Source organism: Actinosynnema pretiosum, assembly GCF_024171695.1.
GTDB lineage: Bacteria > Actinomycetota > Actinomycetes > Mycobacteriales > Pseudonocardiaceae > Actinosynnema > Actinosynnema pretiosum.
This window is the reverse complement of sequence record NZ_JAMTCF010000008.1, coordinates 118338-233680: the sequence shown is the minus strand read 5'-3', so window position 1 is coordinate 233680 and position 115343 is coordinate 118338. Positions and strand designations below refer to the sequence as shown.

The window sequence follows — 115343 nt, the reverse complement described above, 5'->3', positions numbered from 1 at the left end:
CCAGGACCCTGGGGTCCTTGGCCATGGCGATGACCATCTTGCGGATGGTCTCGGCCTCGGCGGCGGCGCCCAGCTTGACCTTGTCCAGCTTGGTGACGCCGTCCACCAGCAGCGCCACGACGGTGCCGAAGTCGTCGCGGAGCTGGTCGAGCGAGTAGTCGGTGTCCTCGACGGTGTCGTGCAGCAGGGCCGCGACCAGGGTCGTGGTGTCCATGCCCAGCTCGGCCAGGATCGTGGCCACCGCGAGCGGGTGGGTGATGTACGGGTCGCCGGACTTGCGGCGCTGCGGCCGGTGCTTCTCCTCGGCCACGTCGTAGGCGCGCTGGAGCAGCGCCAGGTCGGCGTTGGGGTGGAGGTCGCGGTGCACGGTGGCGAGCGGTTCGAGGACCTGCTTGACCGGGGCGGCCCGCTGGGCGGTGATGCGGCGGGCGAGCCTGGCCCGCACGCGCCTGGTCGCCGACGGGGCCCGGCCTGGCACGGGCGGCATCGGGGCCGTGGGTTCGGTGTCCTGGCTCAACGCGCTCCTCGGGGGTCTAGGCACCGAGGATAACTCCGATGGCGGGGCGGGCCCCGCCACCGGGCGACGAGCGGTGGTGTTCACACGACGAGCAGCAACCGTGAACGGGTGCGACCGGTCAGGTGAGCGCGACCCGTGATCGCGTGCTCACAGCGTGAGCAGGGTGCGCACGGGGTAACCCGAAAGGCGGTCCCGACCACCCAGTCCGACCAGTTCGAGGACCACGGAGACGCCGGTGACGACGCCACCCGCGTGCTCCACGAGCTGGCAGGCGGCGGCTGCGGTTCCCCCGGTCGCGAGGACGTCGTCCACGACGACGACCCGCTGGCCGGGCTGGATCAGCCCGGCGGGCAGCTCCAGGGTGGCGGTGCCGTACTCCAGCTCGTAGCTGACCCGGTGCGACACGGCGGGCAGCTTGCCCGGCTTGCGCAGGGCCACCACGCCGTAGCCGTGGCCGTAGCCGAGCGCGGACCCGAGCAGGAAGCCCCTGGACTCGATGGCCGCGACGACGGTGGTGCCGGGTTCGACCGTGCCGTTCAGGGCGTCGGTCATGGCGCGGAGCGCCTCTGGATCGGCCAGGACGGGCGTGAGGTCCCGGAACAGGACCCCCGGCTGGGGGAAGTCCGGGACCTCACGCATGAGTCCGAGCGCGTGCTCTAGCTTCAACGCTGCTTCTTGCCCGTCGGTCGGTTGGTGCGCCGCGCGTCGGCGGCCTTGGCGTGCCGCGCGGGCACGCCCGCGGCGGCGGTGAAGGCCTTCTCCTTGCGGAGCTCGGCCTCCAGGCTGTCCTCGTCGGTCGACTCGACCTCGTCCTCGGCGACCGCGCCCGCGGCGTTCTTGCGGGCCACGTTGTCCCGGCGGGCCTTCACCCGAGCGGCCTGGGCCTTGTAGCGCGGGTCGCGCATCTTCAGGTCGACCGCGATCGCGGGCGCGATGAAGATGGACGACAGCGCGCCGATGGCCATACCGGCCAGCTGCACGAGCGCGAGGTCCTTCAGGGTGCCGACGCCGAGCAGCCAGACGCCGACGACCAGCAGGCCCATGACCGGCAGCAGCGCGATCAGCGAGGTGTTGATCGAGCGCATCAGGGTCTGGTTGACCGCCAGGTTGGTGGCCTCGCCGTAGGTGCGGCGGGTCAGGCCGAGGATGCCTCGGGTGTTCTCCCTGACCTTGTCGAAGACGACCACCGTGTCGTACAGCGAGAAGCCGAGGATCGTCAGCAGACCGATGATGGTCGCGGGCGAGACCTCGAAGCCGACCAGCGAGTACACGCCCGCGGTGATGACCACGTCGTGCACCACGGCGACGAGCGCGCCGACCGCCATCGCCAGCTCGAAGTACAGCGCCAGGAACAGCATCACCGCGATGAAGAAGATCAGCAGCGCGAGGAGCGCCTTGGTGGTGATCTCACCGCCCCAGGAGGCGGAGACGGCGCTGTCGCTGACCGAGGACAGGCCGCCCTCGGGCTTCAGGTCGTCGTTCAGCGTGTTCTTCAGGCCGTCGATCTGCTGGGTGGTCAGCGTCTCGGAGCGGATCTGGAACGTCGCGGCGTCGCCGGTGCCCACGGTCTGCACCGAGGTGGCGTCCTCGCCGACCGACTTCTTGAAGCTGTCCTGGACGGCTTCCTGCGAGATGGACGTGCCCTCGCCGGTCTGCGCGGGCATCTGGATGCGCGTGCCACCGGTGAAGTCGATGCCCAGGTTGAAGCCCTTGAAGACCACCAGCAGGACCGAGGCGACCAGGATGGCGCCGAAGATCCCGTACCACCGCGTGCGCTTGCCGACGATGTCGAACGCGCCGTTGCCGACGTAGAGGCGCTGGAACACGCTCGCCTTGCGCGGAGTGCTCGACACGTCAGGCCTCCTTCACGGCGGTGCCGGTGCTCTTGGGTGCCTTGAGGTGCGCCGCGTGCGCGACGTCGCCGAGCCCGATGACCTTGGGGTTGTTCAGGAACTTCGTCTTGGACTTCGAGATGATCGCGACCAGCGGGTGCGTCACCAGGAAGACCACGATCAGGTCGAGCACCGTGGACACGCCGAGGGTGAACGCGAAGCCCTTCACCTGGCCGACCGCGATGACGTACAGGATCATCGCGCACAGGAAGCTGACCGCGTCGGCGGACAGGATCGTGCGGCGCGAGCGGACCCAGGCGCGCGGGACGGCCGAGCGGAAGGAGCGGCCCTCGCGCATCTCGTCCTTGAGGCGTTCGAAGAACACCACGAACGAGTCGGCGGTGATGCCGATCGCGATGATCAGGCCGGCGATGCCCGCGAGGTCGAGGGTGAAGCCGACGACGCGCCCGAGGAGCACCATGACCGCGTAGACGATGACGCCGGACAGGACCAGCGACAGGATCGTCAGCAGGCCGAGCAGGCGGTAGTAGAAGACGCAGTACAGGAACACCAGGAACAGGCCCACGGCGCCCGCGATCAGACCGGCCTCCAGCGAGGCCAGGCCCAGGGTCGCCGACACGGTCTCGGCCTCGGAGGCCTCGAACGACAGCGGCAGCGAGCCGTACTTGAGCACGTTGGCCAGGTTGTCGGCCTCGCGCTGGCCGAACTGGCCGCTGATCTGGGTCGAGCCGCCGAGGATGGGCTCGTTGATGTTCGGGGCGGACACCACCTGGCTGTCCAGGACCACCGCGACCTGCTGGTTCACGTTGGCGGAGGTGAACTTGCCCCACTTGTCGCCGCCGGAGCCCTTGAAGGTCAGGCTGACCACGAAGCCCGCGCCCTGCGGGTCGGTGCCGGAGACCGCGTTGTCGATGTCCTCACCGGTGAGCCGGGAGTACATGGAGAAGTCGCTGTCCGGGACGCTGCCGTCGGCGGGCGGGGTGACCGGGCCGAGGACGTACTTGGTGACGCGGTCCTGGTCGCAGGTCAGCAGCGGCTGGGCCGGGTCGTCGTTGCCCAGCAGCGGGTCGGTGGTCGGGCAGGTGAAGGCGGCGAGCGCCTGCTGCACGGTCGCGGCGTCCAGCGTGGTGAGCGCGGGGTCCTGGCGGCAGGTGCGCGCCTCGGTGATCGCCTTGGTGGTGTCCTCGGAGTAGTTGCCGAGGAACACGGCCTGGCAGTCGACCTGCGAGGGGTCGGTCGCCGGGTTCGGGGCGTCGGACTGCGGGGCCCCGGACTCCGGCGCGCCGGACTGCTGCGGCTGGCCGCTCTGCGAGGGCTGGGCCGCGTCGCTGGAGGGCTGCTGCTGGAAGGCGGGCGCCGGACGGCCCTGGCCGGTGGTCGACGGCGCGGAGGCGCCCTCGGACGGCGGGGTGCTCGCGCCGGACTCGGGCGCCTGGCTGCCGCTGGTGGGCGCCGGGGAGCCGCTGGTCGACGGCGGGGTCTCGGTGCTGGGCGCGGGCTGGTTCGCCAGCGGGGCCCCGATGACCTTGCGGAAGTTCAGCTTCGCCGTCTGGCCGAGGCTCTTCGCGCCCTCGCTGTCGGAGCCGGGGACCGTGATGACCAGGTTGCTGCCGTCCCTGACCACCTCGGCCCCGGAGACGCCGAGGCCGTTGACGCGGGTCTCGATCAGCGTCCTGGCCTGGTTGAGCGCCTCGTCCGTCGGCGTCTTGCCGTCGGGCGCTCGCGCGGTCAGCGTGACGCGGGTGCCGCCCTGCAGGTCGATGCCGAGCTTGGGGATCGCCGAGCCGTTGCCGGTGAAAAACACCAAGGCGTACAGCACGGCCACGATGAGGACAAACGCGCCCAAGTACTTCGCGGGGCGGATTTGCCCGGCCGGAGGTGCCACGGTCCGTCCGTCTCCTGGTAGTTGACAAAGTTCAGCGAGGGCGCAGCGTACCCCGCGTCATGTGAGCCGCGCGTCACTGCCTGGAGTCGGCGTCGTTCACAGTTGCCAACCTGGCCGGTGTCGCCCGGACGGCCGTGGCGGCCGGTGTCAGTTCTTGCTGTCCTGCTTGGCGTCGAGCGGCGGGGCGACGATCGCGGAGGAGGCCGGGGTGGCGTCCACGACGGCGTCGGAGTCCCGCGCGGAGACCTCGTCGGCGTCCTCGTCGACGTCGGTGGTGTCGATGTTGGTGTCGACCTTCTCGCGGACCGCCTGGCGCAGCCAGGTGGTGACCACGCCGTCCGCGACCTCCAGGTCGATGGTGGCCTCGTCGCTGGCGTCCGCGACGGTGGCGAACAGGCCGGACGTCGTCATGACCCGGTCACCCGGCTCGAGGGCGGCCAGCAGCTCCTGCTGCTCGGCCGCGGCCTTCTTCTGCTTGCGGGCGCTGAGGAACAGCGGCACCGCGAACAGGATGAGGAGCAGGGGGAACATCAAGGAAGAGAGGTCCATCATTCTCCGATCGGCGGACGCGGCTGGGCGTGGGTGCCCGGAACGTCCGGTTCTCCAGACGCCGTCGCCGATTGTGCCAGGTCGTGGTTGCCGATCACGCAGCGCCACCGGCGCAGGGGTGGGCAAGGGGCGGTGGAGGTGGTCGGGGCGGGTCCGTCCGGGGGTGCGGCGAACGATCGGCGAGCACGGGGCGTAGCCGGGTTGAGCTGCGGCGGGACGGTCGCGGGGCGCGCGCGGGGTTCGGGGAACCGGCGGCGGCGCGGGAGGTTCGAGCGGTTTGCCGCAGTCGGGCGGGCGCGGGCCTTGACAGGGGGCGGGCCCCGGCCGGGGACCGCGCGGCAGGGCCCGGTCAGCCGATGGCGCCCACCGGGCCGCCGATCTGGCCGCCGCCCGCGCCCACGACGATGCCCTTGCCCAGGCGCTTGGCCGCGTACATGGCCGCGTCCGCGTCGCCGAGCAGGTCGTCGGGGGCGACCGGCTGGCCGTGCGCGCGGCGCGCGATGCCGACGCTGGCCCGGATGCGGTGCTCGCCCAGTGCGGTGCGGTGCGGCGCGACCAGCACCCGCAGCACCCGCCTGCCCACCTCGTCCGGCGGCGCGTCGCCCTCGATGAGCACGCCGAACTCGTCGCCGCCCAGCCGCGCCACGGTGTCGCACTCGCGCACGCAGCGCTGGAGCCGCTGGGCCACGATGCGCAGCACGGCGTCGCCCTCGGCGTGCCCGTAGCTGTCGTTGACCTCCTTGAACCCGTCCACGTCGATGAACAGCAGCGCGATCGGGCCGTCCGCGACCAGCGCGGCGCTCAGGCGCTCGCGGAACAGGGCGCGGTTGGGCAGGCCGGTCAGCGGGTCGTGGTAGGCCTGGTGGCGCAGCCGCTCGCGGCTGTCGCGCAGCTGCTCGACCAGGCGGACGTTGTCGATGAGGGTGAGCAGCTGGCGTACCACGACCAGGGCCACGACGCCGAGGCCGACGTAGATCTCCAGCGGTTTGAGCGGGGTGCCGGTGGCGGTGCCGACCACGACGAACAGGCCGGTGGCGGTCATCGGCAGGTACGGGACCAGCAGGTGCAGCAGCTCGCCCGCGCGCAGCAGGCCCTCGTCGGCCCGGCCGCGCCGCACGCCGGCGGGGGCGAGCGCGGCCAGCAGGAGCAGGGCCGGGCAGATCATGAAGCCGATGTCGGCGGCGGTGGGGATCTCGGTGGTCCCGGTGCTGACCAGGTAGGCGAACACCCAGCCGGAGGACGACTGGGCCAGCGCGGCGAGGCCCAGGAAGAGCATGGGGAGCTGGCGGACCGGGCGGTGCGTCCAGGAGAGGACGAGCAGCACCACGAACAGCACCAGGTAGGCGGCCGGGTGGGCGACCACGGGCAGGAAGGACAGGCCGGTCGCGGCCCACTTGCGCAGCATCGACTCCAGCGCGGCGACCCAGGTCAGGACGAACAGCGAGCCGACGACTATCAGCCCGTCGAGCACGAGCACGAGCCTGCCGCGCGCGGCCCCGACCTCGGCCGGTCCGCCGCCGAGCACCAGCACCGCGCCGAGCGCGAGGACCGGGACCAGGGTGAACCCGGCCTGGGCGAGCGCGGAGGTGGGCAGGGAGGCGCCGAGGACGACCTGGCCCCAGGTCCAGGCGCACAGGCCGAGCACCAGGCAGCCGAGCGCGCCGGTCATCCAGATCCGCCAGCGGCGGGCCGGGCCGGTGCGGCGGGCGGCCTCGCCCCAGAAGCACACGAGGGCGGCGGTGGCCCACACGAGCTGGGAGAACTTGTCCAGCGCGACGGAGACCTCGCGGCCGAGCGCCTCGGACACCACGAGGGCGACGAGCACGGACAGGACCACCCCGACGAGGGCGGCCACGACGCCGAACCGCTTCAGGGACATGGCACCCGCCTGCCGCGACTGGCTCGCCTTGTGGACCTCAGCCACTGTAATCATCCCGTGACGCTCTGTCGATCGGGGGGTCGTTTTCGATCACGCAGAGCGCGCTTCCACCTGGAATGCGCCGGACTGTCGGCGACATCGCACATGGTCCCCGGTTCCGTGTTGTGCGCGGCTGTCGGCAACGCGAACACTAAGGTCTGTCGAACTGGTGTTCGCCAACCGGGTGACCACCGGCCGAGCGAGGGGCGTGAGCGGGCGTGCGCGTGTTCGGGGTCGACCCCGGTCTGACCCGCTGCGGGTTCGGGGTGGTCGACGGCGGGACCGGGCGCACGGTCCGGCCGGTGGCGGTGGACGTGGTGCGCACCCCGGCGGACGAGGACCTGTCGCGGCGGTTGCTGCAACTGGCGGACGCGGTCGAGGTGTGGCTGGACCGGTACGCGCCGGACGTGGTGGCGATCGAGCGGGTGTTCAGCCAGCACAACGTGCGCACGGCGATGGGGACGGCGCAGGCGGGCGGGATCGTGGCGCTGGCGGCGGCCAGGCGCGGCCTGCCGGTGGAGTTCCACACGCCGAGCGAGGTGAAGGCGGCGGTGACCGGGTCGGGGCGGGCGGACAAGGCGCAGGTCACGGCGATGGTGACGAAGGTGCTCGGGCTGAAGGTCGCGCCGAGGCCCGCCGACGCGGCCGACGCGCTGGCGCTGGCGATCTGCCACCTGTGGCGGGCGCCGATGAAGTCGCGGCTGGAGCAGGCCCAGGCTCGGGCGGCGGAGATCGCCAGGACCCACCGGGCGCGGCTGGCCGGGGCGGCCGGTGGCGCGGGGACGCGGGCGGGCGGCGCGGCTCAGGCAGCGGGCGCGGCGACGCGGGCCGCAGGCGCGGCGGGTCGGGCTGCCAGCACGGCGGACCGGCCCGACAACGCGGCCACCCGTGCGGGTGACCCCCTTATTACTGACAAGCGCGCCACGGCTGCACGGGCAGCGACCGCAGGGACGGCGGGCGCGCGGACGACCGCGCGCACCGGGGCCGCCCAGCGCACCACGCCCGGCGGCCTCCCCCGCGCCGCCGCCGCAGACCGCCCCGCCGCCACCCGCAAGACCGAACCCGGCCCGACCACCCCCCTCGCCGCCCCCTCCACCGCAGGTCAGACCACTCCCCCGGCCTCGGCCGCAGGTCGAGCGCGGGCCGCGCGCACCGCCCCCGCCGCCGAGCGGGCCGCCGCGCCACCGGTAGCCGCGCCTCCCCCCGTTCCGGCGCCCCAGCCCGCCGACGCCGAGTCGGCCGCCGCACCCGCCGACCTGCCACCGGCCGCCCTACCACCGGTCACCCGACCCGCCGACCTGCCGCCAGCCGCCCCACTCGCCGACCTGCCACCGGCCGCCCTCCCCGCCGACCTCCCGTCGGACGTTCCACCCGCTCCACCAGCCGACCACCCGTCGGACGTTCCACCCGCTCCACCGGCCGACCTCCCGTCGGCCGCTCCACCCGCTCTTTCCGCCGACCTCCCGTCGGCCGCCGCTGAACCCGGAGGGAAGTCCTCGTGATCTCGTCGCTGCGCGGACAGGTGCTGTCCATCGGTCTCGACCACGCCGTGGTCGAGGTGGGCGGGGTGGGGTTCGCCGTGCAGGCGACTCCCGCCACGCTCGCCTCGCTCCGGCGCGGTGAGGAGGCGGCGCTGTCGACGTCGCTGGTGGTCCGCGAGGACTCGTTGACGCTGTTCGGGTTCGCCGACGCCGACTCGCGCCAGCTGTTCGGCCTGCTCCAGACCGTGTCCGGCATCGGGCCACGGCTCGCGCTGGCGACGTTGGCCGTGCTGGAGCCGGAGAAGCTGCGGGCCGCGCTCGCCGAGGGCAGCATCAGCGTGCTCACCCAGGTGCCCGGCATCGGCCGCAAGGGCGCGGAGCGGCTGGTCATCGAGCTGCGGGACAAGGTCGGCCAGCTCGCCACCGCCCCCGGCGCCGAGGGCGTCGTGGCGACCGGCCGGGTGCGCGACCAGGTCGTGGAGGCGCTGCTCGGGCTCGGGTTCCCGGCCAAGCAGGCCGAGACGGCGGTCGACGGCGTGCTCGCCGAGGACTCCTCGCTGGGCACGTCGGTCGTGCTGCGCAAGGCCTTGTCCGGGTTGGGGCGCAAGAAGTGACCGGGTTCGGCGGCTCCGACTTCACCGAGTTCGGCGACTTCGCCGACAGCGGGTTCGACGGTGGCGGGTTCGACGGCGAGGAGGCGCTGAACCCGGCGCGCGAGCTGGGCGAGCGCGACCTGGAGACCACGCTGCGCCCGAAGGACCTGCGCGAGTTCGTCGGCCAGCCGAAGGTGCGCGAGCAGCTGGAGCTGGTGCTGCACGGCGCGATGCGCCGGGGCGCGCCGCCGGACCACGTGCTGCTGTCCGGTCCGCCCGGCCTCGGCAAGACCAGCCTCGCGATGATCATCGCGGCGGAGCTGGGCGCGTCGCTGCGGATCACCTCGGGGCCCGCGCTGGAGCGGGCGGGCGACCTGGCGGCGATGCTGTCGAACCTGGTCGAGGGCGACGTGCTGTTCATCGACGAGATCCACCGCATGGCCCGCCCCGCCGAGGAGATGCTGTACCTGGCGATGGAGGACTTCCGGGTCGACGTCGTGGTCGGCAAGGGCCCCGGCGCGACCAGCATCCCGCTCGACATCGCCCCGTTCACGCTGGTCGGGGCGACCACCCGGTCGGGCGCGCTGACCGGTCCGCTGCGTGACCGGTTCGGGTTCACCGGTCACATGGAGTTCTACACGCCGGAGGAACTCGACCTGATCGTGCGACGGTCGGCGGTGATCCTGGGCGTTGACCTGCGCGAGGAGGGCGCGGCCGAGATCGCCGGGCGCTCGCGCGGCACGCCCCGCATCGCGAACCGGCTGCTGCGCCGGGTGCGGGACTTCGCCGAGGTCAGGGCGGACGGCGCGGTGACCCTGGACGTGGCGCGGGCGGCGCTCGCGGTGTACGACGTGGACGAGCTGGGCCTGGACCGGCTGGACCGGGCGGTGCTGGGCGCGCTGGTGCGCTCGTTCGGCGGCGGCCCGGTGGGCGTGTCGACGCTGGCGGTGGCGGTCGGCGAGGAGCCGACGACCGTGGAGGAGGTCTGCGAGCCGTACCTGGTGCGCGCCGGGATGCTGGCCCGCACCCCGCGCGGTCGGGTGGCGACGGCGCTGGCCTGGCAGCACCTCGGCCTTGAGCCGCCGGACCACGCGCCCGGCCTGCTGGAGGGGTGACCCGAGGCGGGGGCGCGCGGCCGGGAGCCGGGCGGAACGGCAGAACGGCGGGCGGCCCCGGTGCACCCGGAACCGCCCGCCGTCCTCACGTCGTCAGCCGGACCTGGACCCCCGACCGGCCGGGGAGGGGCCCGCTCAGCCCATCGTCTTCTGGCCGTCGATCGACTCGCGGATGATGTCCGCGTGCCCTGCGTGCTGCGCGGTCTCGGCGATCAGGTGCACCAGCACCCGCCGCACCGTCCTGGTCGCGCCCGGCTCGAACCACGGCGCGACCGGCAGTTCCCGCGCCCGGTCCAGGTCCAGTCCGGGGATCGCCGCGTCGGTCTCCGCCGCGACCCGCGCGTACTCGGCCAGCAGCTCCTCGGCGGTCTGGTCCTCCGCGATCCGGAACTCCTCGCGGAACGCCTCCTCCACGGCGGCCAGCCCGGCCGGGTCCGAGGGGAAGTCCATCACGTGCGGCTCGCCCTTGGCGAAGCGCATCCACTCGGCCTCCATGGCCGTGAGGTGCTTGACGATGCCGCCCAGGGTCAGCTCGCTCACCGTGCTCCGCGCGGTCAGCTGCTCCCACGTCACGCCGCCCAGCGTGTGCCGCAGGAACCCCCGGTGGGTTTGGAGCGCCTCGACCAGGTCGGCGACCTCGGCGGTGCTGGTCGCGGGGCCGGTGGTGGGTGCTGCGGTGGTCATGTTTCCCCCTCTTTCGTGGTCTGGGGGGAACCTATGAGGTGATGCGGTCAGCTCCGGTCCTCGTTCGACCGGAGGACCGCGACACCCTCGGGTGAACTTCGACCGGGGTCAGTTCAGCGCCACGATCGCCGCGTTGAGCGCCGTCGCGAACCCGACCCACAGCAGGTACGGCACGAGCAGCAGCCCGGACGCCCGGTGGCCGCGCCGCAGGAACACCACGATCAGCGCGACGATCGACGCGAGCAGCAGCACGATGTCCGCCAGCGCGACCGCGTACAGGTCGGCGGCGAAGAACAGCGGGGTCCACAGGCCGTTCAGCACGAGCTGCGCCGCGAACAGGCCCAGTTCCCAGCGCACGCCCTCGCGCTTCCAGAACAGCCACCCGGACACCGCGATCATCGCGTAGAGCACGGTCCACACCGGGCCGAACAGCCACGGCGGCGGGGCCCACGACGGGGTCTCCAGGGCCTGGTACTCGGATGCCGCCGACATCGAGGCCAGCGATCCCGCCACGGCGACCAGCGCCACCGCCGCGCCGAACGCCGCCAGTCCTACCACCGGGTGTCGTCGTGCCGCCAGATCAGCCATGCACCGAGGCTAGGAGCGCCCGGTGCGGTCCGCACGACAGAACGGGCACGGAACGTCACCAGATGTGGCGCGTCACCCGGACGCACGGTCCACTGCCCCGATCGGGGCGGGGGCCGGTCTTGCCGGTGGGGCAGGCGCCGCGCGCGACCGGTCGGGCGGGGGCGCTGGTTCCCCGCGAACGAGCGCCGCCGGGGCGCCCGCCCGCAGGCGAGTGGCTCACGCGGCCTGGGGCGGGGCGCCGAGCAGCGCGCGGCCGGTCTCGGTCAGCACCACGGGTCCCGAGGTGCCCGCGATCAGCCCGGACACGACCAGCCTGCGGCCGAGGAACTGGTCGCAGCACGACAGCCCGTCCACCATCAGGTTCCCCTGGTCGAGGGTGCAGCGGCCCTCGGCCACCGCGCGCAGGACGGCGTGCTCCCTGGGTGTGAGGTTCGTGGTCATGTCGATCTCCTCCCGTGCGTTTGCTCACCTCGGTACGGCCTTGGACGCCGGGGCAATAGCCCGTTCCGGTTGTCAAAGGGGAGCACGGGTTGCGGTCCAGGTGCCGATGCCCGCCATGGGGTCGCCGCCGAGGGACTGGATGGCCGAGACCACCTGCTCGTCCTCGCCGCGCGGGACGGCGAGGACCTGCGGCTCGTGCTCGTGCGGGACGGCCAGTGCCAGGTACTCGTCCTCGCGCGGCACGGCCAGGGCCCGGTGGTCGTCACCGCGCGGGACGACCAGGGCCCGGTGGTCGTCCTCGTGCGGCAGGTGCTCGTCCTCGTGCGGCAGGGCGGGCGCGCGGTGCTCGTCGGCGACGCGCGGGCGCGGGGCGACGCCGGTGCGCACGTGCAGCGCGGACGCCCCGACCACCCCGCCGAGCAGCGGCAGCACCGGGCCGGGCGGCTCCCAGCCGGAGTCGAGGAACAGCTCGTCCAGGTCGGGGTCGAGCGGCTCGTCCAGCCAGCCGGTCCCCGCGCACACCCCGGCGAACCGGGCCTCCCCGGTGAGCACGACCCGCCGCTCGCCCGGCCGGTAGCTGACCGCGCACGCGCCGCCCCTGGCGTGCCGGAGCAGCACCTCCACGACCTGGTCGAGGGGTGAGCCGGACCGGACGAGCCGCCAGCAGCGCTCGACCACGCGGGCGTCCGGGTCGGCCTCCACGAGCAGCCAGGTGCCCTCGCCCGCCAGGGCGACCCACTGGCCGGGCGAGTACGCGACCTCGCTCACCGGGGCACCGCCACGTCCACGACCACGGCCGTCGCGTTGTCCCGGCCACCGGCCTCGACGGCGCGGCGCACCAGCTCGTCGGCGGCCACACCCGGTTCGGCGACGCGGCACAGGACGTGCGCGATCTCGGCGTCGTCCAGCTCGTTGGTCAGCCCGTCCGAGCACATCAGGAACCGCTCACCGGCGGCGGGCGGCATGACCAGCAGGTCGGGGGTGGGGGTGCGCTCGACGCCGAGCGAGCGGGTGAGCACGTGGCCGCGCGAGTGGTCGGTGGTGAGGCGGGCGAGGTCGCCGTCGAACAGCCGGTAGACCCGCGAGTCGCCGATGTTGAACACCGCCCAGTGCGCCTGGCCGAGCACGTCGACCATGGCGATGCCGGTGGCGGTGGTGCCCATGCCGCGCTTGCCGGGGTCGGTGGCGCCCTCGACGAGCATCGCCTCGTTGGCCTCCTCGAGCGCCCGCTGCACGTCCCCGACGCGGCGGCCGGGGGTGGCGTCCAGGTCGCGGAGCGCGGCGACGGCGAGCGCGCTGGCCACCTCGCCCGCCGCGTGCCCGCCCATGCCGTCGGCGACGGCGAACACGTGCGCGCCGACCAGGGCGCAGTCCTCGTTGTCGTGGCGCACCCGGCCGACGTCGGTGGCCATGCCCGCGGTCAGCTGCACGGCGCGGTCCCGAACGATGCGGTCCCGAACAGCTCGGCGAGCCCGGACGCCGCGTCGTCCCGCCCGGCGCCGCCCAGGGAGGTCGCCCAGGCGCCGTCCTCGTCGACCGCGATGCCGATGCTGCCTGCCCCGGTCGCGGTGCGGGTGCGCACCAGGACGGCGGCGCGGCCCTTGGTGCGGGGCGGGGTGGTGGCGCGGGTGGCGGCGCGCGGGTGGGCGGTGGGGGGCTGGTCGTTGGCGGGTGGCTGGTCGGCGGCAGCGGGGCGGCTGCCTGCGGGTGACTGACCGGCAGGCGACTGACTGGCGGGTGACTGACCGGTGGGCGGCTGACCGGCGGGCGGCTGTGGTCTCACGGGCAGCGGGTTAGGGGCCGGGGCGGTGGTGGCGGGTGGTTGAGCGGCGGACGCCTGCGGGCGGACGGGCAGCGGGGCACCGGGTGGCGCGTTGGGGACCGACGGCGCGGTGGCGACGCCTGCCACCTGCGGCTTCCGCGCGGCGAGCGGCTGACCCCCAGGTGTTCGGGTGGGCAGCGGGCTCGCGGGGAAGGCGATGGGCGGCTGCGTGGCGGGTCCCAACGACCTGATGAGCGGTGGGGCGGTGAGCGGCGTGGCGGTGGGAGGCGCGGAAGCGGAGGGCGCCAGGTCTGGTGGCGGAACGGCGGGCGCCGCCTCGGCGCGCCGCGCGGGGGACGGCGCGGTGGCCGCAGGCTGGCTCGCGTCCGACTGGCGCCCACCTGCCCGCGATGCGCCCGGCTGGTGCCCGTCCGACTGGTGCGCGCCCGGCTGCTGCCCGTCCGGCTGGTACCCACCTGCCCGTGAACCGCCCGAGGACTGCCCGTCCGACTGGTACCCACCTGCCCGCGAGCCGCCCGGCGGGTGCCCACCGGCCTGCCGCACGACCGCCTGCCGCACGCCCACCTGCGCCCCACCCCCCTGCTGCCCACCGGCTCGCCCCACCCCGAACCCCCTGGTCCGCCCGGCGTCGAACCAGTCTGCAGCCCGCTCCGCCTCCCGCTCAGCAGCGCGCCCAGCCTCCCGCTCCGCCGCCCCGAGGTGCCGCTCCAGGAACAGCCGGGCCTGCTGCCCGACCGGCGTCGCGCGGTCGAGGAGGCGGACCGCGAAGCGGGCCCGGCCGAGCGCCAGGAGCGCCAGGTGCACGCGCGGGCCGGTGATCGCGTAGGCCAGGGCGTCCTCCGCCAGCATCGCGGTCACCCGGTCGGCGCTCTCCAGGGCGGCCAGGACCGCCGCCGTCTCGTCGCGCAGCACCAGCTCCTCCCCCTGCTCGACGGCCAACCCCCTGGCCAGCAGGGACGCCGCGCCCGCCGCCACCGCCTCCGGCGAGGTGGGCAGGCGCAGCTCGGCGCACAGCGGGGGCAGCGCGCTGGGCTTGGCCCTGGCCAGGTAGCCCAGCTCGGCGGCGGTGAGGACCAGGCCCTCGGCGGCGACCGCGCCGGGGCGCAGGGCGGCGACGCCGAAGAACAGCTCGATGCCGTCGTTCCACGCCTCCTCGCGCAGCACCACCCGGTCGGCGGTCACCCCGGCGGCGCCCATGCCCAGGACGAAGTCGGCGACGTCGCGGATGAAGCCCCGGTCGGCCGCCGCGCCGGGATCGGGCGCGCCCAGCCGCTCGACCCCGTGCGCACCGGCCCCGCTGTCCAGGGCGAACCACCCGCCGGGCGCGTCGTCCCCGCGCCGCGCCCGGTCACCGCCCTCCCCCGCTACCCGCCCCATGAGGTTCCTCTCCGCGTTGGTCCCGGACGCACCGGTCATCGCGGCACCTGTCGCGGGCGTTGCACGGATTCCACGATGGGGTGAACTTGAATTCATTCCTTGGGGTATCGGCGATTGTGCGGAAAGCACTGGAACTCCAGTTCAGGGCACCTGCGAAACGCCAAAGCATTCCCCACTGCGCCAAGCGTCAATAGACCGCACGGCCCACGCGCGATCCGCCGGAAACGCCCCGAACCGCACCCCCGGAACGCGGAACGGCGGCCGGGTGGGAACCCGACCGCCGTCCGCGCGGCCCGAGGGGAGCTCAGCCCTCCCGGACCCGCTTCGCCACGTCCCGGTACCAGAGCGCGCTCGCCTTGGGCGTGCGCACCTGCGTCTCGTAGTCCACGTGCACGATCCCGAACCGCTTCTCGTACCCGTACGACCACTCGAAGTTGTCCATCAGCGACCACGCGAAGTACCCGCGCACGTCCGCCCCGCCCTCGCGCGCCTTCGCGACCGCCGCGATGTGCGAGTCCAGGTACGCCACCCGGTCCGCGTCCTCGACCGACCCGTCCGGCGACACGGCGTCGTCGAACGCCGCCCCGTTCTCGGTGATCACCATCGGCGGCAGGTCGGGGTACTCGCGCGCGTTCTGCAGCAGCAGCTCGGTGAACTGCTCCGGCACGATCTCCCAGTCCATCGCGGTGACCGGCCGCCCGTACCGCAGCTCCCGGTCCACCGGCAGCCCGTCCGCGTCCACCGTCGAGCCGTCCTCGGCGGTGCCGGAGTACTTGGAGCTGGTGTAGTGGTTGATCCCCAGCACCTCGATCGGCTGGGAGATCAGCTCCAGGTCGCCGTCCCGCACGGGCAGCTCGGCGCCGCGCGCGGCGAGGTCGGCGACCACGTCGGCCGGGTACTCGCCGGTGACCACCGGGTGCAGGTAGATGCGCCTGCCGAGGCCGTCCGCGCGCCGGGCCGCGTCGCGGTCCAGCTCGCTGTCGGTGGCGGGCGCGGCGTGGCCCATGTTCAGCGTGATGCCGAACTCGGTGGGCTTCACGGCCGCCTCGCGCATCCGCTGGGTGGCCAGGCCGTGGCCGAGCAGCAGGTGGTGCACGGCCTTGATGGCGTCCGGGAAGTGCGTGCGGCCGGGCGCCTGCCTGCCGACGTGGTAGCCGAGCATGGCCGAGCACCACGGCTCGTTGAGCGTGGTCCAGGTGCGCACCCGGTCCTGCAGCGCGTCGAACACCAGCATCGAGTACTCGGCGAACCGGTAGGCGGTGTCGCGGACCGGCCAGCCGCCCGCGTCCTCCAGCTCCTGCGGCAGGTCCCAGTGGTAGAGCGTCACCCACGGGTCGACGCCCTTGGCGAGCAGCTCGTCCACGAGCCGGTCGTAGAACGCGAGGCCCTTGGGGTTGGCGGGACCGGCGCCGCCCGGCTGGACGCGCGGCCAGGCCACCGAGAACCGGTAGGTGTCGACGCCGAGCGAGCGGATCAGCTCGACGTCCTCGGGCATCCGGTGGTAGTGGTCGCAGGCCACGTCGCCGTTGTCGCCCTCGTGCACCATGCCGGGCACCCGGCAGTAGGTGTCCCAGATGGACGGTCCGCGCCCGTCCTCGGCCACCGCCCCCTCGATCTGGTAGGCGGAAGTGGCCACGCCCCAGCGGAACGAGGGGGGCAGCGACGCGATGGCCGGGTCGAACCCGGCGGCGCGTGCGGTGGTGTCCACAGTGGATCTCCTCCTGGAGGTCAGGACCCGTTGTCGTGAACGGGGTGCAGCCAACAGGCCACGACGCGGTCGGCGTCCGGCTGGTCGCCGGGGAGGCCGAGCGCCGGGACCTCCACACCGCAACGCTCCATTGCGCGCGGACAGCGGGGGTGGAACGCGCAGCCCGAGGGCATTCCGCGCAGGTCCGGCGGTGAGCCGGGGATGCCCGCGAGCTGGCGGCGGGGGCCGCGCAGCGCGGGGAACGAGCCGAGCAGACCGGCGCTGTACGGGTGCAGCGGCGTCCGGTAGATCTCGGCGGAGTCCGCCTGCTCGACGACGCGCCCGCCGTACATGATCGCGATCCGGTCGGAGAACTCGACCAGCAGCGACAGGTCGTGCGTGATGAACACGACCGAGAACCCGAGCCGCTCGCGCAGGTCGACGAGCTGGCGCAGGATCTGCCGCTGCACCACCACGTCCAGCGCGGTGGTGGGCTCGTCCATGATCACGACCTCGGGCTCCAGCACCAGCGCCATCGCGATCATGACGCGCTGGCGCATCCCGCCGGAGAGCTGGTGCGGGTAGCTGTCGAGCCGGTCGGCGGCGATGCCGACGAGCCCGAGCACCTCGCGGGCCCGCGCGAGGCGGGAGGCCTTGGTGCTGCTCGGGTCGTGGGCGGCGATGACGTCGGTGAGCTGGGTGGAGATCCGCTTGACCGGGTTGAGCGAGTTCATCGCGCCCTGGAACACGATCGCGGTCTCGGCCCAGCGGAACGCGCGCAGCCGCGCGTCGGACATCCGCAGCACGTCGACGGGCCCGTCGGGGCCGTGGTAGAGCACCTCGCCGGAGGCGACGACGCCGGGCGGCGGGAGCAGCCTGGTCATGCCGTAGGCGAGGGTGGACTTGCCGCTGCCGCTCTCCCCGGCAAGGCCGAGGACCTCGCCCCGGTGCAGGGTCAGGTCGACGTCGCGCACGGCGCGCACGGCGTCCGCGCCCAGGCCGTAGTCGACGTTGAGGGCGCGGATCTCCAGGACCGGCTCGCTCACGACTCCCCCTCCCCGGTGCGGTCGGCAGTATCGTCCACGACGGTTTTCCCCTTGGCGGCAGCGGGTTCGGGCTCGGGCGCGGCAGGTTTCGGCTCAGGCGTGGCAGGTTTCGGCTCGGCCGTGGCGGGTTTCGGCTCGGCCGTGGCGGGTCGCGGCGCAGGCTCGGCGGGTTTCGGCGCGGGTGCGAGCACCGGCGTGAACCCGACGCGCATCCGCACGGTGCGGCCGTCCTCGGTCTTCGCGGTGGTCCTGCCGCCGCCGCGCAGGCGCGGGCTGACGAACTCGTCGATGCCGAAGTTCACCAGCGACAGCGCGGTTCCCAGGAACGCGATCGCGAGCCCTGCGGGCACGAACCACCACCACGCGCCCTGGGCGAGCGCCTGCTGGCCCTGCGCCCAGAACAGCACGGTGCCCCAGTTCCAGGTGCCGCTCGCGGACACCCCGATGAACGCCAGGGTGATCTCGGAGACCACGGCGAAGATGACCGTGCCGACGAAGCCGGAGGCGATGACCGCCGTCAGGTTCGGCATGATCTCGAAGACGATGATCCGCCAGGTGGACTCGCCGGTGGCGCGCGCGGCCTCCACGTAGTCCCTGCGGCGCAAGGACAACGTCTGCGCGCGCAGCACCCGCGCGTTCCACGCCCACGAGGTGAACCCGATGACCAGCGCGATGGTGACGTCGGTGGTCTCGGGCAGCGACGAGGTGATGATGATGATCAGCGGCAGCGCCGGGATGACCAGGAAGACGTTGGACAGCGCGGAGAGCCCCTCCGCGCCGAACCCGCCGAGATAGCCGGAGGTGACGCCGACCAGCACCGACAGCACGGTGGCGATGGCGGCGGCGAGGAACCCGACGAGCATGACGCTGCGGGTGCCCACGATCACCTGGCTGAAGATGTCCTGGCCGAGGTGGGTGGTGCCGAACCAGTGCGCCGCCGACGGGCCCTGCATGACGTCGGAGCTGCGCGCGGACGGGTCGTAGGGCGCGATCCACGGGCCGATCACGGCGATCAGCGTGAACAGGCCGAGCACGACCAGTCCGGTGGTGGCCTTGGGGTTCGCGACGAACCGCAGCCTGCTGCGCTTGGCGGGCGCGGCGGGCGCGGTCCCGGTGGTGGGGACGACGGCCATCGCTCAGCCCTCCCGTCGGGTGCGCGGGTCGAGCGCGAGGTAGGCGAGGTCGGCCAGGAAGTTGGCCGCCAGCACGGACAGCGTGATCATCAGGAAGATGCCCTGCATGAGCGGGTAGTCCTTGGCGCCCACCGCCTGGAACAGCAGCAGGCCGAGGCCGGGGTAGGAGAACACGATCTCCACCAGCAGCGTGCCGCCGACGATGAAGCCGAGCGAGAGCGCGAAGCCGGAGACGTTGGGCAGCAGGGCGTTGCGGGCCGCGTAGCCGACCATGACGCGCCGGTCGGTGAGTCCCTTGGCGTGCGCGACGGTGACGTAGTCCTCGGACGAGACGGTCACCATCATGTTGCGCATGCTCAGGATCCAGCCGCTCATGGACGACACCAGGATCGTCAGCGCGGGCAGCAGGCCGTGCCGCAGCACGCTGCCGACGAACTCCAGGTCGGGGTTCGGCACCAGGCCGATCTCGTACGCGCCGGAGGCCGGGAAGAAGCTGCCCGGACCGGCGAGCAGGGCGATGGCGAGCAGGCCCAGCCAGAAGTACGGGATCGAGGACAGGAACGTGGTGACCGGGATCAGCAGGTCCGCGAGGGAGCCGCGCCGCCAGCCGACGACCGTGCCGAGCGCGGTGCCGAGCAGGAAGCCGAGCACCGTGGTGATGCCGACCAGCCCGACGGTCCACGGCAGGCCGCCGCTGATCACCTCCGACACCGGGGTGGGGAAGAAGGTGAACGACATGCCGAGGTCTCCGGTGAAGACCTGGCCGAGGTAGCGGAAGTACTGCTCGACCAGGCTCGCCTCCTTGTCCAGCCCGAAGAGGATGTACAGCGACTCGACGGCCTCGGTGGTCATCTGGCCCCTGGACTTGGTGATCAGGGCCTGGACCGGGTCGCCGGGGATGAGCCGGGGGATGAAGAAGTTGATGGTGAGCGCGGCCCACGCGGTGAACGCGTAGAAGGCGATGCGCTTGAGGACCTGGCTCACTTCCCGCTCACCTCCGCGTCGAAGAGCCAGCACGCCGCGAAGTGGCCCGGCTGGTCGCCGACGTCGAACCTCGGCGGGACCTTCTCCCGGCACACGTCCATGGCGAACGGGCAGCGCGGGTTGAACCGGCAGCCCTTCGGCGGGTCGATGAGGCTGGGGGGCTCGCCGCTCCCGCCGTCCTTGCCCTCCGCCGCAGGGCGATCGGGGTCGGGCGCGGAGTCGATGAGCAGCTGGGTGTACGGGTGCGCGGGGTTCTGCGTGACGGTCTCGCTGTCGCCGCCCTCGACCACCCGGCCCGCGTACATCACGCAGGTCTCGTCGGCGAAGTAGCGCGCCGACGCGATGTCGTGGGTGATGTACAGGATCGCCAGGTGCAGGCGCTCCTTCAGGTCCCGCAGCAGGTTCAGCACGCCGAGCCGGATCGACACGTCGAGCATCGACACCGGCTCGTCGGCGAGCAGCACCTCGGGGTCGGCGCCGAGCGCGCGGGCGATGGCCACGCGCTGGCGCTGGCCGCCGGACAGCTCGTGCGGGAACTTGTCGACGTACCGCTCGGGCGGGGTGAGCTGGACGCGGGTGAGCAGGTCGGACAGCGCGGTCTCCAGCTCCTGCGCGGTCTTCCCGGCGTTGCCGTGGATCTTCAGCGCCCTGGTCAGGTGGTAGCGCACGGTGTGCACCGGGTTCAGCGAGGCGAACGGGTCCTGGAAGATCATCTGGACCCGCCTGCTGTACGCCCGGAACGCCCGACCTCCCTTGACGGTGCTGAGCTCGCCGCCGAGCCGGATCTCGCCGGAGGTGCGCGGGTAGAGCTGGGCGAGGAGCCGGGCGACGGTGGACTTGCCCGAGCCGGACTCCCCGACCAGCGCGGTGACCCGGCCCTTGCGCAGGGCGAGCGTCACGTCGTCCACGGCGTGCACCGCGCGGGTGCCCCTGGTGAGCAGTTCCCTGCCGCGCTTGCGGAGCGGGAAGTGCTTGGTGAGGCCATCGGCCTCCAGGACCACGTCGGTGGTCCCGGAGGCCGGGGCGGAGAGCTCGGTCATGCGGCGGGCTTCAGCTTGAGGACGATCTCCAGCGCGTTCTCCAGGGTCATCTGGGCGGGCGCGTAGGGGTTGTCCGCGTCGGGCCAGCCGGTCCAGTTGCGGGTGGTGTACTCGCCACCGCCGTTGGCCGCCGAGGTGATGATCACGGGCATGTCCGCGACGAAGATCTGCTGGAGCTTCGTCATCGCGGCGGTGCGGGAGGCGTCGTCGGGCGCGGTCGCGTACTGCTCCAGCGCGGCGGTGGCCTCGGGGTTCTCGTAGCGGCCGTAGTTGCCGTTGATGCCGCCCTCGCCGACCGGCTTGTACAGGGCGCCGTCCATGATGGACTGGTAGATGTCGTACGGCGTCGGGCCGTTGTTGGTCCAGTGCAGCGCGGCCTGGAAGTCGCCGGTGTCCAGCGCCTTGGTCCAGGCGTCGACGTTCTGCAGCTCGACGGTGGCCTCGATGCCGAGGTCGGAGACGTTGTCCTTGATGATCTCGACGTTGGTGACGTAGTCGGACCAGCCGGACGGCACGGTCATCTTCAGCGTCACCGGCTTGCCGGACGGGTCCTTGAGCTTGTCGCCGTCGTAGCTGAAGCCGTTGTCGGTCAGCTCCTTCTTGGCCGCGGCGACGTCCACCTCGACGGTCTTGCCCTTGAACTCGTCGGCGATGAACGGGTCACCGGCGGGGGTCGGGATGCCGGTGATGTTGTCGACCTTCGGGTAGAAGTAGCCGCCCTCGCCCTGCACGAAGATGTCCTGGCGGTTGACCACCTGGTTCACCGCGCGGCGCAGCGGCGCGCTGTCCCACGGAGCGCTCTTGGTGTTGAACCACAGGCCGTGGATGCCCAGCACCGGCGGGAACCAGAGCTTGTTGTGCTGCGGGTCCTTGCTGGTGTAGACGGCCTCGTAGTTCGGGATGAACACGAAGCTCCAGTCGGTGGTGCCGTTGGCCAGCGCGGTGGTCTGCGCGTTGTTGTCGGCGTACGCGGTGTACCGGACTTCCTTGACCTGCGGCAGTTCCTGCCAGTAGGTGTCCCGCACGACGAGGGTCTGGGTCTGCGGGGTGAAGGACTTCAGCGTGTACGGGCCGCTGCCGACCGGGTTCTTGACCGTCTCCGTGGACGGGTTCGCGTAGGTCGACCAGATGTGCTCGGGGACGATGAACTGCTCCAGGAGCTTGTTCTGGTTGGTGAACTGCGAGCGCGGGAAGCTCACCGTGACCTTGCCGCCGTCGACGGTGGCGCCCTGGAACGGCAGGCCCTGGATGTTCAGGCCGGGGTTGTCCTTGAGCAGGTTGAACGTGAACGCGACGTCGGCCGGGGTGAGCGGCTTGCCGTCGGACCAGGTGACGCCCTCGCGGACGGTCAGCACGAGCTTGGAGTAGTTGTCCTGCCACTCCCACTCGCTGGCGAGCCAGGGCGTGGGCTCCTTGGTCGCGTCGGTCTCGTTGACCATGGTCAGCGGCTCGAAGATCAGCCTGCGGTAGCCCATGATCGTCGCGGCGGACGAGTTGAGGAACGGGTTGTGGTTCTCGGTCTGCGGGCCGTCGGGCTTGCCCACGTTCAGCACACCGGCCTGGGACTGCGCGCCCTGGTTGCTCGTGGAGCAGGCGGCGAGCGGGGTGAAGGCCGTGATCGCCGCGATGGCGAGGGCGGCCGTTCGCCTGAGTCGCATGGTTTCTCCTTGTGGGAACGGGTGTTCACGAGCGCCAGGTCGGGTCGGACCGCGTGTGCCATCGCGGGTGGGACGGTGCGCGTCCTCGGGTTGCCGAAGACTCAACCCCGGTGAGTCAGGTCACGTCAATAACGAACATGTTACAAACTTAGTCTAATTTTAAGTCGCGAAGGAAGTGCGCGGCATCCTGCCGACCATGCCAGCCAAGCGCGCCACCGTGCGCGACCTGCGACGTCACAACCGATCGGCGCTCCTGTCGACCCTCTACTTCGAAGGCCCGCTGAGCAGGCAGGAACTGGTCGCCAGGACCGGGCTGAGCGCCGCCACGGTGTCCACCGCGACCGCCGGGCTGGTCGACGAGCGGCTCGTCGTCGGCGCGGGGACGGTCGAGTCCGACGGCGGCAGGCCGCGCTCGCTGCTGCGCGTCAACCCCGGCTACGGGCACGTGGTCGGCGTCGACGTCGGCGAGACCGGGGTGGCCGTCGAGCTGTTCGACCTGGCGCTGCGCCGGGTCGCCGCGATCGACCACGACCTGCCGCCCACCGACCCGCTCGCGGTGGGCGCGCTGATCGCCTCGGCCGTGCCGGAGGTGATCGCGCTGGCCGGAGCGGACCAGCGCGGCGTGCTGGGCGTCGGGATCGGCGTGCCGGGCGCGGTGGAGCGCTGCGGGGACGGGTCGGGGGCGACGACGCTGGTGCACGCGCAGACCCTGGGCTGGTCGGGGGTCCCGCTGGCCGAGCTGGTCAGGGCGGGTGGCACGGCGCTGCCGCTGTTCGTGGAGAACGGCGCGAAGACCCAGGGGCAGGCCGAGATGTGGTTCGGCGCCGGGCGCGGGTCGCGGCACGTGGTGGTGGCGCTGCTGGCCTCCGGGGTGGGCGCGGCGGTGGTGGCGGACGGGGTGGTGCAGCGCGGGTCGACCAGCAGCGCGGGCGAGTGGGGGCACACCACGGTGGTCTACGGCGGGCGGCGGTGCCGGTGCGGGGCGCGGGGGTGCCTGGAGGCGTACGTGGGCGCGGGGGCGGTGCTGGAGCGGTACCGGGAGCTGGGCGGGGTGCTGGGCGAGGGGGACGAGCGGTCGGCGTTCGGGGAGCTGGTGGCGCTGGCGGGTGGGGCGGCGGTGGGTGGGGCGTCGCTGACCGGCGGGGCGTCGCTGACCGGCGGATCAGCGCTGGCAGGCGGACCGGCGGAGGCTGGCGGGCCGTCGAGGGCTGGCGGATCACCGCTGGCAGGCGGGCCATCGGGGGCTGACGGACCATCGCTGACCGACGGGGCACGGCCGTCTGCCGGGTCGTGGCCGTCCGCCGGATCGCTGCTGGCCGAGCGGGTGCTGGAGGAGGCCGCGGGGTACCTGGGCGCGGGGATCGCGAACCTGGTGAACCTGTTCAACCCGGAGCGGATCGTGCTGGGCGGGTGGGCCGGGGCGGCGCTGGGCGAGGCGTGGTTGCCGGTGATCGCGGCGGCGGCGCGGGAGCACGCGCTGCGCCACCCGTTCGACCGGGTGCGCCTGGAAGCGGGGCGGTTGGGCCCGGACGCGGTGGCCGTCGGGGCGGCGACGCTGCCGGTCGCGGCGCTGCTGGAGCGGGCCGCCGACCCGCGCGCCCCCGTGCGCGGGCGGACGGCGCACTTGGCCTAACCGCAGGGCGTTCACGTGTCGGCCGGATGTCGGAAACCCGCCGTTGACGTTGCCGCGAGCCCGGAGCTACGCTGCGTGAGAGCGCTCTCACGCCTCCGGTGCCACGGAGGCGCCCCGCACTCCCCGAACCACCACCTGACCGCACGACCCACCACGGCACGGGGCCACGGCCCACGCGCCCGAACCGCGCACACCGCAGTGCCGGACCCGTGACGCCGAGGCCCCGTGCGCCCGGCGGACCGCGCTCCCGGCCGAGCCGGGGAGGTCACCGCCATCACCAGCGATCCGCGCTCCCCGGACCTCGGCCCGAACGTCCTCCTCCTGCGGCCCGGCCAGCCCGACGCGCAGGAGCTGGTCGACGAGATCACCCGCGCGCGGCGCACCGACCAGTTCGGCGAGTCCAGGCACGCGGTCCTGCTCCTGCCCGGCGCCCACCGCCTCGACGTGGACGTGCGCTTCTACACCCAGGTCGCCGGTCTCGGCGCGCTCCCCGACGACGTGGTCGTCGAGGGCCGCGTGCGGGTCGAGGCGGACTGGCTCTCCCAGCTCGACGACCCGACCGGGTCCGGCAACGCGACGCAGAACTTCTGGCGCGGCGCGGAGAACCTGAGCGTCACCCCGCCACCGGGGCAGGTCGAGCGCTGGGCGGTCTCGCAGGCAGCGGCGTACCGCAGGATGCACCTGCGCGGGCCGGTGGAGCTGTGGGACGGCGGCGTCGGCTGGGCGTCCGGCGGGGTGATCGCGGACAGCCGGATCGACGGCCTGGTGGACTCCGGCACGCAGCAGCAGTTCCTGACCCGCAACAGCGAGCTGGGCGCGGGGTGGCGCGGGGCGTCGTGGAACATGGTCTTCGTCGGCACGCGCGGAGCGCCCGAGCACTCCTACCCCGATCCCCCGCGCACCACCGTGGAGACGACGCCGGTGGTGCGGGAGAAGCCGTTCTTGTTCGTGGCGGACGGGGAGTTCCGGGTCTTCCTGCCCGCGCTGCGGCGTGGTTCGGCGGGCACGAGCTGGGGTTCCGGTTCCGCCGAGGGCACGTCGCTGTCGCTGGCGGAGTTCTTCGTGGTGCGGCCGGGGACGCCGGTCGCGGTGGTCAATTCCGAGCTGGAGCGGGGAAAGCACCTGTTGCTGACGCCGGGTGTGCACCGCTTGGACGGCACGATCGTGGTGCGGCGACCGGGAACCGTGGTGCTGGGCCTCGGCTTGGCGACGCTGACCAGCGAGACCGGTGGTCCGGTGCTGGTGACGGCGGACGTGGACGGCGTGCGGCTGGCCGGTTTCCTGGTGGACGCGGGTCGCGCCGGGTCTCCCGTGCTGCTCCAGGTAGGCGAGCCCGGTTGCCGTGGCTCGCACGCGGAGGACCCGACTTCGCTGCACGACGTGTACCTGCGCGTGGGCGGCCCGTGGGCCGGGCGGGCCGAGGTGAGCTTGGAGGTCAACAGCTCGGACGTGCTGATCGACCACACGTGGGCCTGGCGCGCCGACCACGGCGAGGGCGTGGGCTGGGACGTGAACCCGGCGCGGGACGGCGTGGTGGTGAACGGCGACCGGGTGGTGGCGCACGGGTTGTTCACCGAGCACTACCAGCGGCACAGCCTGCTGTGGAACGGCGAGGCGGGGCGGGTGTACTTCTTCCAGAACGAGCTGCCCTACGACCGCGACGGTGACGAGCGGGGGTGGCCGGGGTACAAGGTGGCGGAGGGGGTCCGCGACCACCGGGCGTGGGGGCTGGGGGTGTACTGCTTCAACGAGGCCGATCCGGGGGCGGTGACGGACGCCGCGTTCGAGGTGCCGGACGGGCCGGGGGTTCGGTTGACTAGCTTGGTGGCGGTGTCGTTGGGCGGGGTCGGGACGATCGCCAGCGTGGTGAACGGGGTTGGTGGGGCGGCGGACTCGGCGCGGTTCGTCAGCCGGGTGGAGCGGTATCCGGCGGGTGGGTGAGGGGCGACGGATCTTCCCCGCACACACGGGGTGGTCCCGTAAAAACTCCCCTACCGCCCAGTCAACAACCGCTGCGGCCCCCGGTGCGCCCGGTTCCACAGCTCCTCCACCGGCCCCCGCTCGAACCGCGCCATCCACCACGACGCGCACACCACCAGCACCCCCGACACCACCACCCACACCCCCACCACGAACGGCACCCCCAGGTGCGCGTACCGCCCCGCCAACCCGAACCCCCAGTCGTAGCACAGCACCGACGCGATCAAGTTCTGCCCGATGTAGCAGCTCAACGCGCTCCGCCCCACCGCCGTGATCCCCCGCCGCACCCGCCCGGCCTCCGCCCTCCCCCGCAGCACCAGCTCCACGACCAGCCCCAACAACCCGAACGCCACCACCGGCGCGCACACGTACCGGTCCACCAGCGGCAACGCCCCGCCCACCAGCGTGGTCCCCAGGTTCAGCGGCGCCCCCGCCCCCAGCCCGACCCACATCAACCGCCGCCGCACCCGGCGCCCGCGCTCCGAGTCCTCCAGCGCCCCCTCGTCCAGCAGCAGCGCCCCCGCCAGGAACAGCACCGCGCTCAGCGGGATCGCCAGCACCGCCTCCACCCGGTACACCGCGAAGTGCTCCCACCGGCCCACGACCTGCGCCACCCAGCTGGACGTGTCGGTCGGCAGCCCGGAAGCGCCCCCGACGTCACCGGAGAACACCGCCAGCGCCGCCGTCAGCACCCCGACCACCACCAGGTGCGCCACCAGCGCCCCGACCATCCACCGCCGCACCGACCGCGCGCCCCGCCCCACGACGTACGCCACCCCCACCGACACCACCGCGTAGTACATGAGCACGTCGAACTCGAACAGCAGCGTGTAGTGCAGCAACCCCTCCACCAGCAGCAGCGCCGACCGCCACAGGTACCACCCCGGCCACCGCTCCCCCCTCCGCACCGCCGACCGGTGCTGGAGCGCGACCCCGATCCCGAACAGGATCGACAGCAGCCCCAGGAACTTGCCGTTGCTCACCGCCCGCAGCAGCGCCTCCCCGACCGATCCCCCGCCGGTCAGGAACGACGCCGGTCCGTCCGGCGACGCGAAGATCCACACGTTGGTGCCGAGCGTCCCCAGGATCGCCACACCGCGCAGCACGTCGAGCGCGCTGATCCGCCCCGTCATCACGTCCACCCCCCAAAAAAAGCCTGCGGGACGACGCTAGGACCGGGCACCCGCCCACCGCGTCGGCAGACCGTGCCACCTCCCCCTCCTCCCTTGGTAGGACGGGAACCCCCGCCTTCGCGGTCCCGGAGCGGTGCGGGGCTCGCCACACTCCCGTAACCGGGCGATCGCTCAGCGCAACATCGGCTTCCTAGCTTCGAGGGGTTCCACCTGCCGAAAGGAGCCGCTGGTGCGATCCAGAACCCTTCGACGTGGTGCCGCGACCCTCTCCCTCCTCCTCCTCGCCACCGGGTGCGTCAACGACCCGACCGCCGGGGGCAGCACGAGCGCGAACGAGATCCGCGTGGGCGTGCTGCACTCGCTCAGCGGCACGATGGCCATCAGCGAGGTGACCGTCCGGGACGCCGAGCTCCTCGCGGTCGAGCAGCTCAACGCCGCGGGCGGGGTGCTGGGCAAGAAGGTGGTGCCGGTGGTGGAGGACGGCGCCTCGGACTGGCCCACGTTCGCCGAGAAGGCCCAGAAGCTCATCTCGCAGGACCGGGTGGCCGCCGTGTTCGGCGGGTGGACCTCCGCCAGCCGCAAGGCGATGCTGCCGGTGTTCGAGCGCAACAAGGCGCTGCTCTGGTACCCGGTGCAGTACGAGGGGCTGGAGAGCTCGCCGTACATCTTCTACACCGGCGCGACCACCAACCAGCAGATCGTCCCGGCGCTGGACTACCTCGCCGTGCAGGGGAAGAAGAGCCTGTTCCTGGTCGGCAGCGACTACGTGTTCCCGCGCACCGCCAACAAGATCATCAAGGCGTACGCGACCGCGCGGGGGATCGAGGTGCTCGGCGAGGAGTACACGCCGCTGGGGCACACCGAGTACAGCACCGTGGTCAACAAGATCGCCGACGCGCGGCCGGACGCGGTGTTCAACACGCTCAACGGGGACAGCAACGTGGCGTTCTTCAAGCAGCTGCGCGGATCCGGCGTCACCCCGGAGCGCACGCCGGTGGTGTCGGTGAGCGTCGCCGAGGAGGAGGTGCGCGGCATCGGACCGGAGAACGTCGCCGGGCACCTGGTGGCGTGGAACTACTACCAGACCACGGACACCGCGGCGAACAGCGAGTTCGTCCGGGCGTACCAGGGGAAGTACGGCGCCGACAAGGTCACCTCGGACCCGATGGAGGCCGGGTACAACGCGGTGAAGCTGTGGGCCGCTGCCGTGACGGCGGCCGGGACCACCGAGGTCGAGGCGGTGCGCAAGGCCGCCGGGGGCATCGCGGTCGACGCGCCCGAGGGCCGCACCACGATCGACGGGGCGACCCAGCACGTGGCGAAGACCGCGCGGATCGGCGTGGTGAGGCCGGACGGGCAGATCGAGCAGGTGTGGGCCTCGGACGGCCCGATCGCGCCGGACCCGTACCTCAAGGGGTACCCGTGGGCCTCGGGGCTGGGCTGACGTGGCCGGGACCGACGGGGCCGGGGTCGGCCTGACCGCGCTGGCGAACCAGCTGCCCGTGGGGCTGAGCACGGCCGCCGTGCTGCTGCTCGCGGCGCTGGGGCTGACGTTCACCTTCGGCCAGATGGGCGTGGTGAACATGGCGCACGGCGAGTTCGTGATGGCGGGCGCGTACACCGCCTACCTGGTGCAGGGCGCGCTCGGCGGTTCGGCGTTCCTGCTGTCGCTTCCGGTCGCGTTCGTGGTGGCCGGGCTGCTCGGGCTGGTGCTGGAGCGGTCGCTGGTGCGGCACTTCTACGGCCGCCCGCTGGACACGCTGCTGCTCACCTGGGGCGTGAGCCTGGTGCTCCAGCAGGTGGCGCGGGACGTGTTCGGCGCGCCCAACGTGCAGGTGGTGTCGCCGTCGTGGCTCGCGGGCGGGGTGGAGCTGCTGGGCGTCCGGCTGCCGCACAACAGGTTGTTCATCATCGGGCTGGCGGCGCTGTGCGCGGTCGGCGTGTGGCTGTACCTGGCGAAGCTGCCGCAGGGCAGGCGGGTGCGGGCGGTGGTGCAGAACCGGGAGCTGGCGGCGTGCAGCGGCATCGCGACCGGGCGGGTGGACCGGGGCACGTTCCTGCTCGGGTCCGGGCTGGCCGGGGTCGCCGGGGTGGCGCTCACCCTGGTCGGCCCGGTCGGACCGACGCTGGGCGGGGCGTACCTGGTGGACGCGTTCCTGGTCGTGGTCGCGGGTGGGCTCGGGCAGTTGCGCGGGGCGGTGCTCGCGGCGGTGGCGCTCGGGTTCCTGAACAGCTTCCTGGAGCTCTACACCGACGCGAGCCTGGCCAAGGTGCTGGTGCTGGCGGCGGTGATCGTGTTCCTCCAGTTCCGGCCGCAGGGCATGTTCGTGCTGCGCGGGAGGTCGTTGGCATGAGCGGGATGAGTCAAGCGGGACAAGGGTTCTCGCGGTTTCCCCGGTTGTCGCAGCTCGCGCTGCCGCGGCTCGCGCTGCCGCTGTGCGCGGTGCTGCTGGCGGTGGCGCCGCTGGTGCTGTCGCCGTTCCGGCTCGGCCTGCTGGCGAAGTACCTGTGCTTCGCGATCGTCGCCGTCGGCATCGCGGTGGCGTGGGGGCGCGGCGGGATGCTCGTGCTGGGGCAGGGCGTGTTCTTCGGGCTCGGCGGTTACGCCGTGGGAATGCACCTGAAGCTGGCCGAGGCCGGACCGGGCGGGCTGCCGGACTTCATGGTGTGGAGCGGGGTCGAGGAGCTGCCCGCGCTGTGGGCGCCGTTCGCGAACCCGGTGTTCGCGCTCGCCGCCGTGGTGCTGCTGCCCGGCGCGGTCGCGTTCTGCCTGGGGCTGCTGGTGTTCCGGCGGCGGGTGCGGGGCGCGCACTTCGCGATCCTGTCCCAGGCGCTGGCCGCCGCGTTCGTGCTCCTGCTGGTCGGGCGGCAGGGGGTGACCGGCGGGACGAACGGGCTGACGAACTTCAGCTCGTTCTTCGGGCTGGACCTGACCGCCCAGGCCGGGCAGCGCGCCGTGTACTGGATCACCGCCGCCGCGCTGGTGGTGGTGATCCTGGTGGCGCGGTGGGTGGTGCGCGGGCCGTTCGGGCGGCTGCTGGTGGCGGTGCGCGACAACGAGGACCGGGTGCGGTTCCTCGGGTACGACCCGGCGCTGGTGAAGACGCTGGTGTTCACCGGGTCCGCCGTGGTCGCGGGGATCGGGGGCGCGCTGTTCGTGCCGGTGGTCGGGATCATCTCGCCCGCGCTGCTCGGGGTCGTGCCGTCGCTGGAGCTGCTGGTCGGGGTCGCGGTGGGCGGGCGGTTCTCGCTGGCGGGCGCGGTGCTCGGGGCGATCGCGGTGAACTACGCGAAGACGGCGTTCAGCGAGGACTTCGCGGAGGGCTGGCTGTACCTGCAGGGCGGGTTGTTCGTGCTGGTGCTGGTGCTCGCGCCCCGAGGGCTGGCCGGGCTGGTCGAGCGCGGCCGGGAGCGGTGGGCGGCGCGGAGGTCCGAGGCGCCGGTCCGGCGCGGTGCGGGGGTGGCCGGGTGAGCGCGGCGCTGGAGGTGCGCGGGCTGCGGGTGGGCTTCGACGGGCACCCCGCCCTCGACGGGCTGGACCTGACCGTGCGGGCGGGCGAGCTGCGGTTCCTGATCGGCCCGAACGGCGCGGGCAAGACCACGCTGGTCGACGTGATCACCGGGTTGACCAGGCCGTCCTCGGGCAGCGTCCGGTTCGGCGGCCGGGAGCTGGTCGGCCTGCCGGAGCACCGGATCGCGCGGTTGGGCGTCGGGCGCACGTTCCAGGCGGCGGCGGTGTTCGAGGAGCTGACCGCGCTGGAGAACCTGGAGCTGGCCGCCGGGTTCCGCGCTCCCCTGCGCACCCTGCTGCGGCGCCCGCGCGGCCGTTCCGCCGAGGTGGGGGCAGCCCTGGAGACCACCGGGCTGACCGCGCTCGCGGACCGACCGGCCGGGGTGCTCTCGCACGGGCAGCGGCAGTGGTTGGAGATCGGGATGCTGCTGGTGCAGCGGCCGGGGTTGCTGCTGCTGGACGAGCCGGTCGCGGGCATGAGCCGGGACGAGCGGGAGCGCACCGGGGAGCTGCTGGCGGCGATCGCGGCCGAGCGCACGGTCGTCGTGGTGGAGCACGACATGGAGTTCCTGCGCCGGTACGCCGGGACGGTCACCGTGCTGCACCAGGGCCGGGTGCTGCGCGAGGGCGCGGTGGACGAGGTGCGGGCCGACCCGGTGGTGCGCGAGGTGTACCTGGGTCGCACCGGCGGGAGGGCGGCCTGATGCTCGAAGTGTCCGATGTGGACGTCCACTACGGACGGTCGCAGGTGCTGTTCGGCGTGAGCCTGGACGTGCCCGCCGGGTCGCTGGTGTGCGTGCTGGGGCGCAACGGGGTCGGGAAGACGACGCTGCTCAAGACCGTCGTCGGCCTGCTGCGCCCGACCTCGGGCTCGGTGCTGCTGGACGGCGTCGACCTCGCCGGGACCCCGGTGCACCGCAGGGTGCGCGCGGGGATCGCGCACGTGCCGCAGGGGCACGTGGTGTTCCCGCAGCTGACCGTCGCGGAGAACCTGCGGGTGGTCGCCGAGGCCGCTCCCGGCAAGGGCGCCCGCCCGAAGGGGGCAGGCGCGGTGGACGACGCGCTGTCGGTGTTCCCGGCGCTGGTCCCGCTGCTGCGGCGGCGGGCCGGGGTGCTGTCCGGCGGGCAGCGCCAGCAGTTGGCGATCGCGCGGGCGCTGGTGGCGCGCCCCCGGCTGCTGGTGCTGGACGAGCCGACCGAGGGCGTGCAGCCGTCCGTGGTCGACGAGATCGAGGCGGTGGTGCGGCGGCTGCACCGGGAGGTGGGGCTGACCGTGCTGCTGGTCGAGCAGCACGTGGACCTGGCGGCGCGGCTGGCGGACCGGTTCGTGCTGCTGGACGCGGGCGAGGTCGTGCGCTCCGGCGACGCGGCGGACCTGCGGGACGAGGAGGTGCGGCGGCTGCTGTCGGTGTGACCGGGCGCCCGTCCCCCGCGCGGGGGCGGGCCTACCTGGTGCGCCGGGACCCGACCTGCCTGGCCGCCGCCGCGCCGCCGAGCACGAGGATCAGCGCGACCAGTCCCCAGCGGCGCTGGTCGTCCACGGTGTGCCGCAACGGGTTCAGGCCCCCCGAGGCTGTGACGTCCTCGTCCCCGGTGCGCCGCTTCGGGTCCCGCACGGCGGGCTGGCCCTCCACGAGCTCCTCCTCCGGCGCGGGCTGCGCCGTCGGCGCGGACGAGGGAGCGGGGGCCGGGCTCGGGCTCGGCGCGGGTCGGGGCGCGGGTGGCGCGGGCACGACCGGGGCCTGCGCGACGGGCGGCTGCGGCGCGGGCTCCCCCGCCGGTGGCTGCTGCGGCGGCACCTGGGGCCGGGGCTGCTGCGGCTGGGGCCTGGGCGGGTTGCGCACGACCAGGCAGCCGGACGCGTCGAGCGTGCTGAACGCGACCCGCGCGCCCAGCTCGACCACCGTCCCGGTGCCGTCCAGCGCCACCCGGAACTGCCTGCTGCGCTTGCCGGTCGCGTCCCGGTTGGCGGTGGCGTAGAGCGCGCCGTCCGGCCCGAGCACGACCGAGCCGTAGCTGGTCATCCCCGGCGGCAGCGGGCCCGTTCCCGGCGCGGGCCGCACGTCGCCGGTGGCCGGGTCGACCCGCACCACCTTGCCGACGCCGCGCGAGTCCACCACGACCCCGTAGAGCAGGCCGTCCGCCGGGTTGAGGTCGAAGTCGTTGAGGGTCAGCCCGGTGGTGGCCAGCCGGGTCTCGTCCACGACCAGCAGGTAGTCGGGGCTGGTCGGGTCGATGTCCACGGCCAGCAGCTGCAACCCGGAGCGCACCACGAGCCGGTCGCCGACGACCACGCCCGAGGTCGCGCCGCGCAGCAGGTCGGACTGGCTGGGGCGCAGCGGGACCCGCGCGCCGCGCCGGTCGAACGCGAGCACGCGCCCGTCCGCGTCGACGCCGTAGACCAGGTCCTGCGCGGTGGAGTAGCCGATCGCGGTGACCCGGACGTCCAGCACCCCCAAGGCGGAGACCGCGCCGGTGGGCAGCTCGATGCTGACCACCGAGGACGGCCCGAGCTCCAGCGCCTCGACCTGGATCGAGGCGCACACCGCCAGCACGACCTGCTCTATCACGCCAACCGCTCCACGGCGGCCTGGAACGCGTCCGGCCCGACGTCCGCGCCCCCGTCGAACGGGTTCTGCAGCTGGTAGGTGGCGAACAGCAGCAGCGCCATGGCTGCGGCGAGGGTGCTGACGATGACGACGTGCGTGCGCACCAGCGGGCCGCCGAACAGCAGCGGCATCGCCAGGGACAGCGCGGTGCCGAGCGCGAGGGTGAACCAGATGACGGAGCTGACGCGCCCGCTGGCCGCGTCGAGCCGCTCCTGGCGGGCCTCGTAGACGGCCCAGAGCTTGCGGGTGGCCTCGGTCTTGCGGTCGACCTGCCAGTCGTCGGTGGTCGGCGCGGCGGCCACGACCTTGCGCATCTGGTCGAGGGTGGCCCAGCCGGAGGAGTCGACGGACGCGCCGGTGCGCATCACCGGCCACTCCTCGTCGGCGACGGTCATGGCGTAGTGGCGGGCCAGCTCGCGCACCTCGGCGCCCGCGTCCGGGGAGAGCGCGTCGCTGGCCCAGGTGGCGGCGACCAGGCTGTCGGCCTCGGTGAACGCGCCGTCGCCCGCGCTGGTCACGCCGTCGAACAGGGCGATGAGGACGAACGCCACGAGCACGGCGTGCAGGCCGCCGACGATGGTGAAGACCTGGCCCGCGGCCTCGTTGTTCTCGGCACGGCCCTCGTCGGCGCCGAAGCGGCGGATGAGGTAGGCCAGCAGCGCGGCGGCCACGGCCGCTCCGCCGACCCACAGGAAGCCCGTGATGTAGACCGACATCTCGTCCTCTCGCCGTCGAGCCGGCGGGGGCGTTGGGCTGCCCGCGTTCTCCCCGACCCGTTCGTCCCGGAATGTAGTGAGCGGCGAGAACGGGGGACAAGATCGTTCATCCGGGCGATGAGGAATGTCGTTCGCGCAGGTGACGGGGGTGGGTTGCGGCCGGCTCAGGGCCGCAGGAATGCGGTTTCAGGTGACACTCTGCGGTGGTTTTGCATTCTGCGGGGTGAAAAAACGATCACGCGGCGCAGTTGTTGCTGGGTGCGGGCGCCGGGTCGTCGCCGGGGCGCGTTCGGCGGTGTTCGCCGGTGTTCGCGCCGGGACCGCTCCCGACCGCGCCGGGCGCAGGGTTCGGGGCGCGTCCCCGGAGCGGCCGGGGCGCTCGGAGGGGATCGGTGGTTGCCATGAAGAGGTTCCTCGGCGCGGCGCTGGCGTGCTCGGCGGCGGCGGTGGTCGGGCTGGCCGCGCCCGCGGCGGCGGCGGGCTCGTTCTACGCGCCCGCGCTGCCCTGGAGCACGTCCGGCGCGCCGAGCACGCCGTGGACCGCCTCGATCAACGAGTGCTTCGGCGGGAGCCGGTGCGGCGGGTCGGGCAGCGCGCTGACCGTGCAGACGCCGTCGACCTGGATCGGGGTGGTGGGGGTGCGGGCGCACGACCGGGTCGGCGACACCACCAAGGCCACGCTGTTCGTGCTGGTGGACGGGGTTCCCGCAGGCGGCGGGGTGGACGTGAAGGCGGCCGGGGAGACGCACTACTTCCCGGTCGGCCGGGTGGGGTCGGAGATCCGGCTGGTGGCGGCGGCGTCACCCGGCCACTGGTCGGACGAGGTCGTGGTCACCGGGGTGCTGGTGACGCCGTGAGGCCGGGCTCGCCCAGCTCGACCGCGTAGGCGCGCAGCAGCCCGTGCATGGTGAACCGGTCCCCACCGCCGCGCCGGAGCAGGTGCGCGCGGGCGAGCGCGTCGAGCAGCTCGGCGGCCCGCCGCGCCGTGGTGCCCGCGGCCTCGGCCAGCGCGCGCGGGTCGACCCGGCGGCCCAGGCGGGCGCCGACGACGTGGAAGGCCCGCACCGCCTCGGGCGGCAGGTGGCGCAGCGACCAGGAGAGCACCTCGCGCACGTCGGTGCGCCGGTCGGCGGCGGTGGCGAGCAGGTCGAGCGGGGCGGCGGCCAGCGCGTCGGCGAGCGCGGCCGGGTCCCCGCCGGTGGCGAGCAGCCGCTCGGCGGCCAGGCGCAGCGCCAGCGGCAGTCCGCAGCACCGCACCGCGAGACGGCGGGCGGCGGCCGGGTCGGCGTCGAGGCGGCGGCCGGTGAGGGCGGCGAGCAGGGCGGTGGACTCGGCGAGGGGCAGCACGTCCAGGTCGAGCCTGCGCGCGCCGTGCCGGACCACCAGCCCGGCGGCGCTGTCCCGGCTGGTGACCACGACCAGGCAGCCGGGAACACCGGGCAGCAGCGGGCGCACCTGGTCGGCGTCGCGGGCGTTGTCGAGCACGATCAGGGCCCGCCGCCCGGCGAGCTCGGTGCGCAGCGCGGCGGAGGAGGCGGGCCCGGACGCGCCGAGGCTGCGCAGCAGCGCCCCGAGCGCGGCGCGGGCGGACAGGGGCCGCCCGACGTCGTAGCCGCGCAGGTCGAGGTAGAGGGTGCCGTCGGGGAAGTGGTGGCCGACGCGGTGCGCCCAGCGGACCACCAGCGCGGTCTTGCCGACCCCCGCAGGCCCGGAGACGACGACGATGCCGGGGGTGGGTGGGGCGGGCGGGGAAGTCGGGGCGGTCGCGGGAGCGGAGACGTCCGGGGCACGCGCGACGCCGAGGGCAGCCGGGGAGCCGGGGACCGCAGGGCAGCTCGGGCCACCGGGAACCACCGGACCGCCTGGGCCACCGAGGATCGTCGAACCGCACGCGGTGCCAGGAACCACCGGACCGCGCGGGCCACCGGGGGCGGCCGGGCCGCACCGGTCGCCGGGGACCGGACCGCGCGAGGCACCGGGAACCGGCGAGCCACACGCGGCACCGGACCCCACCGGACCGCGCACGGCAGCGAGAGCCGCCGGACCGCTCGTCGCGGCGAGGGTCGTCGAGCCGCTCGGAACACCGGGGACCCCCGCCCGGCACTCGGCGCCGAGGCCTTCCGGACGGCGCAGGTCACCGGGACTCGCCGGGCCGCTCGCGGCGGCGAGGACCGCCGAGCCGCCCGGACCGCCAGCCGCCACCGAACCACACGTGACGGCGGAAGCCACCGCGTCACCCGGAGCACCGAAGACCGCCGCCCCGCACGCAGCGGCGGGAAGCACCGCCGAACCGCACGAACCACCACGCGCCACCGAACCACCCAAGCCACCGGCCGCCGCCGACCCGCACCCGGCGCCAGCCGCCCCCACCCCACCCCGGTCGCCGGGAACCCCCGCCCCGCCCCCACCCCCTCCCCCGCCCAGCACCGCGTCGAGCTGCCCCATCTCCCCCACCCGCCCGACGAAAGCAGGCACCTCCGGCGGCAGTTCGCGCGGAACCCGGCGTTCCACCACCGCCCGGCGGCGGGTCTCCTCGACGTGGTCGCGGGCGGTGGCCAGGGCGCCCTGCTCCGCGGGCGTGGCCCCGAACAGCCTGGCCAGCTCGTCCAGCCGCTGCGTCGGCGGCAGGGCCGCGCCGGTCAGGTAGTCGGACACCGCGCCCACCGCGTAGCCGGTGCGCGCGGCGATCTGGCGGACCGTCAGCTGCGGCCCGCCGTGCCTGCGCGCGCAGCGCCTGCGCAGGTCGCGCAGCGCGGCGGCCAGGTGCGCGAGCCCGTCCGCGCCGGGCCGTGCGGGCGTTGCCACGGCGTTCCCCCTTCCCCCGCTGGCTCAGTCGCTCGCGGGCGTCCGGGTGTGATGCCCGTGTCGGGTGACGCCGGGAAAGCCCACCCGTCCGTGCGACCGGCCCACCCCCGTCGCACGGGTGCGGGAACGCGAAGTCCGATCGCGCGCGTCACGGGGGCCGCTCGACGCAACCCCTGCCACGTCCCGGCGGCGTGCCGCGTCAGCGTTCCGGAGCAGCGGGGCCGCTCGGGGGTTCGGCTGTTCGGTGATACTTCCGCGAACCCCGTTGTGCCCGACGGCCCCTAGCCCTGACGATCTTCCTCCCACGTTGGCGCACAACGGAGTCCACTGACGAGGGGGGCATCCAGACCATGCACCGAGCGCGCAAGCTGATCACCGGGGCCGTGCTGGCCCTGCTGGCCACCGGAACGGCGGTCCCGGCCTCGGCCGCACCCGCCACCGACACCGCCACCGCCGGGCAGCAGCCGTTAAGCGCCCCGCCCACCACCGGTTTCGACGGCGCGAGCATCCCGCGCGACCAGGTCGTCCCCATGCTGGACGACGGCGCGTCGCGGGTCCCGCCGATGGGGTTCAACAACTGGAACTCCTTCGGCTGCGACGTCACCGAAGAGCTGATCATGGCCACCGCGGACGTCTTCGTGTCCTCAGGCCTGAAGGACGCGGGCTACAAGTACGTCAACATCGACGACTGCTGGTCCCTGCGCGAGCGCGACGCGGGCGGCAACCTGGTGGCCGACCCGGTCAAGTTCCCCAAGGGCATCAAGCACGTCGCCGACTACGTGCACTCCAGGGGCCTGCTCCTGGGCCTGTACGGCGACGCTGGCACGCACACCTGCGCGGGCTACCCCGGCAGCCTCGGGCACGAGCAGCGCGACGCGGCGGCGTTCGCGGCCTGGGGCGTGGACTACCTGAAGTACGACAACTGCTTCAACCAGGGCATCGACGCCCGCCAGCGCTACACGACCATGCGGGACGCGCTGCTGGCCACCGGCAGGCGGATCGTGTTCAGCGTGTGCGAGTGGGGCGAGAACCAGCCGTGGACGTGGGCGCGCGACGTCGGGCACCTGTGGCGCACCACCCCGGACATCACCGACACGTGGGGCAGCGTGGTGGACATCTTCCACCGCAACGCCCCGCTGAACGACGCGGCGGGCCCCGGCGGCTGGAACGACCCGGACATGCTGGAGGTCGGCAACGGCGGCATGACCACCACCGAGTACCGCAGCCACTTCACGCTGTGGGCGCAGATGGCGGCCCCGCTGCTGATCGGCGCCGACCTGCGGGTGGCCACGCCGGAGACGATGGCGATCTACCTCAACCGGGGGTTGATCGCGGTCAACCAGGACCCGCTGGGCGTGCAGGCGCGTCCGGTGTCCTCGTCCGGGGCGCGGCACGTGCTGAGCAAGCCGCTGGCGAACGGCGACCGGTCGGTGGTGCTGTTCAACGAGGGCGGCGCCGAGGCGGTCGTCGGGACCTCGTTGCAGGCCATCGGGCTGCCCGGCGGCGGATCCACCGCGACGGACCTGTGGACCGGGGCGACCAGGCGGTTCACCGGGGTGATCACCGCGCGGGTGCCCGCGCACGGCGTGGTGGTGATGCGGATCAGGGCGGACTCGCCGCCGCCAGCCGGTGCGACGAACCTGGTCGGCGGGTCGTCGGGGCGCTGCCTGGACCTGCCGAACGGCCGGACCGGGGTGCAGGTCGCGCTGTGGGACTGCAACGGCGGGCCGAACCAGCAGTTCCGGCACACCCCGGCGGGTGAGCTGCGGGTTCAGGGCGAGCACTGCCTGGAGGCGTTCGCGAACGGCGCCGCCGAGGGCACCCGGGTCGTGACGTGGGAGTGCAACGGCGGGGCGAACCAGCGGTGGACGCGGCAGGCGTCCGGGCAGCTGGTGAACGCCGCGAGCGGGCTGTGCCTGGACGTGACGGCCGGGCACCTGCCGGAGAACAACCTCAACGGGTCGCCGATCGCGCTGTGGCGGTGCAACAGCGGGCCGAACCAGCGGTGGTCGCGGCAGTAGCGGCGGTCTTCCGGACGCGCACGGGTGGCGCTCCCCCCGAGGGGGCGGCGCCCGTGCGCGCTCCGCGTTCTCGGGCGGATCTCCCGGTGTCCCCCACCTGTGCGGGTGGATTTTTCAGTCGGAAAGATCCTAAAGGGACATTCGTCCACTGAGACGATGAGTGCGCTGAACCCAACCCTCCCAAGTGGATGGTCCGCGTCGCTGGACCGGGTGAGACCAGGGCCGCAGTCCTGTTACCTGCGGTTACTCACCTCTTAGAGTCGGCGTCCGATCAGTTCGTTTGCGTTTTCCTCATTGCGCGGACATCCACTGCGAGGGGAAGTGACGACGTGGTATCTCAACGCGGGGTCGGCGCGGTAGCGCTGGCGCTGGCCGGACTGCTGGTGGGTGGGGCATCGCCCGCACTGGCGGCCACGACCGGGAACCTGCCCGGCGGCACCGGCATCTCGGTCTCGATCACCGGGCCGACCCAGGGGGCCGTGCTCCCGCAGGGGGTCGCCACGATCACCGGAACGGCGTCGGTCGGCCTCGGCGTCCCGGTGGTGGACACGGCGCTCACCTACGTGGTGGACGCCTCCAGCAGCACCGGCAGCCCCTGCACGAACGCCCAGACGGTGCTCGACTGCGAGGTGGGCGCGGCGCGGGGGCTCAACCAGGTCGCCGCCGCGTCGCGGTCCGTGGTCGGCTCGGTGGGCGCGGTCGCGTTCGGCACGAAGGCCGCCATCGCCGACGTGGGCCCGGCGGCGGGCGACCAGCGGTTGACCGGCGCGGCCACCGACGCGAACAACAACGGGACCCCGGACGTGGAGGACGCGCTGGCGTCGATCCGCGCGGGCGGCGTCGACCGGTTCACCGCGCGGACCTTCTCGGCGGGCACCGACTACGTGCCCGCGCTGCTGGCCTCGAACACGGTCACGGCGGCGCAGACCCAGCGGCGCAAGATCGTGGTGTTCCTGTCCGACGGCTTCTCCGGCTCCAACGTGGGCGCGGCGGTCGCGGCGGCGGGGTCCGACGTGGACATCTACACCTTCGCGGTGGGCGCGGGCGCGAGCTGCGACGGCGTGAACTACGCGTCCAGCCTGCAGCGCGTCGCGGACGCGACCGGCGGCACGTGCACCGAGGTGCCGAACCCGGCCGCGCTGCCGAGCGTCGTGCCCAGCGTGATCAACTCGACGCTGACCGGGCTCGTGGTCAGCGTGGACGGCGGGCCGCAGATCCCGATCACCGCGCTGTCCGTCGCGGGCCTGCCGCAGACCGGGCCGACCCAGGTGAGCTGGTCGGTGCCGACGCCGCCGCTGACCGTGGGCGCGCACCGGGTGTGCGTGACCGCGAGCGGCAACGACGGCGGGGGTGACGGCAGCGTCACCGACTGCGTGAACGTGACCGTGCAGGCGCCGCCGGGGCTCACCCTGGGTGGTCCGTACACCACCGCCGAGGGCACGGCCGTGCCCGTCGGAGGGGCGCTGGTGACCCCGCCGGTCGGGCTGGTGACCACGCGCTGGACCGCGACGCCGCTGTCCGGCGTGAGCACCGGGGCCAGCTGCTCGTTCGCCAACCCGAACGCGATCAGCACCACCGTGACCTGCACCGACAACGGCGTGTGGACGTTGACCCTGACCGCGAACGACGGGGTGAACCCGCCGGTGACCGGGACGACCACGGTGACGGTGGCCAACGCGGTCCCGGTGGTGTCGGTGTCCACGTCGGGCGCCGCGCAGGCCGGGTCGGCCGTGACGGTGACCGGCACGATCACCGACCCCGGCGCGAACGACACGTTCACCTGCCGGATCGACTTCGGCGACGGGACCGTGGTGAACGGGACCGTGTCGGGGAGCACCTGCTCCGCGGCGCACGCGTACGGCTCGGTCGGGCAGTACACCGTGCGGGTGACGGCGACCGACGACGACGGCGGGGTGGGCACCGGCAGCACGACCACGGCGGCGTTCGCGCGGGCCGAGGCGTGGGGCCTGAGCGCGGCCGGGCTGATCACGCTGGCCAAGACGCCGTACTCGGCGTGCCCGCCGAACACCAACAACAGCACGCTGTCGCTCAACGTGGTGAACCTGCTGACGGTGGGCGCGGTCAACGCGAACTGCAACGTGGACGGCACCACCGGCACGACCACGGCGTTCAGCTCGGTGGCGGGCGGCAGCCTGCTGCTCGGGGCGATCACGATCGGCGCGGTGTCCTCGCAGTGCACGTCGACCGGTGACGGGCTGGCGGGGTCCTCGACGGTGGCCTCGATCAACGGGCAGATCGTCGGGTCCGCGACGGCGACGATCAACATCCTGGGCGTCGCGCAGATCTACGTGAACCAGACGGTGATCGGGTCGGACGGGTCGCTGACCCAGTACGCGGTCCGCGTGGTGACGCCGCTGGGTCAGGAGATCGTGGTGGCCGGGTGCCGGATCGGGTTCTGATCCGGCACGGGCGGCGAAGCGCTGGATGAGGACCCGGTCGGCCGACCGGTGAGCGCTCGGGGCGGGGGCGGGACGGGGATCTTCCCCGGACCGCCCCCGCCGCGCTGTTCAGGGTCGCTGGGCTGCGGTCGTCATCCCTCGGCGCCGGGTCCGCGCGCGGTCGCGCCACCCACCGGCGCGCCGTCCGAGGGCACGTCGCCCACCGGCGCGCCGTCCGAGGGCACGCCATCGGCGGGCACGTCCTCCACCCGCGCGTACAGCACCACCTCGTTGACCTCCAGCCGGTTGATCAGCCGCAGCGCGGCGACCACCCCGCTGCCCACCAGGCCCTCCTCCACCTCGCCGAACTCGAACTCGCCGAGCTCGCACCGGGACGCGCCCGCGCCGAGGAACCCGAACACGGCGGCCTTGTCGGCGGGCAGCGCCAGGGTGAGCAGGCAGCGGCGGACCCGGCGCAGCCGCACCCCGCCCGCCTCGTCGCCCAGCAGCAGCGCGTGCAGCAGGTCCTTGGCCTCGGCGAGCAGCACCTCGGCCAGCGGGGAGCGGTGCGCGGGCCCGATCAGCGGGCCGCCGGGGGCGGGTGGCGCGAGCAGGCAGCACTCGGCGTCCAGGCGCTCGGAGGTCCACGCGGTCAGCTGCGCGATCGCGTCGCCGAGGGTGCACCGGGTCAGCGGCAGGCTCGTCACCCGGTGCACGGGGGCCGCGACCAGGCCGAACCGGGGGGCGATCTCGCCGAGCAGCTGGTCGACCACCCACTCGTGGGGCTGGTCCAGCAACCTGGCGCGCAGTTCGGCGACGACGCGCGCGCCCACGTCCGCCTGCGCGCTGCGGACCAGGTCGTGCAGATCGGTCATGCCCCGACGCTAGTGATCCACCGACCGCGCCGAGCCGCCATCACCCGGTTGTGCGGTTGCGTTTCACCCCGCTGGCGGCAGGCCGCTCACCGGCCCCCCGGACACCCGGAACGGGGGCGATCCGCCCTGGTGGGGCCTCGGTCGACCCGGTTTCCGCCGGAACGCGGTCCCGGTGGGACATCGGTGCGCCGGGACGCGGCGCGGTGGGCGCGCACCCGGTTGCGGTCCACGCGGGGTCCGCCGGAGCGCGTCCCCGTCCCCCGGTCAGAACAGCCGGACCGAGGCCCGTTCCACAGCCAGGTCCGCCTGGGTGCTCGCCTGGCTCCGCTGGACCTCGGCGGCCAGCTCGGCGGCGGCGACCGGGTCGGCCTTCGCGGCCTCCACGGCTTCGAGCAGGCCGCGCTCGGCCAGCCGGTCGGCGCGCTCGTTGCCCTCGTCGCCCGCGTGGCCCTTGACCCACCGCCACTCGACCCGGTGCCGCGCGGCGGCCAGGTCCAGCGCGCGCCAGAGGTCGGCGTTCTTCACCGGCTCCTTGCCCTTGGTGAGCCAGCCCTTGGCCTTCCAGCCCTTGATCCACTGGGTGATGCCGTTGCGGACGTAGGTGCTGTCGGTGTGCAGCCGGACGACCGAGGGCCTGGTCAGGGCGTCGAGCGCGCGGATCGGGGCGGTCAGCTCCATGCGGTTGTTCGTGGTGACCCCGGCCTCGCCGCCGCACAGCTCGCGCTCGTGCGCGCCGTACCGGAGCAGCACGCCCCACCCGCCGGGGCCGGGGTTGGGGCGGCAGGCCCCGTCGGTGTAGATGTCCACGCCCGGATCGCTCACCCGGTCACTCTAACGACGGCCCCCGGCCGCCCGGTCCCCGAGCGCGGGCCGGGGGTCAGCGCACCACCCTGGCCCGCTCGCCGAAGGTGAAGTTCTCCGAGGTGAACAGCCGCCACAGCACCACCGAGACGATCAGGCCGCTGACCACGAACGCCGGGAAGACCAGGGAGAACACGTCGCTGCCGGTGGGCTCGGGCAGCGTGGCGTTCAGCTCGACCGAGGCCGCCGCCATGCCCGTGTGGTGCATCCCGGACACGGCGAGGCCCATCACCAGGCCTGCGGCGACGCAGGCCGACGCGGTGCGCACGACCACGGTGAACCACAGCGCGGCGGTGGCGGCGGCGATCGCGATGAGCACCGAGAGCACGACCAGCAGCGGGTTGTAGCTGAGCGTGCCCTTGAAGCTCACCGCGGCCATGCCGAGGTAGTGCATCCCGGCGACGCCCAGGCCCGCGACCGCGCCCGCGACCAGCAGCTTGGTCCGGCTGAACGGGGTCAGGGTGATCATCGCCAGCGCGCCGCCCATGACCGTGACGGCCAGCAGCGCGGACAGCGCGGTCAGCGGCGCGGAGAAGTAGCTGGTGGCGCCGGGGTGGAACTCCAGCATCGCCACGAAGTGCATGAGCCAGATGCCGACGCCGCCGATGGAGAACGCGGCGAGGACGGTCCAGACGACCTTGGCGCCCTCGGCCTGCTCGTGCCGGGCCCTTGCCATGCAGGACAGGCCGATGAGCGAGCCCACCACGGACACCACGTAGGACATGATCACGATCCACGGGCCCGAGGTGAAGTGCTGCATCGTTTCGTGGTTCACAGGTGCCGGTCCCGTCGTCGGTGCTGGGTGTGCTGTCCGTTAGTAACGCGCGCGCTCTTGCGCCACTAGTTCGGACTAACAGAAGTTCACCCACTTGAGATAATTAACGGAGTTTTAAATCCCCTGCGTAGCGCCATCGGCACGCAGCGCCACTACTCCGAGCGGCCCCCGCTGCGGCGATTCAAGATCAATTCAACTCGACCGGCGGAACCGGGCGCGCGAAATCATCCGAATAATCTTCGGACAATGGGGTTCGCGACGCGCCGAGAGGTCCCACCGGGGCGTGCCCGACCGGTCCCGGTGGGTAACGATCGTGGTCGGGGCCTCGACAACGACGGCACGTGCAACCGAGTGCAGCAGCGGCGAGCGCCGTTCACCGCGAGGCCGGTGCGGCGGCGGCGCCACCGCGAGAGGGGACCGATGACGGACGCGCTGGTGAAGGAACTCCGGGAGCTCAGCCGGAGCAGGGGGGTGCACGTCCCCGCGATCGACCGGCACGTCGGCCCGTCCCTGCGCGGGGTGTGCGGCGTCGAGGCGGGCGACGGGGCGGCGGCGGTCCGGGAGAAGGTGGTGGCCTGGGCGCTGCTGGCCGCGCAGGACCTGCCCGAGGACATGCGGGTGGCCGCGCTGGTCGCGCTCGCCGTGCACGAGGACGCGCGCGAGCCGTTCCTGCGCGAGCGGATCAACTGGCTCGCCGAGGAGTACCGGATCGGCGAGCGCACCGCGCGCAGGCGGGTCGAGCAGGCGCTGACCAGGCTCGCCGAGGTCGGCGAGCACACCGCGCCCGCGCCGGTCGCCTCGCCGGGGGAGCAGGCGCAGCCGTGGTGGTTCTCTCGGTTCAGGGCGGTGCTGCGGCTGGACGGGCCCACCCCGGTGTGCACGGAGGACCGCACGGTCGTGTCCGGGGTGGACGGGCTGGAGGTCATCACCTGGTCGATCAGCCTGCCGCCCGCGACGCCCGGCGGGCCGCCGGGGACGCTCGACGTGCAGGTGGTGAACGGCGTCGAGCGGATCGCCCAGGAACAGCCGTCGGCCAGGCGGCACCTGCTGCACCTGCGACTGCCCAAGCCGCTCGACCTGGGCGAGGAGTGCGACTTCTCGCTCCAGGTGAGCCTGCCGAGGGGGCAGGAGATGCAACCGAGGTACGTGTTCTGGCCGGAGCGGCCGTGCGCGGACTTCCGGCTGACCGTCCGGTTCGGCCAGGAGCGGCTGCCCGAGCGGGTGTGGCGGGTGGACGGCGCCTACCACCGGGACGCCGACGACCCCGCGCCCGAGCCGGACCTGATCGAGGTCGACTCGATCGGCGAGGTGAAGTACGCGGCGAGCGGCCTGCGCCCGGACCGGGGGTACGGCCTGCAGTGGCAGCTCCCCTGACGACGGCTCTCCCTGCGGCGGCTCTCCTGACCGGCTGACCGCGCGACCGACCCTCGACGACGCGGGTCGAACGCGCGGGAACCGGGTGGCGGTCAGGGGCGGAAGCGGGCGGAGGACACCCCTCGTGAGCCGGAAACCGCCGGAACCACCCCTCAATCCCGGCCTTTCCCAGCCCAACAGCCCTCCGCCTGCGGTCCGGCACGCCGCACCGCCCCGCTCCCCCGGCCCGGCACCCGAGCCCCGCACCGCTCCTCGGGCCGAATCACTACCCCCGCAAGCGCTCGCCATCCCCGACCAGGGACCGGCGGAGGGGTTTTCCACCCCGATGGCCCACCGGTTCAACCTCTTTCCACCGGGGCGGGCACCCGAACGCCCCGGAACCGGACTCGCTGCGATCCCGGCCTGAGGAACGCACCCCGCCCCGAGGAGCACGCCGCCTCCCCCGGAAGCGCACCGCCCGGTTCAAGAGGCACGCCACCGGATCGGGGACCCGGCCGCTTCCGGCCGGAAAGCACGGGCCTTGCGGGCCACAGGCGCGGCCACCCCGCTCACGCCACCTCCAGTCCCCCACGCCGCCGGGTGCGGCGCAGTGCCACGGCGAGCAGGGCGTGCGCACTGCCCGCGTGCGGGATCGCGCCCCGGTCCACCAGCTCCAGCGCGCGGTCGAACGCCGGTCGCCACACCGCTCCCCCGCCCTCGGCGCGCTCGCGCAGCCCGGTGGCCAGGTAGAGGTGCTCGGCGTGGTCGGTCACGCTGTCCGCTCCGTGCACCACCCCGACCCGCTCCCACCCGTCCGCCTCCAGCCCGGTGCGCTCCAGCAGCTCCCGGCGCGCGGCGGCGTCCGGGTCCGCGTCGGCAGGCGCGACCGGGCCGCCGGGCAGCCGCCACTGGGTGCAGCGGTGCGGGTAGGCCCACTGCCGGGTGAGCAGCACCCGGTCCCGCTCGTCCAGCGCAAGCACCGCCACCGAGGGCGGCACCACGACGTGCGCCTTCACCTCGCGCTCACCGTCCGGCCGCAGCACCACGTCCTCGACCAGGTCGAACGCCTCTCCCCGCCGCACCACCTCCGTGGTCAGCCGCTGCCACACCACCAGGGCCCCTGCCCCGTCCGCGAATTCAGCCACCATGCCCACCATGAAACCACTCGGCCGCGTTTCCCAAACCCCCACAAGGCGGCCAATTCGTGGACAACCAGAAAGGCCGGCGCGTTCGACGGTAAAGCATCAGAGGGCGATGCAGAACACCTGGCAGCGATCTGGCAAGGCATTGGCCACGATCTGGCCACCGCCACGGCCACCGCCACCACCTGCGACAACGTCCGAAAGCAGCAGCACGGCGGCGCACACCCCCAGCCACCTGCGGCGACCCGTAAACACGCCTAAAGGACAATTCCCGGCCACTTAGTGGACGTTCTGCGCCGAGGTCCCACAAATTCCCCCACCCGGTGCACACTGCACCCTGGCAAACGTTTTCAGGGGGTGTTCTCCGGATGCACGAGCGGGAGGGGGCTGGTCGCGGTGGGCATGCCTGCGCAGCGGACGACGAACAGGGGCGGCGGGCGGGCGCCGGGGGGCTGGGCGGCGGGCGGGCCCCGGATGGTGCGGGTGTCGTTCTCGGCGGTGCTGCGGATCAGGGCGGGCGGATCGCAGGTGCTGTTCGAGCAGCGGGCGGAGCGCGGGGTGTTCGGCCCGGTCGGCGACGTGCTGCGCTGCCACCCGCCCGCGTCCGACGTGCTGCGCGACCTGGGCTTCCGGGGACAGCGGTGGGCGGGCTGGGGGCCGGGGCCGCTGGCGGAGCTGGCCGGGGAGGTGCCCGCGCGCTCGCTGGCGGAGCTGCGGCGGTGGTTCGACAGCGGCGCCTACCGGGAGGACGCGGCCGAGTGCCTGCGCCGGGCGCTGTCCTCGACCCTGACCGCGCTGGGCGCGGCCGACCTGGCGGAGGACGTGGCGTCGGCGGGCTTCGCCCCGCTCGGCGCCCAGGTCCTGGGCCCGGAACCGGTGCCGGACAGCCCGCACCGGCGACTGCGGCACCGGGAGCACCACGAGCTGGTGTGCGTGGACGCGCAAGCGCACCGCCTCCGCGACCGGCTGCTGGAACTGGCGGCGGACCCGACCGCGCGGGAGGTGCTGGTGGCGACCGAGGAGCAGGTCGCGCGCGGCCGGGCGGGAGCGGCGCTGGTGACCGCGCACGCGGCGGTGGGGTGGGACGCGGGGGCGGCGGAGGGGGCGGGTTCCGGCGTGCGGACGGCGATTCGGGGGTTGGAACCGGGCGGTTCGACGGCGATCGGACCCGACTCAGGCGCACGAGCGGCGATCCGGGAGGCGGTATCGGGCGGTTCGGCGACGAACGGACCCCGCTCAGGCGCACGAGCCGCAATCCGGGAGGCGAGATCGGGCGATTCAGCGACGACCGGAACTCGCTCAGGCGCACAGGTGGCGATCCGAGGGGCGGAACCGGGCGATTCAGCGACGACCCGACCCGACTCAGGCGCACGAGTAGCAATCCGGGAGGCAGAACCGGGCGATTCGGTGTCGATCGGACCTCGCTCAGGCGCACGAGCGGCGATCCAGGAGGCGGGATCGGGCGATTCGACGACGATCGGACCCCGCTCAGGCGCACGAGCGGCGATCCAGGAGGCAGAACCGGGCGATTCGACGGCAATCCGACCCGACTCAGGCGCACAGGTGACGATCCGAGAGGCGGAGCCGGGCTCGGCGTCGGGATCGGGCGGCTGCCTGGACGTGGGTCCGGGCGTGGTGGGGAGCCCGAGGACGGTGGCGGATTCAGGGGCGGCAGTGGACTCAGGGGCGGCGGGCTCGGGGGTGGTGGCGGACTCAGGGGTGGCAGCGGACTCAGGGGCGGTGGCGGGCTCAGGGGTGGTGGCGGATTCGGCGTCCAGGCCGGTTCCGGGTCCCGTTCTGGCGTCGAGGGCACTTCTGGATCTGCCCGATCGGACGTTCTTGGCCCGGCAAGCCCGACGAATCGGCTTGATCTCACCGGAAGGACCACCGGTTCTGACCGCGACCGGGGTGAGCACGGTCCCCGCGCCGGCCGACCGGCGGGCGCGGACCGAGGCGCGGGCCCTCGGCCCCGAGATGACCGGTGGTCCGGCGACGGGCAGTCGGACAGCGGCCGGTCAGCCCTCCGCCGCATCACCCCCCGCCTCTCCGCCGCCCGCCTCCCTGGCACCCGCCGCCCCGACACCCGCCTCCCTGGCACCCGCCGCCCCGACACCCGCATCCCCGGCACCCGCCGCCCCGACACCCGCATCCCCGGCACCCGCCGCCCCGACACCCGCATCCCCACCGCCCGCCGCCCCTGCACCCGCCAGGCGGGTGCCGCGCGTCCGGTGGTCACCGGGCGGAGGGCCTGCGGCGCGCGCGGGGTGTGCCCGGTGACCCGGCCGCACGCCCGGCGGCGCGTGCTGGTCGGGGCGCGACGGCTCGGGGTGGCGCCCGTGGACTGCGTGCCGACCGCCCGGCTCGGCCCGGACGGCACGGTGGCGGTCGAGCTGGTGTTCGAGCTCGGCGCGCTGCCGCGCGGGTGGCGGTACGCGGTGGCGTTCGTGCGCGGCGAGCTGTCGCCCGACACGGCGGCGGTGGGGTTGGACGGGCCCGCCGGGGTCCGGGTGTCCGGGATCGGCGGCAGCCGGTTCACCTGGTACGCGGGCGACTTCGCCGGGCCCGGCCTGCCGGGTGGGCCGCTGCGGTTGCGGCTCGTGGTGCCGTCCACGCGCGAGGAGCGCGAGGTGCGGCTCGCGCTGCGGCTCGACGCCTCCTACCTGCGGCCCCGGCTGGGCGGGCTCGGGCGCGGGCCGCTCGGGCACGCCACCGCCGACGTGCCGTGGGTGTTCCCGCTGGTGCTGCCCGCCGACCCGGCGGCCTCGCCCGTCGCGCCGTCCGCGCGGGTCGCCTCCGGCCGGGCCGAGCGGTTGTGCCTGGTCGCGGACGTGGAGCGGTACAGCCGGTTCACGCCCGCCGAGGCCAAGGTGGCGCAGCAGCGGTTCGTGGAGGTGCTGCGGGTGGTGCTCGCGCACGCGGGCGTGGAGGAGTCGGCGGTGGCCAGGCAGAAGGCCGGGGACGGGCAGTTCGCCGTGCTGCCCTCCGGGTTGGACCCCCTGACGGCGGTCCCCCGGCTGGTGGAGGGCTTCGCGCTGGCGCTGCGGAGGGTGAACCTCGGGTTGGACGCGCACTCCCGGCTGCGGCTGCGGGTCGCGCTGGACCGGGGCGTGGTCGAGCCGGGCGTGAACGGGTGGGTCGGCGACGCCACGATCGCGGTGAACCGGCTGGTGGACTCGCGGGTCCTGCGCGAGGCGCTGCGCGACGCGCCCAGGGTCGACCACGCGCTCGCCCTGTCCGACGGGCTGCACCGGGAGGCGACCGCGCCGGGAGCGGGGCTGTCGGGGTTCCACCGGGCGCTGGTGGAGGTCCCGGAGAAGGGCTTCAGCGCGCCTGCCTGGCTGCGCGTCCCCACGGACGAGTGACCACCCTTAAGGGAGGGTGGTTGCGGGGTGTGCAGGGTTCTCCGCAGCTGTGAACGCCGGGCCGCCCGGTCGGGGGCGCGGGCGGCACTAGGGTCGCCGGATGGTCGGCGTGCGGCTGCTCCGCGTCCTGTCCCTGCTGCTGGTGGTCGCCGCGGTGGGCGTCCTGTCGGTGCTGGCGTTCCGCCCGCCGGAGCCGGTGGCGGCGGACGCGCCCGCCGGGGACTTCTCGTCCGGGCGGGCGGTGGCGCACCTGCGGGAGATCGCCCAGCGCCCTCACCCGATCGGCAGCGCGGAGAACGCGCGGGTGCGCTCGGTGATCGCCGGGATCGCGCGCGGGCACGGCGCCGAGGTCGTGGAGGAGACCGACCGGGTGCTGGTCGAGCTGCCCGAGCGGGGCGTGACCAGGGACGCGGTCGTGCACAACGTGGTGGCGCGGGTGCCGGGGACCGCGCCCGGCGGGCGGGCGCTGCTGGTGGTGGCGCACCACGACTCGGTGCCGACCGGTCCCGGCGCGGCCGACGACGGCGCGGCGGTCGCGGCGATGCTGGAGGCGATCCGGGCGCTGGGGGCGTCCGGCGGGGTGCGCGACGACGTGGTGTTCCTGTTCACCGACGGCGAGGAGACCGGGTCGGTGGGCGCGCGGGCGTTCGTGGACCGGCACGGCGTGGCCGGGTTCTCGGCGGTGCTGAACTTCGAGGCGCGCGGCAGCGGCGGTCCGGTGTGGATGTTCGAGACCGGCGCGGGCAACGGCCCGCTGGTTGCGGCGTTCGCGGGGGCGAGCAGCAGGCCGATCGGGAACTCGCTCGCGAAGGAGGTGTACCGGCTGATGCCGAACTACAGCGACTTCACCGTGTTCACCGACGTGGGCGCGAACGGGCTGAACAGCGCGTTCATCGAGCACGTCGAGGACTACCACTCGATCGAGGACACCCCGGACGGGTTGGACGAGGGCAGCCTGCAGCACCACGGGGAGACCGTGCTGGGGCTGGTGCGGGCGCTGGGGAACGCCGATCCGGGGCTGGTGGCCTCGGGGTTCGCGGGTGGGGACGCGGTCTACTTCGACCTGTTCTCGCGGGTGCAGGTGAGCTACCCGGTGTGGTTCGCGGTGGGGCTGGCGGCGGTGACGGTGCTGGGCCTGGTCGCCGGGGTCGTGGTGGGGGCGCGGCGCGGCGGGCTCTCCGCGACCGGGGTGCTGCGGGTGTTCGCGGTGCTGCTGGGCGCGGTGGTGGCGGCGGCGGTGGCCGCGCTGCTGGGCTGGCGGGTGGTGGCCAAGGCGCAGCCGAGGGTGGAGTTCGCGGCGCTGGACAACCCGGCCGAGCCGGGCTGGTTCACCGCCGGGTTCTGCGTGCTGGGGCTGGCGGCGCTGCTGGTGGCGGCGCGGTTGCTGCGCGGGCGGCGGCCGGGCGAGCTGGTGGCGGGCGGTCTGCTGCTGGGCGCGCTGCCGCTGGTGGCGGCGGCGGTGCTGGTGCCGGGGGCGACCTGGTTGGTGCAGTGGCCGCTGCTGGCCGGGCTGCCCGCGCTGTGGTGGGCGGCGCTGCGGGACGGTCCCGTGGAGGGCGGTTCCGTGGAGGGCGGTTCCGACCTGCTGGAGGCGCTGGCCCCGCTGGTGGCCGCCGCGCTGTTCCCACCGGTGGTGGGGACGCTGCTGGTGGCGCTGGGCACGCCGCTGCTGGTCGCCGGGATCGGGTTGGCCGGGGTCGCCGGGGTGCTGCTGGTCCCGCTGCTGGTCCGGCTGCCCGCGCGGGGCTGGACCGGGCTGGGGGCGGCGGTGGTCGCGGTCGGGCTGGTCGTGGTGGGCGTGCAGCGGGCGGAGCCGACGTTGCGCACGGCGCTGCTCCACCTGGACGACCGGGGCAGCGGGTCGTGGCTGTCCGGCGACCCGGAGGTCAGCGCGTGGACGTGGAACGCGCTGGGCGAGCGGCCGGAGCGCGGGGTGCTGCTGAAGGAGGACTTCCCGATGCTGACCGGCCCGCTGCTGCGCGCGCCCGCGCCCGGCGGGCTGCTGGCCCCGCCGGAGGTGGAGGTGGCGACCGGGGACTCGATCGCTCGGGTGAGCGTGCGGCCGGGTGACGGGGTGTGGCGCACGCAGGTCGTGGCGCCCGCCGGGTGCCGGTCGGGCGGGCGGGACCTGCCCGCCGGGGTGGTGGAGTTCTACGGGCAGGGCGACGGGTTCGAGCTGGAGTGCCCGGTCGGGGCGGAGCTGGCGGTCACCGACCACCGGGTGGGGCTGCCCGCCGAGGTCGCCGCGCTGCTGCCGCCGAGGCCCGCGGGTGAGCTGCCGGTGCAGTCGGGGTCGCGGGCGTACGACGGGACGCTGACGCGGGTCGTGGTGCGCCTCTGAATCCCGGTCACCGCAACCGCTCCGCCAGCTCCCGCTCGGACACCGGCTCCCCGTCCAGGTAGAACCACTCGGCGTCGCGGGCGACCTGCCGGAGCCTGCCCGCGCTGGTCACGGTGAGCGTGCTGAACGTGCGCGCGTCGGCGGGCACCGGCCGCCACGCGTGGTAGACCCGGCCACCCGAGGTGGAGTAGAGCATCCGCTGGTCGACGATCCGCCAGTCACCGGGGTCGGCGCCGCGCAGCAGCCTGCCGTGTGCGTAGCAGGAGCGCGCGTCGTGCCCGAAGAACCCGCCCAGCGACAGGAACGTGGCGACCTCGGCGCCCGCCACGCGCACCGGCCGGTCGACGCCCGCCGAGAACACGACGGCGTCCCGGTCGGCCCCGTAGCCGTGCGCGACGGGCTCCCCGAGGTCGTCGTGCACGACCCCCCGGTCGAGCGCGCGGAACGTGGCGGCGTCCGCCTTGACCCGGTGCCACGGCGTCCACACCCGCTCGGCATCGCGGGCGAACGAGAAGCTGAGCACCCGGAAGGTCGCCGCGTCGGCGCGCGGCAACCGGTTCCCCATCCGCCACACCCGCTCCCCCTCGACCCGCCACGGGCTGGACACCGACCACCTCCGCTCCCCCCGGACGGCGATTCCGGGTGACCTCGCCGCAAGGCGATCATAAGGGCATTTCACAGGCCCCGGATCAGCGAATATGTTTCACAACTAACGTTTTCGGACGGTCCCGCAAAAGAACGGTCGAAACGTTCGGAGGGATATGCACCCGATCGTTCCGCAAAAGCCGACGAGATCCGCACTCATGCCCGCTGACCTGGAATCGAGCACCCCCTGGAGATCGTTCCCCACGCCCGCGTAACAACTCGGCCGACCCCGGCGAATCCGAGGTCACCGGCAGGAATTTTCCGGATACTGGTTTCCTGCCCGCGCAGGGCGGCGAGGGGGTGATTGCGCGTGGAGAACGCCGATCCGACCGGTTGCTGCGAGGAGGTGGGCGAGTTGCGCTACGCGCTGCTGCTGGACGGGAGGACGACGCGCGAGGCGGTCGGGCGGACGGGCGAGCGGGTCGCGCTGGAGCTGGAGGACGACGGACAGCGGGTGCAGGTGCGGATCGGGTTGCGCTACGCCGAGGAGGACCGGGCCTGCGAGGTCCGGATCGAAGGCGATCCCGTGGTGCTCCAGGTCCCCCAGGAGGCTTCCCGTGGTTGACCGGCGCGCGGTGGTCGCGCTCGCGGCGGTGGTCGCGCTCGTCGTGGGCTGCTCGGAGCCCGCTCCCCTGTTCCCCGACCGCGTCTACGTCGGCGTCGCCCCCAGCTCGCCCGGCTGGAACACCGTCGACGCGGAGACCAGGCGCAGCGGGTTCGACCACGATCTGGTCAACTGGCTGGCCTCGGAGCTGGACTTCGTCCCCGAGCCGCTGTCGCTGGTGGACGGCGAGCGCGAGGCGGCGCTGCGGCCGGGCGGGCGGGTCTCGCTGGTGGTGCACACGTACTCGATCACCGACGCCCGGCGCGATCAGGTCCTGTTCGCGGGGCCGTACATGCTGACCAGGCAGGGGCTGCTGGTGCGCAGGGACGCGAGCGGCAGGCCGGAGCACCCGGACCGGGAGTCGCTGCGCGGGCGGACGGTGTGCGTGACCGAGGGGTCGACGTCGGCCCAGCAGCTGGGCGAGTACGACCTGGACGTGGTGCCCAGGGCGGAGAGCGTCTACCAGAAGTGCGTCGACCTGCTGCGCGCGGGCGAGGTCGCGGCGGTGTCCACCGACCAACTGCTGCTGCACGGCTACGCCGCCGCGAACCCGGACACCGTGGTGCTGGCGCAGGAGTCGTTCGGCCAGCAGGAGCGGTACGGCATCGGGTTCCCCAAGGGGGACCTGGCGCGCTGCCGGAAGGTGACCGAGCTGCTCAGGGGCCTGCTGTCCGGAACCCTGTGGCGGAGCTTCTTCGAGGCCAACCTGCCCGGCATCGACCCGGCTCCGCACAAGCCCGATCCGAACAAGCTGATCGACTGCGCGTGACCCGCAGGAAGCGCCGCCGCGCGCCGAGGGTGCGGCACTGGCGGCAGACCGGCCGCCACGGGTTCCCCCGGCAGGACGGGGTGAAGGGGGTGGTCATGTCCGGTGGGACGCGGCAGCGCGGGGTGCCGCCAGACAGGAGCAGGAGGCCCGGTGGCAGGAAGCCGACCGGGAAATCGCCAGTAAGACCGGTGGAGGAGCCCGTGACCCGCGACAAGCCCCTCGGCGGGGTCCTCTGGTTGTTCGCCGCGCTGTTCCTCGGCTCCCTCACCCCCCTGGCGCTGCTCGACCTGGACGGCGCCAGCCAGCTCGCGGGCGTGCTCGCGCTGCCGGTGTCGATCGTGCTGGGCGCGCTCGCGATCCTGGTCGCCGAGCGGCCGGAGCTGCTGCGCGGCCGGACCAGGCAGCCGGTCGACTGGGCGCGCGGGCTGAAGTGGGCCGCGCTGGTGCTGGGGCTGGTCGGGATCGGCGCGGTCGGGTACGCGGTGTGGGACGCCACCCGGCCGCTGGACCTGGCCGTGCCCGAGGAGTTCACCGGCGGGCAGCCGTGGCGGGACGGGGAGGAGCGGGTGCTGGAGCTGCCCGGTTCCCCGCCCGAGCGGGACCGGGTGGTGCTCGCGCTGAGCCTGGAGAACGCCCGCAGGACCGGGGACTGCGAGCGGTCGCCGGAGCTGCGGTACACGCCCGTCGTGGACGGGCAGGAGCGGGCCGAGGCGGTCGGCAGGCCCGGCCAGGCGGTGGAGCTGTCCCTCGAGGGGGCGAAGCGGCAGGCGGTGGTGAAGGTGGTGCTGGACTACTCGGGCGGGAACACCGCGTGCGAGGTCAGGGTCAGGGTGGACGAGGCGGTGCTGCGTGGCTGATCGGCGCGGGTTCCTGGCGGTGGTGGCGGTGCTGGCGCTGGCGGTGGGCTGCGCCGAGCCGGAACGGCTGTTCCCCGAGCGGTTCAACGTCGGCGTCGCGCCGAACTCGCCGGGCTGGGGCACGGTCGACCCGGCGACCAACGAGCGCAGCGGTTTCGACGACGACCTGCTCAACTGGCTGGGAGCCGAGCTGGACTTCCGGCCCGAGCCGCTGCCGGTGCGCACGGCCGACCGGGAGCGGGAGCTGCAACCGGGCGGCCGGGTGTCCATGGTGCTCGCCAGCTACTCGATCACGGACGCGCGGCGCGAGAAGGTGCTGTTCGCGGGCCCGTACATGCTCTCGCAGCAGGGCGCGCTGGTGCTGCGCGGCGAGGACGGGCAGCCGCTCCACCCGACCATGGAGTCGTTGCGCGGCAAGGCGGTCTGCGTGACGCGCGGCTCCACCTCGGCCGCGCAGGTCAGGGAGTACCAGGGGTTGGGGCTGGCGCCGTCGGAGGTCGAGTACTACGAGGAGTGCTTCGCGCGGCTGCGGGAGCGGTCGGTGGCGGCGATGACCACGGACCAGCTGCTGCTGCACGGGTACACGACCAAGCACCCGGACGTGGTGGTGCTGCCGCAGGTGGCGTTCGGGCAGCAGGAGCGGTACGGCATCGGGTTCCCCAAGGGGGACGCGGCGCGCTGCGAGGCGGTCGCGAAGAAGCTGCGGCAGCTGCTGACCGGGGCGCTGTGGGAGGACTACTTCCAGCGGAACCTGCCGGGCGCCGACCCGACGGGCCACAAGCCGGACCCGAACGACATCTCCTGCGGCTGAACGGGAAAAGCGGGGCACCGGGTCCGAAGACCGGTGCCCCGCTTGCACAACTCCGCTATCAGGCGCGACGCCACTTCTGGTTGGCCGTGCCGCCGCACTCCCAGATCTGGAGGACGGCGCCGTTGGCCGGGTTCCACTCGGCGATGTCGACGCACTTGTTGGCCTGCGGGTTGACCAGGTCGCCCGCGCCGGACAGCACCCACTTCTGGGCCGCGTTGCCGCTGCACTTGACGAGCTGGACCGCCGCGCCGTTCGCGGTGGAGCCCCAGGCCACGTCGGCGCACATGCCGCCGCTGCGCAGGGTGCCGTCCTTGAACTCCCACTTCTGGCCCGCGCCGCCGGTGCAGTCGGACACGGTCAGCCGCTGGCCGTCGGAGAAGTTGTTGTTCGGCACGGTGAGGCACTTGCCCTGCCACGCGCTGACGATCGAGCCGCCCGCGGGCTGCGGGTTGTTCGACGTCGGGGGCTTCGTGGTGGTGGTCGGCTGCGGGTTGTTGCCGCCGCCGTTGTTCCCGCCACCGTTGTTGCCGCCGTTGTTGCCGCCCCCGGTGAACGGGGTCAGCGTGATGCCCGCCGAGCGCGGGTCACCGGAGTGCACCAGGGACTCCTGGGCCTGGACGTCGTCGAACGCGAAGCCGTAGGCCCGCCCGTCCACCATGTTCTCGTGCACCAGGCGCGAGTAGTGGTTGGTGAGGTCGCCCTTGTAGAAGTCGGCCGCGCCGCCACCCGGCTGGGTGTCGATCGTGCCGAGGGTGGAGCGGTGCAGCGCCGCGCACAGGGTGCGGGCGATGGGGCCGACCACCTGGTCGTTCGGCGCGCCCAGCTTGCCGTCGCAGCCCCACACGTCCGGGGTGGACGGCTTCTGGAACGAGGCCACCTGCTTGCCGGAGCCGTCGGTGAAGTTCATCGTCGAACCGGAGGTGCGCCCGAAGTACTTGACGCTCGGCTGGTCGGTGAACGGCACCACGGTCAGGGTCTTGCTCGTGTACGCGTTCCACGCCTGGGTGATGTACGGGTCCAGGTAGTTCGCGCTGAACAGCCCGCCCTCGGCGGCCTTGCCCGGCGCGAGCGCGCGCAGGATCGTGCCGTCCGACCGCGTCACCACGGTCTTCTCCCAGCCCTTGAGGCCCTTGAGCGCGTTCATGACGTTCTCGCGCCCGTTGACCTTCAGCTCACCGGTCTTGCGGGTCGCCCCGTCGGACCCGGTCACGCTGACGGCGTGCGGGACGGCGAAGTGGTCCACCTGCGAGCTGTTGATCCACAGGCCCGCGTCGTTGTAGGTGAACTCGCTCCAGTCGAACAGGATGTTGTGGTTCGCGTCGCCGGGCGACCAGGGCGCGGGCTGCACCAGGCCGTCCTGGGTCAGGAAGAACTTGAGCTTCTCCCCGAACGACATGTAGACGCGACCGGACAGGTGCTTGGGCACCTTGATGGTGGAGCTGGACCCGTTGGCCGGGCCGTTGATGGACACGTCCGGCGCGGGCGACGGCGGGTTGGTGCCGCCGGTCCAGGCCGTGAACGCGCCCGACTGGTTGACGAACCCGAGCTTGCCGCTGCGGATGTCGGTGCCCAGCACGTAGAGGTGCACCGAGTCCGACCGGCCGCTGTTGTTCGTGACGGTGAGCGGGAGCTGGTCCGGCCCCGCCGCCGACGCGGGCTGCATCAGGGTGGTGACGGTAGCGGCGGTCGCGGCCGTGGCGACCGCCGCCAGCGCTCCCATCCACTTCGTTCTGGTGCGCATCGAGCGAACTCCTCCATCTGCTGCAGGGCAGTTCGGCTCTCACCCCCTGCGGTTTTCAGGATGACCACCCGGAGGGCGGGGCGGGCAATCCTGCGCCGTCCCGTGAGAGCGTTTCCACAGACTTGTTGGTCGACCGCTCGATGTCAAGGCCAGGCTAATGCGCGAAGGGGTTCCGCGGTGCGGTACGGCGAACCCCGGTGACGTGACGCGCGTTATGCCCGACCGGGCGGCGGAACCGGGCGGAAAAGTTCCGGGAAAAGTTGTTATCGACCACGACGGCGCTGGTGGGCAACGTCCTGACGTGCCCGAACACCCCGGCGACCGGGCGGGCGCGGGAGCGGCGGGCACCACACCGGGCACGTCGGGGAGAGCGCGGAACGGGCCTCCCGGACCCCGAATTCCCATCTGCAACCAAATCGCGAACCCCTTGTTCGGCGAACTCCCCGGAACCCCCGCCGCAGTGGGTCGCACCCCCGCGCGCACTTGTTTAAGGAAATTCGAGGCAAATTTAAACCTCTTTTAAGGCAGTGCGCTCCGTGACCGCCCGTGACGTGATCGACGCGCTTCGCCGCGACCCGCCCCGGAACGTCCGGGAGGTGGGACGCGAATGCCCCGCGAACCCGGAAACCGCACCTCGCGCCGGGTCCGCCGGCTACCCTGCGCACACCGGCCCCGGCCGCGCGACCTCGGCACCCGAGCGGCGCAGCGGCGGCCGGCGGTTGCGTAGAGTGCTCGGGAAGCGCAGGACATCGTTCAGGTTGGGGAGAGGCGTGCTTGAGGCTGCGGGGTTGAGCCGGCTGGAGACCGTGCTCGCGGCGCACGTCCACGACGGGGCGGTGCCGGGTGTGGTCGCGCTCGTGGCGCGCGGGGACGAGGTGCACGCCCAGGTGCACGGCTCGGCGGACCGGGGCGCGCTGCGCCGGGACGCGCTGTTCCGGCTGGGCGAGCTGAGCGGCGCGGCCACCGCGGCGGCGGCGGTGCTGCTGGTGCAGGAGTGCGCGATCGGGCTGGACGACCCGGTGGCGAGGTGGCTGCCGGAGCTGGCCGACCTCCAGGTCGCCTCCGACGACGACGTCACCGAGCCCGCGCGGCGCCCGGTGGTGCTGCGGGACCTGCTGACCATGACGGCCGGGCTGCCCGCGCTGCCCATCAGCACCCGCGACGGGCAGCTGGAGCCGGACGAGTGGCTGCGCAGGCTGGCCGAGCTGCCGCTGGCGCACCAGCCGGGGCGGCGGTGGGCGGCCGGGTCCGACGCGGACGTGCTGGGCGTGCTGCTGGCGCGGGTGGTCGGCGAGCCGCTGGGCGAGGTGCTGCGCACCAGGCTGTTCGAGCCGCTGGGCATGGCGGACACCGGTTTCCGGGCCGCGCCCGAGCGGCTGGTGAGCGCGTACGCGCACCACCCGGCGACCGGGGCGCTGGTCGTGGCGGACTCGCCGTGGAACGGCAGGCACAGCGCGGAGCCGGTGTTCGAGTCCGGTGCGGACGGTCTGCTGTCCACGGCGGACGACGTGCTGGCGCTGCACCGCGCGCTGCTGGGCGAGCGGCCGGACGTGCTGTGCCGGTCCGCCGCCGGGCTGATGACCTCGGACCTGCTGACCGACGAGCAGCGCGCGGGCCTGCCGGACACCTCGTGGGGCTTCGGGCTGGGCGTGGGCGTGCGGGTGCGGCGGACGGACTTCGCCGGGGTCGGCCAGTTCGGGCGGCGGGCGGCGCTGGGCGCGAGCGCGTTCTCGGACCCCGGCTGCGGGCTGACCGGGGTGCTGCTGACGTCGGTGGCGCTGGACCACGAGGACAGCCGCAGGCTGCACCGGGACTTCTGGACGGCCGCCTACCAGGCGGTGTGAGGACTCCCAGGGCGGTGGGGCCGGGTCTGCCCCGGTCCCACCGCCCGAGCGGGGTCAGCCCTGCGGCTGGAACGGCGGCAGCGCGGCGAACCGGGGGTCGACCCGGCCGGTGAGCGCCACGTGCCGCGCCCACGCCCGCGCCCTGGTCAGCGGATGGTCGGGGAACTGCGGGTCGTGCTCGGCGGCGTCGCCGAGGTGGTGGGGCAGCACGCCCTGGAGCTCGGGCGCGTACGGGTGCGGGGTGAACCAGTTCTCGTGGCCGAGGCGCGCCATGAGCATGGCCTCGCGCATCCCGGTCATGCCCAGCTCGGGCGACTGGAGCTTGAGCACGGCGCTGCACCCGGCCCTGGGCACGGTGTAGGAGGCCAGGAACACCTGACCGGCGGGCCGGTTCGGGAAGGGCACCTTGAGCAGCTGGTAGAGCGCGGGCACGCCGTCGAGCCGCACGACGTCGGCCTCGATCAGGCAGCCCGCCTTGGCGGTGAACCCGGCGAGCCGGTGGCGCAGCAGGTCCACGTCCTCCAGCGCGGCGGGCAGGTCGGGCGGCAGGTCGAAGTAGTCGAGCGTGACGACGCCGCCGGTGGCGGGGTTGACCCACACCGAGGTGTCGCGCTGCTCCAGGCCGGTGGTGTCGAACGTGATCGGCATCCCGGCACCCTACGTGCCGCTGACCTGGGCGAAGGTGGCGAACGCGGGAACTCGCGCTGCGTGACCGAGGGGTCGCGCGGCGTTGGCGACCGGCTCGGTGCGGCACGGCACGGTGCGGGACGGCCCGGCTCGGCCCGGCTCAGCGCGGCACGTCGACGATCGCCTTGACCGCGAAGCTCCCGTCCGGCCCGACCTCCATCACCGGCAGCCGCCGCCCCACCGCGTTCCCGGTCCCCGCGTCGATGGTGAACGCCCCGCCCGCGCCGAGCACCCGGTTGCGCTCGCGGTCGAACCGCTCCAGGTCGGCCCGCACGTCCTGCCGGGACGGCAGCTCCCCCGCCTGGGCGTTCATCCCCCGGCTGACCCGGCTGACCGACTCACGCGCGGTCAGCACCGCGTCGTGCATCATCACGCCCCACCCGTCGGACAGGTCGAGCGGGTCGAGGCCGAGCCGCTCGAACTCCGCGACCAGCGCGTCGAACTCGGCGATCCCGGCCTGCCGCGCCGCGTCCGGGTCGACGTGCGGGGTGTAGAGGATGCGCAGCGACGCGTCCCGCGCGCCCGGCCGCAGCTCGGGCCTGGTGCGCAGCAGGGCGGCGTCCGAGCCGGTGACGAGGGTGATCAGCCGGTCCCGCACGCAGTCCCGGCCGCGCAGGCTCTCGATCAGGTCGTCGAGCAGGACCGCGCGCCCGGCGTACAGGACGGTGTCGGGCGCGCCGTCGCCGCACAGGTCGCGCATGATCTCCCGGAACTGGATGTCCAGCGAGCCCTCCACGTCGAACTGGCCCTGCACGGTCACGGCGGGCCTCCCGGTGGCGGAGATCCGCTCGAACTCGCGGTGCAGGGTGGCGGTGTAGAGGTCGCTCTCGCTGTTGTCGTAGACCAGGACGGCCTCGCGGACGTCGGTCTGCGCGAGGTACTGGGCCAGCACGCCGATCTGGTCGCCGGTGGTGGCGTTGACCCGGACGAAGCCCTTGACGCGCTTGCCGTCGGCGTCGGTGTTGAAGCCGGTGGCGGTGACCACGGTGCCGATCATGGGCAGTCCGGCGGCGGCCAGCGCGAGCGCGGTGTCGTGGGCGGCGGTGGTGCTGAGGCCGACGCCGACCACGCCGACGATCCGCTCGGGCTCGATCAGGCCGGTGAGCTGCTCGACCACCGGGCGCCACTCCTGCTGGCGGCTGCCGGGGTTGGCGAGCAGCAGCCGCACCTTGGGCAGCCGGTCGCCCCCGTTGGCGGCGAGCTGGGCGACGTGCGCGCCCGCGAGCTGCGCGCGCACCCGCCGGTCGGTGACGCTGCCCCCGGCGTGCGGCGTCAGCGGGGTCAGCACCACGAGGGTGACGTGCGGCAGGTCGGCGACCCGCTCGTTCTCGGCCAGGATGGCGGCCGAGACGCCCTCGGCGGCCGGGTCGAACGCGTAGGAGCCGTCCGTGACGCCCACGCACTCGCCACCGCGCTCGTGCACGCCCTCGGCGCAGCGGGTGATGAGCTCCCAGGAGTGGGCGGTGACCGCCGTGGCGGCCACGGCCAGCACGGCGGCCAGGGCGAGCGCGCGGACCCTGGAGCGGGTGCGGGCTTTCGCAGGCAGCGGCGGGGTGAAGTCGACCGCTTCCTCGGCGGGCTCGCGCCAGCGCCCGGCCTCCCCCGGCCGCTCACCGCCGCGCGAGCGCAGCGCCGAGGCGGCCCTGCGCAGCGGTTCGGCGTTGCCCCGCTGCTCGCGGCGCAGCTCGTCCAGGTCGGCGGCGGCGCCGGTGAGCAGGTCGGCGCGGTCGCCGCGCGAGAGCGGGTCCTCCGCCAGCCAGAGGGCGACGACGAGCCGGGCGGTCGTGGCGCGGGCGCCGCCCCGGTGCGGCAGGCCCAGCTCGGCCAGCAGCCTGGCCGGGACGACCAGGGCGTCGGGCAGGTCGTTGGGGGCGGTCACCGCCGTGCGCAGGGCGGTCAGCCAGCGCTCGGGGTCGTCGGCGAGCGCGGTGAGCCGGTCGACCACTGCGGGCACGTCGCGCAGCGCGAGGGCGTGGTGCAGCCGGTCGTCGGGGTCGCCGTTGTCCCGCAGCCAGGTGTGCGCGGCCCGCCACCGCTCGGGGTCGGCGGCCAGGCGCAGCAGCAGCGCGTTGCGCAGGGCGGGCAGCAGCACCGGGCGGCCGTCGGGGCCGGGGGCGCGCAGCCGGTCGGGCACCGGGTCGCGTCCGGGCGGGGTCGGGGCGAGGCCGCTGTCGGCGAGCCGGACCGCCTGCTCGGCGTCGCGGGCGGCGGCGCACAGCTCCAGCAGCGGCAGGTCGTCCCGGTCGGTGGTGAACTCGCGGATCAGCCGCTCGGCCACGGTGGTCCTGGTCCGGTCGGGCTCGTCGGCGGCGGGCCGCCAGCGCCTGCCGAGCACGGCGGCCAGGGTCCGCGCGCCGGGACCGGCGTCGGCGATCGCGGCGACCAGCAGGGCGGTGGCGGCCGGGTGCCCGGCGGTGAACCGGTGCACCGCCGAGGCGATCACCCGGCGCGAGCCCGGCCAGCCGGGGGCGCGGTCGGCGATCAGCTCGGTGACCTCGTCGGCGGTGAGGTCGCGCAGCGCCACGGGGTGGGCGTCGGGCGAGCCGAGCGCGGTCCACTCCTCGTGACCGGCGTCCTCGGCGGCCACGACGGCGTCCTCGCCCGCCACGTCCTCGACCAGCTCGGCGCCGCCGGTCGCCACCACCAGCAGCGGGTCGGCGTCGGACCCGCGCGCGGCGACCAGGGCGCGGTAGAGGGCGCGGCCGGGTTCGGCGTCCAGGTCGTCGAGCAGCAGCGCGCAGTCCAGCGACCAGGTGCGGGCGTCGGCGCCCCGGCCGAAGGCGGCGCCGGAGCCGAACGCGGCGCGCAGGTCGGCCAGGAACGCCCGCCACATCCACTCGGCGGCCTCGCGCTTGTCCTCCGGGTCGGACTCGGGGCGGGTGAGCCGGTGGACGCGGGCGAGCTCGGCGTAGGCGCGGTCGCCGGAGCCGAACCAGTCCACGCCGGAGCCGAGCAGGGCGCGGCGGCCCAGCGGCCGGGACACCAGGCCGCGCAGCACGAGCGCGGGCGCGTAGCGGACCGCGCCCGCGACGCCGGGCAGGCCGCCGACCACCGGCAGCAGCTCGCTGACCTCGGCGGCCCGGTTGGCGAGGAACGCCTTGAGCCGGTCGACGCTGCGGTACTGCTCCAGCACCTCGCGGACGCGGGCGCGCTGGTCGGCGGGGTTCTTGGCGTCCCCGCCCCGGAAGCTCGCCGCGACGACGGCGCGGGCGGTGAAGAAGCGGGGGAACGGGATGGCGCGGTAACCGGCGGCGGTGCGGTTGAGCTCGAACGCCAGGTAGGTGAGGACCTCCCAGGGCGCGTCGGGGTCGAGCTTGGCGCAGTCGACGCGGGCGTGCGGCACGAGGTCGGTCATCCGGTGGGCCAGCTCGTCCAGCAGGGCGGTCTTGCCGCAGCCTCGGGGGCCGGTGAGGATCAGGACGGGCGTGCGGCGGGAGGTGGGCGCGCCGCGCGCCTCCGGTCTGGTCTGGAACTCGCGCACCAGCGCCAGCACGCGCTGCCTGCCCGGTAGGGGAACCCGGTCACCCGTCATCAGCGCAGCCCCTCCCCGAGCCGACCCCGAGTGCACATGGTCGCTCCGGGCGGGGCCGCTGTCACGACTCCGAACGACGTAGTCGGCGGGGTGGTCGTTCCGGCGCTCTTCCGGGCTGTCCCCCCGGTTCTCGCCAGGGCGCTCTTCCACGTTCTCGTCCAGGTGCCCGTCCGGGCTCTCGTCCAGACGCTCGCCAGGGCTCCCGCTCACGTCCTCGTCCGGGCTCCCCGACCGCACCGGGATGATCACCCGCGGTGCCCGCCCCCTGAGATCGCCGCCGCCCGGCCCGGTGCGACACTGCGGAGGTGAGACTGCCCGAACCGGACGCGATCCACGCGTTCATCACCGAAACACCCTGGTCCACCCTGTTCCACGCGTACGGGAGCGCCGCCGACACGCCGGGCCACCTGCGCGCCCTGGTGGACGGCGGGGACATCCGCGCGGCGCTGGACCACCTGTCCTCGGCCGTCGTGCACCAGGGCACGGTCTGGTCCGCCACGCCGCCCGCGCTGGCCGTGATCGGGGCCGTGCTGGCGCAGGGCGACCTGTCGCAGGCGACCGTGCGGCGGCTGCTGTCGGTGGTCGACGAGTCCACCTCGGCGCTGGACCTGGAGCTGGCGGACGAGGACTTCGCGGCAGCCGAGTCGCGCGCGGCCAGGACGTTCCGCAAGGACGTCGCGGCGGCGGACGACGAGGACGAGTTCCAGGAGCTGTGGGACGACAACCCCGAGGTCGTGGACGAGCTGATGCGCCGCGCGGTGGTGGACTGCCTGCGGCTGTTCCCGGCGCTGCGGGAGGTCGTGCTGCCCATCGACCCGGCGCTCGCGGCGAAGCTGGAGCTGCCCCAGGAGCTGGCCGACCGGGTGGTCGTGCGGAGCTGATCCCGTGGTGTCCCGTGGCGCCGGGAACCCCCGGCGCCCGACCACGCGACGCGCTCAGGCCGCCCGGTCGAGGTGCGCCCCGGACCGCGCCCGCCCGCGAACGCGCCTGCGCACCGGCCGGTTCGCGCTCTCGTCCCGCTGCGGGAACACCCAGCGGCGGAACGCCCACCAGCGGAACACCATCGCGATCAGCGTGCCGAGGATCATGCCGCTGAAGAAGTCCGCCGCCTCCTGCACGAGCAGGCTCACCTCGGGCACCCGCAGCCCGAACACGTAGCGGGACACCACGAGCGGCAACGAGTTCAGCCCGATGCCGACGGCGCTGATGAGGAAGAACAGCGCGGCCTCGTGGTGCCGCTCCCGCCCGCCCCTGGTGTTGAACGACCACTCGCGGTTGAGGACGTAGGACACGATCGTCGCGATGATCGTGGCGATCACCAGCGCGGTCACCGGCTTGCCGTTGAGGACGGTGAACTTCAGCCCGTAGTTGACGCCGGTGGTGACCAGGAAGCACGTCGCGCCGACGACGAGGAACTTCAGCAGCTCTCTGTACCGGAAGACCAAGGTCCGCAGCGGGGTGGGCACCAGGGAGAGGACCTTGCTGAACATCGGCACGGCGCGAGCCTAGTCCAACGCGGACCACTCTCCGTTTCGGGAGATTACCGTGCGCTATGTCCTTTTAGTCCGTTCCCCTCGCTCCCGCGCACCCACCCCACCCCCACGCTCAAGCCCCTGACCTCGCACGACCCCCTCCACCGACGTCGACACCCCGCACCACCCGACCACTCCCCACCGGACGACCCGGAACATGAGTCGCTGATCACGCTCCGCAGCCCTCTCCCCGTCCCACCCCCACCCCCTCCCCCACCCCCAGAAATGGGTAAGCCACACCACAATTCTTCACACCTTCAGGTAGCGACTTAAGTAGCCCATTTCCCACCGATCCGCCCGCTAAACCTTTGACTTGAATTCCCGGTTCCGGTCCAGTGGTTTCCGCAAGGCCGAGGGACAACGACCGAAGCACAGGGGAGAGAGCGATGGAGCTCGCAGGGGGAATCACCAGGGGAACGGCCGCGGCATTCCTGGGAATCGCGCTGATCGGGGGCCCGGCCGCTTCCACCGCGATCGCGGCGCCGGTGACGCCGGTGGCGCAGTCCGCGCCGACGATCACCAGGTCCGCCGAAGCGGCGCCGCAGGTCTCACGCCAGGAACTGCTCGACCGGGCCGCGAGCTGGCTGACGGCGAACGACGGCGCGCAGGTGCCGTACTTCAACGACCAGTACTGGGACGGCTGGCGGCAGGACTGCTCGGGCTACGTGTCGATGGCCGCGAAGCTGCCCGCACCCGGCCCGAACACCGTGGGACTGGCAGGCGCGGACTTCACGCACGACATCGCGGTGGCCGACGTGCTGCCGGGCGACCTCTTCATCGACTCCACCGGCGGCGCGATCTCCGACCGCCACGTGGTGATCTTCGAGAAGTGGAACAACCCGGAGAAGACCGAGTACACGGCCTACGAGCAGCGCGGCGGCCACGGCACGGACCACCGCGCCAGGAAGTACGGCCTGGGCGGCGACGAGTACAAGGCCAAGCGCCTGAACAACATCGTCGACTGACACCGGTCCAGCTGATCGAAAAAAGGTGGGCGCGGGGTCCGGAACCCGCGCCCACCTAACTCTGAAGAGTTAACTCGAACGCCTGACTCCCCACTCGCAAAACCCTTTCGCCTTGACGCTCCCAACCCCCTTCCGTACCGTCGCCGAACGGGTAGTGCTCACCGCCGAGGCAGGTGCGACATGACGCGCACGAGCGCACGCCAGGACGAGGTGCTGGCGCTGATCGCACGGGGGATGTCCAGCAGGGAGATCGCGGAATCCCTGGCCATCTCCCCGAAAACCGTGGAGTCCCACCTCCAACGCCTCTTCGACCGCTACGGCGTCCGCAACCGAGCAGGCCTGGTGGCCCGCTGGCTGTCCGACTCGGAGGACGTCTACCAGCGCTTCGTGAGCTCCAGCCGGGACGGCGACCGCTGACCTCTCACCGCGCCCCCTCCAGCTCCAGCAGCCACAGCTTCCGCTCCATCCCGCTCGCGTACCCCCGCAGCGACCCGGTCGACCCCAGCACCCGGTGGCACGGCACGATCAGGCTGATCGGGTTCCGCCCGTTCGCCGCCCCCACCGCCCTGGCCGCCGTCGGCGCGCCGACGCGGACCGCCAGCGCGCCGTACGTCGTCGTCCCCCCGTACGGGATGGACCGCAGCTCCTCCCACACCGCCCGCTGGAACGGGGTGCCGCGCGGGTCCACCGGCACGGTGAACTCCCTGCGCCTGCCCTCGAAGTACTCCGCGAGCTGCTGCGCCACGTCCGCGAACGCCTCGTCGTCGCGCTCGCCGAACGTGTAGCTCTCCGGCAGGTAGCGCTGCTCGCACACGTACAACCCGGTCAGCGCCCCCTCCGGGGTGGCGACCAGGGTCAGCTCGCCCAGCGGGCTGTCGAGCGTGGTGTGCACGCGGTCCACGTCCGTCCTCCTCACGTCGGCATGGTGTTCACCGGGTGGTCCCCGGTCGCCCACAGGTGCTGCACGGCGTGCGCCCGCCACGGCGACCAGCGCCGCGACCTGCGCTCCAGCTCCCCCGCGCGGTCGGGCAGGCCCAGTGCCGTCGCGGCGGCGCGCACGCCCAGGTCGGTGGGCAGGAACGCGTCCGGGTCGCCCCAGGCTCGCATGGCGACCGTCTCCACCGTCCACGGCCCCAGGCCCGGCAGGGCGAGCAGGGCCGCGCGGGCGCGGGCGGGGTCGCAGCCGGGACCGACGTCCAGGCCGTCCGCCAGCGCGGTCGCCAGGTTCAGCAGGGCGGTGCGGCGGGACCTCGGCATCGCGAGCGTCTCCGGGTCCACCTCCAGCAGGGCGCGCGGCGTCGGGAACAGGTGGGTCAGGCCGCCCTCCGGGTCGTCGACCGGCTCGCCCCGGTCGAGCACCAGGCGGGCGGCGTGGGTGCGGGCGGCGGCGGTGGAGACCTGCTGGCCGAGGACGGCGCGCACGGCCAGCTCCTGCGGGTCGGTGGTGCGGGGCACGCGCCTGCCCGGCGCGGCGGCGACGAGCGGGGTGAGCACCGGGTCGGCGGAGAGCGCGGCGTCGATCTCGGCGGGGTCGGCGTCCAGGTCCAGCAGGAAGCGGCAGCGGGCGGTGGCGGTGGCCAGGTCGGCGGGGTCGGTCAGGCGCAGGCGGCACGCGACGTGGTCGGGGCGCGGGCTCAGCGCGACGACGCCGGGGCCGCCGGGCAGGCGCAGGGTGCGGCGGTACGCGCCGTCGCGCCACTCCTCGACGCCGGGCACGGCGGTGGCGGCGAGGTGTCCGAAGAGGTTGTCGGGCAGCAGCGGCGCGCGGAACGGCAGGCGCAGCTCGACCTCGGTCGTGGGCACCGGGGGAGTCTGCCGCACGGCGGCCGTCCGGCGCTGGCGGGAAACGGCCGTCCGGGTGACGCGGAGCGGCGGGCAGACCCGTTCGCGCGGCCCGGTTGGGCCACTCGCGCGCGCGACTAGGCTGAACGCCGTGGACGTGCTCACGACGCTGCTGGACGCCCCCGGCGCCCACCGGGCGTTCGTGGTGCGCTCCCTGCTGGACCCGCCGTGGTCGGTGCGGGTGGCCGCGCGCGCCCCGCTGACCGTGCTGGCGGTGGTGCGCGGCGAGGCCTGGGTGCGACCGGACGGCGCCGCGCCGCAGCGGATCGCGGAGGGCGACGTGGCCGTGCTGCGCGGCCCGGCCCCGTACACGGTGGCCGACGACCCGGCGACCCCGCCGAGCGCGGTGGTGCTGCCGGGCGGCCGGACCACGACGCCGGACGGCGGCGAGCTGCGCTGGGAGTGGGACGGCGCGCCGGGGCAGGAGTCGGACGGGTCGGTGGTGCTGCTCAGCGGCGTGTACCGGTTCGCGGACGGGACGGGCGCGCCGCTGACCGCCCTGCCGCGGCTGGTGGTGGTGCCGAGCGCCCGGCTGGCGCCGCCGACCGGGGTGATCGACGGGGCGGCGGGGCCTGCCGAGCGCGCGCCGGACCGGTTGGTGGACCTGATGCTGGTGTCGGCGCTGCGGTCGTGGTTCGACGGTGGCGGTCGGGCGCGCGCGGACCCGGAGGTGGCACTGGCGCTGCGCCTGCTGCACGCCGATCCGGCGCACCCGTGGACGGTGGCGGAGCTGGCGGCGGGCGCGGGGGTGTCGCGGGCGGCGCTGGCGAAGCGGTTCACCGAGTCGGTGGGCGAGCCGCCGATGGCGTACCTGGCGTCGTTGCGGGACATCGGATCCGCTCCGACGGGGTGGGGCGCGGGTCGCAAAAAGGCTTGAAAGTCCTTAGTGGACTATCCATAAAGTACTTAAGGCACGCCGCCCGCCATTCGCGGGTTTGCGACCAAGCGCCGTCCGCCCCTTAATCCCGCCCCCGCGCCGGGTGCACAATCCGAGCACTCCCCCACCGAAGGAGGAAGTGCTGTGCGACCGCTGGTCCGCGTGCTGGGTGTCGTCGTGGCGAGCGTGCTGCTCGCGGGCACGGCCCAGGCGTCCCCCTCCCCCACCGGCATCTCCTGGGCGCCCTGCCCCGAGCTGGCCGACGTCGAGTGCGGTGAGCTGTCCGTGCCCGTCGACCGGGCCGATCCCGGCGACGGGCGGGTCGGGGTCGCCGTGGCCCGACGGGTCGCGTCGGACCCCGCGCGGCGGATCGGGGTGCTGGTGGTCAACCCCGGTGGGCCGGGCAACTCGGGGGTGGACTTCGTGCTGCGGGCGGACGGGGTGTTCAGCCCGGAGGTGCTGGCGCGGTTCGACGTGGTCGGGTTCGACCCGCGCGGGGTGGGGCGGAGCGGGGCGGTGGTGTGCTCCGCGGAGGTGGTGGGGCGTCGGCCTCGGGTTGCGCCTGGTGGTGCTGCGGAGTTCGCGGCTCTGGCCGCCTACAACGCCGAGCTGGAGGCGGATTGCCGGGCGCGGACCGGGCCGCTGCACGACCACGTGGACACGCTGAGCGTGGTGGAGGACGTGGAGGCGTTGCGCGTCGCGCTGGGAGAGCGGCGGATCAGCTTCTACGGGCTGTCGTACGGGACGTTGCTCGGGCAGCAGTACGCGGAGCGGCACGGGGCGCGCGTGCGCGGGGTGGTGGTCGACAGCAACGTGGACCACAGCCAGGGGACGTGGCGGTACGCCGAGGTCGAGGCGGCCGGGGCGGAGGACGCGTTCGAGGAGTTCGTGGCGTGGTGCGGGCGGACGTCGGGGTGCGCGTTGCACGGGCGGGACGTCGGCGCGGTGTGGCGGGGGTTGCTGGAGCGGGCGGAGCGGGGGACGTTGGTGCTGCCCGGCGCGGGCACGCCGATCACGGCGGACGCGTTGCGCAAGAACGTGCGCGGGGCCTTCTACGCGCCCGCGTGGGCGTCGCTGGCGGAGCTGCTGGTGGCGTTGGAGGCCGAGCCGGAAACCGTTGTGGCCGAACGGGAATCTGCTGCCGGGGCGGACGTGGTGGCGGAGCCGTTCCCGGCGGTGTTCTGCCAGGACTGGGCGTTGCCGGTGCGGGACTTCCGCGAGTACGCCGCGCTGACCGCGCGCGTGCGGCGGGTGGCCCCGAACATGGGCGGCGGGCAGCGGCCCGACCAGCCGATCGGGACGTGCCTGGGGCGGTCGGCGGATGTGGCGAACCCGCAGCGACCGCTGCGGATCACCGGCGCGCCGAAGGTCCTGATGCTGAACGGGGCGCACGACCCGGCGACGCCGCTCGCGGGCGCGCTGAACGCGCACCGGCAGGCCGGGGGCGCGGTGGTGCTGGTCACCTACGAGGGCGGCGGGCACGGGGTGTACCAGCGCAGCGCGTGCACCAGGGGTGTCGTGGACGCGTACCTGCTGGACGGGGTGGTGCCCGAGGACGGGACGCGGTGCCCGGCGGTGGAACCGGGGGCCTGACGGCTCCTTCCGCTGGAGCGCAATCCGGTTGGCGCGCGGCTGACCGGTGGTGCACACTTCCCCCGCGATCGGCCGCGCCACCCGTGCGCGCCTCGTCTCACACCGGTCACCGAGCCGTTCAGGAAGAAGCACCACGTGGTCCTGTCGTTGTTGTTGCACCCCAAGAAGTTCGTGAACACCCTGCGGCTCATGCGGGAGGCGTCGAAGCGCGGCGTCGAGATGGAGGACCTGCCCGACGAGGTGCTCGCGCCCCTGCTGCTGAAGAAGTTCGACGCCACCCGCTGGGGGCTCGTGCCCAACGACCAGGTGACGCGCAAGCCGCCCGCCGACCCGGAGCTGGACCGGGCGGTGGCCGAGGCGAACGAGGGCCGCTGGGAGGCGGGCGCCGAGCTGCTGGCGTCGACCAGGGGCGACTGGGCGCGCCGCGACGAGGTGATGCGCGCGCTCGCGCGGTGCGTGGAGGTGAACCAGGCGTTTCTGAGGCGCTGGCAGGAGAAGGACGGCTCGAACCCGGACCTGGCCTCGCTGCGCTCGATCGCGCTGGTGCACCTGGCGTGGCAGGCGCGCGGCAGCCGGAGGGCGGCCCAGACCAGCGACGAGCAGGCGGCGGGCTTCCACCGGTTCCTGGCGCAGGCCGACGAGGCGGTGGACGTGGCGGCCGGTCTGCTGCCCGACGACCCGACGCCGTGGATGGCGCGGGTGATGGTCGCCAGGGGCCTCGGCTACGACCACGACCAGTTCCGCGAGGCGTGGGGCGAGCTGGTGGCCAGGGACCCGCACCACCGGGGCGGGCACGTGCAGGCGTTGCAGTACTGGTGCGCGAAGTGGCACGGGTCGGACGAGCTGATGATGGCGTTCGCCGAGGAGGCGATGCGCTCGCACCCGTCGCTGGCGGTGCTGCCGATGCTGGCGACCGAGGAGCTGCCCGACCGGGAGGACGGCGACGACGACGCGCCGTGGCAGACGCCGGTGGTGCGCGAGGCGCTGGAGGTGCTGCTGCCCCGGCTGGCGGCGGAGGGCAACGCGCCTCGGGCGGTGCGGACCGATCGCGGCTACGCGATCTTCGCCTTGACCGCCAACGGGCGTCATGCAGAGGCGGTGGAGCAGTTCCGGATCCTGGGCGCGCAGGCCGACGCGGACCCGTGGGCGAGCCGCTCGAACGGGTTGCTGGCGTTCTTGCAGCAGCGGGCGGACGCGTGCCGGCGGGCGGGGAAGCCGTGAGGTGAGGTCCCGGTGGCGGCGCGGGAAGCACGAGCGCCGCCACCGGGTCGCCCCGTCACCCCCGCAGGGGCGCGACGGCCTCGAAGCGGTTCTTGACGTTGTCCGTGAGCCGCTTCAACCCCAGCAGTTCCAGGACCGCGCGGCGCAGGGCCTCCTCGTCGAGGTTGTCGCCCGTCGTGGCCGCGTGGTCCAGCAGGGCGACCAGCTCCCTCGGCGGCACCTCCTCCAGGGCGCGGGGACCGAGGTCGCGGGTGCGGACCTCCGGCTGGTCGGGCAGCCGGTAGGTGCGCGCCTTGAGGCCGGCCTCGGCCAGCGGGTTGTCCTCCACGAGCAGCTCTTCGCGGACCGCCTGCGCGATCGCCTTGTTCAGCTCGCTGGCCACCTGCTTCGTGACCCTGATCGCGCCCGACGCCCGGACGTAGGCGGTGTGCAGCCTGCCGCCCAGCACCGGGCCCTCCTGGGCCACGACGCGCACCAGGCCGTCGATCAGGTCGCGCTTGCCCGCCTCCCCCAGCGGGGCGACGACGCCGGTGAACGGGTCGTACCGCGCGAGGAGGACCTCCTGCGGTCGAGCGGCCCGGTCAACGGGCTCGGGCTGGGCGGGAACCGGCTGGGCGGGCGCTGGCTCGACCACGACCGGCTCGACCACCACGGGCTCCGGGACCACCACGGGCTCCGGGGCGACCACGACGGGCGCGGGAGCAGCCGGGACCACGACCGGAACAACCGGCTCGGGCTGGACGACGGGCGCCGCGGCCACGAGGTCGACGACCGGCGACTCCCCCGCCACGACCACCACCTCGGGACCGGATGGGTCGTCCTCCTCCGACACCCACCCCGACGGGTGGATGTCCAACTCCTGCAACGCGTTCCACAACCGCGCCAGGACCGCGGGCCGGTCCGCGTAGAACTCCGACTCGCGGATGCGGAAGAACCGCCACCCGCACCGCTCCAGGTCGCGCTGCCGCGCCATGTCCCGCTCGTAGGCGTCCGGCCCGTGCCACGCGTCGCCGTCGCACTCGACCGCCAGCCGGGCCTTGCGCCCCACCACGACCAGGTCGATCCGGTACCCCTCCGCCGGGAACTGCGGGACGACGCTGTGGCCCCGGTCCACCAGCCGGTTGAACACCCGCTGCTCGAACAGCGAGTCGAACGGCTCGACCCGCTTGTCCTCCGGCACCACCGCGCGCAGCGCGCCGTCCTCGTCCTCACCGCGCCGGGCCACCGAGTAGCAGTAGTCCAGCAGTTGGAACCGCATGTCCTCGGAGTTGTTCAGGTCGCTCAGCCGCAGCGAGTGGAACACCCACATCTGGTCCTTGGCGCGCGACGCCGCCACGTTGTAGCGCTGGACGTGCATGTCCTGCGTCTGCGCCACGACCCGGCCACCGGGCTCGTCGGACCTGGCCTTGACCATCGACAGGAACATGACGTCCCGCTCGGAGCCCTGGAAGTCGGCGGAGTCGCCGCACCTGAGGTCTCGCGCCTTCCACTCCTCCGGCGCGATGCGCTCCATCAGCCGCTTCTCGATCGCCTTGGCCTGGGTGGGGCCCAGCAGCGACACCACGCCGAAGGTCAGCCCGTCGTAGCGCGGGTCGGCGACGCACTTCTCGATCTGGTCGACGATCGCGTCGGCCTCGACCGGGTTGTAGCGGTAGGAGTCCGAGCCCCGCTCGTGCCCGTCGGCCAGGAACACCGGCTTGACCGGCTCCAACCGGTCGGCCCCGTACTGGCGCACCGGCACCAGCCGCACCCCGTCGGGCTCGTAGGCGATCCGGTTCGAGAAGCCGATGATCTCCGGGACGCAGCGGCGGTGCTCGACGAGCGTGATCATGCCCTCGAAGCGCATCTTGGCCTCGTCGAACAGGCTCCGCTTCGGGTCCTGCCAGGAAGCGCGGTACGGGTCGTCCCACAGGTACTGCTGGGCGAGGTCGCGCAGCTGCTGCTGGTCGGCCCCGACTGCGGACGGCGAGACCTGCCGGTCGTCACCGATGATCACGATCTTGGGCGCGAGGTACTGCAGGAAGGTCGCCTCCAGTCCGGCCTGAGACGCCTCGTCCACGATGACGACGTCGAACATGTCCGGCCTGACCCGGAACTGCTCGGCGATCCGGTAGACGGGCATGATCCACACCGGCACGGCGGGACGGCAGCGCTCCATCGCCGCCCTGATCTCGGCCCTGCGCTGGGCCGCGTAGACGCCGGTGCCCTTGCCGAGCCGCTTGACCAGCTGCGCGTACTGCTGCAGGTCGGCGCGGGCCTTGCCGGACAGCCGCTCCGGCGACACGGCGTGCCCCCAGGCCCGCTCGGCGGCCAGCCGCTCGACCCTGTCGCGCACCGCCTCGTCGACGCGCAGCACCTCGGCCTGCAGCGCGTTGACGTCCTCGGCGCCTCGCTCCAGGACCCAGCGCCGCGTCACGGCCCAGTTCCACGCCTCGTCCCACCCGGCCAGCCGGTCCGCCCACGCCGGGTCGCCGGGATCGGCGGTGACCGCCGCGAGCACCCTGGGCGCCTCGCGGTCGAGCGCCGCCGCGATCTTGTCCCGGACGTGGACCGCCAGGACGACCTCCGCCAACCTCGCCAGCCTGCGGTGGGTCCCGGCGTACCCCTCGTGGTCGCGCTCCAGGGCGGCGCGGGCCAAGTCGCGCGCGCACGGCGCGGCGTCCGCCCACCGCGCCACCTCGTCGGCGGTCCGCACGACCTCCTGCAGCGGCACGGTCGCGGCGGTCCGCGCGTCGAAGGCCGCGGCGGCGTCGACCAGCCGCGCGTAGGTCTGGACCGCTTCGAGGTCCGTCCAGTTGGGACGGGGGAGGCCCAGGCCGGCGAGGCCGCGCTCCTCGGCCTCCAGCTCGTGCCCCAGCGCCAGGACCCGGCGCAGCTGCGCCAGTTCGGTCACGTGCCACTGGAGCCGCTCGCCCAGGGTGTCCTCGGCGGGGACCTGCACCGAGTCCGGCCACGCCCGGTCCAGCGCGCCCAGCACCTTGCACGCCTCGGCCCAGCACAGGAAGGCGTCCAGCTGCTCGACCGAGGTCGGTGGCACGCCGTTGACGCGCACCGCCTGGAACAGCGGCTGGGCCTGCTTGACCGGCTTCGGCGCGAGGACGCCCGCCTTGGGCGAGCCGTCCGGGTTGGTCTTGAGCTTGCCGCCCTCGGCGACGTGCGCGCGCAGCGCGCCTGCGAGCGCGACGAGCGCGCCCAGCTCGCCCTCGCGGACCTCGACCTCGGTGAGCGGGCCGAGCCGGTCGACCAGCGGGGTGGCGCGGTCGACGAGCTGGGCGACCTGGTCGCCGCGCGAGCGCCAGGGGGTGGCGCGGCCTGCGAGCACGTCGGCCAGCGCGCCGTCCATCCACTGCTCGCGGCGCCGGGACAGGTCCTCGGCCTCGCGCGCGAAACCGTTGAGCCGCTGGCGGAGCACTTCCCTGGTGGCCGGTTCGAGGCCGCGCACGGCGTCGAACGCGGAGTGCCCGGCCAGGGCGCTGTGCCCCTCCTCGGCGGAGATGGCCCGGCGCTCGGCGGCGACCAGCGCGGCGAACTCCTCGGGGGTCGGCACGTCGGCGAGCGGCAGCAGCCGGAGCCGCGACTCGGGTTCGTCGGCGTTCAGCGCCTCGTCGAGCAGGAGTGCGTGCCACCGCGCGACGTCTCCCCCGGCCACCGGGGAGGGGTTCGTGCCGTCGGCCTCGACCAGGTCGGTGATCCAGCCGAAGCGGCCCCGGTCGTGCTCGACGTGCCGCGCGAGGGCGGCGAGGGTGCCCCGGTGGCCGCCGACCTCGTGCTCGACGACCTCCTGGCCGCGCGCGTCCACCAGCCGCCGGTGCAGTTCGGCGCGGTCGCGCCGCAACCCGTCGATCGCCGCGAGGTGGTCGTCGACGGTCCGGCGCGCGCCCTCGTGGTCGTACTCGCCCGAGACCTGGCTGATCCGCTCGACGGCGACCTTGAGGTCGGTCAGGTCCGAGCGGGAGGAGCCGACCACCGAGACGGCCAGTGGCGCGATGGAGGCGGGCAGCTTGGCCCGGACCTCCTTGAGGGCGCGGTCGGTGTGCGCGGTGACCAGCACGCGCTTGCCCTGCGCGAGCAGGTGGGACAGCAGCGCGGCGACGGTGTGGGTCTTGCCCGTTCCCGGTGGGCCCTGCACGAGGGTCTGCGCCTTGGCGTCGACTTGGGCCAGGACGCGCAGCTGCCGCTCGTTGACGGGCAGCGGCAGGAAGGGCTCCTCGTCGAGCTGGACGAGGGCGCCCGGCTGGGGCGAGCGCTCGGCGGCGGGCCGGTGGTCCGGGTCGACCAGCGGGAGCAGCCCGTCCGGGACCGCGCCGGAGTCGGTGAGCTGCCTGGCGACGTCGTCCAGGATGTCCACGATCCCCTGGCGGGAGCGCTTGCGCAGGATCAGGGCGGGTGCGAACGCCGCCACGGCGTGCCGGGTCGCGGGCTGCTTGCCGTCCAGGTCGCCGTGGTAGGCGGCGTCGCCGTCGAGGGCGTGCACGAGCCTGCGCAGCACGTGGCCGAGGGAGTCCCGGTGCAGCGCGGAGGAGTGGACCTCGCGGGCCTCGGCCTTGACCTGGACGACGTGGGCGGGGTTCGCGATGAGGCCGGGGTCGAGCATGTCCAGCTCGACGGTGACGCCCTCCACGGCCTCGGCCTGGTGCAGGGAGAGCGTGCCGCTGAGGTCGTCGAGCTGGACGGTGGCGGGCACGGTGACCAGGTGCCGCTGGACGGTGTGGTGGCCGGGTGGCGCCCACGACAGGCAGCCGACGCCGATGACCAGTTCGAGCTCCTCGGCGTGCCCCGTCGCGGTGACGTAGGCGTGGAAGAGCTCGTTGTAGACGTCGCGGGCGGGCTTGTCCACCCTCTCCTTCTCGGCCCAGGGGGTCCAGCGCTCCAGCCAGGCGGTGTGCGACTCGCGGATCTCGGGGACGTCGTCGAGCGCGACGCGCTGCTCGTCCTCCCCGAGGGACTCGCGCAGGCGGGGCGCGTCGCCGGGCTCGTCCCAGTCGCCGTCGAGCCAGGGGCTCAGCGCGGCGCCGGGTTCCGGCGGGTCCTGGTGGGGGACCCGGTCGACCTCCAGCAGCGTCCGACCGGGCTCGGGCGCGACGTCGAGGTGCGCGGACCGGACCGAGGGGTGGTCCGGCAGGTCGCCGAACCACAGGGTCAGCTGGTAGCCGTTGGTGGTGCGGACCGGGTTCGACTTGAGCTGCTGGCTCCGGGCGAGGAACTCGAAGAGCCGCACCGCACGCCCCACCGCAGTGCCCCGCTCATTCGAAGCAGCACCGTTGTCAACCACTTCCCGCCCCCTGTCCTTCGGTCCAACCGGAACACGATGACCATCGCCGGAAGCGGGCCCGGCGATACAGCCGAATCCTCACTGTTACAAAACCAACAAGAACCCCTTAAACAAGTCCTTTAACACAGTTCTCAGCAAAAATCTGCATAGTTAACCCTAAAGGAGCAGTGGTCACCCCGGTCGAGCGAACAGGCAAGCCACCGAACGCAGCACAGCCGTGCTGCACGCGCCCTACCGGCGCCACCGAGTTCCTGACCTGGGAAATCCGTCGCTCGACATTCCCGCACCCGGTTCCGGGACCGGAGAAAATCCGCTGCCCGCACACCGGATAATCACCCAGCGAAATCACGCGCTCACGCAGCAGCGAATGCCGGAGTGGCGCGAACTCCGCTACTCCCGCACCGGGACCAGCCCGTTCTCCCAGGCCCACGCCGCGACGGTCCTCGGCCTCGTCCGGTCCTTCAGCACGAAACGAGCCCAAGGGCGCGGTCGGCGGTCCGCGTCCCCCTCGAGCATCCGCCGAAAGGCGGAGGCAGCGGTCAGCGGGCCTGCCTTCCGGGGGCGGGGGCGGAAAAGCGCTTGATCACCCCGAGGCCGCGCCCCGATAGTCGGGCGCGTGGACCAGGTTCAGCTCCCCGACGTCACCCGGCCCGACGTGGCGCTCGTGACGATCAGCACCGAGTACGCCGCCGGACCGCAGGACGAGGCCGTCGCCGACGCGCTGGCCGCGTGGGCCGATCCGCCGGACGGGCTGGTGAGCGCGACCGTGTTCGCCAGCGCGGACGGGGAGGTGGTGCTCACCTACGCGCAGTGGGCGGACGACTCGGTCCGGGACGTCGGCGGGGTCCGGTACCGGGTGGCGCGCAGCACCTCGGGGGCCGGGGCGCCCGGTTGCGTGATCACGGCCGGGTTCGACGTCGACGGGCCCGAGCGGCAGCGGCACGTCGTGGGGGCGGTCGTCGACGCCGCTGTCGCCGCCGGGCCGCTGTCCGGCGCGGTGAGCGCGCACTTCCACCTGAGCGAGGACGGCACCAGGGTGCTGAACTACGCCGAGTGGGTCTCGCCCGAGGCGCACGAGCGCGCCATGCGGGAGGCCGTGCTGGACGAGATCCACCGGGTGAGCCTGGAGACGCCGGGGGTTCGGCCGCTGCGGGGGCGGGTGCACCTGGCGCGCGGGGTGGTCCGGCCGTAGCGGAGCGGGGTCGGCGGGGCACTCCGCGTGCGCGTCACGGGTGCGGAATCGCTGGTCATCGGGCGTTCCGCCGGTTTTTGTCGGTGCTGCCAACTACCGTTCCCCCCAGATCACACGACGAGGGAGCGATCGCATGTCTGCCACGACGACCTACCTGGAGCTGTCCGAGGCCGGCGGTGGTGCGCACAAGTTCTACGAGGTGCGGGTCGACGGCGCCGAGGTCACCATCACCTTCGGGCGCATCGGGGAGTCCGGGCAGGTCCGGCAGTCCTCCTTCGCGGACCACGACAAGGCGGTCAAGGCCGCGCAGAAGAAGATCGGCGAGAAGGTCCGCAAGGGCTACGCCGAGGCCGTGCGGGGCGTGCGGCAGCGGCGGGCGGTGAGCAGGCGGGAGATCGTCAGCACCCGGTCCAGCGCGCGGCAGGCCCCGGTGCTGTGGCGGTTCGCGTCCGGCGCGCCCGCGTTCGGGATCTTCATCGGCGAGGACCACGCCTGGGTCGGCAACGAGAAGGGCGACGTCTACACGCTCACCCACGACGGGCAGGTCACCGGGCGGTTCGGCCTGCCGGACGCGGTCAAGTGCATCGTCGCCGACGACTTCTGGATCTACGCGGGCTGCGACGACGGCAAGGTCTACGACCTGGGCGGCAAGGTGCCGCGCGTGGCGTACGAGATCTCCGAGGACGTCGACATCTACTGGCTCGACATCCACGACGGCGTGCTCGGCGTCTCCGACCGGCAGGGCCGGGTGACGGTGGTCGACCACGAGGACGAGTTCCAGTGGTCGCGGCGCGCCAGCGGCGACGGGGCGTGGATGGTGCGCTGCTCGGACGAGGGCGTCTTCCACGGGCACTCGCGGGGCGTCACGCACTACACCGGGCGCGGCGACGAGGCGTGGCACTCGGACACGTCCGGGGCGGTGCTGTTCGGCTGGCAGGAGCGGGACGCGGTGTACGCGGGCACCTCGCGGGCGCTGGTGCACCGGTTCAGCAAGGCGACCGGGCGCGAGACCGCGTCCTACCGGTGCGACGCGGCCGTGTTCTCCTGCGCGACCTCGCCGGACGGGGAGTTCGTGTTCGCCGGGGACAACCAGTCCTCGGTGTACTGCTTCGCCGCCGACGGCACCCGGTTGTGGAAGCTGGCCACGGGCTGCGGGTCGGCGTTCTCCATGCAGTACCGGGACGAGCGGCTGTACCTGGTGACCACGGACGGGTCGCTGGCCTGCCTGGACGCGAGCCCGGAGGCGGTGCGCGCGGCCGAGCAGGGGCAGGTGCCGGAGCGGGTGGACATCAAGGCGGGGGCGATCGCCCGCGTCGAGGCCACCGCCGAGGTGGAGGTCGTGTCGGTCGCGCACGTGCCCGCCGGGGAGGGCGTGGTCGTGGAGTGCGTGCAGGAGAACGGGCGGCTGCGGGTGCACGTCGTGTCGGACGGGTACGAGCGGGGGTGGGGCGTGCAGTTCCCGAAGAACATCCGGGTGCCGGGGGCGCGGTACCTGGTGCACGACGTGGTGACCTCGGCGAACGGGTCGTTCTACCGGGTGCGCGGGGAGATCAGGCGGTTGAGCTGAGCTCGGGGCGGACCCGCCGGGTGTGGGCGGGTCCGCGACCGGCGGGCTCGCCCGGCGTGGTCGGGAGCGCCCGGCGTGGGCGCTCCCCCGCGTCACAGCCAGTCGTGCTCGCGCGCGTACCGGGCCGCTTCGTGCCTGGTGCGCGTCTGGGTCTTCTGCATCGCGTTCGACAGGTAGTTGCGCACGGTCCCCTCGGCCAGGTGCAGCCGGGCGGCGATGTCGGCCACCGAGTAGCCCTCGCCGGTCACCCGCAGCACGTCGACCTCGCGGTCGGTGAGCGGGCAGTCGTCCACGACGGCGAGCGCGGACACGTCCGGGTCGACCCAGCGCTTGCCGCCGTGCAGGGTCTTGATCACGGTCGCGATGTGCGCGGGTTCGGCGGCCTTGCTGACGAAGCCCTGCACGCCCAGCTTCAGCGCCTTGCGCAGCACGCCGGGGCGGGCGTGCCTGGTCAGCATCAGGATCACCTGGCCGGGCAGGTCGCGGCGGATGCGGGCGACCGCGCCGAGGCCGTCGACGCCGGGCATCTCCAGGTCGATGACGAGCACGTCGGGCCGGTGCCGCAGGGTGGCCTCGGCGGCGGACTCGCCGTCGTGGGCCTCGGCGAGCACGGTGATCTCGCCCTCCAGCGGCAGCAGCGCCGCCATGGCCTTGCGCAGCAGCGCCTCGTCGTCGGCGAGCACCACGGTGGTCATCGCTCCCCCTCCTGGCCGGTCGCGGGCAGTGCGGCGGCGGTGGTGAAGGAACCGTCCCGCTGCTCGACGGTCAGCGTCCCACCGCGCCCGGCGAGGCGTTCGGCGAGGGCGGCGAGTCCGCGCAGCGCGGGCGGGGCGTCCTGGGCGCCGTCGTTGACGATCGTGATCGCGGACGCGGACAGGGTGATGGCCACGCGGGTGGCCTCGGCGTGCCGCAGGATGTTCGTGGTGGTCTCGCGCAGCACCTGGCCGAGCAGCTCGCTCGCGCCTTCGTCCACATCGGACTCGCGGCGCAGCCGCACCCGGATCCCCGCCGCCTCGAACAGGTTCTTGGCGTTCTCCAGCTCGGCGGACAGGTTGAGCCTGCGCTGCGCGTAGACGAGGTCCTTGGTCTGCGCGATGGTGTCGGCGACCAGCGCGTGCACCTCCCGCAGCTCCTCCTCGGCGCGGTCGACGTCCACCCGCAGCAGCTTCTGCGCCAGCGCGACCTTGAGCTTCACCACGTGCAGCGTGTGCCCCTGGATGTCGTGCAGGTCGCTCGCGAACCGGACCCGCTCGCGCACCACCGCCAGCTCGGCCTCGCGCTCGCGCGCCTCGTCCAGCTCGTTGACGATGTCGTAGAACCGCTGGCTGGGGAACATGGCCGCGGCCATCAGCGCGGTGACCGCGACGGGGATGACGACGTACTCGCGGAGGACGTCGGGGCCGTCGAGCAGGATCTTCGCCCCGCCGACGGCGGCGGTGAACGCGATCAGCCCGGTGATCGCGAGGTAGCGGTGGCGGGGCAGCGTGGGGATCGCGAACGTGCCGACCACCGCGAGGCCGAGGTACCCGGTGGAACCGCCGGTGACCAGCGCGGCGAGCACCCACACCGCGGCGCCCGCGCCCATCAGCGGCAGCAGGAACCGGTGCAGGTCGCCGGAGGTCCACAGCAGGTAGCCGACCACGCCGACCGACGCCCCGATGAGCATGACGGCGGCCTGGACGAGGTTGGTGGCGTCGAAGAAGACGCTCGCCACCGCCACCAGGACCAGCGGCGGGATCCCGCTGAGGAGGTTGAGCCTGCGGATGGGGCCTCGCGTGACCACCGTCCGCTCGCGGTCGCGCGGCGATCCGGTCCTCATGGGGTTCTCCGTGGTCGGGGGCGGGCCGCCCACCAGTGTGCGCCGTGGACGGACCGGGTCACCAGTGACGTGGTGTCACGGGTGGACCCTGAGAGATGTCACGGGTGATCGGTGACGCGGGCGCACTGCCGGGTGATCACCGCAGCGGCTGGAATTGGGGCCATGACCTCCACCGCTGTCATCGACGTCGAGAAGCTGAACCTGGCCTACGGCGACTTCCAGGCCGTGAAGGACCTGTCGTTCCAGGTCCGGCGCGGTGAGCTGTACGCGCTGCTGGGCACCAACGGCGCGGGCAAGACCTCGACGCTGGAGATCGTCGAGGGGCACCGGGGCGCCACCTCCGGCACCGTGCGGGTGTTCGGAAAGGACCCGCGCGACCGGCGGGCGGTGCGGCCCCGGATGGGGATCATGCTCCAGGAGAGCGGGTTCGCGCCGGAGCTGACGGCGCGCGAGTCGGTCGCGCTGATCGGCGGGTTGAGCGGGCGCGAGGACGACGTGGACCGGGTGCTCGACGTGGTGGACCTGACCCGCAAGGCGGGCACGAAGGTCTCGCAGCTGTCCGGCGGCGAGAAGCGGCGGCTGGACTTCGCGACCGCCGTGTACGGCACGCCCGACCTGATCTTCCTGGACGAGCCGACGACCGGGCTGGACATCCAGTCCCGCGACGACCTGTGGGTGGCGGTGGACCGGTTGCGGGAGAACGGTTCCACGATCGTGCTGACCACGCACTACCTGGAGGAGGCGCAGCAGCGCGCCGACCGGATCGGGCTGATGCACCGGGGGTCGCTCCAGCGGGAGGGGACGGTGGCCGAGCTGACGCGGGCGCTGCCGTCGGCGATCCGGTTCACGCTGCCGCCGAACGCGCCGGAGCTGCCGCTGCCCGCCAAGCGGCTGGACGGCGGGGCGCTGCGGGTGGAGACGTTCGAGCTGGAGAACGACCTGTACGCGCTGCTGGGGTGGGCGCGCGCGAACGGGGTGGCGCTGCCGGACCTGGAGGCCGGGCCGACCCGCTTGGACGACGTGTTCCGCTCGCTCGACGACAACTGACCGCTCTCACCACCGCCGCTTTTTTCCACCACCGGGGAAGGGAATCCCATGTTCTCGATCGCGCTCAGCGAGCTGCGCCAGTTGTTCCGCAACCGGCTGGTGCTGGTCACCAGCCTGATCATGCCCGCGGCGGTCAGCGCGTTCTTCATCAACCAGCACGAGGTGTTCGCCGGGCTCGGCGGGCTCGGGTACATCGCGACGATCGTGCTGTTCACCGTGGCGTCGATCGGCCTGTACACGACGGTGGTGACGACGCTGGCCTCGCGCAGGCAGAACCTCTTCCTGAAGCGGCTGCGCTCGACGCCGCTGAGCGACGTGGGCATCCTGGCCGGTCTGGTGCTGCCGCTGACGCTGATCTCGGTGGTGCAGGTCGGGGCGATCCTGGTGGTGCTGGCGGCGGTGACCAGCACGCCGGAGAACCCGGCGCTGCTGGTGGTGGCGGTGCTGGCGACGCTGGTGATGCTGCTGGGGCTGGGGCTGGCGACGGCCGGGGTGACGAACTCGCCGGAGCACGCGCAGGTGACGACGCTGCCGATCACCATCGGGGTGATCGGGGTGGCGAGCTGGGTGGGGATCAGCGGGACCGAGGAGCTCGCGCTGGTCAAGCGGCTGCTGCCCGGCGGGGCGGCGGCGGAGCTGGTCGGCGACGCGTGGGACGGCGGCGCGGAGCTGGGCGACTCGCTGCTGCTGCTCGGGCCGACCCTGGCGTGGGTCGTGGTGGCGGTGCTGCTGGCGACCCGCATGTTCCGCTGGGAGCCGCGCCGCTGAGCGGGGCCCTGTGAGGTCGGCCACCGGTTCCGGGTGGGGTCGCCGCGCCGCGCGTACGCTGCGGCGACCCTCCGGACGGCCGAACGAGGACCCGATGCCCCACACCGTCATCCTGCGCACCGGAGCCCTGGACTCGGCGATCGCCGAGGCGGGGCTCGACGGCGTCTCCGCGGCGGCGGCGATGTCCCTGTCGCCGTCGGCGCTGGCCGTGGTGCGCGCGGGCGTGCGACCGCCGGACGCGGAGTTCATCGCGGGGGCGCTGGTGGCGTTCCCCGAGCTGGGGTTCGAGGATCTGTTCGAGATCACCCGCGAGGCGGACGACGAGCTGGGCGACGAGGCGGACGACTGATCCCGCCGGGCGCTCCGGCCGGGGACGCGGAACGGCGGGACCGGGCCCCGTGCGGGGACCGCTCACGGGCGTCCCGCGCGTCACCACCCCAGGGCCCTGACCGGCCCCAGCACCGCGCCCACCCGCACCGCCGCCGCCGGGTCGTCGGCGCGGTGCTCCCCCAGCGGGGTCATGCCGCGCAGGGCGCGGTTGCGGGCGCCGTCGGGTTCGGTCGCGAACAGGACCGCCGCGCTCGCCTCGCCGTCACCGCCCGCCAGCGACCAGGCCCACTGGCCGCTCTCGTCCAGGCTCCCCGCCGGGACGGCGGGCGCCACCTCGCCCGGTTCGACGGCCGGGTGGGGCGACTTCCGCTCCGGCGCCGCGTTCGGGGCCCGCCACACCACCTTCCCGTCCTTGCGCACCTCGGACACGTGGTGGGGCTGCCGGTACTCGCCGTGCAGGGCGACGAACGCGGCGGCCAGGCGCATCGGGGTGGTCGCGAGGGTCCCGCGCTCGCCGCCGACCTCGGTGACCAGCATCCGCTCCAGCCGCTCCGCGTACCCGTCCTTGGTGGCCCCGTCGCCGAGCGCGACCCTGCGCAGCACCCCGGCGAGGTCGCCGACCGGGCCGCTGGCCTGGAGCGCGTCGTTGTACCCGCGCTCCAGGTAGTCCGCCCCGCCGTAGAAGCCCAGCACCGCACCGCTCTCGGCCACCGTCGCCGCGCCGACCCGGACGTCCCGGTCGGCCGCGCTGCCCACCGGGTCGAGGCCCTCCAGCGCCCGCGCGACGCCCTCGCGGAGCCTGGCCATCGCCTCCGGCCGGTAGGTGGTGACCACCTCGTACCCGCCGCGCGCGAGCATCGCCGCGTCGGGCGCGCCCAGGTCTTGCCGGTGCTGCCCGTCGAGGTACTGGGTCGCGGCGTCGACCAGGTACCCGGTCTCGCCCGCCAGCTCGTCCACCCGGTGCCGCACCACGTCCGGGAACACCAGCGCCGCGCGCCTGGGCTGCTCCAGCCAGCCCTCGGCGACCATCCCGTCGAGCACGTAGTCCCACCGCGCGCGCAGGTCCTCCGCCGCCTCCGGGTCGTCGGGCGCGGAGGCGTAGCGGTACGGGGACTGGAGCAGCGCGGCCAGGTAGGCGGCCTTCGCCGCGTCGTCGCCCAGCGCGCTCACCGGCGTGCCGAAGTACGCGCGAGCCGCCGCCTCGACGCCGTACGCGCCCCTGGCGAAGAACGCGGTGTTCAGGTAGTCGCGCAGCACGTCGTCCTTGGGCACGTCCTGCCCGATCTTCAACGAGATCAGCAGCTCCCTGCCCTTGCGGCCGAGGGTGCGCTCCTGGGTGAGGTAGTGGTTCTTCACGTACTGCTGCGTGATCGACGACCCGCCCTGCAGCTCACCGCCGCCGAGGTTGTTCTTCACCGCCCGCAGCACCCCGCTGACCGACACGCCGGGGTCGTCGTAGAAGGACCGGTCCTCGGCGGCGAGCACGGCCAGCCGCACCATTTCGGGGATCTCCGCGAACTCCACGGGCTGCCGGTTCACCCCGACCTGGGTGATGCGCGAGCCGTCGGCGCGCAGGAACACCGAGGCCTCGCGGAGGGCGAAGTCGTTGGGCGCGGGGATCTCCACCACCCGCACGGCCACGGCCAGCCCGCCGAGCGCGAGCGCCACCACGGCGACGAGCGCTCCGGCGCCCCACCCGACCCGCCGCTTCCACCGACCGGGCGGGCGGGGCGGGCGGTCGCGCGCGGGCGCGGGCGCGCTGCTCGGTTCCACGGGGCTCACGGGTGCGTCATCGGTGTCCATCACCCGTGTTCACGACGCCGCGCCCCGCCGGGTTGCCCCGAAAGCGGAAGATCACCGTCCGCGACCCCAGGCGATTACGAAACCCGAACGCCACGCCCATTCACACCGACCCCCTAGAAAGGGCCACCCGGCCGACCCCCGAACGGGCACCGAAACCGTTCTTAGACACCCGTTCAGCCCTACCGCTAACACCCCCTCCCACCAGGGCGATTGCCGAGTGCCGCACGGCATCCGCTTCCTCGGAAGGGTATTTCCTTGTCACTGTTACACAAGCCCCGCAGTGTCGCAGAAAAACTCCCTCCTCCCCTCACCTCGCCTGCCTCGCACGGCAAGCTCCCCTCCCTCACCGGCCTCCGCTTCGTCACCGCCTTCGTCGTCTTCGGGTTCCACGTCGACGCCATGGGCCTGTTCGACGGCACGCCACTGGACGCCCCCGTGCACGCCGTGTTCGGGCAGGGCGCCACCGGCGTCGGCTTCTTCTTCCTGCTGTCCGGTTTCGTGCTCACCTGGTCCGCCCGCCCCGGCACGGCGGCCCGCACGTCGTGGCGGCGCAGGGCGGCGAAGGTGCTGCCCAACCACGTGGTCGTGTGGCTGCTCGCGCTCGCCGCCCTGGTGGTGACCGGTGGTGGCGCGCCCGCGCTGCCGTCGCTGGTGGGGTTGCCGCTGCTCCAGGCCTGGGTGCCGGTGCAGGGCGTGTACTTCGGCGTGAACACCCCGGCCTGGTCGCTGTCCTGCGAGGTGGCGTTCTACGCGGCGTTCCCGCTGCTGCTGCGCTGGGTCACCGGGGTGCGCCCGAGCCGGTTGTGGCCGCTGGCGGGCGCGCTGGTGGTCGCGGTGCTGCTGGTGCCGGTGCTGGCCGCGCCGATGCCGGGCGAGCTGGAGTACTGGTTCGTCTACGTCTTCCCGGTGACCAGGGGCCTGGAGTTCGCGCTGGGCATGGTGCTGGCGCGGGTGGTGAAGGCGGGCCTGTGGCCGCCGCTGCCGCTGTGGCTGGCGGGCGCCCTGTCGGTGGCCGCCTACGCGCTGTCGAGCGAGCTGCCGGACAGCTTCGGCTACGTCGCGGGCACCGTCGTCCCGCTGGCGCTGCTGATCCCGGCGGCGGCCGTGGCCGACCTGCGGGCGAGCCGATCCCCGCTGCGCGCGGGGCCGCTGGTGCTGCTGGGCGAGATCTCGTTCGCGTTCTACCTGCTGCACCAACTGGTGCTGCGGGTCGCGGAGTCCCTGCTGCCGCTGGGCGAGCTGACGGCGGCGGGCGCGCTTCTGATGACCGGCCTGCTGCTGCTGGCGTCGCTGGCGGCGGCCTGGCTGCTGCACCGCTTCGTGGAGCAGCCCGCGATGCGCCTGCTGACCGCGAGTCGCGCGCGGACGTAAGACGCGTCAGGGGGCCGCGCCCGGCACGGCCCCCTGCGACGACTTCCCCGAGACCACTCCCCTGGTCAGTCCCTGATGGACACCACGAGGTAGTGCCCGTCCGCCCTGGACTCGCACTCCGCGCCGTCCCGGTTGGGGTCGGGCGGGAGGTTGAGCAGCGCCTGGTGGCACTCGTCGGGGGTGGCGTACGGGCCGCCGACGGTGACCACGCTCGCGAGCGCGGTCCCCGGAGCGATCAGTGCGGCGGCGAGGCAGACAGCGGACGCGGTAGCAAGAGCACGCTTCTTCACGGGCAGTCCTCCACCTTTCGGTTCGCGCTGGTGACAACCGGCCATCACCGAGGAGTTACCCGGACCGGGACCGCCGTCAAACGCGCGGGCGCCCCGGCGGGCCGGAAACGCGGGCTCGAACACCATCCTCAGTGGACGGTCGACCGAGCGCCACCGGCGGTTCCCCCGCAGGGCACGGCGCTCGGCCCGCGGGCCGAGCGCCGTGCGCGCCCTCGGGTCAGAGCGCGCCCAGCGGGGCCTGCTCGTCCAGCGCCGCGCGCACCTCGGCGGGCAGCTCCAGCTCGATCCCGTCGAGCGCCTCGTCCAGCTGCGCCACGCTGCTCACGCCCAGCACCGGCATCACCGGCAGCCCGGCGCCCGCCATCCAGGCCAGGGACAGCTGGTTCGCGGTGACGCCCAGCCGCGCGGCCTGCTCGCGCAGGTGCGCCAGCCGCCGCTCGTTGGTCTCGTCGCGGTACTCCGGCGACAGCTCCTTGTCCGGCTTGGTCAGCGCGCCCTGCAGCAGCGGCGAGTAGCCCTGGAGCACGATGCCGTGCTCGCGGGCGTGCGCGACCATCTCCGCGCTGAGCGGGCGCTGCGGGCGGATGTCGAACGACGGGTCCGGCCACAGGTAGGAGTGCCGCACCTGGATCACCCGCGCCGGGGCGATGTCGGCCGAGGACGCGGCCAGCTCGGCGTTGCCGCGCAACGTCTCCGGGTCCGAGTTGCTCGCGCCGATCACGCCGACGCGGCCGTCGCGGACCAGCTCGGACAGCGCGCCCGCCGACTGCTCCAGCGGGGTCTTCGGGTCGTCGCCGTGGGTCAGGTAGACGTCGATGCGGTCGGTGCCCAGCCGCTCGGCGCTGAGCGCGAACTGCTTGTGGACCACGCTGGGGTCAAGGCCCTCGGCGGACTCCGGGAACGGGCCGTCGAGCGGGTCGGGCAGGCAGCCGACCTTGCTGGTGAGCAGCACCTCGTCGCGCGCGCCGGTGTCGGCGAGCCAGCGGCCGATCAGCAGCTCGGACTCCTCGCCGGTGCCGCCCGGCGCCCAGAACGCGTAGCAGTTGGCGGTGTCGACGACCTTGCCCCCGCGCTCGGCGTACCGGTCCAGGATGGCCCTGGAGGTGGCCTCGTCCACGGTGGTGCCGAAGTACATGGTGCCGAGCGCCACCCTGGTGCCGCGCAGTCGGGTTAAGACCTCGTCGCCGTAGGCGGTGGTGAGCATGGGACTTCCTCTCGTGGATCGTGAAGACGGGCCCCGTCGGGGCCGGGGGTGCGGCGGCGGGCGGTGACGCTACCGCAGGCGAAGGCGACCACGTCGGCGGCGGCGAGCACGAGCCTGCTGGCCGCCGCCGCCGCGACCGCCTCGGCCGGTGGCAGCAGCGTGGCGAGCGAGACGGCCAGCAGCGCCTCCCGCACGCCGATGCCGTCCGGGACCACCACGACCAGGCTCGCCACCGAGGTGGCCAGCGCGAACCCGCCGACGCACGGCAGCAGCGCCGCCACCGGGTCGGCGCCCAGCGCGACCACCAGCAGCCACAGGTGCAGGCCGGTGACCACCCAGGACACCGAGCACAGCCACACCGCGCGGCTCAGCACGTCCTGGGGCACCTCGACCAGCCGCTTGGCCAGCGCGGGCACCCGGCGCACCAGGCGCACCGCCACGGCCAGCACCCACGGCAGCACCAGCAGCGCCACCGCCGCCAGCGCCGCCGCGCCGAGCGCCGTCCAGCCGCCGTGGGCGTAGCGCAGCAGCGTGGGCAGGCCGAGCGCCGCGCCGGTGGCCAGCGACACGGCGGCGTACAGGCCGAAGGTGGCGGTGAAGTGGAAGACCGTGATGCCCGAGGAGGCGGCGAGCCTGGTCTGCAGGACGATCGACCACATCACGCCCGGCACGTACTTGCCCAGGCTGCCCGCCGCGAACAGCTTGACCGCGAACAGCCTGCCCAGCGGCCGGGACAGCGCCTGCAGCGGCTCGCGCCAGGACAGCGCGGTGAGCCACAGCCCGACCAGTGCGGCCAGGAGCGCGGGCAGCAGCCACGGGCCGAGCCTGCCGAGCGCGGCGCCCGCGGCCTCGCGGTCGGCGGCGAGCGAGCGGCCGAGGAACCCGGCGCACAGCAGCACGACCAGCGCGGTGGTGGCGCGGCGCACCCAGGTGCGGCGCAGGAAGGCGAGGGCGCGGGCCCGCCACAGCGGTGGGGCGGGCGTTGCGGTGGCGCTCACGTGCGCTCCCCGTTCGCGTAGAGCCTGCGGAACGACGGGGAGGTCGCCCAGCGGGCCGCGCCGACCAGCGCGGCGGCGCCGGTGGTGGCGTTCATCAGCAGGTGCAGCCCGGCCATCAGCGGGAACTGCCGCGCGCCCGCCGTGGCGCCGAGGAACTTGAGCAGCCGCCGCTCCTCCACCGCGAACAGCGCCGCGCCCGCGAGCGCGGTGACCGCACCGGCTGCGGGCCACAGCGCGGCGCCCGCCAGCCCGGCGAGCACCAGCCCGGTGCCCGCGACCGCGCCCGGCCGGTAGGCGGTGTCGGTGAGCTTGGGCCTGGCCCTCCCCCGGTCGGCGAACAGCGCGACCAGCGGCACCGACCGGCGGTACTGCTTGCCCAGCAGCACGCCGAGCCGGTCGTCGTCGTCGTGGCGGCCCAGGATCGTGGCGTCGATCCACACCGTGGAGATCTCGGACAGCCGGGCGCCGTACTCGACGTCCTCGGTGGCCCGCAGCCCGGTGTCGAGCGGTCCGGCCAGCTCGTAGGTCTCCCGGCGCATCGCGCCGAGCGAGAAGTTGCACAGCCGCGCCTCGCCGGAGCTGCGCACCCGCCAGAAGTGGCCGTGCAGCACCTTGTAGCGCTCCACCGGCCCGTCGTCGACCAGCGGCTCCTTGTCGTAGATGCCGCCGACGAAGCCGATCCTGCGGTCCGAGGCGAGCATCCGCACCGCCCGCTCCACGGCCTGCGGCGCGAGGGCGATGTCGGAGTCGAGGAAGAACAGGACCTCACCGGTGCTGCGCGCCACGCCGGTGTTGCGCGCCGCCGAGGGCCCCTCGTTGCCGGTGCGCACGAGCGTGCAGGGGAACTCGGCGGCGATGCGCGTGGAGTCGTCGGTGCTGCCGTCGTCCACGACCACGATCTCGATCTTCGGGTAGGTCTGGTCGAGGACGGCCTGGAGGCACTGGCGCAGCGTCTTGGCGTAGTTGTAGTTGGGGATGATGACGGAGACGGTCGGGGTGCTGGGTGTGGACGGCATCGGGTTCACCTCAGAACAACCGGCCAGCGGCCAGGAGCACCAGCCACAGCGCGGCGTTGATCAGCAGGGGCACGTCGCGCAGCACGTCCCGGCCCGGTTCGCCGCCGCTGCGGCCCACCGTGACCAGTTGCAGGTAGCGGGCCAGCGCGAACACGGCGAAGGGCAGGGTGAGGACGGCGAGCAGCGCGCCCTCGGGACGGCCCGCTTCCAGCAGGTGCAGGAAGTAGGTGATCAGCGTGGAGCCGACCAGCACCGCCATCAGCTGGTCCAGCAGCGGCACCGAGTAGCCCGCCAGCGCGGGGCGGGTGACGGCGGCGTCGCCCGCGCTGGCCACGGCGGCCAGCTCGTGCCTGCGCTTGCCCAGCGACAGCAGCAGGCACACGCAGTAGACGCAGGCGATGAGCGTCGGGCTGAACGGCGCGCCGACGGCCAGGCACCCGGCCGCCGCGCGCAGCACGAACCCGAAGGCCACCACGCTGATGTCGACCAGCGCGTGGTGCTTGAGCACCAGGCAGTACAGCAGGTTCAGCACCAGGTAGGCGGCCACGGACGCCCCGGCGAGCGGCGGCAGCACCACGACCGCGGCGCCGATCACCGCCAGGCAGAGCGCGCCCAGCAGCAGCGCCAGGGCCGGTCCGACCCGGCCGCTGGCGATCGGGCGGTTGCGCTTGGTGGGGTGCAGCCGGTCGCGCTCGCGGTCCAGCCAGTCGTTGAGCACGTAGACCGAGCTGGACGCGGCCACGAACGCGAGCAGCGCGGCGGGCAGCAGCCAGGGCTGCCGGGTGACCGAGGCCGGGTCGACCGCGAGCGGCGCGATCAGCACGAAGGCGTTCTTGACCCACTGGCGGGGCCGCAGCAGCGCGAGCCACGCGGGCATCCGCGACCGGCGCTTGACCGGCGGGTCGACCTTGGTGACGACGTGCACCGCCGCCTCGGGCAGGGGCAGGTCCGGGCCGCCGACGCGGTAGGGCGTGAGCGCGGGAACGGGAGTCGTGGTCATGACCGCGCCCCGTTCAGGACGGCCCGGTAGGCCTCCTCGTGCGCGTCGAGGAAGGTCTCCCCGCCGAACAGCTTGATCGCCGCCTCCTGGCCGACCTGCCGGTCCTCCGGTGGCAGCGCGGCCATCTCCAGCAGCGCCTCGCGCAGCCCGTCCGGGTCGCGCGGCTCGACCAGGCGGCCGAAGCCGGTGGCCTGCACCGGGTGGTTGGCGCCGGGAAGGTTCGTGGTGACCGACGGCTTGCCCGCCATCATCGCCTCCACCTGCACGATGCCGAAGGACTCGGAGATCGAGGGCAGCGCGAACACGTCGATGGAGGCGTAGAAGTCGCGCACCCGGTCGCCGCGCAGCAGCCCGGTGAAGCGGATGCGGGAGTCGGTCCCGGCCTCGGCGCGCAGCTGCTCGATGTTGCTGCCGCCCGCGACGGTCGTGTAGTCGCCCGCGATCAGCAGCCGGGCGTCCGGGTCGTCGATGCCCCGGAACGCGCGGATCAGGTACTCGATGCCCTTGTCGACGGTGATGCGGCCCATGAAGCCGATGTGCAGACCGTCGCCGTCGCGCAGGTTCGGGTCGCCGCCGCTGCGGTCCACGCACGGGGACGGGATCGGGCGCAGCGGGCGGCGCTTGATCACCGGCCAGATGCGCGAGTCGCGGGCCTGGTCCTCGGTGTTGGTGATGACCAGGTCGGCCTGGCGGATGGCGACCGCGCAGGAGGTGTCGACCGCGCGCATCCCGAACCGGTTGATCGGGCTGTCCGGCAGGAAGGTGTCGATGTGGTAGGTCACCACCATCGGGGTCTTGCGGCGCAGCGCGGCGACGAACGCGGCCTCGGGGTTGGGCAGGTGCACGTGGAGCAGGTCGGAGCGGGCCGCCAGGCGCGAGGCGAGCAGCGGCAGGTGCGGGGCGATGAAACCCCGGCTGATGTGGGCCATGACCGGGGCGCGGAAGACGTGCACGCCGTTGATGACCTCGTGGGACGGCAGCGAGCGGTCGTGCCTGGCGCAGACGACGGCGACCTTCCAGCCGCGTCCGGCGAGGCCCTCGGCGGTGAGCCGGGCGGCCTCGGTGAGGCCGGAGATGTAGGGCGCGTAGTAGTCCAGCATCACCGTGACGTCGAACCTGTCGGGCATCCGCATGGTGGAGATCCCTCTCGGTGGCGCGGCGGGCGCGGTCTGCGCCCGTGCGGTGCGGGGTGGTCTGGTGGTTCTCGGGGCGTGCTTCAGCGGCGCGGGTCCTCGATCGCGGAGGGGACTCGCGTGGTGTTCCGGGGGGTGGGTCAGCCCGCGTCGCGGACGACGAGGGTGAACTCCTGGACCGCGTGGTCGGAGAAGCCGGGGCTGGCGGTGAACCGGTAGTCCGGGACGGAGGCCCCGCCGGTGGTGAACAGCCAGTCCAGGCGCCACACGCGGGGGACCGGGTAGTCGGCCAGTGGCCAGGAGAAGGCGGGCAGCGGGCCGTCGCCGGGCGAGTGCGTGGTCGCGCCGTCGAGACCGAGCAGGCTCCCCATCCAGGGCGAGTTGAAGTCGCCCGCCACGACGGAGGTGTTCGGGTTGGCCGCGAGGTCGGCGCGCAGCTCGTCCAGCTCGCGGGTGCGCCAGTCGTGCTGCTTGGCCAGGAAGTTCCAGAACCGGCTGCCCAGCGGGTTGTCGCCGACCCGGAACGGGACCGGGAAGTGGGCGTTGTAGACCGACAGCACCCGGTCGCCGACGCGCAGGTCGGTGCGCTGCGCCTTGCGGCCCTGCCAGTACCAGGCGTCGTCGGTGGCGGGCACGTCCCTGGCGTGCGTGGCGACGACGGGCAGCCGGGTCAGGGTGAGCAGCTCGCCCTCCACCACGGCCTGGTAGCCGGGGAACTCGGCGCGCAGCCGGTCCAGGTGGTCGATCAGGACCGGGCCCTCGCCCTCCCAGTGCAGGTACTCCTGCAGGAGGTAGACGTCGGCGTCCTTCTCCCGCAGGAACGCGTAGAACGCCTCGGGGTCGTCGGCCATCTCCCAGTAGTCGCTGTTCCAGGAGACGACGGAGATCCGCGCGTCGCCGGGTCCGGCGGGTCCGGTGTCACCGCGCCAGCCGGGGCCGACGCCCGCGAGATAGCCGCCGACGAGCAGCAGGGCGAGCAGCAGCGGGGTGAGGCGGCGGCGGACCGGGCGGGCCAGCGGCACGACGGCCAGCAGCAGCGCGGGGACGGCGACCAGCGCCACCGGTGGCACGGCCTCCAGGAGGAACCACACCCACCAGCGGCCGGTCAGGGCGACGTGCAGGGCCAGGAAGGCGGTCCACGCGGCGGTGGCGGCGACGACCAGCCGGGTGCCCAGGCACCAGCGCGGTCGGGTGTTCGGCGTTTCGGCGTTCGGGTTCTCGGTGTTCGGCTTCTCGGCGTCAGGGGGGTCGGTGGACGGCCTCGGGACGACGGCCGGATCGGTGGTGGACATGCCTCGTGTCGCTTCCTGTGGGCACGACGGGGTGAGGTGGCCGGCGCCGATGACGGCCACCTCCAGGGGGACTGCGCGGAAGGGGGTGGAGCGATCAGAAGAAGACCTTGGCCAGCGACAGCGCGCCCTGCTTCCAGGGCTCCTGGCTGGTGCGGCCGGTCGCGCCGGACGCGGCCCTGGCGCCCGCCGAGGCGCGCGCGCCGCGCCACCAGGCGTAGGTCTGGAGGATCGCGTCCTGGTTGGACATCTTCGGGGTGAAGCCGAGCCGCTCGCGGATCTTGTCGACGCTGACGTAGGAGTCGGCGAGCAGCTTGAACAGCAGGCGCCCGTAGACCGGGGACATGCCGGTGCGCTCCAGGGCGCTGAGCACCGCGACCGCCGGGCGGCCGGGGACGGACCGGACGCGCTTGCCGTGCCCGGCGGCGTCCAGCACGGCCTGGAAGTCCTCGCGGAGCGTGCCGAACCGGGCGGCGCCGACGTTGAACGTGTCGTTGACGCGGTCGGCGGGCGCGGTGAGCACGGTCTGCACCGCGTCCACCAGGTCGGACAGCGCGAGCATCTGGATGCGCACGTCGCCCCGGCCGAGCACGGGGAAGTTCCGGCCCTCCTCGGCCCACTGGTAGAGCATGTCGAACAGCCCCATCCGGCCGGGCCCGAGGAAGGTCTTGGGCCGCAGCACCGGCAGCAGCATCCCGCCCGCCCGGTACCGGTCGGCGACGACCTCGGCCTCGGCCTTGGCGCCGCTGTAGGTGTCCACCGGCTCGCGCGGGTGGTCCTCGGTCGTGGGCACGATCTTGGGCAGCCCGTAGACCGCCGTGGACGACACGTGCAGCACGCGCGGGACGCGGGCGACGCGGGCGGCTTCGAGCACCGTCGTGGTGCCCTCCACCACGATCGAGCGGATGTCGGCCGCCGGGTAGCTGGGCAGCGCGGAGGCGCAGTGCACCAGGGCGTCGGCGCCCGCGACGGCCCGCGCCACGGCGGCCTGGTCGCGGATGTCGCCGGTGAACGGCACCAGCCCCGGCGCGGGCTCGATCGGCCGCAGGTCGAAGGCGCGCACCTCCACGCCCTGCTCGCGCAGCCTGCTCACCAGCTGCGAGCCGAGCACCCCGGCCGCGCCGGTGACCGCGATCCTGGCGGGCAGCTGCCCGTTGCCCGCGCCTTCAACCGGAGTCACCACAGCGAGCTCACCCTCTCCTTGACGAAACGGCCGACGAGCTTGGTCATGCCCTGGTCGAGCACGGCCTCGAACGCGTCGAGGAAGCGCTCGCACTCCTCCACCCCCGCCACCAGCGGCGGCGCGACGATCATCGGGCTGCGGCCGTTGAGGGTGTTGTAGGTGTAGATGTCGTGCTCGCGGTAGAGCGCGTCGATGACCGCCGCCGTGATGATCTTGGTGCGGATCAGCGGGTCCTTCGCGGGTCCACTCACCGGCAGCTTGCCCACCAGGTCGAGCACCTTCGGCCCGCCGGACAGGAAGACCCCGTGCAGCGCGCCGGAACCGGCCACCTCGGAGATGAGGTCGGGGTAGGTCTTCTGGATGCGCTCCAGCCCCGGCCGCAGCACCCCCTCGATGACCCGCGCCCGTGCCGGGAAGTCCTCGTCCACGGCCACCGAGATCGCTTCGAGCGCGGTCGCCGCCTCCTCGCCGAACCCGTAGTAGGTGGTCGAGGTGGACTGCATCATCGCGTCGGTCATGTTGTCGTAGACCTTGCGGAACAGCGGTTCCCGCGCGATGTAGGCGGAGATGGAGGACTTGCCGCCGCCGAACGACTTGGACGTGGTCACCACGTCCGGGACCAGGCCCTCGTAGCGGGTGAAGTAGAACAGGCTGCCGGTCTTGCCCCAGCCGGTGTAGATCTCGTCGAAGATCAGCACGATGTCCTCGGCGGTGCACAGCTCCCGCAGCCCGCGCAGGAACTCCTCCGAGCACCACCGGATCGTGGAGGCGCTGAACGGTTCGATCAGCAGCGCGTACACGTCGCTGCGCCCGTTGGCGTCGCGCGCCTCGGCCAGCGCCTGGCGGACCGAGTCGAGGTCGCCGTAGGAGAAGGTGCGGATGCCGGGGATGGTGGGGAACGCGAAGTGGTTCTGGGTGCTGCCGGTCAGGCCGCCGGAGCCGAGCAGCTTGCCGTGGAAGCTGATGTCCGAGCGCAGGATCGTGTTGCGCTTGCCCTGGTGGTACTTGTAGGCGAGCTTGACCGCGCCCTCGACCGCCTCGGCGCCGGAGTTCGGCAGGAACGACCGGTTCAGGTCGCCCGGCAGCAGCTGCGCCAGGTTGTGGCCGAGCGCGGCGAGGTAGGGCGAGAAGTAGGTCTTGTGCACCTCCATCCGCTGCTTCTCCTGGAAGCGGCGGCGGGCCTCCAGGATGCGGGGGTGGTTGTGCCCGTGGTTGAGCACGCCGACGCCACCGGTGAAGTCGAGGATGCGGCGCCCGCTCTTCGTCCACAGGTAGGCGCCCTCGGCCCGCTCGACCAGCTCCCGGCCGAAGCCGAAGGAGGTCATCAGCCGGACCTGGCTCTTGTTGATGTACCGGCGGTGGAGGTCGTGGACCGCGTCCACGTCCAGCCGCTCCGCCTCCTCCAGACCGATCAGGTCTGCCATCGCTGCTGCTCCTCTGCGCGGGATTGGCGCCCCGCACCGGTGGCCCGGTGCGGGGCGCCCGGCGTGTGGGAACGCTCCCAGAGGGGAGCGGTCCACCGCCTCGGCGATCTCGTGCAGCCAAGTTCGCACGGCGCTGGAGCACCGGTCGAGGGATTGCGGATGTCAGCAGGCGGACCGGCCGGAAGTGGACAGCGGCTACGGTCAGTCGCGATTCAGTTGTCCAGCAGCGGAAAAACCCTTACTGACCAGGGCTTTTGATTCACCCCGGTGACCTTGGGTCACGAGTGGAGCGATCTCACGTCCGCGACCTCGGCCACGTCCGCCGCCTCGCGCCGACCCACCAGCAACCCGGCCTGGAAGCGGCTGTCCGCCCCCAGCTCCTCCATGAGGGTGGAGATGTACCGGCGGCAGGTGCGGGTGGCCATGCCGAGGCGGCGCGCGATGACCTCGTCCTTGAGGCCCATGCCCATCAACCGCAGGATCGACGCCTTCAGGTCCGCGCCGGGCCCGTGGCCGTCCTCCTCCGCCGCCGCGTCCGGACCGGGGAACGGCCTGCCGACCTGCCAGGCCGCCTCGAAGGAGCGGCACAGGTAGGCCACCAGCGTCGGGTCGGTGACCACCGCGGCCCCCGGCGCCTCCTGCCCGCGCCGCTCCTTGGGCACGAACGCGATCCGGCGGTCGTAGATGATCAGCCGCTCGGACAGCTCCTCGGCGGTGCGCACCTCCCCGCCCGCGTCGTCGACCCGCTTGGCGTACGCCCAGGTGGCCATGCTGGCGCGGGCCGTGTGCTGGTAGAGCGTGCGGATGCGCACGCCCCGGCGCAGCAGCTCCTGGGTGTGCACGAGGTCGGCCTGGAGCAGGTGCGCGGCCCGCCCCCCGCCCGGTTGCAGCGCCATCCGCTCCTGCGTGCAGCGGTGCCTGGCCAGGTCGAGCTCGCGCCGCACGTCCGCCGCGCTGTCCAGCACGCGGATCGGGACGTTCTCGCCGGTGTCGCGCTCGGTGGAGCGGTAGACGGTGGTCAGCGAGCGCAGCTGGCGGTGGATGCGGGCGACCTGGCCGCGCTGGCGGGAGATGGAGATCTCCAGCGCGGAGACGAGTTCCGCCTCGACGATCTCCGGGTCCAGCGGGGCCGCGGGGCACCCGTCGGGGGCGTCGCTGAGGAGTCTGAGCTCCTGCAGGCGCTTGCGGGCCTCGACCACCTTCCGGGGTTCGACGTCGAGCTTCTCGGAGATCTCCTCGTCGACGAAGGCGCCCGCGCGCACCGCGGCCTGGTAGGCGTCGACGACGACGTCGTCCAGCAGAGGGCGTTCGTCCGATAACGGTGATTCGTCCAATAACGGTTGCTCGTCCAACGGTCCTGCTCTCCCTTGGGCGCGGCAGCCACGTCATCCGGTTTCCACTAGTGGCCACGCCACCATAGGACACCGATGAGGCTCGAAGTTGAGCGTGATTGCTGACAACCTTCGGGACGACCTGGGCAATTCCGCCCGAGCAGCACACGGGAATCACTGGAGTCGGGATGACGCACCTTCGGCACCGGCCGTTCCGCGAGCAGGCCGGGTTCGTCCGCGCGGCGGTGGACCGCGCGCTGAGGTCGGGCAGGTGGGCCCTGGGGTTGGGCGGACGGGTTCCGGCGCCGTTCGGGCGGGGCTGGGCCCCCGTCGACCGGGACGCGCGGAACGACGACGGGTGGGACAGCGCACTGCTGCCCCACCCGATGTCCTCGTACCGCTCGACGCTGCTGTTCCGCCCGGCGTCACCGCGCTGACCGGGCGCTCCCCCGGCCGACGAAGCCCAGGAGGAGCGCTACCTGTCAGGCCGTGCGCCCGGACCGCCCCCGCTCGGCGACGGACAGGGCGAGGCTCGCGACGTTCAGGGCGTTGAGCGCCCCGGCCGCCCGGAGGCTGTCGAACGTGATCCACAACCACACCGCGCGCGGGTCGTGCGGCGTGACCCGGACCCGCCCCACGTGCAGCACGTCCGGATCCGCGGCGGTGAGCGGCGTGGGCCCGGACGCCTCGAGCTGCTCGGCGTCGTACACCCGCACGCGCGGCAGCGAACCGAGCAACGCCACCAGGTCCGCCCGAGACACCGGCGACTCGGCCTCGACGAGCACGGCGGCGGAGTCGCTGCTGACCACCGGCACGTGCACGCAGGTGGCCGTGATGTTGAGCCACGGCAACCCGAGCACCCGCCGCGTCTCCCCGACCAGCCGCTGCTCCTCGGTGGTGAACCGGTTGTGCAGCACTCCCCCGACGGCGGGCACCACGTTGAAGGCAAGCGGAAAGGGCGTGCTGTGCGCGGGAAGCTCGGCATCCGGGTCCTGCAGCGCCAACTCCGCGCCCTCCAACAACTCCTCGACCCCTTGCCGCCCAAGATGCGTGGCGGCCTGGTAGGTGCTGGCGACCACCTGGCGGACCCCGTAGGTCTCCTGCACCCGGTGCAGCAGCCGGGTGAGCGCCGTGGCCATCGGACTGGGACTGGCGACGAGCCCGTCACCCAACGGCCTCTCCAGCAAGTGCCCGTTGACCTCGGGCACGACCAGCGGAACCCCGAGATCCCGGTGGAGCGCCCCGCTGAGGTCGATCGCGAGCGCGCCCGCCGACCGAGCCGCGTCGGCCCACTTCAAGCTGATGTCCCGATCGGCGCAGAGGAACACCACGTCCCCCTCAGCGAGCGCCACATCATCGGCGGAGGCGTGGCGAACCGGGTGCAGCACCCCGTCCACGACGACCCGCCGCCCGGTGGAGCGGGGCGAGGCGCACAGCACCAGCTCGCGGTGCGGGAACCGCTTCTCGACGACCAGCTCCAGCAGGGCGGAGCCAAGCGCCCCGGTAGCCCCGACCACGACCAGGCGAGGCGGTAAGGCGGCAGCGGAAATCACCATAGGGTTCTCTTCTCGATCCGTCGTCCCCCGACGTGACCCCGCCCCGACCGCGGCCACTTCACTGTCAATTCCGCCATACAACCGCCGAGCGGAAGCCGGGAGAAGCCGAACCCGTTGTCCGGAACTGGACAGACCAGCACCTGACACCGGTTCCGGGCGCGGTCAGCGCTTCCGAACCCCGTCCTCGAACACCCGGACGACGGCCGCAGCGACCCCGTGCCGGGGCAGCACCCCCCGGCTGGCCGCGTCGCACCCGCTGTAGACCAGCGCCCAGAGCACGTCGTGGACCCACTCGACGCCGGCCTCGGGGTCGAACACGCCTTCGCGCTGCCCGCGCGCGATCAGGTCGTGCACGCCCTGCGTGACGGGGTTGGGCGCCCGCTCGTCCACGTCGACGCCGTCGAGCACGCGGCTGTCGCCGTGCAGGAACAGCAGCAGGTCCCCGGTCTGCACGAGCCCCTCGACGAGCCTGCGCATCGCGTCGAGCGGCGCCCCGTCACCGATCGCGGCGTCCTCGACGGCCCGCTGGATCACCAGGTACGCCTCGGCGACGGCCTCGCCGATCAGCTCGTCCCGGTCGGCGAAGTACCGGTGCAGGGTGCTCCGGCCGACGTCGGCGGCCTTCGCGATGTGGGCGAGGGTCGCGGCGCGGTCCTTGGCCAGCACCCGCGCGGCTGCGGCGAGGATCGCGCGTCGCGTTCGGGCTCGCGTGCCGGATTCCGCAGCGTGGTCCCCCATGCCCGAACCCTAGCAGAACAACACCCACTCTAAGACTCACACGTGCTAACTTGAGTCATCGATGTCTTACTTTCAGAGAAGGAAGTCCCTTCATGGCCTCGCTCCCCTCACCTGACGAGTTATCACCCCTGCGGACGCTGTGGTCGTTCGCCCGCCCGCACCGGGCGGCGCTGGCGGTCGCGCTCGCGTGCACCGCCGGGGCCACGTCCACGGTGCTGGCGACCCCGCTGGCCACCAAGTCGATCCTGGACGGCCTGACGACCGGTTCGACGCCGCGCGACGCGGTCCTGGTCCTGATCGGTCTGCTGGTGCTGGGCTCGGCGCTCGGCTTCGCCCGCTCGCTCCTGCTGGGCCGGGTGTCGGAGCGGATCGTGCTGGAGGCCCGCACCCGGATGGTCCGCAAGCTGCCGAGGGCCACCGTGGGCGCGTTGAGCCGGTTGTCGCCGGGCGAGCTGGTCACCAGGGTCACCTCGGACACCGTGCTGCTGCGCGAGGCGGCGGCGGGCACCGCGCTGGAGTTCCTGGGCGCGACGGTGACGATCGTCGGCTCGCTGCTGCTGATGGCCGGCTTGGACCGGGTGCTGCTCGTGGTCGTGGTCGGCGTGCTGCTGGCCATCGCCGTGCTGATGAGCCTGCCGATGCGCCCGCTGGCGGCGGCCGAGACGGAGGCCCAGGCGGCGATCGGCAGGCTGGGAGGTGCGCTGGAGGGCGCGATGCGCGCGATCCGCACCGTCAAGGCCAGCCGCGCCGAGGACCGCGAGAGCGAGCGGATCCTGTCCGAGGCGGGGGAATCAGCGCGCCAGCGGATCCGCGCGGTCCGGGTCGAAGCGCTCTCCTGGACGCTGGCGGGCGCCGCGTTCCACGGCGCGATCCTGATCATCCTGTCGGTGGGTGCGTGGCGCGTGGGCGCGGGCGCGATGCCGGTGTCGAGCCTGATCGCTTTCCTGCTCTACGCGTTCCTCGTGGTCGATCCGGTGCAGAAGCTCACCCAGAGCCTCACCCTGCTCCAGTCCGGCCTGGTGGCGGCAGCCCGCATCAAGGAGGTCGCGGACCTGCCGCAGGAGGAGCAGCCCTCCACCACCCCTCCACCCCCCACGTCACCCGACAGCCCTCAGGTCCTGTCGCTGCGCGCCGTGACCGCGCGCTACGACTCCGACGCCCCGGTCCTGAACGACGTGAGCGTCGACATCCCCCGACGCGGCCACACCGCCCTGGTGGGCCCGTCAGGGGCGGGCAAGACCACGGTGTTCTCGCTGCTGCTGCGCTTCGCGGAGCCCGCAGGGGGCGAGCTGACCCTGGACGGGGTGCCGCTGGACCGGTTCCCCCTGCCGGTCCTGCGGAAGCGGATCGCGTACGTGGAGCAGGACACCCCGCTGGTGCCGGGCACGCTGCGGGAGAACCTGGCGTACACCCACCCCGACGCCGACGAGGCCGCCCTGTGGACCGCGCTCCGCGCCGTGCACCTGGATTCCAGGGCCCGCGCCCTGCCCAGGGGCCTGGACACCCCGTTGTCCGGTGCGGTGCTCTCAGGCGGTGAGCGCCAGCGCGTGGCCCTGGCCCGCGCGCTGGTCCGCACCCCGGAGATCCTGCTGCTGGACGAGGCGACCGCGCAACTGGACGGCCTGACCGAGGCGGCGATCCAAGACGCCCTCGCGGAAGTGGCCCGCCAGGGCGCGGTGATCACCATCGCGCACCGGCTGTCCACAGTGCTCGAAGCGGACCTGATCATCCTGCTGGACGGGGGATCGCTGCGCGCCGCGGGAACCCACACGACCTTGCTGGAAAGCGACGCCCTGTACCGGGACCTGGTGGCCGCGCTGAGAATCGCGACCACCCCCACCCGGGTCGCGCGGAGCTGAGCACCCCGCCACCCGACCGCTCCCGACGAACCCGGACCAGATCCGCGCCGTCGTCGCCGGCCAGGCAGACGAGCCGGTCGAACACCTCCCCCAGCTCGTCCCCCGGCAGCGCCGGACGAAGGGCGTGGCGCGCACAGGCACCTCGCAGGTCCGCCCTCAGGCGCCAGCACGCCTCCCCCGCACCACCGGCCTCCTCCCGGCGTCGAGCAGGTGGACCCGCGCCGCGACGTCCAGCGGGTCCTCGTGTTCCCACGCGCGGACGACCAACCACCCGGCTGCGGTGAGCTGCGCATCGGTATCGCGGTCCCTCAGCACGACACCCCGCAGCTTCACCCTCCACCAGTCGCGATTCGCGCGTGGGAGCACGCCGTGCTCGGGGCACGAGTGCCAGAAGCACCCGTCGACGAAGAGCGCGATCCGCGCACCCCGGAGCAGGACGTCGACGCGCCGCCTGCGGTTCGCGCCCGGAGGAGAGCGGTCGACCACGAACCTCAGGCCGCGCCGGTGGAGCGCGCTGCGCACCGCCAGCTCCGGACGCGTGCCGGTCCGGCGCATCCTGCGCATGACCTTGGCCGTGGCCGGACTCGTCGCAGGCGGTGCCGGACCGGGATCCACGTACCTGTACACGCGCACAGCTTGTCAAGGAAGTCCGACACCGCCGTCCCGCACGGCCAGAGCGGCGAACAGGTACGACCAGCAGAACATCATTACGAATAACTTTCACAAATTTGTGCCACCAAAGCCAAGAGTCGCAAAATTGCGGGACAGCGACATGAAATTCCGCACACATTCCATCCGAACTCAAGGGGGTGGACGATTGCCGCGCTCCAGGAACTCCGAGAACTGGAACGGCTCGACCGCGCTGGCGCAGAACTCCTCTGCAGCCTCATGCACGAGGAGTCCCGAAGGTTCCCGACGCGCTCGAAGACCGGCGACTGGACTCATGATGAACTGGAAGAACTGGTCCAGGACTTCCAGGGGCGCGTCCTGTGGATCTTTCATGACCGTGCGCTGATGATGGCGCGTGGTCGGACGTGGTGAGCTGACGGACAAGGCCTGGGCGATGATCGTGCCGTTGCCGCCCGCGCAGAGTGGTCGACGTGGTGGTCGGTGGCGCAGCCACCGGCAGGTCATCGACGCGGTCCTGCGGAAGGAACGCACCGACGCCCCGTGGCGTGACCTGCTGGAACGCTACGGACGGAGAGCGCCTCGGACGCTCCCGCGCAGGACTGACGACCAAGCTCCACCTGGCCGTCGACAGCGCGGTTCCGGGTCGGGCGAGTGATCGACGCGGCCATCCTCGTCCCGCGCCCCATCGAGACCCGCCGCCGACCACGATGAAAAAGGCTCACCGCACCGGTCAGCACCGCTCCCCTTCACCCCCCTATCGCTACTTTGCCATTTCGGTACCTGACCAGCGCGAACCGACATGTGCGCCACGCAATCCCGAACCGGTCGGAATGGGTGAAACAACTGCACCGGTTAAACGTCGCCGAACATCTGCCGTGGCGGCCGGGCCGCCGTCAGGACCCGGTGCGCCGCACCGGGAAACCGTGGCTGCGAGCCAGGACGATCACCGCGAGCACCGGCAGCATGAGCACCAGAACGCTCCACGGGAACGACTCGACACCGGCGGCCTCGAGCAGGATGCCGCCGATGACGCCGCCGCCCGCCATCGCGACGTTCCACAGCGTGACGAGCATGGCCTGCGCCGCGTCGGCCGACTCTCCACCCGCGTCGCCCACCGCGGTCTGCAGGAGGGTCGGCACGCCACCCCAGCCCAGTCCCCAGAGGGCGGCGGCTGCGTAGACCAGCAGCTCGTTGTCCCCGACCAGGGCCAGCGCCAGCGCCGCCACGGCGACGAGCAGCGCGCTCCCGACGGTGAACGCCCGCAGCCGCTGGTGGATCTGGGCGCCGACGAGCCAGATGCTCAGGATCGACGCGATGCCGAAGACCAGCAGCACCAGGCCCGTCTGGTCGCCCATGCCGCGACCGGCGAGGAACGTCGCGATGTAGGCGTAGAGGATGGTGTGCGCGAGGACGAAGACGAGCGTGACGAACAGGACCGGCGTCACGCCGGGCACGCGCAGCGTCGGCAGCATCCTCGGCCGCGTGCCGCGCCCCTGGCCGGGGTAGTCCGGCACGGCCACGACGATCCAGACCAGCAGCACCACGGTCAGCACCGTCATCGCCAGGAACGCGGCGCGCCAGCCCGCCACCTGGCCGAGGAACGTGCCCGCGGGCACGCCCAGGCACAGCGCGACGGGGATGCCCGCCATCGCGATCGCCATCGCCCTGCCCTGCTGGTGGGTGGCGACCATGCGGCGCGCGTAGCCCGCGAGCAGCGCCCAGGCCAGGCCCGCGGCGACACCGGCGACGAACCGGGCCACCATCGTCAGGCTGTACAGCGAGGACACCGCCGTGACGGTGTTGGCGACGGCGAAGCCCGCCATCGAGGTGAGCAGCAGCCGCTTGCGCCGCCAGCCCGCGGTCATCGACGACAGCGGGATCGCGGTCAGCACGGTGCCCAGCGCGTAGATGGTGACGGTCTGCCCGGTCGCCGACTCGCTCACGCCGAGGGAACCGCTCATCGCCGGGAGCAGGCCCGCGGGCAGCGTCTCGGTGAGGCTGGTGATGAAGACGGCGGTGGCGAGGGAGAGCAGGGCGAACAGGGGCAGCTTCGGTTCGCCGGAGCTGCCCCGGTCCGCCGTCGGCACGGCTCCCGAGCCGTGGGTGGTTTCTGGTGTTGCGCTCATGTGGTGTTGCTCCGGTTTCCTGCGGACGTGGTCAACGGCTGCTCAGGCCGCCGTCGACGGGGATGTGGGCGCCGGTGGTGCACGTCGCCTCCGTGGCCAGGAAGAGGGCGACGCGGGCGACTTCCTCGGCGCAGCCGCGACTGTCGAACGGGGCGACCGCGTTGACGCGGACGCCGCGCTCGGCCATCACGGCGGTCAACGCCCGGACGGCCTCGGCCGAGGTGGGTGTGGTGAGCACGACCGAACCGCCGTCGAGCAGCCGGTCCAGCAGCGGCGACGTCTCGGCCAGGACGTCGGCGAACACCAGGTCGAGGCCCTCGCCACCGAGTGCTGCGGCGAGGTCGGCGGACGCGACGACGAGCGCGGCGGAACCCACCTCGGCCCTGGCGTCGGCACGCGCGGCCTCGGTGGCCGCGGTGAGCACGACCCGCGCGCCGCCCTCGGCGAGCCGCTTGGCGATGGCGAGGCTGATCTCGCCCGCCGCCACGTCCACCGCCGCCCTGGTGCCCGCGTACTTGGTCATCTCACTCCCTCCCACGTGGTGGTTACTGTGCCGAGGGGTGCTTCGGAGTCGCTTACGATCGGCTTACGGTCGGCTACGACAGGACACCAGGAGTGAGACATGCGGTTCGGTGTGCTCGGCCCGCTGGCGGTGTGGGACGAGGCGGGGGAGCCGGTCACCGTTCCCGAGCTCAAGGTGCGCGCGCTGCTCGCGGCGCTGGTCGCGCACGACGGCGACCCCGTCGCGGCCGACGCCCTGATCCACCACCTGTGGGGTGACCGGCCACCCGGCAAGCCCTCGAGCGCGTTACAGGCCAAGATCTCCCAGCTGCGCAGGATCGTCGGCCGGGACCGGGTCGTGCGGCAGCCACCGGGGTACCGGCTGCGGCTCGACGCCGCCGAGGAACTCGACGCCGCCCGGTTCCGCGACCTGGTGGCGCGGGCGAGGTCGACGGCGCACCCGCGCGAGCGGGCCGCGCTGTTCACCGAGGCGCTCGACCTGTGGCGGGGCGCGGCGTTCGCGGACTTCGCGGACGAGGAGTTCGCGCGACCGTCCGCCCGCCGCCTCACCGAGCTGCGGCTGGCAGCGGTCGAGGAGCAGGCGAAGGCCAGGTTGGAGGCGGGCGACCACGCGCTCGCCGTCGGCGAGCTGGCGGCCGTCGTGCCCCAGCACCCCCTGCGGGAGGGGCTTCGCGCGGTGCAGATGCGTGCGCTCTACCTGAGCGGGCGGCAGAGCGAGGCGCTGACGTCGTACGAGGACCTGCGGGCGCGCCTGGTCGAGGAGCTGGGCATCGACCCGAGCCCCGAGCTGCGGGCGCTGCACCAGGCGGTGCTCCGGCAGGACACCGAGCTGGGCCCGCCCTCGGCGGCGGAACCCCGACCGGACCGGCAGGCGCGGTCGAACCTGCCGAACGCGCTCACCCCGCTGATCGGCCGGGAGCGCTCGCTGGCGCGGCTCGCCGAGCTCCACCGCGACGCGCGGCTGGTCACCCTCACCGGCCCCGGCGGCGTCGGCAAGTCCAGCCTCGCGGTCGCGGTCGCCGCGCACGAGGCCGCCACCCGGCCGGACGAGTTCCCCGACGGGGTGTGGCTGGTGGAGTTCGCCGGCCTGCACGCCGCAGGGGTGGCGGAACTCGCTCAGGTGATCGCGGGCGTGCTCGGCGTCCGGGAGGGTTCGCCGTCGGCGCCGGGTGGGGGCGGGACCACGGTCGCGCGACGCCTCGCCACCGCGTTGCGCGACCGCCGCACGCTGCTCGTGCTGGACAACTGCGAGCACGTGATCGACGCCGCCACCGAACTCGCCGAGCTGCTGCTGCGCACCGCGCGCGGCCTGCGCGTGATCGCCACCAGCCAGGAGCCCCTCGGCCTGGCGGGCGAGGGCGTGTTCGCCGTGGAGCCGCTGCCGACGCCGGACGCGCTCAGGCTGTTCACCGCGCGCGCCGCCGCGTCCGCGCCGGGATTCCCGCCCACTGCGGCGGACCTGGACCGCGCCGACCTCGAAGCCGTGACGGAGATCTGCCGCCGCCTGGACGGCATCCCGCTCGCGCTGGAGCTCGCGGCCACCAGGGTGCGCGCGCTCGGCGTCCGGGAGCTGGCCGTGCGGCTGCACGACAGGTTCGCCATCCTGACCCTCGGGCAGCGCGGCGCCCCCGCGCGGCAGCAGACGCTGCGGGCGATGATCGACTGGAGCTGGGAGCTGCTCAGCGCCCCGGAGCGGATCGTCCTGCGCCGCCTCGCCGTGCACCGCGACGGCTGCGACCTGGCGGGCGCCGAGGAGGTGTGCGCGGGCGACGGCGTGTCGAGGGCAGAGGTGCTCGACCTCCTGACCAGGCTCGTGGACCGCTCCCTGGTGGTCGTGGTGGCGGACGGCCCGGCGGGCCCCCGCTACCGGCTGCTGGAGTCGGTGTCCGCCTACGCCACGGAGCGGCTGCACGAGATGGAGGACTACACCTCGACGCGCGACCACCACCTGCGCCACTACCTCGGGGTCGCCGAGCGCGCCGAACCCCGGCTGCGCGGCGCGGAGCAGCAGGTGTGGTTGAGCCGCCTCGACGCCGAGGCCGCGAACACGCGCGCCGCGCTGGAGCACGCCCTCGAACGCGCGCGCTCCGACGAGGCGGTCCGGCTGGCCACCGCCCTGTCGTGGTGGTGGCTGCTGCGCGGTCGCCTCACCGAGGGCAGGGCCGCGCTGGCCGCAGCACTGGCCGCCGCGCCCGGATCGCCGGAACTCGCCGCGCTGCACGGGGCGTTCGCCCTGCTCAACGGCGACCACGCGGCAGCGGCAGCCTCGGCGGCGGACGCCATCCCCGTTCCGGAACGACGTGCCCGCGCGCTGTGGCTGTGCGCCTACGGCCTGTTCAGCGCGGGCGACACGACCGGGTCCGCGGCGGTGAACGCACGGGCGCTCGACCTGTCCACCGAGGCCGGGGACGAGTGGGGCGTCGCCGCCTCCCTGGGGTTGCGCGCGATGCTGGCGCTGGTGCGCGGCGACCTGGCGGCCCTGGGCAGCGACGGCAGGCGCAGCGCGGAGTCGTTCCGCAGGCTGGGCGACCGCTGGGGCGAGATGCAGACCATCCCGCCGCTGGCGACGCTGGCCGAGATCAAGGGCGAGTACGAGTACGCCGTGCGCTGCCAGCACGAGGGTCTGCTCATCGCCCAGGAGCTGGGCCTGCACGCGGAGGTGTCGGCGAGGTTGTCGGGCCTGGGTCGCTTAGCGCTCCTGGACCGCGACTGGGACCGCGCACGGGATCTGCACCAGCGCGCGCACCGCATCGCCGTGGAGCACGGCTACACCTACGGCCAGATCCACTCCAGGATGGGCTTGGCGCTGGGCGCCCGCAGGGCGGGCGACCTGGCCGCCGCGGAAGAGCACCTGCACCACATCCGGGACGACCACGAGGGCTTCTCGTCCCTGGCGGGCGACCACCTGCTCCACGCCGAACTGGGCTTCATCGCCGAACTGCGCGGCAACGCAGACGAGGCCACCACCCAGCACCTCCACAGCCTGGACCTGGCACGGGTCCTGGCCGAACCGAGGGCGCTCGCGCTGTCCCTGGAGGGTCTGGCGGGGGCCGAGGCGGCCAGGGCCACGCGGCAGGCGGCGGAACGCGCGGCCTGCCTGCTGGGCGCGGCCGACTCGGCCCGCCGCTCCGCGGAAGCCCCCCTGCCCGAGGCCGAGCGCGGCGACGTGGACCGCATCGCGGCGGCGGCGCGGTCGACCCTGGGCGACGGTGATTTCACCGCGGCCTTCGAACGCGGCACACGCCTGCCGGTCGAGGAGGCCGTGTCGACGACCTGTCGTGCGGACCGGGTGGACCACTGAGCGGTCTTGCCACGGGTGACTGCCGCCCTCCACGTCGATCGCCGCGAGCGTCGCGTGTGCGCGGATCGAGTGACCGAGGTCCGCGGACGTGCGTCGAGGTCAGCTCACGTCAACGGCCGGTCCAGGTCCGAGGTCACCGGTCAGGGTGAACGGTTGGGCCGATCCGGTCATCTTGGGAGCGAATCGGCATGGTGCGCCGTCCCGGGGACAGTAGCTTTGCCCGATCTCGTCGTCACCGGAGGGGGAGCCGATGACCGATCCGCTGGTCAACGCGCAGCGCTCGGTGGACGACTGGGAGCGCGACGCCGAGGAGAAGGCCGCCCGGTACGAGTCGACGCGGCAGGAGGTCGAGCGGATCTCCATCACCGCCTCGGCCACGAACGGCGCGGTGAGCGTGACCGCCCTGCGGCACCGCCGCGTCGCAAGCCGGGTGATGACGGCGACTTCACCGACGAGAGCTACCTGCGGTGAGGCGGTGACCGGCGAGTCCGCGCGGTTCGACGGGGTGAACACGTGAACAACCCTCTGATCGCAGCACCGCAGAGCGACACGACGGCGGTCACCGGCATCGGCGTCGCCGAGTCGGCCAACGACCTGGCGCAGGGCATCTCCGACGGCAGCTGGGTCGCCGCAGGCCTCGGCGGCATCGGCGTCGGTCTCGAAGTGCTGTCGATGGTCATAGACCCGATCGGCACCGTCGCCTCCTACGGCGTGGGCTGGCTCATCGAGCACGTCCAGCCGCTGAAGGAGGCGCTGGACTGGTTCGCCGGTGATCCGCCGGTCATCCGCTCCTTCAGCGAGACCTGGTCCAACGTCGCCGCCGAGGTCGCCCGCGTCGCCGAGGAGCTGGGCGCGCAGGACGCGCCGGGCTGGCAGGGCGCCGCTGCCGACGCCTACCGGGGCCACGCCGCCCAGACCGCCGACGCCATCGCGGGCGCGGGCGCACTGGCCGAGGGCGTCGGAGCGGGCGTCATGATCATGGGCGAGGTCGTCGCCGCCGTCCGCGAGATCATCCGCGACCTCGTCGCCGAAGTCGTCGGAAAGCTCATCACCTGGGCGCTGGAAGCCGTCGCGACCCTCGGCCTGGCCACCCCGCTCATCGTCGCCCAGGCCACCTCCACCATCGCCCGCGTCTGCAACCGCATCGCCGACCTCGTCCGCAAACTCGTCAAGACCATCGGCAACGTCGCCCCACGCATCCGCCAAGTCCTCGACAAGCTCGGCGAGATCATGCAGAAGCTGGGCGCGCTCGGCCGTCGCGCCGACGCACCCGGCAGCCCCGGCACCACCACCCCGTCCAGCGCACCGAGCGCACCCGACGCGCCCACCGCGGGCGGACCAGGCGGCACCACCTCGCCATCGGGCACCACCTCGTCCTCCGGCACCACCAGCCCGTCAGGCACCACGTCACCGTCCGGAACGACATCGCCCTCCGGAACGACGTCGCCATCGAGCACAGCGTCACCGGACACCGCGTCTTCGGACACGACACCCGGTGGCACCAACAACAACGAGTCGCCACAGTCTGGCTCCGGCAGGCCGCGCTCGAGCGGTCCCGACCAACCGAGTCTGCGCGAGGACACCCCCAACCCGCGCGATCGGGCGCAGCCCCCCGAGGGGCGCTGCGAGGGCCGTGAGCCGATCGACCTCGCCTCCGGCGAGATGTATCTGGCGCAGATCGACGTCGACCTGCCCGGCGTGCTGTCACTGCTGGTCGGACGCGTGCACGTGTCGTCCTACCGCGCCGGACGGCTGTTCGGCCCGTCGTGGGCCTCCACGCTGGACCAGAGGCTGGAAGTGGACGAGCACGGCGTTCACTTCGCCGACCCGGACGGCGTCGTGCTCGTCTACCCGCTCCCGCCGAGCAGCGGCGCCCCCGTGCTACCGGTGGAGGGCGCGCGTTGGTCGTTGGCTCGCACCGATTCCGGCTACGTGATCACTCAACCCAAGAGCGGGCGGTCGCTGCACTTTCCGGACGCGGCTCACGCGCCGATCAGCGCGATCGCCGACCGCAACGGCAACCGGATCGACTTCGAGTACACGGGGGCGCTGCCATCCCGGATCCGGCACAGCGGTGGCTACGACATCGCCGTGGACACCGAGACCGGCCGCGTCACCGGGCTGAGGCTGGTCAACCCCGCGGGTAGCGAGATCACGCTGGTCTCCTACCGCTATGACGACAACCGGCTCACCGAGGTGCTGAACTCCTCCGGCGCGGCGCTGCGGTTCGAGTACGACCACGCGGGTCGGATCACCAGGTGGATCGACCGCAACCAGGAGTGGTACGGCTACGAGTACGACCACGATGGCCGTTGCGTGCGCACGACCGGCTCGGGTGGCGCTCTGACCGGCGAAGTGGAGTACAACCCAGCGGCAGGCATCACCAGGGAGATCGACTCACTCGGACACGTCACCCAACACCACTTCAACGACGTCCGCCAACTGGTGCGGCGGGTAGATCCACTCGGCAACCAGACGCTGTTCCAGTGGGACCGCTACGACCGGCTCGTGTCCACCACCGACGCGCTCGGCCTCATGACGTCGTACCTGCGTGACGACGACGGCGAGATCCTGGTGCTGACCCGGCCCGACGGGACTCAACTGCTCGCCGAGCGCAACGAGTTCGGCCAACCCACGCGTCAGGTGGATCCCGACGGGGCCGTGTGGCTGAAGGACTACGACTCACGGGGCAACCTGGTCGCGGTGACGGACCCGAGCGGCGCGCTGACCCGCTACGAGTACAGCGGGAACGGTGGCCTGACCGCCGTGGTGGACGCGGCGGGCGGCACGCACCGGACCGAGGTGGACGCCACAGGCCTCCCGATCGCCGTCACCGACGCCCGCGGCGCCACCACCCGCTACACCCGCGACGTCATGGGACGCGTGCGGCAGATCATCGACTCGACCGGCGGGGTCACCGCGCTGTCGTGGACGGTCGAGGGCAAGCTCCTCGCCCGCACCCACCCGGACGGGTCGGGCGAGTCGTGGCGCTACGACGCCGAGGGCAACGAGGTCGAGCACGTAGACCGGGTCGGGCAGCGGACGAGCACGCGACCCACCCACTTCGACGTGCCAGCCTCGCGGATCCTGCCGGACGGCAGCGCTCTCCACTTCGACTACGACACCGAGCTCAGGCTGGTGTCGGTGACCGACCAGACGGGCTCGGTTTGGCGATACGAGTACGACGCCGCGGGCAGGCTGGTGCGCGAGATCGGCTACGGCGGCCAGACCCTCGACTACACGCGTGACGCCGCCGGGCGGGTCGTGCGGCGGTCACGCGGACCGGCCGACCACGTCGAGTTCGAACTCGACCCGCTCGGCCGGGTCCTCACCCGCTCGACGCCGACTGGCACGTCTCGGTTCAGGTATGACGCGGTTGGTCGCGTGGTGTGGGCGGCGAACGGACACGCTGAAACCGCGTTGCGTCGCGACGCCTTGGGCCGGGTGATCGAGGAGAGCACCAACGGGCGCACGTTGACGTCCCGGTACGACGCGGTCGGTCGGCGCGTGAGCAGGGTCACCCCCACCGGCGCTCGATCCGACTGGACGTACGACCCGTCGCACCTGCCGACAGCCCTGCGTGGCGGCGTCCACCCCCTGGAGTTCACCTATGACGCAGCGGGGCGCGAAGTAGGTCGACGGTTCGGAACCGCCGTGCTGACCCAGCGCTGGGACGCCGCAGGCAGGTTGGCCGACCAGGACATGTCCGTCGTGGACGGATCTGGCGCGAAGCGGCGGATCGCCCACCGCCGGTACCACTACCGCGCCGACGGCTACCTCACGACGATCGAGGAGCCTGCGGGCCCGCGGACCTACGACCTCGACCCGCTCGGCCGGGTCGTCTCCGTACACGGTCCGCACTGGTCAGAGCAGTACGCGTACGACCCGACCGGCAACCTGGCCCAGGTCGAGGTCCCCGGCGCGGAGCCTGCCTCCTTCGCCTACGAGGGCAAGCTGTTGCGCCAGGCGGGACAGACCCGCTTCGACCACGACCACCGCGGCCGGGTCGTGCGGCGGGTGCGGAGCAGGCTCTCGCGCAAGCCGGACGTCTGGCACTACACCTGGGACGCCGATGACCGGCTGACCGAGGTCGTCACACCGGACCAAGCGCGCTGGCACTACACCTACGACGCATTGGGCAGGCGCATCGCCAAGCAGCGGACCGGTCCGACTGGGGAGGTGGTGGAGCGGACGGAGTTCGTCTGGGACGGCACGGTGCTCGCCGAGCAGATCGACCCCCTCCAGGCGATGACCTGGGACCACGACACGACCGGGATGCGGCCGGTGGCGCAGCGACTGCGGGTCCCCACCCACGACGCCGCATGGGTGGACCGCGAGTTCCGCTCGATCGTCACCGACCTCGTGGGCGCCCCCACCGAACTAGTCGCGCCGAATGGTCACGTGGTGCGCCAGGAGCAGACCACGCTGTGGGGTCGAACGGCGCTCCCGGCCACGCCATTGCGGTTCCCAGGCCAGTACCACGACCGCGAGTCAGATCTGCACTACAACTACTCGCGCTACTACGACCCCGAGATCGGGCGGTACGTCACCGACGACCCGCTGGGCATCCGCCCGTCCCCGAACCCCCGTGCCTACGTGCCGAACCCGACGCGGTTCATCGACCCGCTGGGCCTCTCCCCCGCACCGGGAGGCTCGCACGCGCTCGGCACCGGATCGCACACCAACCCGCCGCCGCCCCAGGTCCCCGGCCCGATCTCGATGGACGAAGCGGTCGAACTGGGCGCCCGGCACGCCGGCGACAACGCACGGGTCGTTCCCTCCGGCAGCGGCGGCTACCAGTTCATCGGCACCTCCACCGACAGCGCGGGCAACCGGATCGCCAGCGTGGCGCGCTTCGACATCAACCCAGCCAGCCCTCACGTGCAACAGCTCGGGCCGCACCTCAACCTCGAGACGCAGGTGAACGGCAACCCGATACGCTCAGGCCCGTACAACGACCCGCACATCCCGATCGACCCGTCCACGATCCGGCCGGGCGACATACCGTGAGAAGGCAATGATCGTCGCACTGTCCACGACCACGAACGAGGCGGCGCTGTCCGGGACGCCCCAGGAGTACGCCGAACTCGCGGCGGCGCTGGAACGCGGTCGAGGCAGGTTCGAACTGGTCACCACGAAGAGCGTCACTCCCTACGGTGTGGCGCTGGAGACGCTGTCCGTGGACGCGGTGGACACGCCAACGGTCCGGATCACCGTCGACCGAACGGCACTCGACCTGGCGATCCGGGGTCCGGAACGGCACCTGGCCACACTCGGCATGATCGTCCGGGCCAGCGCGGATTCGGGTGTCCCGAAGGGGCACGTGCACCTGGAAGGCTTCGAGGGGCACGACTTCCTCGCCGAGGACTCCTTCTCCCTGACCGTTTACGACGCGGTCGAACCGACCCCATGACCGCATCTCGGGCCGCTCACGCCAGCCCGTGATCTTGTGCAGCCCCAAATTCCTCTCCGCCAGCAGAGGGGAACCACCGTCCTTGGGCGTGGCCGGGTGATCGTGTCCCTGATGCAGGGGATGCCCCGGAAGTTGCTGCCAGTTCCGTTGGTGCTGCTGCTGCACCGCGAGGCGGCGAAGGACGCCGAACCGTCAGTACTGCGGCACGAGAACGCGGTTCTTCGCAGGCGGCTGGTAGGTCCGGTCCGCTACGAGCCCTCAGACCGGTTCTGGTTCGCTGCCCTGTCCGATTGAGAGATCGTCGCCGTTGGTAGAAGTCTTCCCGGTGACGCCGGGTGCCATGCTCGGCAGGCATTACAGATTCACGGCCCGCGAGTGGGCTGCTCCGCGCCTCGATGAGCCGGACGGTCACCGACACGAGCGGCAGTCAAGTCGCTCGTGCTGCGGTTTGCCGGAGAGAACCAGCCGTGGGAGCCGTCAACGGATCCAAGGTGAACTGGCCCGGCTCGGCCACCACATCACCCACGCGACGGTCTGACGGATCCTGCGCAGCGTGGGCAGCGACCCGGCATTCGCCATACCGACCCGACCTGGCGACAGGTCCTCATATCTGAGTCCAGGGCATCATCGCGTCGGACTTCCTCCACCTCGACGCCGTGCTCGGTCAAAGGCTCTACGCACTGGCCCCCTCGAACACTGAGCCTTTTTCATCGTGGTTAATGGCGAGGCTTGATGTGGTGGCAGGACGAGGAGGGCCACGATGAGCGCGGTGGCCTGGCGTGGGCAGTAGCGGATCTTGGTCAGGAATTTCCAGCCCTTGAGCAGTGAGGCGGCGCATTCGCCGAGGGTTCGGACGCGGGCGTGTGCCCGATTGGGCGCCTTCTGACCGGGTGACAGGTGAGGAAGTGTGCCGTGGCGCTTGAACGGTGTGCGCACCGCACCGTCCGCCCCCTGGTACGCCTTGTCGGCGAAGTGGTGCCTCCCATGCCCGGTCAGCATGTCGATCAGGTAGTAGGTGCGGGCCGCGGGCAGTGCCGCCGATGCCCACACCAGCCGACCCGCCGGGTCGGCGAGAACCCGGTCGCTGACGCCGTGGTGGTGGTGGTGGTGGTGTTTTGCCTGATTAGCAGGGCTTCTGGTCAGCGACGCGGCCGATCGGGACCAGGGTGCCATCGAAGATCGCGTAGGCGAGCCGGGAGGCGTTGACCTGCTGCGAGGAAGTCATCGGCCAAGGCTCCGGGAAGATCCACCGCTTCCGGGGCGTAGCGCCAGGCGGTGCTGCATGGAACTCCGAATCAGGCGGCCAGGCGGGCACAGCTGTCGCCGTTGCGCAGGTGGGCAAGCACCAGCCGCGCCTGACGGCCGGGATCCAGACGCTTCCACCGGGATCGGCGTCGCACACGCTAAGACCTCCTTTCAGAATGAGTTGGTTGGGGTTTTGGCTGGTGGGGAACCTGGTGGGGCATGGCTGCGCCGTGGATCGTCGATGACGAACTGTGGGACCTGGTCGAGCCGTTGATTCCGGTCCGGACCAGGAACTTTCGCCACCCCGGCCGCAAACGGCTGCCCGCCCGTGAATGCCTACAGGACATCCTGTTCGTGCTGCACACCGGCATCGAGTGGGCCGACCGGCCCACCGAGCTCGGGTTCGGCTCGGGTTCGACCTGCCGCCGCAGAATGCTCGAGTGGGCCGAGGCGGGGGTCTGGCAGCGCCTGCACGAGGTGATGCTCGCCGAACTGCACGCGGCGAACAGGATCGACCGGTCCCGCGCGGCGATCGACTCCTCCCACGT

General features: G+C 73.3%; 94 protein-coding genes and 3 pseudogenes (1 of these 97 only partly in view). 43 read left to right on the top strand and 54 right to left on the bottom strand.

Annotation, left to right across the window (positions count from 1 at the left end; translation table 11 throughout):
• The 6 genes from LV78_RS18425 to LV78_RS18400 form a co-directional block, all read right to left on the bottom strand.
• Positions 1-517: the start of a RelA/SpoT family protein gene (locus LV78_RS18425; protein ID WP_372494955.1), read on the bottom strand. It extends 1784 nt beyond the left edge of the window; 517 of the gene's 2301 nt are visible here — the first part of the coding sequence; the start codon lies at positions 515-517; the stop codon falls past the left edge of the window.
• 147 nt (positions 518-664) lie between these two features.
• The gene (locus LV78_RS18420; RefSeq protein WP_253846492.1) at positions 665-1183 is read right to left on the bottom strand and encodes an adenine phosphoribosyltransferase; all 519 of its coding nucleotides are present in this window, start codon (positions 1181-1183) and stop codon (positions 665-667) included.
• Positions 1180-2370, bottom strand: coding sequence for a protein translocase subunit SecF (gene secF, locus LV78_RS18415; protein ID WP_253846491.1), 1191 nt, complete (start codon positions 2368-2370; stop codon positions 1180-1182). Before secF ends, LV78_RS18420 begins: the two co-directional genes overlap by 4 nt.
• A gap of 1 nt (position 2371) precedes the next feature.
• The gene (gene secD, locus LV78_RS18410) at positions 2372-4255 is read right to left on the bottom strand and encodes a protein translocase subunit SecD (protein WP_253846490.1); all 1884 of its coding nucleotides are present in this window, start codon (positions 4253-4255) and stop codon (positions 2372-2374) included.
• 147 nt (positions 4256-4402) lie between these two features.
• Positions 4403-4804 carry a preprotein translocase subunit YajC gene (gene yajC, locus LV78_RS18405; RefSeq protein WP_253846489.1) on the bottom strand — a complete coding sequence of 134 codons (402 nt, stop codon included), beginning with the start codon at positions 4802-4804 and terminating at the stop codon, positions 4403-4405.
• 349 nt (positions 4805-5153) lie between these two features.
• On the bottom strand, positions 5154-6737 hold the full coding sequence (locus LV78_RS18400) for a diguanylate cyclase domain-containing protein (RefSeq protein WP_253846488.1): 1584 nt from the start codon (positions 6735-6737) through the stop codon (positions 5154-5156).
• A gap of 203 nt (positions 6738-6940) precedes the next feature.
• Between LV78_RS18400 and ruvC the strand changes: the two are divergent.
• The 3 genes and pseudogenes from ruvC to ruvB form a co-directional block, all read left to right on the top strand.
• Positions 6941-7522: pseudogene (ruvC, locus tag LV78_RS18395) on the top strand (crossover junction endodeoxyribonuclease RuvC); the annotation flags it as partial.
• A gap of 698 nt (positions 7523-8220) precedes the next feature.
• The gene (gene ruvA / locus LV78_RS18390; RefSeq protein WP_253846487.1) at positions 8221-8817 is read left to right on the top strand and encodes a Holliday junction branch migration protein RuvA; all 597 of its coding nucleotides are present in this window, start codon (positions 8221-8223) and stop codon (positions 8815-8817) included.
• Between the two features lie 86 nt (positions 8818-8903).
• Complete coding sequence (ruvB, locus tag LV78_RS18385; RefSeq protein WP_253846651.1) at positions 8904-9911, top strand: Holliday junction branch migration DNA helicase RuvB; 1008 nt, start codon at positions 8904-8906, stop codon at positions 9909-9911.
• A gap of 135 nt (positions 9912-10046) precedes the next feature.
• Here ruvB and LV78_RS18380 read toward each other — a convergent pair whose 3' ends face one another.
• The 12 genes from LV78_RS18380 to LV78_RS18320 form a co-directional block, all read right to left on the bottom strand.
• Positions 10047-10595: a DinB family protein gene (locus LV78_RS18380; RefSeq protein ID WP_253846486.1), complete on the bottom strand. Its 549-nt coding sequence runs from the start codon at positions 10593-10595 to the stop codon at positions 10047-10049.
• A gap of 108 nt (positions 10596-10703) precedes the next feature.
• A complete protein-coding gene (locus tag LV78_RS18375; RefSeq protein ID WP_253846485.1) occupies positions 10704-11183 on the bottom strand; it encodes a TspO/MBR family protein in 480 nt (159 codons plus the stop codon).
• A gap of 216 nt (positions 11184-11399) precedes the next feature.
• Entirely contained in the window at positions 11400-11624 is a 225-nt protein-coding gene (locus tag LV78_RS18370; RefSeq protein WP_253846484.1) for a hypothetical protein, read from the bottom strand.
• A gap of 72 nt (positions 11625-11696) precedes the next feature.
• On the bottom strand, positions 11697-12392 hold the full coding sequence (locus LV78_RS18365; protein ID WP_253846483.1) for a hypothetical protein: 696 nt from the start codon (positions 12390-12392) through the stop codon (positions 11697-11699).
• On the bottom strand, positions 12389-13054 hold the full coding sequence (locus LV78_RS18360; protein WP_253846482.1) for a PP2C family protein-serine/threonine phosphatase: 666 nt from the start codon (positions 13052-13054) through the stop codon (positions 12389-12391). The genes LV78_RS18365 and LV78_RS18360 overlap by 4 nt, the downstream gene beginning before the upstream one ends.
• A complete protein-coding gene (locus tag LV78_RS18355; protein WP_253846481.1) occupies positions 13045-14823 on the bottom strand; it encodes a hypothetical protein in 1779 nt (592 codons plus the stop codon). The genes LV78_RS18360 and LV78_RS18355 overlap by 10 nt, the downstream gene beginning before the upstream one ends.
• Before the next feature lie 265 nt (positions 14824-15088).
• A complete protein-coding gene (locus LV78_RS18350; RefSeq protein ID WP_253846480.1) occupies positions 15089-16492 on the bottom strand; it encodes a GH1 family beta-glucosidase in 1404 nt (467 codons plus the stop codon).
• 20 nt (positions 16493-16512) lie between these two features.
• Entirely contained in the window at positions 16513-17517 is a 1005-nt protein-coding gene (locus tag LV78_RS18345) for an ABC transporter ATP-binding protein (protein WP_253846479.1), read from the bottom strand.
• Positions 17514-18650, bottom strand: coding sequence for an ABC transporter permease (locus LV78_RS18340; RefSeq protein WP_253846478.1), 1137 nt, complete (start codon positions 18648-18650; stop codon positions 17514-17516). Before LV78_RS18340 ends, LV78_RS18345 begins: the two co-directional genes overlap by 4 nt.
• Positions 18651-18653: 3 nt before the next feature.
• A complete protein-coding gene (locus LV78_RS18335) occupies positions 18654-19634 on the bottom strand; it encodes an ABC transporter permease (protein ID WP_253846477.1) in 981 nt (326 codons plus the stop codon).
• A complete protein-coding gene (locus tag LV78_RS42030) occupies positions 19631-20674 on the bottom strand; it encodes an ABC transporter ATP-binding protein (protein ID WP_372494954.1) in 1044 nt (347 codons plus the stop codon). Before LV78_RS42030 ends, LV78_RS18335 begins: the two co-directional genes overlap by 4 nt.
• Positions 20671-22332, bottom strand: a complete 1662-nt coding sequence (locus LV78_RS18320) for an ABC transporter substrate-binding protein (protein ID WP_253846476.1) — start codon at positions 22330-22332, stop codon at positions 20671-20673. Before LV78_RS18320 ends, LV78_RS42030 begins: the two co-directional genes overlap by 4 nt.
• Before the next feature lie 196 nt (positions 22333-22528).
• On the opposite strand from LV78_RS18320, the gene LV78_RS18315 reads away from it, so the two are divergent.
• Positions 22529-23965, top strand: a complete 1437-nt coding sequence (locus LV78_RS18315; RefSeq protein ID WP_253846475.1) for an ROK family transcriptional regulator — start codon at positions 22529-22531, stop codon at positions 23963-23965.
• Positions 23966-24190: 225 nt separating this feature from the next.
• A complete protein-coding gene (locus tag LV78_RS18310; RefSeq protein ID WP_253846474.1) occupies positions 24191-25906 on the top strand; it encodes a pectate lyase-like domain-containing protein in 1716 nt (571 codons plus the stop codon).
• Between the two features lie 50 nt (positions 25907-25956).
• On the opposite strand, the gene LV78_RS18305 is transcribed toward LV78_RS18310, so the two are convergent.
• A complete protein-coding gene (locus LV78_RS18305) occupies positions 25957-27078 on the bottom strand; it encodes a DUF418 domain-containing protein (RefSeq protein WP_253846473.1) in 1122 nt (373 codons plus the stop codon).
• Between the two features lie 229 nt (positions 27079-27307).
• Between LV78_RS18305 and urtA the strand changes: the two genes are divergently transcribed.
• Genes urtA through urtE form a run of 5 tightly spaced genes read left to right on the top strand, consistent with a single transcriptional unit; the run spans position 27308 to position 32003 of the window.
• On the top strand, positions 27308-28522 hold the full coding sequence (gene urtA, locus LV78_RS18300) for an urea ABC transporter substrate-binding protein (protein ID WP_253846472.1): 1215 nt from the start codon (positions 27308-27310) through the stop codon (positions 28520-28522).
• A gap of 1 nt (position 28523) precedes the next feature.
• A complete protein-coding gene (gene urtB / locus LV78_RS18295; RefSeq protein WP_253846471.1) occupies positions 28524-29432 on the top strand; it encodes an urea ABC transporter permease subunit UrtB in 909 nt (302 codons plus the stop codon).
• Positions 29429-30550 carry an urea ABC transporter permease subunit UrtC gene (gene urtC / locus LV78_RS18290; protein ID WP_253846470.1) on the top strand — a complete coding sequence of 374 codons (1122 nt, stop codon included), beginning with the start codon at positions 29429-29431 and terminating at the stop codon, positions 30548-30550. The genes urtB and urtC overlap by 4 nt, the downstream gene beginning before the upstream one ends.
• Positions 30547-31293, top strand: a complete 747-nt coding sequence (gene urtD, locus LV78_RS18285; RefSeq protein ID WP_253846469.1) for an urea ABC transporter ATP-binding protein UrtD — start codon at positions 30547-30549, stop codon at positions 31291-31293. Before urtC ends, urtD begins: the two co-directional genes overlap by 4 nt.
• Positions 31293-32003: an urea ABC transporter ATP-binding subunit UrtE gene (urtE, locus tag LV78_RS18280; RefSeq protein ID WP_253846468.1), complete on the top strand. Its 711-nt coding sequence runs from the start codon at positions 31293-31295 to the stop codon at positions 32001-32003. The genes urtD and urtE overlap by 1 nt, the downstream gene beginning before the upstream one ends.
• A gap of 31 nt (positions 32004-32034) precedes the next feature.
• Here urtE and LV78_RS18275 read toward each other — a convergent pair whose 3' ends face one another.
• Both LV78_RS18275 and LV78_RS18270 read right to left on the bottom strand, forming a co-directional pair.
• Positions 32035-33159: a DUF6923 family protein gene (locus LV78_RS18275; protein ID WP_253846467.1), complete on the bottom strand. Its 1125-nt coding sequence runs from the start codon at positions 33157-33159 to the stop codon at positions 32035-32037.
• The gene (locus LV78_RS18270) at positions 33156-33914 is read right to left on the bottom strand and encodes a bestrophin-like domain (RefSeq protein ID WP_253846466.1); all 759 of its coding nucleotides are present in this window, start codon (positions 33912-33914) and stop codon (positions 33156-33158) included. The genes LV78_RS18275 and LV78_RS18270 overlap by 4 nt, the downstream gene beginning before the upstream one ends.
• Before the next feature lie 401 nt (positions 33915-34315).
• Between LV78_RS18270 and LV78_RS18265 the strand changes: the two genes are divergently transcribed.
• Positions 34316-34771: a hypothetical protein gene (locus LV78_RS18265; protein ID WP_253846465.1), complete on the top strand. Its 456-nt coding sequence runs from the start codon at positions 34316-34318 to the stop codon at positions 34769-34771.
• Here LV78_RS18265 and LV78_RS18260 read toward each other — a convergent pair.
• Positions 34746-36719 carry an NB-ARC domain-containing protein gene (locus LV78_RS18260; protein WP_253846464.1) on the bottom strand — a complete coding sequence of 658 codons (1974 nt, stop codon included), beginning with the start codon at positions 36717-36719 and terminating at the stop codon, positions 34746-34748. The two genes, LV78_RS18265 and LV78_RS18260, sit on opposite strands and share 26 nt — an antisense overlap.
• Positions 36720-37069: 350 nt before the next feature.
• Between LV78_RS18260 and LV78_RS18255 the strand changes: the two genes are divergently transcribed.
• Both LV78_RS18255 and LV78_RS18250 read left to right on the top strand, forming a co-directional pair.
• Positions 37070-38740, top strand: coding sequence for a glycoside hydrolase family 27 protein (locus LV78_RS18255; RefSeq protein ID WP_253846463.1), 1671 nt, complete (start codon positions 37070-37072; stop codon positions 38738-38740).
• Positions 38741-39069: 329 nt separating this feature from the next.
• Positions 39070-41160, top strand: a complete 2091-nt coding sequence (locus LV78_RS18250; protein ID WP_253846462.1) for a choice-of-anchor P family protein — start codon at positions 39070-39072, stop codon at positions 41158-41160.
• Positions 41161-41291: 131 nt separating this feature from the next.
• Here the strand turns inward: LV78_RS18250 and LV78_RS18245 are convergent, their stop codons facing one another.
• The 3 genes and pseudogenes from LV78_RS18245 to LV78_RS18235 all read right to left on the bottom strand — a co-directional run bounded on the left by LV78_RS18245 (position 41292) and on the right by LV78_RS18235 (position 43650).
• On the bottom strand, positions 41292-42014 hold the full coding sequence (locus LV78_RS18245; protein WP_253846461.1) for a hypothetical protein: 723 nt from the start codon (positions 42012-42014) through the stop codon (positions 41292-41294).
• 375 nt (positions 42015-42389) lie between these two features.
• Positions 42390-42821: pseudogene (gene rnhA / locus LV78_RS18240) on the bottom strand (ribonuclease HI); the annotation flags it as partial.
• Between the two features lie 70 nt (positions 42822-42891).
• Positions 42892-43650 (bottom strand): MHYT domain-containing protein, encoded by a 759-nt coding sequence (locus LV78_RS18235; RefSeq protein ID WP_253846460.1) that lies wholly within the window; start codon positions 43648-43650, stop codon positions 42892-42894.
• A gap of 420 nt (positions 43651-44070) precedes the next feature.
• Between LV78_RS18235 and LV78_RS18230 the strand changes: the two genes are divergently transcribed.
• Complete coding sequence (locus LV78_RS18230) at positions 44071-45024, top strand: hypothetical protein (protein WP_253846459.1); 954 nt, start codon at positions 44071-44073, stop codon at positions 45022-45024.
• Between the two features lie 548 nt (positions 45025-45572).
• Here LV78_RS18230 and LV78_RS18225 read toward each other — a convergent pair.
• The gene (locus tag LV78_RS18225; RefSeq protein ID WP_253846458.1) at positions 45573-46151 is read right to left on the bottom strand and encodes an NUDIX domain-containing protein; all 579 of its coding nucleotides are present in this window, start codon (positions 46149-46151) and stop codon (positions 45573-45575) included.
• Between the two features lie 396 nt (positions 46152-46547).
• On the opposite strand from LV78_RS18225, the gene LV78_RS42025 reads away from it, so the two are divergent.
• From LV78_RS42025 to LV78_RS40820, 3 genes are all read left to right on the top strand, one after another.
• Positions 46548-48422 carry an SMODS-associated NUDIX domain-containing protein gene (locus tag LV78_RS42025; protein WP_372494953.1) on the top strand — a complete coding sequence of 625 codons (1875 nt, stop codon included), beginning with the start codon at positions 46548-46550 and terminating at the stop codon, positions 48420-48422.
• Positions 48419-49507 (top strand): hypothetical protein, encoded by a 1089-nt coding sequence (locus LV78_RS18220; protein WP_253846457.1) that lies wholly within the window; start codon positions 48419-48421, stop codon positions 49505-49507. Before LV78_RS42025 ends, LV78_RS18220 begins: the two co-directional genes overlap by 4 nt.
• 100 nt (positions 49508-49607) lie before the next feature.
• Positions 49608-51848, top strand: a complete 2241-nt coding sequence (locus LV78_RS40820) for a M20/M25/M40 family metallo-hydrolase (RefSeq protein WP_301306763.1) — start codon at positions 49608-49610, stop codon at positions 51846-51848.
• A 7-nt stretch (positions 51849-51855) separates the two neighbouring features.
• Here the strand turns inward: LV78_RS40820 and LV78_RS18205 are convergent, their stop codons facing one another.
• Positions 51856-52455 carry a DKNYY domain-containing protein gene (locus tag LV78_RS18205; RefSeq protein ID WP_253846456.1) on the bottom strand — a complete coding sequence of 200 codons (600 nt, stop codon included), beginning with the start codon at positions 52453-52455 and terminating at the stop codon, positions 51856-51858.
• Positions 52456-52803: 348 nt separating this feature from the next.
• Between LV78_RS18205 and LV78_RS18200 the strand changes: the two genes are divergently transcribed.
• The 4 genes from LV78_RS18200 (at position 52804) to LV78_RS18185 (ending at position 55534) form a co-directional block, all read left to right on the top strand.
• The gene (locus LV78_RS18200) at positions 52804-53058 is read left to right on the top strand and encodes a hypothetical protein (protein ID WP_253846455.1); all 255 of its coding nucleotides are present in this window, start codon (positions 52804-52806) and stop codon (positions 53056-53058) included.
• Complete coding sequence (locus tag LV78_RS18195) at positions 53051-53866, top strand: transporter substrate-binding domain-containing protein (RefSeq protein WP_253846454.1); 816 nt, start codon at positions 53051-53053, stop codon at positions 53864-53866. The genes LV78_RS18200 and LV78_RS18195 overlap by 8 nt, the downstream gene beginning before the upstream one ends.
• 200 nt (positions 53867-54066) lie before the next feature.
• The gene (locus tag LV78_RS18190; RefSeq protein WP_253846453.1) at positions 54067-54723 is read left to right on the top strand and encodes a hypothetical protein; all 657 of its coding nucleotides are present in this window, start codon (positions 54067-54069) and stop codon (positions 54721-54723) included.
• Positions 54716-55534: a transporter substrate-binding domain-containing protein gene (locus LV78_RS18185; RefSeq protein ID WP_253846452.1), complete on the top strand. Its 819-nt coding sequence runs from the start codon at positions 54716-54718 to the stop codon at positions 55532-55534. Before LV78_RS18190 ends, LV78_RS18185 begins: the two co-directional genes overlap by 8 nt.
• A 58-nt stretch (positions 55535-55592) precedes the next feature.
• Here LV78_RS18185 and LV78_RS18180 read toward each other — a convergent pair whose 3' ends face one another.
• Positions 55593-57275 carry a glycoside hydrolase family 64 protein gene (locus LV78_RS18180; protein ID WP_253846451.1) on the bottom strand — a complete coding sequence of 561 codons (1683 nt, stop codon included), beginning with the start codon at positions 57273-57275 and terminating at the stop codon, positions 55593-55595.
• Between the two features lie 788 nt (positions 57276-58063).
• On the opposite strand from LV78_RS18180, the gene LV78_RS18175 reads away from it, so the two are divergent.
• A complete protein-coding gene (locus tag LV78_RS18175) occupies positions 58064-59119 on the top strand; it encodes a serine hydrolase domain-containing protein (protein ID WP_253846450.1) in 1056 nt (351 codons plus the stop codon).
• A 54-nt stretch (positions 59120-59173) separates the two neighbouring features.
• Here the strand turns inward: LV78_RS18175 and LV78_RS18170 are convergent, their stop codons facing one another.
• Together LV78_RS18170 and LV78_RS18165 are read right to left on the bottom strand one after the other, a co-directional pair.
• Positions 59174-59767 (bottom strand): hypothetical protein, encoded by a 594-nt coding sequence (locus LV78_RS18170; RefSeq protein ID WP_253846449.1) that lies wholly within the window; start codon positions 59765-59767, stop codon positions 59174-59176.
• A gap of 139 nt (positions 59768-59906) precedes the next feature.
• Positions 59907-63338, bottom strand: coding sequence for a hypothetical protein (locus tag LV78_RS18165; protein ID WP_253846448.1), 3432 nt, complete (start codon positions 63336-63338; stop codon positions 59907-59909).
• 305 nt (positions 63339-63643) lie between these two features.
• Between LV78_RS18165 and LV78_RS18160 the strand changes: the two genes are divergently transcribed.
• Positions 63644-64219 carry a hypothetical protein gene (locus LV78_RS18160; RefSeq protein ID WP_253846447.1) on the top strand — a complete coding sequence of 192 codons (576 nt, stop codon included), beginning with the start codon at positions 63644-63646 and terminating at the stop codon, positions 64217-64219.
• A gap of 54 nt (positions 64220-64273) precedes the next feature.
• On the opposite strand, the gene LV78_RS18155 is transcribed toward LV78_RS18160, so the two are convergent.
• A complete protein-coding gene (locus tag LV78_RS18155; protein WP_253846649.1) occupies positions 64274-64828 on the bottom strand; it encodes a GtrA family protein in 555 nt (184 codons plus the stop codon).
• Positions 64829-65256: 428 nt separating this feature from the next.
• On the opposite strand from LV78_RS18155, the gene LV78_RS18145 reads away from it, so the two are divergent.
• Positions 65257-65835 (top strand): C40 family peptidase, encoded by a 579-nt coding sequence (locus LV78_RS18145; protein ID WP_253846446.1) that lies wholly within the window; start codon positions 65257-65259, stop codon positions 65833-65835.
• Between the two features lie 180 nt (positions 65836-66015).
• Positions 66016-66252, top strand: a complete 237-nt coding sequence (locus tag LV78_RS18140) for a response regulator transcription factor (RefSeq protein WP_253846445.1) — start codon at positions 66016-66018, stop codon at positions 66250-66252.
• 4 nt (positions 66253-66256) lie between these two features.
• On the opposite strand, the gene LV78_RS18135 is transcribed toward LV78_RS18140, so the two are convergent.
• Positions 66257-66751, bottom strand: a complete 495-nt coding sequence (locus LV78_RS18135; RefSeq protein ID WP_253846444.1) for a methylated-DNA--[protein]-cysteine S-methyltransferase — start codon at positions 66749-66751, stop codon at positions 66257-66259.
• Positions 66748-67638 carry an AlkA N-terminal domain-containing protein gene (locus tag LV78_RS18130; RefSeq protein ID WP_253846443.1) on the bottom strand — a complete coding sequence of 297 codons (891 nt, stop codon included), beginning with the start codon at positions 67636-67638 and terminating at the stop codon, positions 66748-66750. Before LV78_RS18130 ends, LV78_RS18135 begins: the two co-directional genes overlap by 4 nt.
• Positions 67639-67768: 130 nt before the next feature.
• Here LV78_RS18130 and LV78_RS18125 point away from each other — a divergent pair, with 130 nt between their 5' ends.
• From LV78_RS18125 to LV78_RS18115, 3 genes are all read left to right on the top strand, one after another.
• Positions 67769-68554: a cupin domain-containing protein gene (locus LV78_RS18125; protein ID WP_253846442.1), complete on the top strand. Its 786-nt coding sequence runs from the start codon at positions 67769-67771 to the stop codon at positions 68552-68554.
• A 144-nt stretch (positions 68555-68698) separates the two neighbouring features.
• Entirely contained in the window at positions 68699-70147 is a 1449-nt protein-coding gene (locus tag LV78_RS18120; RefSeq protein ID WP_253846441.1) for an alpha/beta hydrolase, read from the top strand.
• Positions 70148-70282: 135 nt separating this feature from the next.
• Entirely contained in the window at positions 70283-71368 is a 1086-nt protein-coding gene (locus LV78_RS18115; RefSeq protein WP_253846440.1) for a DUF4034 domain-containing protein, read from the top strand.
• A gap of 55 nt (positions 71369-71423) precedes the next feature.
• Here the strand turns inward: LV78_RS18115 and LV78_RS18110 are convergent, their stop codons facing one another.
• The gene (locus LV78_RS18110) at positions 71424-76586 is read right to left on the bottom strand and encodes a PDDEXK-like endonuclease domain-containing protein (protein WP_253846439.1); all 5163 of its coding nucleotides are present in this window, start codon (positions 76584-76586) and stop codon (positions 71424-71426) included.
• 670 nt (positions 76587-77256) lie between these two features.
• Between LV78_RS18110 and LV78_RS18105 the strand changes: the two genes are divergently transcribed.
• Positions 77257-77832, top strand: a complete 576-nt coding sequence (locus tag LV78_RS18105; protein WP_253846438.1) for an antibiotic biosynthesis monooxygenase — start codon at positions 77257-77259, stop codon at positions 77830-77832.
• Positions 77833-77965: 133 nt separating this feature from the next.
• The gene (locus LV78_RS18100) at positions 77966-79399 is read left to right on the top strand and encodes a WGR domain-containing protein (RefSeq protein ID WP_253846437.1); all 1434 of its coding nucleotides are present in this window, start codon (positions 77966-77968) and stop codon (positions 79397-79399) included.
• A gap of 92 nt (positions 79400-79491) precedes the next feature.
• On the opposite strand, the gene LV78_RS18095 is transcribed toward LV78_RS18100, so the two are convergent.
• Together LV78_RS18095 and LV78_RS18090 are read right to left on the bottom strand one after the other, a co-directional pair.
• Positions 79492-80094, bottom strand: a complete 603-nt coding sequence (locus LV78_RS18095) for a response regulator transcription factor (protein WP_253846436.1) — start codon at positions 80092-80094, stop codon at positions 79492-79494.
• Positions 80091-81218, bottom strand: a complete 1128-nt coding sequence (locus LV78_RS18090; protein ID WP_253846435.1) for a sensor histidine kinase — start codon at positions 81216-81218, stop codon at positions 80091-80093. Before LV78_RS18090 ends, LV78_RS18095 begins: the two co-directional genes overlap by 4 nt.
• Before the next feature lie 162 nt (positions 81219-81380).
• On the opposite strand from LV78_RS18090, the gene LV78_RS18085 reads away from it, so the two are divergent.
• From LV78_RS18085 to LV78_RS18075, 3 genes are all read left to right on the top strand, one after another.
• Positions 81381-82265 (top strand): ABC transporter ATP-binding protein, encoded by an 885-nt coding sequence (locus tag LV78_RS18085; RefSeq protein WP_253846434.1) that lies wholly within the window; start codon positions 81381-81383, stop codon positions 82263-82265.
• A 48-nt stretch (positions 82266-82313) separates the two neighbouring features.
• Entirely contained in the window at positions 82314-83033 is a 720-nt protein-coding gene (locus LV78_RS18080) for an ABC transporter permease (protein ID WP_253846433.1), read from the top strand.
• A 94-nt stretch (positions 83034-83127) separates the two neighbouring features.
• Positions 83128-83382, top strand: coding sequence for a transcriptional regulator (locus tag LV78_RS18075; RefSeq protein WP_253846432.1), 255 nt, complete (start codon positions 83128-83130; stop codon positions 83380-83382).
• 80 nt (positions 83383-83462) lie between these two features.
• Here the strand turns inward: LV78_RS18075 and LV78_RS18070 are convergent, their stop codons facing one another.
• A complete protein-coding gene (locus LV78_RS18070; protein ID WP_253846431.1) occupies positions 83463-85145 on the bottom strand; it encodes a transglycosylase domain-containing protein in 1683 nt (560 codons plus the stop codon).
• A 276-nt stretch (positions 85146-85421) separates the two neighbouring features.
• Here LV78_RS18070 and LV78_RS18065 point away from each other — a divergent pair, with 276 nt between their 5' ends.
• The gene (locus LV78_RS18065) at positions 85422-86537 is read left to right on the top strand and encodes an acyltransferase family protein (protein WP_253846430.1); all 1116 of its coding nucleotides are present in this window, start codon (positions 85422-85424) and stop codon (positions 86535-86537) included.
• 65 nt (positions 86538-86602) lie between these two features.
• Here the strand turns inward: LV78_RS18065 and LV78_RS18060 are convergent, their stop codons facing one another.
• From LV78_RS18060 to LV78_RS18015, 10 genes are all read right to left on the bottom strand, one after another.
• Positions 86603-86827, bottom strand: a complete 225-nt coding sequence (locus LV78_RS18060) for a hypothetical protein (protein WP_253846429.1) — start codon at positions 86825-86827, stop codon at positions 86603-86605.
• Positions 86828-87044: 217 nt separating this feature from the next.
• Positions 87045-88031 carry an aldo/keto reductase gene (locus LV78_RS18055; RefSeq protein ID WP_253846428.1) on the bottom strand — a complete coding sequence of 329 codons (987 nt, stop codon included), beginning with the start codon at positions 88029-88031 and terminating at the stop codon, positions 87045-87047.
• Positions 87998-89029 (bottom strand): lysylphosphatidylglycerol synthase domain-containing protein, encoded by a 1032-nt coding sequence (locus tag LV78_RS18050; RefSeq protein ID WP_253846427.1) that lies wholly within the window; start codon positions 89027-89029, stop codon positions 87998-88000. Before LV78_RS18050 ends, LV78_RS18055 begins: the two co-directional genes overlap by 34 nt.
• Positions 89026-90045 carry a glycosyltransferase family 2 protein gene (locus tag LV78_RS18045; RefSeq protein WP_253846426.1) on the bottom strand — a complete coding sequence of 340 codons (1020 nt, stop codon included), beginning with the start codon at positions 90043-90045 and terminating at the stop codon, positions 89026-89028. Before LV78_RS18045 ends, LV78_RS18050 begins: the two co-directional genes overlap by 4 nt.
• A gap of 10 nt (positions 90046-90055) precedes the next feature.
• Entirely contained in the window at positions 90056-91045 is a 990-nt protein-coding gene (locus LV78_RS18040) for a UbiA prenyltransferase family protein (RefSeq protein ID WP_253846425.1), read from the bottom strand.
• Positions 91042-92178, bottom strand: coding sequence for a glycosyltransferase family 4 protein (locus LV78_RS18035; RefSeq protein ID WP_253846424.1), 1137 nt, complete (start codon positions 92176-92178; stop codon positions 91042-91044). Before LV78_RS18035 ends, LV78_RS18040 begins: the two co-directional genes overlap by 4 nt.
• A gap of 140 nt (positions 92179-92318) precedes the next feature.
• Positions 92319-93470 (bottom strand): endonuclease/exonuclease/phosphatase family protein, encoded by a 1152-nt coding sequence (locus LV78_RS18030; protein WP_253846423.1) that lies wholly within the window; start codon positions 93468-93470, stop codon positions 92319-92321.
• A gap of 94 nt (positions 93471-93564) precedes the next feature.
• Positions 93565-94647, bottom strand: coding sequence for an NAD-dependent epimerase/dehydratase family protein (locus LV78_RS18025; RefSeq protein ID WP_253846422.1), 1083 nt, complete (start codon positions 94645-94647; stop codon positions 93565-93567).
• On the bottom strand, positions 94644-96074 hold the full coding sequence (locus tag LV78_RS18020; protein ID WP_253846421.1) for an aspartate aminotransferase family protein: 1431 nt from the start codon (positions 96072-96074) through the stop codon (positions 94644-94646). The genes LV78_RS18025 and LV78_RS18020 overlap by 4 nt, the downstream gene beginning before the upstream one ends.
• Before the next feature lie 278 nt (positions 96075-96352).
• Positions 96353-97408, bottom strand: a complete 1056-nt coding sequence (locus LV78_RS18015; protein ID WP_253846420.1) for a hypothetical protein — start codon at positions 97406-97408, stop codon at positions 96353-96355.
• A 185-nt stretch (positions 97409-97593) separates the two neighbouring features.
• Between LV78_RS18015 and LV78_RS18010 the strand changes: the two genes are divergently transcribed.
• Positions 97594-97842, top strand: a complete 249-nt coding sequence (locus LV78_RS18010; RefSeq protein ID WP_253846419.1) for a hypothetical protein — start codon at positions 97594-97596, stop codon at positions 97840-97842.
• A gap of 45 nt (positions 97843-97887) precedes the next feature.
• Here the strand turns inward: LV78_RS18010 and LV78_RS18005 are convergent, their stop codons facing one another.
• Together LV78_RS18005 and LV78_RS18000 are read right to left on the bottom strand one after the other, a co-directional pair.
• Complete coding sequence (locus LV78_RS18005; RefSeq protein ID WP_253846418.1) at positions 97888-98961, bottom strand: aspartate-semialdehyde dehydrogenase; 1074 nt, start codon at positions 98959-98961, stop codon at positions 97888-97890.
• 162 nt (positions 98962-99123) lie between these two features.
• Positions 99124-99699 carry a TetR/AcrR family transcriptional regulator gene (locus tag LV78_RS18000; protein WP_253846417.1) on the bottom strand — a complete coding sequence of 192 codons (576 nt, stop codon included), beginning with the start codon at positions 99697-99699 and terminating at the stop codon, positions 99124-99126.
• 92 nt (positions 99700-99791) lie between these two features.
• Between LV78_RS18000 and LV78_RS17995 the strand changes: the two genes are divergently transcribed.
• Positions 99792-101558, top strand: coding sequence for an ABC transporter ATP-binding protein (locus tag LV78_RS17995; protein WP_253846416.1), 1767 nt, complete (start codon positions 99792-99794; stop codon positions 101556-101558).
• A gap of 156 nt (positions 101559-101714) precedes the next feature.
• On the opposite strand, the gene LV78_RS17990 is transcribed toward LV78_RS17995, so the two are convergent.
• Positions 101715-102185 (bottom strand): very short patch repair endonuclease, encoded by a 471-nt coding sequence (locus LV78_RS17990; RefSeq protein ID WP_253846415.1) that lies wholly within the window; start codon positions 102183-102185, stop codon positions 101715-101717.
• Positions 102186-102359: 174 nt separating this feature from the next.
• On the bottom strand, positions 102360-102692 hold the full coding sequence (locus LV78_RS17985; RefSeq protein ID WP_253846414.1) for a hypothetical protein: 333 nt from the start codon (positions 102690-102692) through the stop codon (positions 102360-102362).
• On the opposite strand from LV78_RS17985, the gene LV78_RS42020 reads away from it, so the two are divergent.
• Positions 102622-102843 carry a hypothetical protein gene (locus tag LV78_RS42020; protein ID WP_372494959.1) on the top strand — a complete coding sequence of 74 codons (222 nt, stop codon included), beginning with the start codon at positions 102622-102624 and terminating at the stop codon, positions 102841-102843. The two genes, LV78_RS17985 and LV78_RS42020, sit on opposite strands and share 71 nt — an antisense overlap.
• 238 nt (positions 102844-103081) lie before the next feature.
• Here LV78_RS42020 and LV78_RS17980 read toward each other — a convergent pair whose 3' ends face one another.
• Positions 103082-104314, bottom strand: a complete 1233-nt coding sequence (locus LV78_RS17980) for an MFS transporter (RefSeq protein WP_253846413.1) — start codon at positions 104312-104314, stop codon at positions 103082-103084.
• 31 nt (positions 104315-104345) lie between these two features.
• Positions 104346-104837 carry a Rossmann-fold NAD(P)-binding domain-containing protein gene (locus LV78_RS17975; protein ID WP_253846412.1) on the bottom strand — a complete coding sequence of 164 codons (492 nt, stop codon included), beginning with the start codon at positions 104835-104837 and terminating at the stop codon, positions 104346-104348.
• Positions 104838-104936: 99 nt separating this feature from the next.
• Here LV78_RS17975 and LV78_RS17970 point away from each other — a divergent pair, with 99 nt between their 5' ends.
• From LV78_RS17970 to LV78_RS17950, 5 genes are all read left to right on the top strand, one after another.
• Positions 104937-108137 (top strand): ATP-binding protein, encoded by a 3201-nt coding sequence (locus tag LV78_RS17970; protein WP_253846411.1) that lies wholly within the window; start codon positions 104937-104939, stop codon positions 108135-108137.
• A 250-nt stretch (positions 108138-108387) separates the two neighbouring features.
• On the top strand, positions 108388-108654 hold the full coding sequence (locus tag LV78_RS17965; RefSeq protein WP_253846410.1) for a hypothetical protein: 267 nt from the start codon (positions 108388-108390) through the stop codon (positions 108652-108654).
• Positions 108651-113147, top strand: coding sequence for an RHS repeat-associated core domain-containing protein (locus tag LV78_RS17960; protein ID WP_253846409.1), 4497 nt, complete (start codon positions 108651-108653; stop codon positions 113145-113147). Before LV78_RS17965 ends, LV78_RS17960 begins: the two co-directional genes overlap by 4 nt.
• A 7-nt stretch (positions 113148-113154) precedes the next feature.
• A complete protein-coding gene (locus tag LV78_RS17955) occupies positions 113155-113550 on the top strand; it encodes an Imm32 family immunity protein (RefSeq protein ID WP_253846408.1) in 396 nt (131 codons plus the stop codon).
• 150 nt (positions 113551-113700) lie between these two features.
• Positions 113701-113844 (top strand): integrase, encoded by a 144-nt coding sequence (locus LV78_RS17950; RefSeq protein ID WP_253846407.1) that lies wholly within the window; start codon positions 113701-113703, stop codon positions 113842-113844.
• Positions 113845-114291: 447 nt separating this feature from the next.
• On the opposite strand, the pseudogene LV78_RS17945 reads toward LV78_RS17950, so the two are convergent.
• A pseudogene (locus tag LV78_RS17945) lies at positions 114292-114953 on the bottom strand (transposase family protein); the annotation flags it as partial.
• 61 nt (positions 114954-115014) lie between these two features.
• Here LV78_RS17945 and LV78_RS17940 point away from each other — a divergent pair.
• Positions 115015-115343, top strand: a 329-nt coding sequence (locus LV78_RS17940) for a transposase (RefSeq protein ID WP_253846406.1), incomplete at its 3' end; no start/stop codon positions are given.

Excerpts from the sequence above, each read along its gene's own strand:
- yajC (WP_253846489.1), bottom strand. The coding sequence starts at position 4,804 with ATGGACCTCTCTTCCTTGATGTTCCCCCTGCTCCTCATCCTGTTCGCG.
- LV78_RS18400 (WP_253846488.1), bottom strand. The coding sequence starts at position 6,737 with ATGATTACAGTGGCTGAGGTCCACAAGGCGAGCCAGTCGCGGCAGGCG.
- LV78_RS18380 (WP_253846486.1), bottom strand. The coding sequence starts at position 10,595 with ATGACCACCGCAGCACCCACCACCGGCCCCGCGACCAGCACCGCCGAG.
- LV78_RS18375 (WP_253846485.1), bottom strand. The coding sequence starts at position 11,183 with ATGGCTGATCTGGCGGCACGACGACACCCGGTGGTAGGACTGGCGGCG.
- LV78_RS18370 (WP_253846484.1), bottom strand. The coding sequence starts at position 11,624 with ATGACCACGAACCTCACACCCAGGGAGCACGCCGTCCTGCGCGCGGTG.
- LV78_RS18355 (WP_253846481.1), bottom strand. The coding sequence starts at position 14,823 with ATGACCGGTGCGTCCGGGACCAACGCGGAGAGGAACCTCATGGGGCGG.
- LV78_RS18340 (WP_253846478.1), bottom strand. The coding sequence starts at position 18,650 with ATGGCCGTCGTCCCCACCACCGGGACCGCGCCCGCCGCGCCCGCCAAG.
- LV78_RS42030 (WP_372494954.1), bottom strand. The coding sequence starts at position 20,674 with ATGACCGAGCTCTCCGCCCCGGCCTCCGGGACCACCGACGTGGTCCTG.
- LV78_RS18320 (WP_253846476.1), bottom strand. The coding sequence starts at position 22,332 with ATGCGACTCAGGCGAACGGCCGCCCTCGCCATCGCGGCGATCACGGCC.
- LV78_RS18315 (WP_253846475.1), top strand. The coding sequence starts at position 22,529 with ATGCCAGCCAAGCGCGCCACCGTGCGCGACCTGCGACGTCACAACCGA.
- LV78_RS18305 (WP_253846473.1), bottom strand. The coding sequence starts at position 27,078 with ATGACGGGGCGGATCAGCGCGCTCGACGTGCTGCGCGGTGTGGCGATC.
- urtC (WP_253846470.1), top strand. The coding sequence starts at position 29,429 with ATGAGCGGGATGAGTCAAGCGGGACAAGGGTTCTCGCGGTTTCCCCGG.
- urtE (WP_253846468.1), top strand. The coding sequence starts at position 31,293 with ATGCTCGAAGTGTCCGATGTGGACGTCCACTACGGACGGTCGCAGGTG.
- LV78_RS18270 (WP_253846466.1), bottom strand. The coding sequence starts at position 33,914 with ATGTCGGTCTACATCACGGGCTTCCTGTGGGTCGGCGGAGCGGCCGTG.
- LV78_RS18265 (WP_253846465.1), top strand. The coding sequence starts at position 34,316 with ATGAAGAGGTTCCTCGGCGCGGCGCTGGCGTGCTCGGCGGCGGCGGTG.
- LV78_RS18255 (WP_253846463.1), top strand. The coding sequence starts at position 37,070 with ATGCACCGAGCGCGCAAGCTGATCACCGGGGCCGTGCTGGCCCTGCTG.
- LV78_RS18245 (WP_253846461.1), bottom strand. The coding sequence starts at position 42,014 with ATGACCGATCTGCACGACCTGGTCCGCAGCGCGCAGGCGGACGTGGGC.
- LV78_RS18230 (WP_253846459.1), top strand. The coding sequence starts at position 44,071 with ATGACGGACGCGCTGGTGAAGGAACTCCGGGAGCTCAGCCGGAGCAGG.
- LV78_RS18225 (WP_253846458.1), bottom strand. The coding sequence starts at position 46,151 with ATGGTGGCTGAATTCGCGGACGGGGCAGGGGCCCTGGTGGTGTGGCAG.
- LV78_RS42025 (WP_372494953.1), top strand. The coding sequence starts at position 46,548 with ATGCCTGCGCAGCGGACGACGAACAGGGGCGGCGGGCGGGCGCCGGGG.
- LV78_RS40820 (WP_301306763.1), top strand. The coding sequence starts at position 49,608 with ATGGTCGGCGTGCGGCTGCTCCGCGTCCTGTCCCTGCTGCTGGTGGTC.
- LV78_RS18180 (WP_253846451.1), bottom strand. The coding sequence starts at position 57,275 with ATGCGCACCAGAACGAAGTGGATGGGAGCGCTGGCGGCGGTCGCCACG.
- LV78_RS18170 (WP_253846449.1), bottom strand. The coding sequence starts at position 59,767 with ATGCCGATCACGTTCGACACCACCGGCCTGGAGCAGCGCGACACCTCG.
- LV78_RS18165 (WP_253846448.1), bottom strand. The coding sequence starts at position 63,338 with ATGACGGGTGACCGGGTTCCCCTACCGGGCAGGCAGCGCGTGCTGGCG.
- LV78_RS18155 (WP_253846649.1), bottom strand. The coding sequence starts at position 64,828 with ATGTTCAGCAAGGTCCTCTCCCTGGTGCCCACCCCGCTGCGGACCTTG.
- LV78_RS18145 (WP_253846446.1), top strand. The coding sequence starts at position 65,257 with ATGGAGCTCGCAGGGGGAATCACCAGGGGAACGGCCGCGGCATTCCTG.
- LV78_RS18140 (WP_253846445.1), top strand. The coding sequence starts at position 66,016 with ATGACGCGCACGAGCGCACGCCAGGACGAGGTGCTGGCGCTGATCGCA.
- LV78_RS18100 (WP_253846437.1), top strand. The coding sequence starts at position 77,966 with ATGTCTGCCACGACGACCTACCTGGAGCTGTCCGAGGCCGGCGGTGGT.
- LV78_RS18095 (WP_253846436.1), bottom strand. The coding sequence starts at position 80,094 with ATGACCACCGTGGTGCTCGCCGACGACGAGGCGCTGCTGCGCAAGGCC.
- LV78_RS18090 (WP_253846435.1), bottom strand. The coding sequence starts at position 81,218 with ATGAGGACCGGATCGCCGCGCGACCGCGAGCGGACGGTGGTCACGCGA.
- LV78_RS18085 (WP_253846434.1), top strand. The coding sequence starts at position 81,381 with ATGACCTCCACCGCTGTCATCGACGTCGAGAAGCTGAACCTGGCCTAC.
- LV78_RS18080 (WP_253846433.1), top strand. The coding sequence starts at position 82,314 with ATGTTCTCGATCGCGCTCAGCGAGCTGCGCCAGTTGTTCCGCAACCGG.
- LV78_RS18075 (WP_253846432.1), top strand. The coding sequence starts at position 83,128 with ATGCCCCACACCGTCATCCTGCGCACCGGAGCCCTGGACTCGGCGATC.
- LV78_RS18055 (WP_253846428.1), bottom strand. The coding sequence starts at position 88,031 with ATGCTCACCACCGCCTACGGCGACGAGGTCTTAACCCGACTGCGCGGC.
- LV78_RS18045 (WP_253846426.1), bottom strand. The coding sequence starts at position 90,045 with ATGCCGTCCACACCCAGCACCCCGACCGTCTCCGTCATCATCCCCAAC.
- LV78_RS18040 (WP_253846425.1), bottom strand. The coding sequence starts at position 91,045 with ATGACCACGACTCCCGTTCCCGCGCTCACGCCCTACCGCGTCGGCGGC.
- LV78_RS18035 (WP_253846424.1), bottom strand. The coding sequence starts at position 92,178 with ATGCGGATGCCCGACAGGTTCGACGTCACGGTGATGCTGGACTACTAC.
- LV78_RS18030 (WP_253846423.1), bottom strand. The coding sequence starts at position 93,470 with ATGTCCACCACCGATCCGGCCGTCGTCCCGAGGCCGTCCACCGACCCC.
- LV78_RS18020 (WP_253846421.1), bottom strand. The coding sequence starts at position 96,074 with ATGGCAGACCTGATCGGTCTGGAGGAGGCGGAGCGGCTGGACGTGGAC.
- LV78_RS18010 (WP_253846419.1), top strand. The coding sequence starts at position 97,594 with ATGACGCACCTTCGGCACCGGCCGTTCCGCGAGCAGGCCGGGTTCGTC.
- LV78_RS18005 (WP_253846418.1), bottom strand. The coding sequence starts at position 98,961 with ATGGTGATTTCCGCTGCCGCCTTACCGCCTCGCCTGGTCGTGGTCGGG.
- LV78_RS18000 (WP_253846417.1), bottom strand. The coding sequence starts at position 99,699 with ATGGGGGACCACGCTGCGGAATCCGGCACGCGAGCCCGAACGCGACGC.
- LV78_RS17995 (WP_253846416.1), top strand. The coding sequence starts at position 99,792 with ATGGCCTCGCTCCCCTCACCTGACGAGTTATCACCCCTGCGGACGCTG.
- LV78_RS42020 (WP_372494959.1), top strand. The coding sequence starts at position 102,622 with ATGATCGTGCCGTTGCCGCCCGCGCAGAGTGGTCGACGTGGTGGTCGG.
- LV78_RS17985 (WP_253846414.1), bottom strand. The coding sequence starts at position 102,692 with ATGACCTGCCGGTGGCTGCGCCACCGACCACCACGTCGACCACTCTGC.
- LV78_RS17980 (WP_253846413.1), bottom strand. The coding sequence starts at position 104,314 with ATGAGCGCAACACCAGAAACCACCCACGGCTCGGGAGCCGTGCCGACG.
- LV78_RS17975 (WP_253846412.1), bottom strand. The coding sequence starts at position 104,837 with ATGACCAAGTACGCGGGCACCAGGGCGGCGGTGGACGTGGCGGCGGGC.
- LV78_RS17970 (WP_253846411.1), top strand. The coding sequence starts at position 104,937 with ATGCGGTTCGGTGTGCTCGGCCCGCTGGCGGTGTGGGACGAGGCGGGG.
- LV78_RS17965 (WP_253846410.1), top strand. The coding sequence starts at position 108,388 with ATGACCGATCCGCTGGTCAACGCGCAGCGCTCGGTGGACGACTGGGAG.
- LV78_RS17955 (WP_253846408.1), top strand. The coding sequence starts at position 113,155 with ATGATCGTCGCACTGTCCACGACCACGAACGAGGCGGCGCTGTCCGGG.